Below are 110,649 nucleotides of genomic sequence, written 5' to 3' on the forward strand. Positions count from 1 at the left end.
TCCGCCTCTCAACGAAGCAGTCGCAGGCCGCGACGTCCGGTCGCGACATTGCCCCCTTTGCAGGACGGCCGATCGGCGCCCATATTCGTCTTGTGTTGTTCAACAACTGAAAGGAGGTGACCAGTGTCTCATTGTCTCCAACCGTGGTCGCAAGTCGTGACCTGGGGCCTGAAGATCGAGGTCTCCAACTGAAGGCGTTGAACGCCTAAGGTTCGAAGTCACGCTGCGGACGCGGCTACGACGATGGAGGGCCGCCCCGAGCAATCGGGGCGGCCCTTACATTTTGATCCTCCCCCTGTGGGGGAGGTGTCGGCGAAGCCGACGGAGGGGGGTGATCGGGCGATGGTCGATCCCCCGATCGACCCCAAAACTCCCCCCACCGATCGCTGCGCGATCGCCTCCCCCACAGGGGGAGGATCAGCTCCCCACCAGCTCCCGCCCGATCAGGAACCGCCGGATCTCGTTGGTCCCGGCCCCGATGTCGTAGAGCTTGGCGTCGCGCATCAGGCGCTCGACCGGCCATTCCTTGGTGTAGCCCGCCCCGCCCAGGGCCTGGATGGCCTCCAGCGACACCCGCACCGCGCTTTCCGAGGCCATCAGGATGGCGCCGGCCGCGTCGAACCGCGTGGTCTTGCCCGCGTCGCAGGCCCGCGCCACGGCGTAGACATAGGCCCGGGCCGAGTTCAGGGCCACGTACATGTCGGCGACCTTGCCCTGCATCAGCTGGAACGAGCCGATCGCCTGGCCGAACTGCTTGCGCTCGCGGACATAGGGCAGCACCACGTCCAGGCACGCCTGCATGATGCCCAGCGGCCCCGCCGAGAGCACGGCGCGCTCGTAGTCCAGGCCGCTCATCAGCACCCCGACGCCGCCGCCCACCGGGCCCAGGACGTTCTCCTCCGGCACTTCGCAGTCCTCGAACACCAGCTCGGCGGTGTCGGACCCGCGCATGCCCATCTTGTCCAGTTTCTTGCTGACGCTGAAACCCTTCATGCCCTTCTCGATCAGGAAGGCGGTGATCCGGCGATCGTCGGTCTTGGCGTAGACCACCAGGGTGTCGGCGTGCGGGGCGTTGGTGATCCAGAACTTCGTGCCGTTCAGCACGTAGCGGTCGCCGACCTGCTCGGCCTTCAGCTTCATCGACACCACGTCCGAGCCCGACCCGGCCTCGCTCATGGCCAGCGAGCCGACGTGCTCGCCGCTGATCAGCTTGGGCAGATAGCGCTGCTTCTGCTCGGGCGTGGCCCAGCGGCGGATCTGGTTGACGCAGAGATTGGAGTGGGCGCCGTAGCTGAGACCGACCGAGGCCGAGGCGCGGCTCACCTCCTCCATGGCGATCACGTGCTCAAGATAGCCCAGGCCCAGCCCGCCGAACTCTTCTTCCACGGTGATGCCGTGCAGGCCCAGCTCGCCCATCGGGACCCACAGCTCGCGGGGGAAGGTGTTGGTCTCGTCGATGCGGGCGGCGATCGGCGCGATGCGATCGGCCGCGAAGCGGGCGGTGGTGTCACGGATCGCGTCGGCCGTCTCGCCCAGCGCGAAGTCCATCGAGGGTGCGGTTTGGTTCGTCATGACCGCCTGCATAGCACAAACGCCCGCGGATCAAGCAGACCCGCGGGCGTTCATGCTCCGGATCATTCCATCCAGGGTCTAGTCTTCGCCGTGCGGATCGGGATCGCCGAGCCGGCGCATCAGCAGATAGGCCGCCGTGGCGAAGCAGATCATGCCGATCACGCTGGCGCCCCAGCCGAACATCTTGACCAGCGACACACCTTCGCTGGCCGCGACGCTGAGGTTCCACAGGATGCCGCCGCCGAACAGGGCCAGGCCCAGCAGGCCCAGGCAGACCAGCAGGCTGACGCCGCCGAAGGCGTGCGGCTGCACGTGAGCGAAGGCGACGTCCTGGGCTTCCAGTTCGACAGGTCCGCTGGTCGAGAAGCCGCCCAGATTGAACAGCGAACCGTTCGCCGCCGGGCGCGCCGTCTCGAACAGGCTCGGCTCGGCCGGCGCCGGGGGTGCGGCCGACTCAAGGGCGGGCTCCTCCGGCGTCAGCTGGAACGGCGTGGCGTCGGCCGCCGGCTCGGGCGACGCATGGATGGACGGCGACGGCGCGGCCAGGCCCTGGAACGGCGTCGAGGCGACGGTCGCCTCGTCCGGCAGGATCGCTTCCAGGCGCGCGCCGACGGCGGCGGCGGCCTGTTCGCTGGCGCTGGGGCCGGAGACGGTCAGGGCGGGCGCGGCCGACCCGTCCGCGCGCAGGGCCACGGCCTTGTCGCCGGTCAGGGCGGTGACGATCGCGGCGGGGGTCTGGCTGGGCACCAGCCGACCGGCGTCATGGTCGATCTTGGGCCGCAGCACCGAGCTGGGCGCGGCCACCCAGTGGCCGTCCGGCGGGGTCAGGAACAGCGCCTTCTCGGCCGAGCGGCGGCGAACCAGGGCATCGACGACGATGCGCTCGCCCTCGAAGTCGGCCTTGCGCCACACCTCCATCTCGCAGGCGGCCTGCAGCAGCGCGCCCTCGTTGAGCCGGCGCAGCACGTCCGAACGGACGAAATTTTCGGCGCCGATGTTGAAGGCGAAGCAGACCAGGGCGTCGAACTGGTTCTGGTTCAGCGGCGTGTAGACGTTCTCGTTGACCGTGTGGGCCACGGTGATCAGGTCGTAGAGCAGCAGGGCCTCGGCGTCCTGTTCCGAGACGGAAGCTCCGGCGCGCGCGGTCAGGGTGTGGCCATAGCCCAGCGTCCAGCGCCCGTCGGGCAGCTGCGCGGCTTTCATCCGGTAACCCTCGAATCTCTTGATGAGATCGACGGCGGCGCGGGAGACCTGATAACGCGGTTTCATCGCCAAGAATGACCCAGTTTGAGACAGACGCGGATGCGTTCGGGGTGTGCGGCGCAAGATGGGCGCCGCTGGCGGCGCCCCTGCCCCGACCTAACGATTGATCGCTGAGGACGTCGCGCGAGGCTCTTCGAGGTCGTCGTCGATCACGCGTCGGGGCGACGGGCGGTCGACCCAAGCGCGGTCAGTGCAACAACAACGCCGCGATCAGCAGCACCGCGAAGAAGCCCGTGAAATCGGTCAGGAAGGTCACGAAGATCGACGACGAGACCGCCGGGTCGCGTCCCATCTTGGCCAGGGCCAGGGGCGCCAGGATGCCGCCCACCGCCGCCGTGAAGATGTTGGCGATCAGGGCTAGGCCGACGATGATCGCCAGCTTGTCATGGTGATCGGCCGGACCGAAGAACAGGTAGGTCGCCGTCCCCATGACCAGGGCCAGGGTGCAGCCGTTGACGATGCCCACGGACAGTTCGCGCAGGACGATCCGGCGGGCGTTGGCCGTGGTCAGCTCCTTGCTGGCCAGGGCGCGCACGGCCACGGCCAGGGTCTGGGTGCCAGCGTTGCCGCCCAGGGACGAGACGATCGGCATCAGGATGGCCAGGGCCACCAGCTGGGCGATCTCGCCCTGGAACACGGCCACGCCGCTGACCGCGATGGTGGCGGTCACCAGGTTGAGCAGCAGCCACGGCAGGCGCGACTTGACGATGTCCACGACGTTGGCGTCGCGGCCGGCGTCGCTCACCCCGGCCAGGGCCAGGATGTCCTCCTCGGCCTCCTCGCGGATGACGCCGACGATGTCGTCGACGGTGATCTGGCCCACCAGACGGCCGCCGGGCTCGACGACCGGGGCGCTGATCAGGTGGTACTTGTCGAAGATGTAGGCGACCTCTTCCTGGTCCATGTCGACAGTGATCTCGGTCACCGGCTCCATGATCTCGGCCAGGGGCGTCTCGCGTTTGTTGGTCAGCAGCTGGCTGATCGGCAGGGCGCCGACCGGCGTGAAGGACGGGTCGACCACATAGACGTCGAAGAACAGCTCCGGCAGGTGGTCGCCGGACTCGCGCACGTGATCAATGGTCTGGCCCACGGTCCAGAACTGCGGCGCGGCCAGGAACTCGCGCTGCATCAGGCGGCCGGCGGTCTCGTCCTCGTAGGACAGCGAGGTCTCGATCGCCGCGCGGTCGCCCTCGTCCATGGCGGCCAGCACCTGGGCGCGCTTGCCCTCGTCCAGGTCGTCGATGACGTCGGCGGCGTCGTCGGAATCCAGCTCCTCCAGCGCCTTGGCCAGGGTGGCCGACGGCGTGGCCTCCAGCACCTCCTCGCGCAGGTTGTCGTCCAGTTCGGCGATGATCTCGCCCAGCCATTCCGGGTCCAGGACCGGAATCACCTCCTCGCGGTAGCCGGCCGACAGGAAGCCCATCAGGTCGGCGACGTCGGCCGGCTCCAGGGCGTGGACCAGCTCACGCAGGCGCGCGGTGTCGCCGCGGTCGGCCGCGTCGATGACCATCTCGACATAGTCGGGATTGAGCGCGTAGTCGTCGCCGAGCGCGAGGTCTTCCAGATCCTCGACGGCTTCGGGCTCGGGGATAACCAGGCTGTGGCGCGGATCGTCTGTCAGGTCGGTTGTTTCCCGGGACATGGGGACCTCCTGAACTCTAAAGACGTGCGTCCTGCGCGTGACCTGAAGCTGCGAAGGGCCAAGCCCTCCCCGGAAAATGGTTAGAGCGCCCCTGGCGAGTCGGAAACCGATTTCGCCGGAAGCGCTCTATCCGTTGTCTCACCTGGTGCGGTCGAGAAGACTCGAACTTCCACGGGTTGCCCCACAGCGACCTCAACGCTGCGCGTCTACCAATTCCGCCACGACCGCTCGTGGTGAGGCGCGGCAGGTAGCAAACCGCACGAGGTTTGGAAAGAGCCGAGTTCGATAATGTCGAACCGGCCTGTGAGCCGCTCTTAAGTCCCGCCGGCCATATAGTCGTAGACGTCGGCCGCGCGGGTCACCTGGATGGCGATGCGGTCGTCGCTGATCTGGATCTCGCCGCGGGCGATCGGGTGGTTGTTGGCCAGGATCCAGACCTCGTCATTGGTCTTGGCGTCCAGCGGGATCACCGCGCCGCGGCCCATGCGCAGCAGCTGCTGCATCGGCAGGATCGAGCGCCCCAGCAGAACGGAGATCTCGACATTGACGGCGTTGACCTGGCTCACGAAGTAAGTCCCTGAAGAACACGCGCGACCAAGGTCGGTCGCGCAGCGCCCCTTGCAAGACTAAGGCCGTATGCTTGATCGCCCGTTAAGCCCTAAAAACAAAGCCCTTCCGCGGATGGGAGCGCCCGACGGCGCGCCGGCCGGATGGGCGGTTTCGACCGGGTACGTGCCCTACCCGGCAGCCGTTGCCGCCATGGAGGCGCGCGCGGCCGCCATCGCCGACGGGACGGCGGGCGAACTGGTCTGGCTGCTGGAACACCCGCCGCTCTATACGGCCGGCGTGTCGTCCAAGCCCGCCGACCTGATCGCCCCCGACCGCTTCCCGGTGTTCGAAAGCGGCCGCGGCGGCCAGTTCACCTATCACGGCCCTGGCCAGCGGGTGGCCTATGTGATGCTGGACCTGACCAAGCGCGGCCGTGACGTGCGGGCGTTCGTCGCGGCGCTGGAGGCCTGGATCATCGACGCCCTGGCCGCCTTCAACGTGACCGGCGAAATGCGCGAGGGACGGGTCGGGGTGTGGGTCGAACGCAAGGGTCCCGGCTGGTCGCGCGAGGACAAGATCGCCGCCATCGGCGTCAAGCTGCGCCGCTGGGTCAGCTTCCACGGCATCAGCCTGAACGTCGAACCGGACCTCGAGCACTTCAGCGGCATCGTGCCCTGCGGCCAGGTCGAGCACGGCGTCACCAGCCTGGTGGATCTGGGCCTGCCGGTGACGATGGACGAGGCCGACGAAGCCCTGCGGGCGGCCTTTCAGCGAGTGTTCGGACCGGTCGAAGCCGAGGCGCCGCCCGTCTAGGACTCGCCTAGACCGCCGACGCCGGCTTCAGGGGATTGAGGCCATACCGGTTGGCGCCCTGCTCGCTCGGCATCACGCCCAGCTCGACGATCGCCCAGACGACGACGCCGCTGAACAGGAAATCCATGAAGTGCCTCGGGGTCGGCCAGACGGCCACCAGCGACAGCAGCACCAGCGCGGCCCACCAGCCCGACCGGCCACGGTCGTGCAATCGCTTGGACAGTACGCAGGTCGCGAAGAACAGCAGCGGTGGATAAACGAGCCAGCCGGTCAGCAGGTGCAGGGTGATGCCGAACGACTCGTAGAGCACGGCGAAGGCCAGCAGCGCCGCCGAGGCCATCAGGAACGGACCGCGCGCCGTCCGGCCCGAGGCCGACAGGAACAGGTCCCACCACTCCGCGCGATCGTTCATTCAGCCAGGCCCCACAGGTCTCTCCGCGAACCTAGGCCGCGTCGCGACCGGGCGAAAGAGCCTAGGCGAACACCTTCTCGAGTTCGGGATCGGCGGGCCCGCCAATGCCCTTGGGCGAAGGTCCGAAACGGTTGCGTCCCTGGGTGCCGTCCAGGATGCCCAGGTTGATCAGGGCCCAGAAGCCGCCGATGATCGGAATGAATTCGATCAGCAACCACCAGGCGCTTTGATCGCGGTCATGGCAGCGCTTCGCGCCGAGCGCCAGGCTGGGCCACAGAAGCGCCAGGGTCACGACCACTTGCAGGATCATGGACGCGTTCGAGTCGCTGGCGACGTCGACGCCCACCACCGCGGCCACGATGTAGGCCACGACCACCAGAACACCCAACAGGATGCTGAGGAGCCAGTAGTCCCGGCGCCGGATCCGGCCTTTGAACGAGAAAAGCTTCTGCGCCAGCGTCATCGAATCGCCCCCCGAACTCAACCCAGGGCAACATGACCACGTCTAGGCGAACTCCACCAGCACCTCGTCCGCGGCGACGGGGTCGCCGCCCTTGGCGTTGACGGCCTTGACCACGCCGTCGCGCTCGGCGCGGATGATGTTCTGCATCTTCATGGCCTCGAGCACGCAGACGACCTCGCCCTCGCGGACCTGCTGGCCGGGAACGACGTCCATGCTGACCACTAGGCCGGGCATGGGCGAGAGCACCAGGCGCGAGGTGTCGGCGGCCTGCTTTTCGGGAAGCTTGTCGTGTAGCTCGGCCGAGCGCGGGGTCAGGACCAGCACCTTGGCCTTGGCGGCCCGGTGACGGATGGTGAAACCCTCGGCGGCCGGGGCCACCTGGACGGTGAAGGCCCGGCCGTCCAGCTTGCCCAGGAACACCGGCTTGCCGGGGCGCCAGTCGACGGTCTCCAGGACCAGGGTCCGGCCCTCGTCCGGCAGCTCGACCGACAGGCGCGCGCCTTCGCCCGACAGGGCGACCCGGCGCTTGGCGGGACCGACGGCCACCACCCACTCGGTGCGTACCGGATGGCTGAGCCCCGCCCCCGTCGAGCGGGCCCGGGCGGCGTAGACCCGCTGCATGGCCGCGCCCACGGCCGTCAGGATGTCGACCTGGCCGGGGGTGGGATCCACGCCCGTGAAGCCGCCCTCGAACTCGTCCTTGATGTAGTTGGTCGAGATCGTCCCCGAGCGGAACCGCGCCTGGTCCATCACTGCGGCCAGGAACGGGATGTTGTGGGCGGGACCTTCGATGTGGAAGTCCTCGAGCGCCCGGCCCATGCCGTCGATCGCCGCCAGCCGGGTCGGGGCCCAGGCGCACAGCTTGGAGATCATCGGGTCGTAGTACATCGAGATCTCGTCGCCCTCGCGCACCCCGGCGTCGTTGCGCACGCTATAGCCGTCCCGCTGTCCCTCCGCTGGAGGGGCGTAGCGCACCAGCCGGCCGATGCTGGGCAGGAACTTGCGGTAGGGGTCCTCGGCGTAGATCCGGCTCTCGATCGCCCAGCCGTGGATCGACAGGTCCGACTGGGCGAAGGCCAGCGGCTCGCCCCAGGCGCCGCGGATCATCTGCTCGACCAGGTCCAGACCCGTGATCAGCTCGGTGACCGGGTGCTCGACCTGCAGGCGGGTGTTCATCTCCAGGAAGTAGAAGCTCTTGTCCTGGCCGGCCACGAACTCCACCGTGCCGGCGCTGTCGTAGTTCACCGCCTGGGCCAGGGCCACGGCCTGAGCCCCCATGGCCGCGCGGGTCGCCTCGTCCAGCAGCGGGCTGGGCGCCTCCTCGATGACCTTCTGGTTCCTGCGCTGGATCGAGCATTCGCGTTCGAACAGGTGGACGACGTTGCCGTGCTTGTCGCCCAGCACCTGGATCTCGATGTGGCGCGGGCTTTCGATGAACTTCTCGATGAAGATGCGGTCGTCGCCGAACGCCCCGGCCGCCTCGGCCCGCACGGCCGGGAAGCCCTCCTCGACGTCCTGGCGGCTCCAGGCCACGCGGATGCCCTTGCCGCCGCCGCCGGCCGAAGCCTTGATCATCACCGGATAGCCGATCTCCTCGGCGATCCGCACCGCGTGGGCGGTGTCGTCGATCTCGCCGATGTGACCGGGCACGCAGGAGACCCCGGCGGCTTGCGCGAACTTCTTGCTCTCGATCTTGTCGCCCATGGCCGAGATGGCGCCGGGATTGGGACCGATGAACACGATCCCCTCGTCGGCGCAGCGCTGGGCGAATTCGGCCTTCTCGGACAGGAAGCCGAAGCCCGGGTGCACCGCCTCGGCCCCCGTCGCCTTGCAGGCGGCGATGATCTTGTCGGCTAGCAGATAGCTCTGATTGGCCGGCGACGGGCCGATGTGCACCGCCTCGTCGGCCATCTCCACGGCCAGGCTGTCGGCGTCGGCGTCCGAATAGACGACCACGGTCTTGATGCCCAGGCGACGGCAGGTCTTGATCACGCGGACCGCGATTTCGCCCCGGTTGGCGATCAGCAGCTTCTTGAACATCCGACCGTTCCCTACGCTTTTCTCGTTGTCGCTTGGGACAGGCACTAGCAGGCCGCCGGAGGTTTGCAACGGCGCCGCAGCGTGACATTGTGCATGACACCGGTTTCCACGAGGAGCCGCAACGATAAGCGAGGATTGGCGCGCAAGGTTTCTGCCGCCGTTCGCGCCGCTTGAGAGGAAACTGTCGATGCTTCGTCCCGCCTTCGCGCTGCTGACCCTGGCCGGCGTCCTGGCCGCCGGCTCCGCCCTGGCCCAGACCGCCTCCCCGCCGGGCCCCGCCCCTTCGGCCGCGCCTCATGGCCCGCCCCCGGCCCCGCCCTACGGCCGCCCGGTCACCCTGGCCGAGGCCAAGGTCGCGGCGACCGCCGCCGAGGCCGAGGCCCGCAAGCAGGGTTGGTCGATGGTCATCGTCGTGGTCGAGCCCAGCGGCGCCCTGGTGCTGAGCCAGAAGATGGACGGCGCCCAGTATGGCTCCAACGACGTGGCCCGCCGCAAGGCCGAAACCGCCGCCAACTTCCGCCGGCCCACCTCCTACTTCCAGGAAGCGGTGAAGGGCGGAACGCTCAATTCCATCTTCACCGGCGCCCTGGCCATCGACGGCGGCGAACTGCTGATCGTCGACGGCAGGATCGTCGGCACCATCGGGGTGTCGGGCGGCTCCGGCGTCCAAGACGGCCAGGTGGCGCGGGTCGCGGCGGCGGCGCTGAAATAACCTCAGACGCCCCTCGTCCCGGCCTTCGCCGGGACGAGGCGTCAAGACTAGTTCTCGAATTCCCGGGCGAACAGGGCCACGTAGTCGTCGTGCCGTCCCTCCGGCGCGACCAGCCGGCAGATCGCGGCGCTGAAGGTCACCGGGGCCGAACCCGGCGCGGTGACCAGCTTGCCGTCGGCCACCGCCTTGGGCGTGTCGACATAGCGCTCGATCCCGGCATAGGCCGGCGCATGGCCGGCCAGCCAGTCCGCGCCGTTCGAGGTGTGGGCCTTGCCGGCCAGAAGCCCGGCCCGGGCCACGGCGACGGTCGCACCGCAGATCGCGCCCACGATCTTGCCGTCGGCGTGGACCTGCCGCAGCAGGCTGTCGAACGCCTCGTCGCGATAGCCCGGCCAGGCGTCGGAGCCGATCAGCAGGAAGACGTCGGCGTCGGCCAGCACCGGGTCGGAGAACCGGTAATCGGCCGCGGCCAGCACGCCGCCGATCGAGGTCTGCGGCTCGCCGTCCGGCGTGGCGATCTCGATCTGGACGCCGTAGTACTCGCGCAGGGCGGCCAGCACCTGCCCGGCCTCCCAGTCGGCCCAGCCGGGTTGCAGGAAGGCGACGGCGACGGTCATGGCGGGATCCTTTCGACGGTTCGGAACGAATGCGCTCGACCGTCTTATGCTCTGGCGCGACCGCCCTTGTCAGCAGGCCTTCGCCCTCTACCGCAACGCCCGCCGAGCGCCCATATTGCCGACCATGACCGACACAGCCCCCCTCTCCGCCCAGTCTTCCAGCGGCTTCGACCTGACCCCGCCGACCGAGCCGGAACGCCAGCGCCTGGAGGCCGACCTGACGGCCGAGGAGGCCCGCGTCCTGCTGCACCACGGCACCGAGGCCCCGTTCTGCGGCGGCCTGCTGGGCGAGAAGAGCCCCGGCGTCTATTGCTGCCGCGAGTGCGGCCTGCCGCTGTTCGAATACCGGACCAAGTTCGAGAGCGGCACCGGCTGGCCCAGCTTCTACGCCCCGTTCGACCCGGCCCACGTCAAGGAGGTGCGCGACACCGCGTACGGCATGGTCCGCATCGAGACCCGCTGCGCCCGCTGCGACAGCCACCAGGGCCACGTCTTCCCCGACGGCCCGCCCCCGACCCGGCTGCGCTACTGCATCAATTCGGTGTCGCTGCAGTTCGTGAAGGCCGGCGATCCCCTGCCCGACCCGCTGCATCGCGGTGACAAGGTTCCCTAGCGCGCGACGACGTTTCCACCCTCGGTGACCATCGGGTTGCTGTAGGCCAGGTAGCCGCGCTCGACCATGCGCCGCATGGCCTCGTAGACCTCGGCCAGTTCCTCGTAGGCGGCGCGCAGGGTCGCCAGGCGGGCGATCTGTTCGGGCGTGATCGCCGCCCCGCCCTCGGTCATGGCCACGGCCTCGGCCACCCAGCGCGACCGGGCCAGGGCCGCGGCCACCGCCAGGTGCTGGAACTTGCCGCCGTCGCTCTTGCCCAGCACCTGGGCGATCACCGCGGTGTTGGAGGCGAAGGCGGTGTAGTCGATCTGCTCCAGATGGCCGCGCAGGCGGCGCTGGGTCTGGGGATCGGTGTCCTGGGGCTCGAAATGGTCGTGGGTGCGGCGAAAGCTGGAGGTCACGGTCGAGGACATGACGGTCTTCCCTGGGCTCCGCCTTGCCGGCGGGTTGTCGAAAACTCTGCGCCAACAGCCTTAACGGCCGATTGAGAAGCGTCAGCACGTCAGCCGGGGGCTGCACGCGACCTCAGCCCGTTGGGCGCGGAACAGACCCTCGTGGTGGAACCGGCGCGTAGACGCGGAATAGCCGGCCAGACGCGAAATCCGACGTCCGGCCGGCGGTTCCGCCTCTAGTCGCCGAGCAACGCCGCGTTACCCCATGTAATGACCGTGGGCGCTTTGTTCTTGACGGCATTGCCGCGCGCCACCAGTTCGACGATCTTTACCGCCGTTATGTCGACGCTCAGGGCTTGGGCCGCCTGACCGAAGCGGACAGGCTTGGACGTCGCTAAAAGCTTGCCGTCGCCATAGACCGAGAACGTCACGGCGTCATCCGTATCGAACGTCGAGTCATCGACTCCGACATCGGCGGTGAAGCGACGAAATTGACCGTCGGCCTTGACCTCGAACCGTGAGTTGGCGAGCACGCCCAAGCCCGTCTGATAGGTCCTGCCGTCGACGCGGAGCGTCTGCCGATAAGGCGTGGCGTCGGTCTGCGCGCCGCCCCATCCGGCATAGGCCGGCGGTTCGCCGTCGTCGGTCGTGTCGCCCCAGGGGTTGCGCATCCGATGGATCGTCGGATCGGGCTGGGGACTGACCACGCCGTCCACGGCGGGATTCACACGTCCAGGCGCTTCCGACAAATAGAGGCCATTGGAGAGCGTGCGTGCGCCGGCGGCGTCGAAGACAAGCGTCTGGCGCGGATCGAGATGCAGCTTGGTTTCACCGGAGAAAGCGGGCAGCGACGCGCCAGTCCACAGATCCTTGAGCGTCACCGGCGCTGTTACGGCGAACTTCATGTGGCCGGCCGTCAACGTCACCTCGGCTGGCGCCAGACCCCGGTTGAAGATCGCCACCGCCTTATGGCCATTGCTCAGCGTCTTGACCAGGATCTGGACGTCATCGGTGTCGTAGGCGAGAACCGCCTGGTTGCCGGCCGGATCCTGATCGATGGCGATGATGTCGCTGTTGCCAAGAATATCCATCAGCGGCTGCGGCGCGTTCCTCAGGTCGTAGCCGATCAGAAGCGGGGCCGACAGCATCGCCCAAAGCGCAAAGTGCGACTTGGCCTCGGTCAAGTGGTGTTCATCGAAGTCGCCGTGACCGACAAACAGCATGTCGGGATCGTTCCAGGAACCGGGATGCGCATAGAGCGCGCGATTGGCCGCGCTGTCGAAATTGGCCAGCATCCGCGTCCAACTGGGTGTGATGTCGTCGCTGGTTCGCGACAGGTTGCCGACATCCTTGGCCCAGGCGCGAACATCGGCCGCGCCCCAGGCGCAGATCGAAAAGACGTAGTCGCCATCGGGGTTCGTACGGCGCAGGGCGTCGGCGACCTGTTGATAGAGGTTGCGGACAGCCGGGATATCGGTGCGACGAATTTCCTTCACGTCGACCAGAGGGCCGAGCGCGCGGTACTGGCCGGATCTGACGCCCCCGCTGTCCGGGCCGAAGGCGCGGATGCCGCAGGCATCGACCTTGATGTAGTCGAACGCCCAGTCCCCGAAGTAGAGCCCGATGTCTTGCTCTATATGCCCATACAGTCCGACCTCGCGCTCGGCCACCGTGCCCTCGGGCAGGTTTGGCGCATTCGGCGCGAAGGCCTGCGAACAGTTATTGGCGCCGATATCCGAATAGATTCCCGCCTTCAGACCCATGGCGTGGATGCGGTCGGTGAACGGCTTGAAGCTGGTCTGTTCGGCTCCGCCGACCGCGGCGGACGGAAAGATCGAGGTGCGCACGACCATGCGGCCGTCCGCGGCCCGTCGCTTCAGCCACCAACCGTCGTCGATGTTGATGTAGCGGTAGCCCTTGGCGGCCAGACCGCTGTCGACAATGGCCTTGGCGGAATCCAGCACCTTGGCTTCGGTGACGTCTGTGTGAAAGGCGTTCCACGAATTCCAGCCCATCGGCGGCGTTGCCGCTTGTCCGGTCGTCACCGCGGTCCAGCGACCGGTTGGGGCCAGCGGATCGGTTGCGGCGTAAGCTCCATCACCGTAACACAATGAAAATGCGAGGACGCCGAGAAATCCCTTAGTAAATCGAGTCATTATGGCTCCATGGCTCCCAAGACGTCTTGCTCTTCGCGAATTCGGTCGAAGACGCTCATTCTCCAAACTCTCGCGTCGGCCACGGGCGATAGCGGACCGGGCTGGATCCTCTAGCCGAACAGCTTTTGCTCGCGCGCGAAATTGAGGAACAACGGCAACCACGGACCATCGGGACTGCTCGGCTGGGCTCGCACGCCAAAGCCGTGGCCGCCGCGGGCGAACAGGTGGGTCTCGACCGTGATCTTGGCCGCGACCATGGCGTCACGCAGCCGTACGGTGTTCGCCACGGGCACGGTGCCGTCATCCTCGGCATGCACCAGGAAGGTCGGCGCGGCCGCCGGCGTGACATTGAGATCCGGCGACCATTCGCGGATCTGGGCGGCCGTCGGCGGCCCGCCGAACAGCGACGGCGCCACGCCTCCATAGGCATAGGCGGGATCGACGCTCTGCACCGGATAGATCGGCGCCGCGAGCAGTGGTCGGGCGCTCAGCTGATCCGTGGCGTCGACCGGAGCATAGAACGGCGCCGAGTGCCGCGTGGCGAGGCTCGCCGTCAGGAACCCGCCGGCGCTGAAGCCCATGACGCCGACCCGCGCCGCGTCAAACTGCAAGCGTGCGGCATTGGCGCGGATGACGCGCATGGCGCGCTGGGCGTCGGCGGGGCCGACGCTCGCCGGATCGCTCCACCCGTCCTGGGCCAGGCGGTAGAACAGCACGAAACACGTAATGCCGGCGCGGTTCAGGATGTCGGCAATGTAGTAGCCCTCGTGCTCGAAATAGTTCCAGGCGAAGCCGCCGCCCGGGATGATCAGCATGGCCGAGCCGTTGGGCTGGGCGGCCGGAAAGGCGATCATATGCGGCCTGGAAACGCCCTTCGTGCGCCGACTGCTGTAGGCCGGGTCCGACGAGGCTTGTTCGACGACCTCGGCCATGCCGGGATGCAAGGCGCCCGTTGGAGGATGCGGCCACAGCTCGATGACTTCGCGCGTTCCCGCCGAGGGCGACTGGGCCGACACTTTGGTGGCGGCCCCCATGCTTATCGCCGAAGCCCCCGCCAGGAGGATGTGGGATTTCACAAGATCGCGTCGTGAAAGGTTCATGGCGGCAGACTCCCTCATTGCGGCCGTACAACAGCAGGCCGCCGGGCAGCCATCATTTTTCGTAGCCAAGGTACTTTTATATATAAAAATGTGACGCCTGCGACACCATGCGGCCGAACAGTTCGTGCGCCAGCCCGACGTCGCATTGTCCAAGGGTGTCGCGACCATCCGGCTTGAGCCAGGGGCGGTCTACTCCTTCACCCGCGCGCGCCCTACCCCAACGCCTTCCAGCCGAACGCCAGCAGCGGCCGCGCGGCCGCGACGAAGTCGGCGATGATCTCCGCCAGCCCCTCGCCGCCGATCTCGGTCCCGGTCAGCGGGCGGCGGACCAGCCAGCGGGTGCGCTTGAGCGCGGCCTCCAGCGGGCCGCCGGCATGGTCCTCGAAGCCCTTGGGCATGCGCTTGGTCGGCTCGCCCGGGTCCAGCGCCAGGCCCTTGGCGGCCAGGGCCTTCTCGACCGCCGCCCAGCCCTTGGGATCGGCGGCGATGGCCCGGCGGAAGGCGTCGATGTCCGGGCGTTCGGTCAGGTAGAAGCCGGCCGCCGCGAACGGGCCGTTGCCGAAATAGCCCGCCTCGGCCGCCTGGGCCGACGGCAGGGTCGAGGGGTCCAGCGGATCGATGGTCTCGGGATCGAAGGCCGGCGCCGGCCCGCCCTCGGGCTCGATATGCACATAGACCAGGCCCGGCGACAGTTTCTGCCAAGTTCCATCAAGATTGGCGCGGGTGAGCGTGGCCGAGACGTGGGTCTTGTACGGCCGCTTGTCCTTGGAGAACCGCACGTCGCGATGGATGCGGAACACGCTCTTCTTGGGATCGCCCGCCAGCGGCAGGTCGCGCGCCGCGAAGGCCGCGTTCAGGGCGTCGATCAAGGCCGCCAGGGTCGGCTTCAGGCGCTGGTCGTAGACGGCGCGGTTGGCCGTGAACCAGTCGCGGTCGTTGTGGGCCGCCAGGCCCGTCAGGAAGGCCAGGTCGGCGGCGGCGAAGCCGGGGAAGGACGTGCGAGTCATGGCGCGAGGCTAGAGCAGAAGGCGGCCGCCTGTCCCTGCTGACACCTCCTGTCAGCAACCGCGCCGAAGCGGAACCTATGGGGAACAAACGGCCTTGCGCGAAGGCTCGGGAGGGTGGACGGTCCGCCCCGATCCTCACCCCCCACCAGGAGCCTTCCATGAGCATCCAAGACATCGCCGCCGACCTGACAGCCCTTTGCAAGGCCGGCAAGTTCGACGAGGCCGGCGAGAAATACTGGGCCGACGACGTGGTCAGCATCGAGGCCATGCCCGGCGACATGGCCCGCATCGCCGGCAAGGCCGCCGTGCGCGGCAAGGGCGAATGGTGGGCCGCCAACAACGAGGTCCACGGCTTTACGATCACCGGCCCGTTCGTCAACGGCGACCAGTTCGTGGTCGGCTTCAAGATGGACGTGACGCCCAAGGCCACCGGCCAGCGCACGACCCTGGACGAGGTCGGCCTCTACAAGATCCGCGACGGCAAGATCGCCGAGGAGCGGTTCTTCTACTGAGGACAGCGCTCTGACCCCCTTCTCCCCTTGCGGGAGAAGGGGGTCGGAGAAACAGCCCTACCGTTCCAGGAACGGGACAAAACCGCCGAAGATCATGCGCTTGCCGTCGAAAGGCATGTCCTTCATGTCCTGCTCCAGGCGGGGATCGGCCATGACCTTGGCGACGATCTCGTCGCGCGAGGCCTTGTCCTTGTAGGTGATCCACGAAAACACCACGATCTCGTCGTCGGTCGCCTGGACGGCGCGGGGGAACGAGGTCAGCTCGCCGTAGGGCACATCGTCGCCCAGGCACTCGACGTAGGACAACGCGCCGTATTCCATCCAGACCTTGCCGCCCAGTTGGGCCATCTTCTTGTAGTCCTCGATCCTGGCCTTGGGGACCGCGAGCACGAAACCGTCGACATAGGACATGGCGTCCTCCTCTGCTGGGTTGTGAAACAGAGGACGTTCGAACGCGCGGCGTTCCGACATGACGAGCGTAAAGAGAAGCGCCCGCGGCCGTCCCGCCCTGAACGGCTAGGGCTGGACCGTGTAGCCCGCCGAGGCCGGCACCCAGATCAGGGTGTCGTTCATGTCCTGTCGCGCGACGCCGTCCATCGTGACCTGGGCGATCCACCAGTCGCCGCTGCGCCGGTAGGTCGTGCAGACCTCCTTGCCCAGCACGTTCGCCATCGACGCCGCCACCTGGGCCCGGGCGGGCGCGGCGTCCTCTTCAGGCAGTCGATGGCCCCGAACCAAGATCTGGGCCTTGTCGACGCCCGACAGCGGCCCGCAGACCGCGCCGTCGCGAACCGTCACCGGCGAGACGGTCCTCATCGTCACCACCGGCGAGGCCTGCAGCACCACCTCGGCCTGGTTCAGGATCTGGCCGCCGGCCGCGAAGGTGTAACCGGCCATGGCGCGGCAGGTCCTGCGGACCGGATCGGCGCCGTAGCACTGCAGGTCGCCGATCCGGGCCGGCGCCAGCGGATCGGCGAGCGCCGACGGGGCGGCGGCCTGCACCGCCGCCGCCAGGATGACGCCCAGCATGCCTAGCCTTCCGTCTTCAGGTAGATTTCCGACCCCTGCTCGCGGAACTTGTCGCTCATCTCGGCCATGCCCTGTTCAATCGAGTTCGGCGCCATGCCGGCCGCGAATTCGCGAACCTCCTGGCTGATCTTCATCGAGCAGAACTTGGGACCGCACATCGAGCAGAAGTGGGCGGTCTTGTGCGCCTCCTTGGGCAGGGTCTCGTCGTGGAAGGCCCGGGCGGTCTCGGGGTCGAGGCCGAGGTTGAACTGGTCCTCCCAGCGGAACTCGAACCGCGCCCGGCTGATGGCGTCGTCCCACATGGCCGCGCCGGGGTGGCCCTTGGCGAGGTCGGCGGCGTGGGCGGCCAGCTTGTAGGTGATGACGCCGGTCTTGACGTCGTCGCGATCCGGCAGGCCCAGGTGCTCCTTGGGCGTGACGTAGCAGAGCATGGCCGTGCCGAACCAGCCGATCATCGCCGCCCCGATCGCCGAGGTGATGTGGTCGTAGCCAGGGGCGATGTCGGTGGTCAACGGGCCCAAGGTGTAGAACGGGGCCTCGTGGCAGTGCTTGAGCTGCTCGTCCATGTTGGCCTTGATCTTGTGCATGGCCACGTGGCCCGGCCCTTCGATCATCACCTGCACGCCGTGCTTCCACGCCACCTTGGTCAGCTCGCCCAGGGTGCGCAGCTCGGCGAACTGGGCCTCGTCATTGGCGTCGGCGGTCGAGCCCGGGCGCAGGCCGTCGCCCAGCGAGAACGACACGTCATAGGCGCGCATGATCTCGCAGATCTCTTCGAACCGCTCGTAGAGGAAGTTCTCCTTGTGGTGGGCCAGGCACCACTTGGCCATGATCGAGCCGCCGCGCGAGACGATGCCGGTCACCCGCTTCGCCGTCAGCGGAATGAAAGGAAGCCGCACGCCGGCGTGGATGGTGAAATAGTCCACCCCCTGCTCGGCCTGCTCGATCAGCGTGTCGCGGAAGACCTCCCAGTTCAGGTCCTCGGCCACGCCGTTGACCTTTTCCAGCGCCTGGTAGATCGGCACCGTGCCGATCGGCACCGGGCTGTTGCGGATGATCCAGTCGCGGATGTTGTGGATGTTGCGGCCGGTCGACAGGTCCATGACCGTGTCGGCGCCCCAGCGCGTGGCCCAGACCAGCTTGTCGACCTCGTCCGCCACCGTGCTGAGCACCGCGGAGTTGCCGATGTTGGCGTTGATCTTGACCAGGAAGTTGCGGCCGATCGCCATCGGCTCCAGCTCGCCGTGGTTGATGTTGGCCGGGATGATGGCCCGGCCGCGGGCCACTTCCTGGCGCACGAACTCGGGGGTCACGAAGTCGGGGATCGAGGCCCCGAAGTCCTCGCCGTCGCGGACGCACGGGCGGTCCTGCTCGCGGCGCAGGTTCTCGCGGATGGCGACATATTCCATCTCGGCGGTGATGATCCCGGCCCGGGCGTATTCCAGCTGGGTGACCAGCTTACCTTGCGCGCCCTTGAAGATCGGCCGCTTGGCGGTGAATTGCGGGGCCAGGTGCTTGCCCTGGGCGAAGCCGTTGTCCTCGGGCTTCACCTCGCGGGGGTTGGCCACCAGCTCGCAGTCGCCGCGGGCGATGATCCACGGCTCGCGCGAGCGCTCCAGGCCCTGCTCGATGTCGATCTTGGCGTGGGGGTCGGTATAGGGGCCCGACGGGTCGTAGATGGTCACCGGCGGCTCGTTGGCGCTGGGATGGACCTCGACCTCGCGGAACGGCACGCGGATGTCGGGAAACAGCGAACCGGCCTGGTAGACCTTGCGCGAACCGGGGCGCTCGCCCGTCGGGATCGCGCCAATGGCGTCTTTGATCAGCAGTTGAACGTTCATTTCGGGCGCTCCTCAAGCGTTAAGGAGACCCGGACGTGTCGTGCTAAGTCGGTCTACGGAAAGGGCTTCTGGGCCCGGTCCGCGTTCCCTCCCTTCGCCGGCATGACCCGGATCAGGTTCTACGGGTCAGGGCTCGCGCCCAATCTCAGCCGCGCGAAGCGGCCCCCCGGTGAACGGGGGGACACTAGGCCGATGGCCGCGTGGGTCAAGGGCGGGCGTCAACGCCGCACCGCTGTATCGCGCAAAGCTGGAGCGTGCGATGTTTCGCCGCGTCGGGGACTTCCACAACGGTAAGGTGTCGTTGATATCCTCAGGTCAAATGTCGGGCGTCGCCTAGAAAAGACGAAGAAAAGGACGCGGAAATGCGAAGACCGGGGCCCCATGACCTCGGATCGGGCTCAAGGCCGGGATCGACGGCCGGCGCCCATGATCGCCGATCTTCGGCCGAGCCCGCGACGAGCCCGTCCGACCGCGCCCAGGAGCGGATCAGCCGGGCCGCCGCCGAACTGGCCCTGGCCGAACAGAACCGCCGCTTCGACGCCGCCCTCAGCAACATGCCCCACGGCCTGTGCATGTTCGACGGCGACACCCGGCTGATCCTGTGCAACGCCGCGTACGGGCGGCTCTACGCCCTGCCCGAACACCTGACCCGCCCCGGCACGCCGCTCCAGGAGATTCTCGACCACCGGATCGCCAACGGCACGGCCCCCGTCGACTGGGAGGCCTATCGCGACATCGTCGCCGAGTCCGAGCAGAGGGGCGGCGACCTGATCAACCGGCACATCCAGCTCCAGGACGGCCGGACGATCCAGATCACCCACAATCCGATCCCCGAGGGCGGCTATGTCGCCAGCCACGAGGACGTCACCGAGATCCTGGCCGCCGCCGCCGACCGACACCTGGCCCGCCACGACGCCCTGACCGGCCTGCCCAACCGCACCCTGCTGCGCGAGCGGCTGGGCCGGGCGCTGGTCCGGTCGCGCAAGTCCAATCCCCTGGCCGTGCTGTGCGTCGACCTCGACCACTTCAAGGAGGTCAACGACACCCTGGGCCATCCGGTCGGCGACCAGCTGCTGCGGGCGGTGACCGGGCGGCTGTCGGCCTGCGTCCGCGAGCGCGACACCGTGGCCCGACTGGGCGGCGACGAGTTCGTGGTGCTGCTGCCAGGGGTGCAGGGCCGCAAGCAGGCCCAGGACCTGGCCCGGCGGCTGATCGAGACGGTCGGGGCGCCGTTCGAGATCCAGGGCCACCGCATCACCATCGGGGCCAGCATCGGCCTGGCCATGGCTCCGGACGACGGCGACGAGGTCGACGCCCTGCTGGTCAACGCCGACCTGGCCCTCTATCGCGCCAAAGCCCAGGGACGGGCAATCGCCTGCTTCTTCGAGCCGGGGATGGACGCCCGGGCCGAGGCCCGCCGCAAGCTGGAGCAGGACCTGCGCGAGGCGGTCACGAACGAGCGCTTCGAGCTGCACTACCAGCCGGAGGTCGACACCGCGACCGGCGCCATCGTCGGCTTCGAGGCCCTGCTGCGCTGGAACCGTCCGGACCAGGGCATGGTCTCGGCCGCCGACTTCATCGCCCTGGCCGAGGAGACCGGCCTGATCGCCCTGCTGGACGAGTGGGTGATCGGCCGGGCCTGCGCCGACGCCGCCCGCTGGCCGCAGGCGGTGCGGGTGGCGGTCAATCTGTCGCCGGCCCAGTTCCGCAATCGGACCCTGATCGACACCGTGGCCTGCGCCCTGGCCGCCTCGGGCCTGGCCCCGGAGCGGCTGGAGCTGGAGGTCAGCGAGTCGGTGCTGCGCAGCGACGGCGAGCGGGCCCTGGCCACCCTGCACCGCCTGCGCGACCTGGGCGTGCGCATCGCCATGGACGATTTCGGAGCCGGCTATTCGTCGCTCGGCTGCCTGCGGCAGTTCGCCTTCGACAAGATCAAGATCGACCCGTCCTTCGTCGCCGGCCTGTCCGAGCCCGGTCCCTGCGCCGCCATCATCAAGGCTGTGACCGCCCTGGGCGCCAGCCTGGGCGTGGTCACCACCGCCGAAGGGGTCGAGACCGCCGAGCAGCTGGCGCGGCTGCGCGAGCAGGGCTGCGACGCGGCCCAGGGCTACCTGCTTGGCCGGGCCGCCCCGGCCAGCGAGGTCTTGGCGCTGTTCGCCGAACGACGGGCGGACTCTTAGGCCCGATCCAGCGCCCGACGGGCGCGCTCCAGGATCGAGGCCTCGTCCAGAGCCGCCTCGAGCCGATCCAATGCGGCCAAGGGGTCCTGGGCGTCGGCGTTCAGTTCGATCGCCGCTGTCGATAGGGCGTCCCACACCGGCGCCAGTCGCCGGGCCAGGGCGCGACCGTCGCCGGTCAGCCGCAGGACGCGGCTGCGACCGTCGCGCGGGTCGCGGTCCTCGGCCACCAGCCCCTCGGCGACCAGGGCCTGACGCACCTGGCTGACCGAGACGTGGGAGACGCCCAGGGCCGCGGCCATCTCGCCGACCGACCGCGGCCCGTGCCGGTTCAGCTGGTCGACCACGCCGAACCAGCGCTGCTCGAACGGCACGTCGAGTTCCGCATACAGCCGACCAGCGTCGCGGTCGATCCGCTCGGACAATCGGCGCAGCCGCGCGCCGATGGCGGCCGCCCCGGACCGCCGGGTGTCGTCGCCGGAATCCGGCGGGGAGTCATCGACCATTGACATTATCCGTAAGCGCTTACATTTCTCTCGAGAAGCTCTACAGGAGATCTCGGCGGATGAACAGGCGCGGTTTCGTGGCGGGGTCGATCCTCCTGGGCGGCGGCCTGCGGACAGGCGACGGGCGATGCGCCGAGCCGGCGTCCCGCCCGACGAGCGACCTGGCCGGCGACGAGCCCGCCAAGGTCTGGTTCCGCCAGTGGCTGGCCGTGTTCAATGGCGACGATCCGGTCGCCTATCGGGCTTTCATCCAGGCGCGGCTGCCCGACGCCCTGCCCTATGTCGACGAGGACCTGGCCACGCGCGAGGCGTCCGGTGGTTTCACCGTGCTGCGCGCCGCCTTGACGGGACCCAGCGAGCTGACCGTCTGGGTTCAGGACCGCACCTGGGACCGATTCTCCAAGGTGGTCGTGACGGCCGGACCCGACGGCGGCCTGACCGACATCGCCTTCTCGGGCGCAGCGGCGCCGGAAGGTTTCCGGATCGCCCGCCTGGGCGAGGGCCGCGCCGTCTCGGCGCTGGCGGACAAGCTGCGCATCGAGACCGGGGCCGATCGCTTCTCGGGCGCGGTGCTGGCCGCTCGCGGCGACCGGGCGATCTTGCGCGAGGCCTACGGCCTGGCCGACCGCGGCGCTGGGCGAAAGGTCAAGGTCGGCACGCGGTTCTGCATCGGCTCGATGGGCAAGATGTTCACCGCCGTCGCGATCCTGCAGCAGGTCCAGGCCGGGCGCATTCAGCTAGACGCCCCGGTCGCCGCCCTGCTGCCCGACTACCCGAACGCGGCCCTGGCCAAGCGGCTGACCGTCGAGCACCTGCTGACCCACACCGGCGGCACGGGCGACATCTTCGGGCCGTTCCATGACACCCACCGCGACGAACTGCGCTCGGTGTCGGACTATGTGCGGCTCTACGGCCCGCGCGAGCCGTTGTTCGAGCCAGGCGCCCGCTTCGCCTACAGCAACTACGGCTTCGTGCTGCTGGGCGCGATCCTCGAGCGGGTCACGGGTCAGGCCTACGAGGCCTATTTCGCCGAGCACGTCTTCGGTCCGGCCGGCATGGCGGCCACCAGCCAGCTGCCGCGCGCCGGCGACGCCTTGCCCTACGCCGGTAGCGCCCTGGCCGGGCTCAAGCCGCTGGCGCCCTATGTCGGCCTGCCGGCCGGCGGCGGCTATTCCACCGTGGACGACCTGCACGCCTTCGCGACGGCGTTGACGAACCATCGCCTGCTGGATCCCGTCCATACCGGACTGCTGACCACCCCGAGGGTCGAGGCGGGCGGGTCGTCGCGCTGGGCGCTGGGCTTGCGCGTGCAGACCCGCAACGGCGCGACCTGCTACGGCCACGGCGGCGGCGCGCCGGGCGTCAATGGCGATCTGGCGATCTATCCCGCTTCCGGCTACGTCACCGCAGCGCTGTGCAACCGCGGCCATCCCCAGGCGGTGAACCCGGCCGAGTTTCTCGGAGCGCGCCTGCCGGCCTGACGTCCCCTACAGCGTCCGCGCGCCGAAGGTGTCGCAGGCGCCGGGGTCGCCGGCGTCGTAGCCCTTGCCGAACCAGCGCGTGCGCTGGGCCGAGGTGCCGTGGGTGAAGCTGTCGGGCATGACGCGGCCCTGGGCCTGCTCCTGGATGGCGTCGTCGCCGACCGCCGCGGCCGCGCCCAGACCGTCCTCGATGTCGGCCCTGGAGATCTGGATGCCGCCGTTCGAGGCCTCCGGCGCGTGGCGGGCCCAGACCCCGGCGTAGCAGTCGGCCTGCAGCTCCAGCCGCACCGAGCCGCTCTGCGCGCCCCGCGCGCCGAGCCGGCGAGCCTGGTCCGAGGCGCCGGTCAGGGTCTGGATGTGGTGGCCGATCTCATGGCTGATCACATAGGCCCGGGCGAACTCGCCCTTGGCTCCGAACCGGGTCTCCAACTCGTTCCAGAAGCTGGTGTCGAGATAGACCTTGTTGTCGGCCGGACAATAGAACGGCCCCATGGCCGACTGGCCCGTGCCGCAGCCCGTGCCGGTCGCCTGGGTGTACAGCACCACCGCGGCGGGCGGGCGATAGTCGACATTGTGCTTGGCCAGCAGCGGGCCCCAGACGTCGGTGTTGGAGGTCTCGATCACGTCGATGAACTGGCCCTCGCGGTCGCTGACCTGGCCGCGCACCCCTTCCTGAGCGGCCGGCTGCTGCGCGCCGTTGACCACGCTCATCGTCTGCTCGGGGCTGATGCCGAAGACGAAGTAACCGACCGCCGCCAGCACCAGCGCGCCGATGCCGCCGCCAGCCACGCCCACCGGGCCCAGGCCGCGCCGATCCTCGATATTGCCTTCGCGGCGTCCCCCACCCCATTCCATCCGATCGGTCTCCTTGCAGCGTTGTCGAGGGCGTCAGGACGCCGGCTTGATCGCCCGCAGGCGCGCGTTGCTGGCCGCCAGGGCCTGGTCGGTCAGGCGGTCCATCTGCTGGATGTCGGCGGCCATGGCCTCGGCGCCGGCCCCGCGCGGCGGGGTGGGCGAGAGGGCCGGCCGCAGCGAGGGCTGGGTCGGCGGCGTCGCGGCCTGGTCCAGCGTCCTCAGGGTCAGCTGGGCGGCGTAGCGGCTCTGGGCCGCCGCCTGCTCGCGCTGAGCGGCCAGGGTGTTCTGGCGGGCGATGTCCTGCTGCTGCAGGATCTCGTCGCGCTGACGCAGGGCCCGCAGGTCGGCCTGGGCAAAGGCGGACGCGCCGAGGGCCAAGGCCAGGCCCGCCGCCAGGATCGTCGTGCCAATCGCGTTCATGTCGTCAGGGACTCCGATTCAGGACCCTAGATATAGCGCCTTCAAGGCGTTCGGTTCAGGGCCGCTTGACGGTAAAACGCGTGAGTTCCTTTTTGGGCGCGTCCAAGTCGGGATCCAGTTCGGCCGCCTTGCTGTAGTCGCGATAGGCCGCCGTCACGTCGCCCAGGTTCTCGTGGGCGATGGCGCGGGGGTGCGCCGGGTCGTGCTTTTCCGATCGCCAGCATAGCACGGCCGCGCCCGAGCCTGTAGGGAATCGGCCGACGCTCGCCCCTCCGCTCCCGAAGGACGCCCATGCACCTGGCCCGCTTCCCCCGCGCCCGCTTCGCCCACCTGCCGACGCCGCTGGAGCCCCTGCCCCGCCTGGGCGCCGCGCTGGGGATCGACCTGTGGGTCAAGCGCGACGACTGCACCGGCCTGGCCGGCGGCGGCAACAAGACCCGCAAGCTGGAGTTCCTGCTGGGCGAGGCCCTGGCGCAGGGCGCCGACACCCTGGTCACCCAGGGCGCGGTGCAGTCCAACCACGTGCGCCAGACCATCGCGGCCGGCGCACGGTTCGGGCTGAACAGCGAGATCATCCTGGAGGAGCGCACCGGCTCCAAGGCCCGCGACTATGTCGGCAACGGCAACGTCCTGCTGGACCGTTTGATGGGCGCTTCGATCCGCTTCGTGCCGGCCGGGACCGACATGGCCGCCGAGCTGGAAGCCAGCGCCGAAGCGGTGCGCCAGCGGGGCGGCAAGCCCTATGTCATCCCCGGCGGCGGCTCCAACACGGTGGGGGCCCTGGGCTATGTCGACTGCGCCCGCGAACTGGTCGTGCAGGTCGACGCGATGGACCTGAAGATCGATCGCCTGGTCACCGCCACCGGCAGCGCCGGCACCCACGCCGGCCTGGTCGCCGGCTTCGCGGCGCTCAGCGTCGACATTCCGATCCTCGGCTTCGGCGTCCGCGCGCCCAAGGCCAGGCAGGAAGAGAACGTATTCAACCTGGCGGTCGCCACGGCCGAGACGATCGCCGCCGCCGGCCGAGTGAAACGCGAGAGCGTCGTGGCCGACTGCGACTATGTCGGCGCGGGCTATGGCCTGGTCGACCAGGGCGTGATCGACGCCCTGACCCTGGCGGCCCGCACCGAAGGCCTGCTGCTGGACCCGGTCTATTCGGGCAAGGCGATGAAGGGCCTGATCGACCAGGCCCGCAAGGGCGCGTTCGGCGGCGAGCGGGTGGTGTTCCTGCACACCGGCGGGGCGCAGGGACTGTTTGGCTATCAAAGCGAATTGGAAGGGGCGTTGGCTTAGCCCCAAGCTCAATTCACTGTCATCCCGGACGAGCGCGTAGCGCGAAGATCCGGGACCACCATGAAACGCGGCGCTCAGGCGTCGGTCCCGGGTCTTCGCTTCGCTACGCCCGGGATGACAAACTTGGGAAGAACTCATGTCCAAGACCACCCCGTCGAAAGTGTTGGGCGTCCTCGGCGGCATGGGCCCCGCCGCCACCCTGGACTTCCTGGCCAAGCTGCAGGCGGCCACGCCGGTCAGCCGCGAGCAGGACCACCTGCGGGTGCTGGTCGACATCAACCCCAAGGTCCCCGACCGCAACGACAGCTATGACGCGGCCGGACCGGTGCTGGCGCAGATGGCCGTGGGCCTGCGCGAGGCCGGCGCCCAGGTGCTGGTCATCGCCTGCAACACCGCCCACGCCTATGTCGACCAGGTCAAGGCCAGCGGCCTGCCCCTCATAGACCTGATCGAGACCGCCGGCCTGGCGGCCAAGGCGCAAGGCGCCGAGCGCGTCGGCGTGCTGGGCACGGGCGGGGCCCTGGCCCTCTATCGCCGGACCTTTTCGCACCTGGGGATCGAGGCGGTGACCCTGGACGACCACGAACAGGTCGAGTTCATGGCCCTGCTCTATCGCATCAAGCACGGCGATCTGGGCCCCGACAGCCGTCAGACCATGGCCGCCCTCGCCCATCGCCTAGTCGGCAAGGGGGCCCAGGTCGTGGTGGCCGGCTGCACGGAGGTTCCGCTGCTGATGGACGCGGCCGACCTGGCCGTGCCGTTCATCGACGCGACGCAGGCCCTGGCGCGGCGGTGCGTGGAGGTTTGCCTGGCTTCCGACTGATTCTGCGGGGTCACCCGCGTCCGTCGAACCGCCCCCGAGTGGCGGCTTTCGCGCGAACGCGGTCAGCGTCCGCAGCAGCCGCCATGTCCGCCGGTCGAGCCGCCGCCGTGGCCGCCGCCATAACCGCCGCCGTGGCCGCCCCCGCCGTAGTGACCGCCGCCCGACACCGTCACGCTGGTCGAGGAACTGGCGCTGGAACTGGCCCTGGCGCTCGACGCGGCGCCGGCGCCGGCCCAGCCGCTGGAATAGCCTCCCGAATAGCCCGAGCGGCCATAGGACTGACCGCCGAGCCAGCCGCCGCCGGCCCCGTAACGCGCGCTGGAGTAGCCGTAATAGCCCCCGCCGCCGACGCCGCCCAGCGACTGGGCGTAGCCGTCGCCGGCCATGTAGCTGCCCTGCGAGCTCCAGCCCTGGCCTTCCTCGCTGTAGCGGCTGGACTCCGACTCGTAGCTTTCCTCGGAGCGCTCGATACCGCCCTCGGCGTGGTCATAGACCCGGCCCTGTTCGTAATAGCCGTGGTCGTCGTCGCAATCGCAGCCGCGACGCTCGACGCGACGCTCCTGGTGTTCGACATAAACCGGCACCCTGACGACCCGTTCGACCGGCACTTCCACGCGCTTTTCGATGATGCGATCGACAGGACGGTCGACATAGACGGGGCGATCCACCGGGATCTCGACGCGCCTCTCGACGACGCGGTCCACCGGACGGTCGACATAGACGGGGCGGTCGACCGGGATCTCGACCCGCTTCTCGATGATGCGGTCCACCGGACGATCGACATAGACGGGACGGTCCACCGGGATCTCGACCCGCTTCTCGATGACGCGGTCAACGGGACGATCGATATAGACCGGGCGGTCGACGGGCTTCTCGACGATCCTGACGACCGGCACCTCGACACGCTTCTCGACGATGCGGTCGACGGGCACTTCCACCCGCTTCTCGACGATGCGGTCCACCGGACGGTCGATATAGACCGGACGGTCGACGGGCACCTCGGTGCGCTTCTCGATATAGACCGGCTGCTTGACGATCTTTTCGACATAGACGGGACGCTCGACGATCTTGACCCGGGTCCTGACCACGGGCCTCGGCTTGGCGACGGGGGCGGCGCTGGCCGGATAGCCGTCCGCCAGAGCGGTCGCCGCCGGTCCCAGCGCGGCGAGCATCATCGTCGTCGCTCCGATCAGGAGCACTGCCTTCGGGTTCATTCCAAGCGCCTTTCCGACTACGCCGCCCAGCACCTCCCGACCATTCTCCGCCGAATGATCGAAAAGCGTCCCATTCTGGGTCGCGGCGCAGGCTTGGCAGCAAGCGGCGGGCCATTCCCTCGTTCCCCGGCCGCCCTGGCGTTCGCCGGGCCCGCGGGCGGAAAGTCACAGCCCGAAGAGGCGCCGGAGCCATTTCGGCACACGCCTGGGTCGTGGCACGGGCTCCACGACCTTCGGTTCGGCGCGCTCGACCCGGTCGTGGCGCGGTTCCGGCGGGCCGTCCCGCGCCACCAGTCCGGCTTTCAGGCCGCCGGTCATCACGTCGCGCCAGATGCGGGCCGGCAGGTCGCCGCCGACCATGCGCTTCATCGGCGAATGGTCGTCGTTGCCGACCCAGACCCCGACCACCAGGTCGCCGGTGAAGCCGACGAACAGGGCGTCGCGATAGTCCTGGGTGGTGCCGGTCTTGCCATAGGCCCTCTGGCCCAGGCGGGCGGCCCGGCCGGTGCCCTCCTCGACCACCGCCCCCAGCAGGTCGTAGAGCGCCGCCCGCTCGGCGGTATCCATGTCGGCGGTGGCGATCGGCGTGGTCCGCGGGCGCCCGTACGGCCGGACCGGCATCTTGCCCGAGGCGACGGCGGCGTAGGCGCCGGTCAGCTCCAGCAGGCTGGTCTCGGCCGTGCCCAGCGCCAGGGTGGCGTCGTCCTCGCGCAGCGGCGAGACGATCCCCAGGTCCCGCGCCGCCCGGACCACTTCGGGGCCGCCGGCCTGCTGGTAGACCCGCGCGGCGATGATGTTGTTGGACTGGGCGAAGGCGTCGCGCAGCGTCAGGTCGCGCCCGCCCTCGCCCTCGTAGTTGCTGGGCGTCCATCCGCCGATGGTGACCGGGTCGCCGATCACCAGATTGTCGGGCGTGGCCCCATCACGCAGGGCGGCCAGATAGACGAACAGCTTGAAGGCGCTGCCGGGCTGCCGCCTTGCCTGGGCCGCGCGGTTGAACGGGGACTGGCGATAGTTCGCGCCGCCCAGCATGGCCACGACCTGGCCGTCGGGCCGCATGGCGACGACGGCCACCTGTCCGACCCTGGCCTTGGTCGCGCCCTTCATCTCCTTGGCCACCGCCCGCTCGACGATCCGCTGCAGGCGGCTGTCCAGGGTGGTGGGCACGCGCACCTCGCCATAGCCCGGCCTGTCGAAGGCCGACCTCACCTGCGGCGAGATCCAGTCGGCGAAATAGCCGCCCACCGGCAGATCGGCGCGGGCGGCATGGACGACGACGGGACTGGCCGCGTCGGCCTGCTGAGGGGTGATGGCCCGGGTCTCGACCATGGCGTCCAGCACCAGCCGGGTCCGGGCCTGCGCCGCCTGGGGGTGGTCGACGGGATCCAGGTCGACCGGGGCCTTGACGATCCCGGCCAGCATCGCCGCCTCGCCGATCGACAGCTGCTCGGGGGCTTTTCCGAAATAGTGCCGGGCCGCCGCGCCCAGGCCGTAGACCCCGTCACCGAAATAGATGCTGGACAGATAGCGCGACAGGATCTCGTCCTTGGACAGCCGCAGCTCCAGCCACAGGGCGATCATCGCCTCCTGCCCCTTGCGGCGCAGGCTGCGCTCGGGCGTCAGGAAGGCGTTCTTGGCCAGTTGCTGGGTGATGGTGCTGCCGCCCTGGACGGTGCGATGGGCCTTGGCGTTGGCCAGCAGCGCCCGGGTCGCACCTTGAAAGTCGATGCCGAAGTGGCGGTAGAAGCGGCGGTCCTCGATGGCCACGAAGGCGGCCGGCACGGTCTTGGGCAGCGCCGCGATGACGACCGGCGCCTCCTTGTAGGCCCCGCGCCTGGCGAAGGGACGGCCCTGGTTGTCCAGCAGGATCAGGGCGCGGCTGGGCAAGGGCTCCAGGGCGCGCGAGATCGGCAGGCTGGAGCCCAGCCAGACCAGCAGCACCGCCAGCGGCAGCAGCGCCCCGATCGAGGCCCCCAACCACAGCCGATGGCGCAAGACGAAGCCGCGCGCCGCCGTCCAGGCGACCGCCAGCCCTGTCTTCGCCATCTCGGGACTCATCAGCGACGCGCCTCCGCGACCTCAGCGCCGCTCAAGCTTGCACAACGGCCCGGCAGGGTGGCGGTTCACCGTGTCAGCAGAGGGGCGGTCCTTCGAACGGGCTCAGGCCAGCGACATGAAGGCGTCGATCTTGTCGAGGGCCGCCAACGGGGCATGGATACGGCAGCGCAGGCCCTCGCGGCGATAATCGACCTCCACCGCGCCGCCCAGTTCGTTGGGCAGGGCCAGTTCGACGATCCGTGAGCCGAACCCGCGCCGCTCGGGTGGATGGACGGGCGGGCCGCCCTTCTCGGTCCAGGTGATGTCCAGCTGGTCGCCGCACGCCGCCCAGCCGATGTCGACATGGCCGCCCGCCGCCGACAGGGCGCCGTACTTCAGGGCGTTGATCGCGAGTTCGTGGAAGGCCAGGGCCAGCACCACGGCCGGCTTGGGCGAGACCATCAGGTCCTCGCCGCTGATGGTCAGCTGGGACGGATTGCTGCGATAAGGCGTGACCGACCCGTCGATGATCTGGCGCAGGCTGGCGGCCGACCAGTTCTCGTCGGTCAGCACGTTGTGCGTGGCGGCGATCGCCATCAGCCGGCCTTCGAACGCGCCGCGCACCGCCAGGTCGACGCCGGCGTTGCGCAGCGACTGGCTGGCGATCGACTGGATGGTGGCCAGGGTGTTCTTAACCCGGTGGTTCAGTTCGTTGACCAGCAGTTGGCGCTGGGCCTCGGACCGCATCTCGCCGGTGACGTCGCGCGAGGTGGCCAGGACGCGGATCACCCGGCCCTCGTCGAGGATCGGCGACACCGTGGTGTCCCACCAGCGCGGGTCGCCCTTGGCGGTGGGGCAGAGGGCGCGGAAGGCGGCGGCCTCGCCGGTCAGCGCCCTGCGTAGGGCCTGCTCGACAGCGCCCCGGCTCTCGGGCGGCCACATGTCGGGCCAGTAGCGGCTGCGGTTGCGGCCCGCGAAATCCTCGATCTCGAACAGCGCCTGCCCGCGGGCGTTCATGTATTCGACGAAGCCTTCGGCGCTGATCACCCGGATGCAGTCGCGGCTGGCCTCCACGATGCTGAGGAAGTACGCGCCCGCGCCTTCCAGAACGGCCTTGTCCGATCCCTCGCCCGCCACCAGGGTCTCCTTGCTGGAGCCCATGTTCACCGAGCCGCGCAGCAATTCAAGCAACGCGTGTATCTTGGGAACGGGTTTGCGAGGAAACGAGCGATCCACGCGCCGGGCTAACCCGGCTGTTCTTCGCGGCTGGCTTCCAGCATGCCGACCAAAGCCGCCGACAGACGCGAGGTCTGGGCCATGCGGCGCAGCGCTTCGCGGGCGTGCTCGCTGTCGGCGAGCTCGGCTCGCCGCTCCAGATGCTCGGCTTCGTTCAGGTGATCGTGTTGGCTGGGCATAATGCGTATTTACGAAGGATGAACGCGGGCAACCATGTGACCGCTGGTCGCAGAACGGTGTAACATCACATAAAAAACAAAAGCTTACATGTTACCGGTCGCAAAACTGAAAACGGCCCCGGGTCATTTCTGACCCGGGGCCGTCGTCCTGTTCCCCAACAGGACGGCGTCGCGCGCTACCAAAACCCGGCGCGGCGGCGTCGCCTCAAAAACCGATGGCCTGTTCTCGCCGAACGACCGGCCGCGCACAAGGTGACGGCCTGTCGCAGGAGCCTGACGCGGAGTCATATAACAAAGCTCCGCCAAAAGGCTCTGGTCAAGTCATGACACCGGTATCATAACAGCGATCAACACCGCGCCGACCAACGGCGACGGGGGTTTCGGCAAGGACCGACCGGGAGGACGACCAGGATCGAGAGGCGCTGGAACAGCCCTCCTGCTCCCCTTCTGGCCGCCCTGCCGCGTCCTTGCGTCGCGGGCGGTTCGACGTGAAGGTCCCTGGGAGAGTTCCGCCACTATGCCGCTTAGCCCCCTCACCCGCCGCCGCCTGCTGGCGACGACCACCGCCACCTTCGCCGCCGCCGCGGCCATGGCCCCGCTGAAGGCCTTGGCCCAAGGCGTCGCCCCGTCCAAGGACCAGGTCCTGGCGACGATGAGGAAGGCCACCACCTTCATGGCCGAGAAGGCCGCCTACGAGGGCGGCTATGTCTGGAGCTACCTGCCCGACTTCTCGCGCCGGTTCGGCGAGATGGAAGCCTTTCCGACCATGATCTGGGTCCAGCCTCCAGGCACGGCGACCATGGGCCACCTGTTCCTCGACGCCTATCACGCCACCGGCGACGACTATTATTACGAGGCGGCCAAGAAGGCCGCCCAGGCGCTGATCAAGATCCAGCACCCGGCGGGCGGCTGGAACTACATGGGCGACCTGGCCGGGCCGGAGTCGCTGAAGAAGTGGTACGACACCATCGGCAGGAACGGCTGGCGGCTCGAGGAATTCCAGCACTACTACGGCAACGCCACCTTCGACGACGAGGGCACCGCCGAAAGCTGCCAGCTGATGCTGCGCATCTACCTGGAAAAGAAGGACAAGGCCTTCAAGCCGGCGCTGGACAAGGCCATCCAGTTCGTCCTCGACGCCCAGTACCCGAACGGCGGCTGGCCGCAGCGCTTCCCCCTGTCGGGCGGCTTCGAGAACAAGGGCCACCCCGACTACACCGGCTACATCACCTTCAACGACGGCGTCGTCGACGAGAACATCAAGTTCCTGCTGATGGTCTGGCAGACCCTGGGCGACAAGCGCGTGCTGGACCCGATCAAGCGCGCCATGGACATCTACATCGCCGCCCACCAGCCGATGCCGCAGCCCGGCTGGGGCCTGCAGCACACCGTCGCCGACCTCAAGCCGGCCGGGGCGCGCACCTACGAGCCCAAGGCCTTCGCCAGCCACACCACGGCCGGCAACCTCGAAAACCTGATGGACTACTACCAGCTGACGGGCGACCCGAAGTACCTGGACCGCATCCCCGAGACCATCGACTGGCTGGCGGCCCTCAAGCTTCCCGACAACATCGCCCCGGGCAAGCCGCGCTATCCAACCTTCATCGAGATCGGCGCCAACGAGCCGCTCTACGTGCACCGCCGCGGCTCGAACGTGTTCAACGGCGAGTACTTCGTCGACAAGCACTGGGAAAACACCATCGTCCACTACTCGTCGTTCCGCTCGGTCAATATCGACAAGCTGCGCAAGCGCTACGAGACGCTGAAGGCCACGCCGCCCGAGGTCGCCAGCAAGGACTCGCCGCTGAAGGTCAAGGGCGGCAGCCAGGCCCTGCCGCGCTACTTCACGACCAAGGACATCTCGGTCTCCGACCTCAATGTCGGGGCCCTGAAGGCCGCCGAGGGCAGGACCTCGGAGGCGCAGGTCGCCCAGCTGATGTCCGAGCTGAACGCCGAGGGCTGGTGGCCCACCCCGATGAAGGCGGTCAGCAACCCCTATATCGGCGACGGCTCGATGACCGTGACCCCGGGCGAGTTCTCGCAGACCCGCGTGGGCGACCCCACCGACACCTCGCCCTACATCGCCGACGTGCCCAAGCCGGGCATCTCGACCGGCGCCTATATCGAGAACATGGCGGCCCTGATCCGCTACGTGACGGCTTAGGCCGAGCGACCTCGGGGACCACGCGCATGCGCGTGTCCCCGACCACTACTCCAATAGCTTCCGCATGAACCAGCGCGGGTAGAACGGCGCGGGACCGTCCATCTGGGCGAAGACCGTAAAGCCCAGCCGCTCGTAGAACGGCCGGGCCTGGAAGGCGTAGGTGTCCAGCCACATCAGGTGGCAGCCGCGCGCCCGCGCCTCAGCCTCGGCGCGCCTCATCAAGTCGGTCCCGACGCCCGCGCCGCGCAGGGCCTCGGGCACGACGATCATGTCGACATAGAACGCGCCCCACCGCGACTGCCCCCACAGGCCGCCCAGCACGGCCTCCTCGCCCGGCGCGGTGATCAGCAGGGCGAAGTCGCGGTTATCGGGCGGCCCAACCGTCTTGCCGGTGAAGGCGCGCAGCACGGCCAGCCCCTGTCGGTAGGACTCGAGGGAGGGCGTGTCGGTTTCCCGGAGCGCGTAGTCGACCATGTTTCCTCGCTGGACAGACAAGGCTATCGCGTTTTCTCCCCATCGGCTCGCGGATGAGAAGGGCCTGTGTCGCCGAATTCGCGCGCCGGTCTTGATCGCTCACGACGCGCGGCTAGGGTGGATCAAACAACCGTTCGAGACCATGCCATGACCGACGCCTTCATCTGCGACGCCATCCGCACGCCGATCGGCCGCTACGGCGGGGCCCTGTCGGGCGTGCGGGCCGACGACCTGGCGGCGCTGCCGATCCGGGCGCTGGTCGAGCGGAACGGCGGCGTCGACTGGGACGCCGTGGACGACGTGGTGCTGGGCTGCGTCAACCAGGCCGGCGAGGACAACCGCAACGTCGCTCGCATGGCCGCCCTGCTGGCCGGCCTGCCGACCACAGTCTCCGCCTCGACCGTCAACCGGCTCTGCGGCTCGGGCCTTGACGCCCTGGGCGTCGCCGCCCGCGCCATCAAGGCCGGCGAGGCCCAGATGGTGATCGCCGGCGGCGTCGAGAGCATGAGCCGCGCCCCGTTCGTGATGGGCAAGGCCGAGAGCGCCTTCTCGCGCAGCGCCGAGATCTTCGACACCACCCTCGGCTGGCGGTTCGTCAATCCGGCCATGCGCAAGGCCTATGGCGTCGATTCCATGCCCGAGACGGCCGAGAACGTCGCCGACGGCTGGCGGATCGGCCGCGCCGACCAGGACGCCTTCGCCCTGCGCAGCCAAGCCCGCGCGGCCGTCGCCCAGGCCTCGGGCCGGTTCGACGCCGAGATCGTTGCGGTCACCCTGCCCCAACGCAAGGGCGACCCGGTCGTGGTCTCCCGCGACGAGCACCCGCGCGCCACCACGCTCGAGGCGCTGTCGGGGCTGAAACCCATCGTCCGGCCCGACGGCACGATCACCGCCGGCAACGCGTCGGGCGTGAATGACGGGGCCGCGGCGCTGATCGTCGCGTCGGAGGCGGCCGCCAGGACTCACGGCCTGACGCCCCGCGCCCGGATCCTGGGCGTCGCCGCCGCCGGGGTCGAGCCGCGCGTGATGGGCGTCGGTCCGGTCCCGGCCGTCCGCAAGCTGCTGGCGCGCCTGGGCCTGTCGATCGGCGACATCGACGTGGTCGAACTGAACGAGGCCTTCGCCGCCCAGGGGCTGGCGGTGCTGCGCGACCTGGGCCTGCCCGACGACGGCGAGCACGTGAACCCCAACGGCGGCGCCATCGCCCTGGGCCATCCGCTGGGCATGAGCGGCGCGCGGCTGGGCCTGACCCTGGTCGAGGAACTGCACCGCTGCGGCGCCCGGTACGGCCTGGCCACCATGTGCATCGGCGTCGGCCAGGGCATCGCCATGGTGGTGGAGCGAATCTAGCGCCGAGTCGCCCGGATCGCCTTCTCCAGCGCTGTCCGCCGCGCCTCGAAGCCCTCGATCGCCGCCGCCTCCTCGGCGTCCAGCGCCGAGCGGCGCTCGGCGAAGGCCAGTTCCGAGGCCTCGGCCTCGTCCTCGACGGCCTCAAGGTCCGCCTTCAGGGCCGCCAGCTTCTCGGCCCGTGCGGTTTCGGCCTTGGACGGCTTGCGCCGCGCCCTGGCGGGCAAGGCCTTCAGCGCCGCGCCAAGGCCGCCGGCCGGGGTGGTGATCACGGTCTCGGGCGCCTCGAGAGCGGCCTCACGGGCCCGTCCTTCGGCGATCTCGCGCGCCGTGCCGTCCTTGAACAGGTCACGGCCGACGTCCCACGCCGCCAGCGCCTTGGCGCGCGAGGTCGTCGCCACGGTGTAGTCGTGGAGACCGTCGGACCAGGAAAACACCTTCAGCTTGCGCGCCATGCGCTTCGAACGGTCGGATTGCTCAGCTTGTTCCGGAGTTTAGCCCTCGAATCTTCGCAAGGAACCTCATGTCCGCGCGACGGATTTTCCTTCCACAGCAGATGGAGGACGACGATGCCTCAAGGCGACAAGTCGAAGTACACCGACAAGCAGGAGCGCAAGGCCGATCACATCGCCGAAGGCTACGAAAAGCGCGGCATCTCCGAGAAGGAGGCCGAGCGGCGGGCCTGGGCGACGGTCAACAAGGACGACGGCGGCGGCAAGGAGCCCGGCGGCTCGGGTCGCGGCAAGGATACCGGCCACCTGGCGGCCCATAAGGGCGGCGAGAAAGGCGGGAAGGCGGCGGCGTCGCGCACGGCGGCCGAGCGCTCGGCCTCGGCCAAGAAGGCGGCCGCGACCCGCAAGCGCAACGCCGAACACCACACCCACCACTAGGAGCCGTCATGGGTGAGAAGAACAACACCAAGGGCCGCGAAGCCAACGACGCCCTGCCGCTAGGCGAGCGTTCGGGGCTGGTGTCAAACAAGGATACCGAGAAGACCGGCCGCAAGGAACGCCGCACCGCCGGGCCGGACGGCGGCGATTCCCGCGAGGTCGGCGACACGTTCAAGGACAGTCCCGGCGGCCGGGTCTAAGCCTCGGCGGAAGCTGGGGACAGGCGCATGCGCCTGTCCCCGTCGGCGTCACCACCCCTACGACTTGCCCAGGTCCATGCCCAAGGTCGGGCCGATCCCTTCCGGATGCTCGCCGAACGGGTTGCTCGACCGCCGCCGGGCCGCCGCCTCGAGCTTGCGGCGCAGGTCGTCGTCCAGGGCCAGCTCGGGCTTGGGAACGGGGTCGTCCTCGTCCACCGGATCGTCGACGATCGAAGCCGCCAGCACCTGACGCAGCCGGGCGCCGAAACGGACGTCCTCCGCCGTGCCCGGCGCGGGCGGATCGGCGAGAAATTCCATGACCTCCTCGAGGGCGGTGTCGTTGTCGACGTGATCGGTCACGGGAGTCTCCAGGCCAAGTTTCACCCGGAGTGGAACGGCCACGCCCCCATGGCGGTTGCGGAACCCCGCCGACCGGTCCTAGACAGGCCCGCTCACCTCTCTGGACGCCCCGACCATGGCCTGGACCCGCCTCTATGAAGAAGCCGAGCCGCAGCGCGTCAATCGCTGGCTGGCCCAGAACGGCGTCTGCTCGCGGCGCGAGGCCGAGGCGCTGATCACCCAGGGCCTGGTGTCGATCGACGGCCAGCGGGTCGACGACGTCGGCCGCAAGATCGAGCCGGGCCAGACCCTGGTGCTGTCGGACCGCGCCCAGGCCCAGCTGGACGGAGCCCTGACGGTGATGATCCACAAGCCGGTCGGGATCGTCTCGTCCCAGCCAGACCCTGGCCAGGTGCCGGCCGTGCGCCTGCTGACCCGCGAGGCCCTGGTCGGCGCCAGCCCGGTCATCCCGGGCTTCGAAAACAAGCTGGCCCCGGTCGGGCGGCTGGACATGGATTCGCGCGGCCTGCTGATCCTCTCGGAGGACGGGGTGGTGGCCAAGGCGGTAATCGGCCCGGCCTCGGAGCTGGAGAAGGAATATCTGGTCTGGGTCGACGGCTGGATCACCGACGACAAGCTGGCCCTGCTGCGCCATGGCCTGGAGCTGGACGAGCGCCAGCTGCGGCCCGCCCAGGTCGAGGTGGTCGGCCGCCAGCAGCTGCGGTTCGTGCTCAAGGAGGGTCGCAATCGCCAGATCCGGCGGATGTGCGAGCTGGTCGAGCTGACCGTCGTCGACCTGCTGCGGGTCAGGATCGGCGACCTGGTCCTGGGCGACCTGCCCGAGGGCCGCTGGCGGCCGCTGACCGCCGCCGAACGGTCCAGCCTGATCGGCGCCGCCCCCGATAACCCGCGTTGACCATGCCCCCGGGCGGGGGCAGGGTCGCAATACTTCTTGGGAGATCGGGCCGGGAGGCTTAAGTCGATCGCCTGTCGCTTTCGGCCCGTCGCCTTCAGTTCATGCAGCCATGATCGCCATCACGCCCGCAGTCGCCCCTCCGGTCCGCAAGAAGAACCGCAACCGCCACCGCAAGCCGGTGCGGACGCTGCGGATCATCCTGCCGACGATCGCCATCGGCACGGCCGTGGCGATCGTCGGCCAGGGCGCGATCCTGGCCATGGCGGTCAAGCCCGCCGGGCCAGCCGCCGTCGCGCCCCTGCGCATGGACAATCCGCGGTTCACCGGCACGCTGAAGGATGGACGCGCCTTCCTGATCACCGCCACCACGGCGACGCGCGACCTGAACAACGCCGACCAGGTGTTCCTGAAGAACCCGCAGCTGACCCGCGGCTACGGCTCGGACAAGCCCACCCACGTGGTCTCCAAGGACGGGGCCTACCAGGAGGAGAAGGGTTCGCTGCTGCTGACCGGCGACGTCAAGATCGACAACGGCGCGGGCTACCAGTTCGCCTCCCAGAAGGCGCTGATCGACACCCGCACCGGCGACCTGGTCGGCGGGGCGGCGGTCGAGGGCGCCGGCCCCAACAACCGCTCCACCCGGGCCGACAGCTATTCGGTCAGCGACAAGGGCGACCGGGTTCTGTTCAAGGGCCGGGTGCGCACGCGCCTCACGCCGCAACAGTGATCAAGTCCGCCCCGAAGGCGCGTGGCGACAGGCTCAGCGTCTGCTTCCTCTACATCGCCCAGACGCACCAGATCCTGCACAGCCTGCCGATCGCCATCGCCCTGGCCCAGGGCTGGCCTGACATCGACGTGCACATCGCCACCACCACCCAGGAGCACCTGGACTATGTGCGCGGGCTGCTCGAGACCCTGAAGGTCCCGCCGATCCCCTCCCGCCTGCTGCCGCCGGCCTGGCTGCGGGATCTGCGGCTGAAGGGCGCGGCCACCCCGCCCAAGGCCCTGATGCTGGCGGCCAACGCCCGTCGCCTGGGCCGCTACGACGCCGTGGTCACGCCCGAGCGCACCACCGCCCTGCTGCGCAAGCTGGGCGTGCGGGACACCAAGCTGGTCTACACCCAGCATGGCGCGGGCGACCGCGGCGGGCCGTTCGAGCCGCGGCTCAAGCAGTTCGACCTGGTGATGGCCGCCGGCCCCAAGCAGCGCGACCGGATGCTGGACGAGGGCTGGGTCACGCCCGGCGCCTGCGCCATGGTCGGCTATCCCAAGTTCGACATCATCGACGCCCTGCCGCCTTCGCCGCTGCCGGTCTTCGCCGAGGCCAAGCCGGTGGTGTTGTACAACCCGCACTTCCACCCGACTTTGGGCTCCTGGCCGCGTTGGGGACGCGAGGTTCTCGCGCAATTCGCGGCGGACGAGCGTTACAATCTGATCTTCGCGCCCCATATCCGGCTCTTCGAAGGCGCGGCTCCCGGGACGATCGAGGCTTTGACGCCGTTCGTCGACCACCCGCGCATCCACCTCGACCTGGGCGGGCCGGCGGCGATCGACATGACCTACACCCGCGCGGCCGACATCTATCTGGGCGACGTCTCCAGCCAGGTCTACGAATTCCTGCGTACGCCCAAGCCGTGCCTGTTCCTCAACGCCAGCAACGCGGACTGGCGCGGCGACGAGAGCTTCCATCACTGGCGCTACGGCCCCGTGCTCGACCGGGCGGAGGGCGTCGTCGACGCCATCGACGCCGCCCGGCGCGGCCACGGCGACTATGTCGAGGCCCAGAAGCGGGGCTTCGCGGAGAGCTTCGACCTGCGCGAAACCCCTTCCTCGGTCCGCGCCGCCCAGGCCATCGTCGAGCGCCTGTCTCCGAGACCCCGACGCCTCCGATGAGCAGCGAACCCAATGTTCTCAAGCGGGTCCTGGCCAACGCCGGCACCCTGCTCGGCGGCCGCACGGTCAACGCCGTGGTCGGGCTGGCCTATATCGCCCTGACCGCGCGCGGCCTGGGCAAGGAGCTGATGGGCGTGATCGTGCTGATCAACGCCTTCGCCCAGTTCCTCGGCGAGGTCGCCAAGTTCCAATCCTGGCAGACCCTGTTGCAGTACGGCGCCTCGGCCCTGCTGCAGGGCGACCGCCCGCGCTTCCAGCAGGTCCTGCGCTTCACCCTGCTGCTCGACGGCCTCGGCGCCGCCGTGGGGGTTACCTTGGGGGTGATCGGCGCCCTGCTGTTCGGCCATTTCCTGGGCTGGCCGGCGGCCCTGTCGCCGGCCGCCGCCTGCTACGCCCTGTCGATCGCGGTGATGGACTCGGCCACCTCGGTCGGCCTGCTGCGCCTGTTCGACCGCTTCCGCTTCCTGGCGGCCGAGCAGGCCGTCAGCTCGACCGTGCGCCTGATCGGCTGCGCCCTGTGCTTCACGCTGCACGCCCCGATCGAGGCCTATCTGGCCGCCTGGGCGGCGGGCACGGTCACGGCCTTCGTCTACGTCAACAGTGTCGCCCTGTGGGACCTCAACCGCCGCCAGCTGCTGAAGGACTTCACCCTGCGCGGACCGCTGTCCGAGGGCCTGCCCGGCGTCTGGCGTTTCGCCTGGGCGACCAATTTCAGCGGCACGATCGACACGGCCTTCAGCCAGGTGATCACCCTGGTGGTGGGCTCGGTCCTGGGTCCGGCCCAGGCGGCCATGTGGCGGGTGGGCCGCCAGGTGGCCGACGGCATGGCCAAGCCGGCCAAGCTGCTGGTGCCGGCGCTCTATCCGGAACTGGCCAAGATGCGCGCCACCGGCGGCGAGGCGGCCATGCGCGTGCTGTCGCGGCAGATCGGCCTGATCGGCGGCGCGGTGGCCGGCGTGCTGCTGCTGGTCTCGATCCTGTTCGGCGACGACGTGCTGACCCTGGTGATGGGCAAGCCGTTCGCGGCCGGGGCCGGCATCATGAACTGGCAGGTGGCCGCCGCCGCCATCGGCGTCCTGGCCATGCCGCTGGAGCCGATGCTGGTCTCTCTGGGCAAGGCCGGCCTGGCCCTGCGGGTGCGGGCCGTGGTCTGCGCGGTCTATCTGGCGGCCCTGGTCCCGCTGATCCGCGCCGCGGGCCTGAACGGGGCCGGCGCGGCCCTGGTCGCCGTGGCCGCCGCCCTGGCGGTCGGCATGTATCTGGCGCTTCGCCGAAGCCTGGCGGCCGAAACGGTTCGCTCCGGGCATGAACAAACTTGCGCCGAAGATCAAAACGGCGCCAAAGGCCTCTCGCAATGATTACTCCGACGTCCTCCTCGCGAACCGTTAGATTCGCCGATTTTCCCACCCTGACGGCCGCGCTCGACTTCGCCGCGACCGGTGAAACCGGGATCAACCTCTATTCGCTGCGCGGCGAGCTGGTCGAGGCCCTGCCCTACGCCAGGCTGCGCGACCAGGCCCTGGACCTGGCGCCGCGCCTGCTGGCGACCGGCGCCAAGCCCGGCGACAGCGTGGGCCTGATCGCCGACACCGAGGCCGACTTCGTGCGCGCCTTCTTCGCCTGCCAGTACGCCGGCCTGGTCCCCGCGCCCTTGCCGCTGCCAGCTCCGCTGGGCGGTCGCGAGGCCTATGTCGAGCAGATCGCCCGCATGTTGGCCTCGGCCCACGCCAGGCTGCTGATCGGTCCGGCCGGCATGAAGGACTGGGTGGCCGAGATCGCCGCCAAGACCCCGCTCGACTTCGCCGGCGCCCTGGCCGATCTGCCCGAAGCGGCGGGCGCGACGCTGCCCGAGGTCGCTCCGGACAACACCTGCTACCTGCAGTTCTCGTCGGGCAGCACGCGCTTCCCGACCGGGGTGCTGGTCACCCACCGGGCCCTGATGGCCAACGCCGTGGCCATTACCCGCGACGGCCTGCAGGTGCGGCCGACCGACCGCGCCGTCTCGTGGTTGCCGCTCTATCACGACATGGGCCTGATCGGCTTCCTGCTGTCGCCCATGACCAGCCAGATGTCGGTCGACCTGCTGCCCACCGGCGCCTTCGTGCGCCGGCCGCTGCTGTGGCTGGACCTGATCACCCGCAACGGCGGCACCATCAGCTACAGCCCGACCTTCGGCTACGAGCTCTGCGCCCGCCGGGCCGAGGTGGCCTCGATCGAGCACCTGGACCTGTCCAAGTGGCGCAGCGCCGGCCTGGGCGGCGACATGATCCGCACCGGTCCGCTGAAGGCCTTCGCCGAGCGGTTCGCCAGCGTCGGCTTCTCGGACAAGGCCTTCGTGGCCAGCTACGGCATGGCCGAGGCGACCCTGGCCCTGTCGATGGCCCCGCTGGGCGGCGGCCTGAAGACCGAGCGCCTGGACGTCGAGCGCCTGGAGCAGCACGAAGCCGTCCTGACCGACGACGCCGAGCGCTCGCGCGAGTTCGCCCGCAACGGCCCGGCCCTGCCCGGCCACGAACTGGAAGTGCGCGACGAGAACGGCGCCGTGCTGCCCGAGCGCGGCGTGGGCCGCATCTATGCTCGCGGTCCCAGCCTGATGCGGGAATATTTCGAGCAGCCGGAGGAGACCGCTCGCGTGCTGTCGGCCGACGGCTGGCTGGACACCGGCGACCTGGGCTACCTGATCGACGGCGAGATCGTCATCACCGGCCGCGGCAAGGACCTGATCATCCTCAATGGCCGCAACATCTGGCCGCAGGACCTGGAATGGACCGCCGAGGCCGAGGTCGAGGGCTTGCGCAGCGGCGACGTGGCCGCTTTCTCGGTCCCCGGCGACGGCGAGGAGACGGTCGTGGTGCTGGTCCAGGCGCGCGGCGGCGACGCCGCCGCCCGCGCGGCCCTGGTCGAGAAGATCGCCGGCGTCCTGCGCCTGCGCCACCAGGTCGAGGCCCAGGTCCAGCTGGTCGGGGCCCACGCCCTGCCCCAGACCTCGTCGGGCAAGCTCAGCCGCTCCAAGGCCAAGGTCGCCTATCTGGCCGGCGCCTATGGCGAACGCGTCTGACATGGGCCAGGCCCGGACGGGCCCGGTGGTCGCCGTCACCGGCGCCACGGGCTTCCTGGGCCGCCGCCTGGTCAGGGTGCTGGCCGAGCAGGGCGGGATCGTTCGGGTCCTGGCCCGGCGCGACATCACCGACCCGACCTGGGCGGGCCTCGAGCCCCAGTTGGTGATTGGCGACCTGGCCAACGCCGGCGCCCTAGCCGTGCTCAGCGACGGCGCCCAGGCCGTCGTCCACGTGGCCGGCCTGATCAAGGCGCGAGACCGCGCCGCCTTCCACCGGGCCAATGTCGAGGGCTCGCGACGAGTCGCCCAGGCGGCCAAGGCGGCCGGCGCGCGACTCATCCTGGTCTCCAGCCTGGCCGCCCGCGAGCCAAATTTGTCCGACTACGCCGCCAGCAAGCGTGGCGGAGAAGACGCAGCTCGCGAGATTCTTGGGGGTGATCTGACCATCGTGCGCCCTCCCGCGATCTACGGGCCGGGCGATGTCGAGACCCTCAGACTGTTCAAAATGGCCTCGGAATCGGCCTTTTTGCCGGTTTTGGACCCAAAAGCCCGCATGGCCTGGATCCATGTCGACGACGCCGCGGCCCGGATCGCGGACCTAGTCAAAACGCCGCGCCCGGGGCTGCTCAGCTTGTCCGACAACCGTCCGGAGGGTTATGGCTGGGCCGAACTCATGCAAACCGCGTCCAACGCGGTCGGCGCGTCGCCAAGGCTGGTCCGGATCCCCTCGGGAGCGATCAAGGTTTTGGCGATGTTGTCGAAATGGGCTTCATTCGTCACCGGGAAGGACACAATTCTCACCCCGGGCAAGGCTCGGGAGTTGCTTCACGCCGATTGGGGCCTATCTAGCAACGATCCGATTCCGGACTTTCCTCCGGTGAGCTACTCTCTCCAGGCGGGATTCGCGCAAAGCGTGCGCTGGTATCGTTCGGAAGGCTGGTTGAAGGATAAAAAGTCTCGGGAATAGCCTAATACGGCGTTTTTCCGTCGAGACGGCTGTTACAATTCGGTTATGTAGGACCTTGGTCGGGGATATCGTCGCGTCGATGGAAGCTGTTACGGATCTCACTTTGCGTGAAATCGGCTTGGCTACGGGCAAGGTGCTCGGGCGCTCTGTCGACGTGGCGAACGATACCCATATCGGCCGTGATCTGGCCGTCGATTCCTTGGCCTTGATGAACATCATCATGGAGCTCGAAGACACCTTCGACATCTCCATTCCTCTGGATCGCCTGGCTTCGGTGGAAACCGCCGGAGACCTCGCTTCCCTGATTAAAGACCTACGGAATAGGGCCTAAGCCATGGGGCTGTTCGACAAGCACCTCGCGTATCGCGACGCATACAACGCGATCCGGCAAGCCGGCGCCGATCCCTTCAGCGTGCGTTTCGACGCCGTCGTCTCGCCGACCGAGGGCGTGATCAACGGCAAGCGGACGATCCTGCTGGGCACCAACAACTATCTGGGCCTGACCTTCGACGAGCAGGCGATCGCCTCGTCGATCAAGGCGGTCCAGGAACGCGGCACCGGAACCACCGGTTCGCGCATCGCCAACGGCAGCTTCGAAGCCCACGTCGAGCTCGAAGACGCCCTGGCCAAGTTCTACAAGCGTAAGCACGCCATGGTGTTCACCACCGGCTACCAGGCCAATCTGGGCGTGCTGTCGACCCTGGTCGGCCGCGGCGACCACCTGATCCTCGACGCCGACAGCCACGCCTCGATCTATGACGGCGCGCGCCTGGGCCATGCCGAGGTCATCCGCTTCCGCCACAACGATCCAGAAGACCTGTACAAGCGCCTGCGCCGCATGAAGGACGTTCCGGGCGAGCGCTTGATCGTCGTCGAAGGCATCTATTCGATGATCGGCGACATCGCGCCGCTCAAGGAAATCGCCGCCGTGAAGCGCGAGCTGGGCGGCTACCTGCTGGTTGACGAAGCCCATTCGATGGGCGTGCTGGGCGAACACGGCCGCGGCCTGGCCGAGGCGGCCGGCGTCGAGGACGACGTCGACTTCGTGGTCGGCACCTTCTCCAAGAGCCTGGGGGCCATCGGCGGCTTCTGCGTTTCCGACATGGACGACTTCGACGTCATGCGCGTCACCTGCCGTCCGTACATGTTCACGGCCTCGCTGCCGCCGTCGGTGGTCTCCTCGACCGTGACCGCCCTGCGCCGCCTGGAAGAACAGCCCGAGCTGCGCCACAAGCTGATGGCCAACGCCCGTCGCCTGTATGACGGCCTGAGCTCGATGGGCTTCATGACCGGCCCGACCTCCAGCCCGATCGTGGCCATCACCATGCCCGACACCGAGCGCGCGATCGGCATGTGGAACGCCCTGCTGCAGAACGGCGTCTATCTGAACCTGGCCCTGCCGCCGGCCACGCCGGACAGCCGCCCGCTGCTGCGCACCAGCGTCAGCGCCGCCCACAGCGAACAGCAGATCGACCAGGTGCTGGCCGTGTTCGCCGAGATCGGCGCGGCCATGGGCCTGATCGAAGCGCCGCTGAAGCGCGTCTCGGCCTAGGTCGAACGTTCAGCGCCTGAAACGCGAAAGGCCCGAGGGAAACCTCGGGCCTTTTCTTTGGCTCTAAACGCCTTTCTTGGCCCCATCCCGCGCCTGGCGCTGTCGCCACAGTCGCCACAGCACCCCCGGAGCCGCCAGCACCGGGTGGCGCTCGCGCCAGGGCGTCAGCGCCACCGGCATGCCGGTATGTCGCTCGATCTTCCAGGCGGCGTAGCGCGCCGCGCCCTCGAAGGTGAAGGCGGCCTTGACCAGGCGGGCGTAGTTCAGCGGCCGTCCCATCCGCCGGCGCAGCCGCCAGGCGGCCTGGATCCGCTTCCGATCCGTCTGGCTCAGCGCCGGCTGCACCGCGCCGTCGGCTTCGATGTCGAGCAGCCCCTCCTCGCGCCAGCAGGCGACCAGCAGGCGGTGATAGCGCTCGACGTCGAAGGCCAGAATCGAACGCTCGCGCCCGCCCTTCTCGACCCGGAACTCGGCGGCGTAGGTTTCCTGGAACAGGGCCGACCAATAGGCCGCCGGCGGCCCTTCCGAGGGCCCAAGAGCGGCGGCGAAGCGGGCCGCGGTGCGAGCCGCGTCGGCCACGGCCTCGACCACCTGGCCGGCCACCGCCGAATTGGCGCTCCAGACCAGGCCGGCGGGCTGGACGAAGCGGGCCCAGATGGTGGTGTCGATCCCCTGCCCGCGCGTCGCCGCCTGGAACTGGGCCAGGGTCATGGTCGCCACCTTGGCCCGCAGCACCTGACCGTCCAGTTCCACCTCGTGATAGCTGACGTCAGGCCACAGCAGCCGCGTGGCCAAGCCCCGCAAGCCGGGGCGCACATGTTGGGTCAGGACATAGAAGTCCAGCACCCCGTCCAGGTCGCCGGTGCGCAGGATCGAGCCGTAAAACAGCACCGCCAACGGGGCCTCGAACCGGTCCAGCAGTCGGTGGGCCAGGGCCGCGGCTTGCGGCGGGACGGGCGCCAGCAGTTCCTCGCCCGCTAGGCTGGCGACGGCTCCGCTCATCCGGCCAGGAACCTCAGGGTCGGCCCCAGGACCACGGTCACCCCGCCCGCGCCGTCATAGACGTCGCCGTCGACCACCAGGGGCTGGTCGGTGGTGATGCGCAGCCGCGAGGCGTCGCCGCGCCGATAGCCGCGCCGGCTGGACCAGGCTGACTCCTTGCCGGCCACCAAGGCCGGAAAGGCCCCCGGCAGCCCCCGGGGCGGGGCGTCGACATCCAGGAACTTCAGCCCTTCGCGCGGCGGGCCGAACGGCTTGACCCTGAACGGCAGGCGCTTGAGCGTGGTGGCCAGCACCAGGAAGCGGTCGGCGGTGCGGGTCTCCTCGCCGTCGATGGCCAGGCACAGCGGCACGCCGGCCCGCCACTGGTCGCGCTTTCCGCCCATGACCGTGCCGACCAGCGCGCCCAGCACGCTCATGGCCACGGCGATGCTGTGGAAGGCGCCGGTCTTGTGAACCGTCTGGGCCAGGCTGGTGGCGCGCACGAAGGCGCCCAGGCCGAACACGAAGCCGCGCAGGCTGGGCCGTCCGTCGTCCCAGCGCACCTCCAGCGGCGCGCGATGCTTGATCACCGCCTGGTCGGACCGGGCGGCGGCCAGGGCCTTGGTCAGGGTCCAGTCGCGCGGCACGCCCAGGTCGATGGCCAGGACATTGGTCTTGCCCGAGGGGATCAGGGCGATCAGCGGCATGGCCTCGCCGAAGATCGTCGCGGCCCGGCTGAGCACGTCGCGAATGGTGCCATCGCCGCCGTCGATGACCAGCATCTTCACGCCGCACTGGGCGAAGGCCTGCAGGTCCTCCTCCAGCGCCTCCGGCGTGGCCGGCTCGACCAGCAGCACCGCGTCGGGCGTCTGGCCGGGCCCATCGGGCTCGGACCGCCCGATATTGGCGTGACTCATCGGATTGCGGACGACGCCCACACGCATCAGCGCGACAACCAGGAAACGACGGCCCCCTTCGGGGCCATCAGGCCTTGCAGGATCTGCACGGCGTGCACGACCAGACAGATCGCCGTCCAGATCGCCACCGCCAGGAACCCGATGTCGGGACGACCGGCCAGAACCGCAAGGGTCAGCAGGATCAGGTTCGGGTTGCGGCGGGCGGTGATCAGCCGGAAGAAGCTGTCGAACGGCCGCCAGGCGTGCATCTCGACCTTGAACAGGGCCAGGAAGATCCCCTCCTCCACCCGCTGCAGCACATAGCCGCCGACGATGACCGCCAGGGCCAGCGGGCCGTGCGGCAGGGTGAAGCCCAGCGTTCCGACGCCGACGTACCAGGCCCACCACCAGAACGGCGGGTGGACCAGGTCGATGCCGTGATCGAAGACGTTGCCCCACTTGGACGAGGTCAGGGTCACCCGCGCCAGCTTGCCGTCGACGGTGTCGAGGAAGGTCATGATCCAGGCACAGACCAGGCCCCAGCCCCACTGGCCGGTCCAGAACAGCCAGAAGGCCGCCAGCACCAGCAGGAAGCCGATCAGGGTCACCTGGTTGGGCGTCATCTTTGCCAGGGCGCACCAGCGGGTGACGATCCGGGCGGGCGTCGGCCAGACGTACTTGGTCACCAGGTCGGTGACGCCCTTGTACGAGCCCTGGAACAGGCGCTTCTCGACCGCCACGCGGGTTTCGGGGGTCAGGCGTTCCAGCACCGGCGGCTCGCGCTTGCGCAGGGCGCTGTTGTAGGCCGAGCCCAGCTCCAGCGCCGTCAGGCGGGTCGCGGCCAGTGCCGTGACGTCCTCGCCAGTATCGAGCCGCACGATGGCCTCGCGCGCTCGAGCGGCGGGAACATTGATGGCGACGATGCGCCCGGTCTCGTCGACCAGGGCCACGCCGGGACGGCCGGCCAGGGCCTTGATCAGCGACTCGTCGAACACCCAGCCGGCGTCGACCACGACCACGTCGCCGGCGATGAAGACGGTCTCGGGCCCCGCCTCGACCAGGCCCAAGCGCCGGTAGATCCGCGACAGCCGCTCGGCGGAGGTCATCCCCCAGAGGCGCGTCTTGGCCTGTCCGACCGTGACGGCGGACGGGCCGGCGGCCTCATTCGGTTGATTTTCCGCGCTCACGATAGACAACCCCTTGAAACCTGGCGCGATTGATAAGCAGCTTCGGCCCCTTCCGCCAGAATCCGTGAACCAAACTTGTCGATATTCCGCCTCGCCCACCTCTCGGACCTGCACCTGCCGCCGCCCACGGGCGCGTTCGGCTGGCGCGACCTGCTGTCCAAGCGGCTGCTGAGCCGGATCGCCTGGCGTCGCAAGCACCGCGAGCACCGGCCCGAGGTGCTGGCCGCCGTGGTCGCCGACCTCAAGGCCCACGCCCCCGACCATATCGCCATCACCGGCGACCTGACCAACTACGCCTCTCTGGCCGAGTACGAGGCGGCGCGCGTCTGGCTGGAGGCCCTGGGCCCCGCCCGCGAGATCACGGTCAGTCCCGGCAACCACGACGCCCTGGTCAATGCCAGGGACGGCGAGTCGTTCGCCGCCTGGACGCCCTGGCTGGGCGACGACGGCGCGGCGACCTTCCCCCAGGTGCGGGTGCGCGACGGCGTGGCGCTGTTCAACCTGTGCTCGGCCGTGCCGACCGCCCCGCACCTGGCCACCGGACGGCTGGGCCAGGCGCAGTTGGACCGCCTGGACGCCCTGCTGGCCGACCCGGCCTATCGCGACGCCTTCCGGGTGCTGCTGATCCACCACCCGCCCGTTCCCGGCGCGGTGGCCAAGCGCAAGTCGCTGGAGGACCAGGACGCCTTGCGCGCCCTGCTCGCCCGCCATGGCGCCGACCTGGTCCTGCACGGCCACGCCCACGAGGCGATGGTCTCGACCGCGCCGGGCCCGGACGGCGCGATGATCCCTGTGCTGGGCGTGCCGTCCGCCTCGGCCCTGGGCGAGCGCGGCCACCCGGCGGCGCGCTGGCACGGCATCGAGATCGACCGCCAGGCGCAAGGCGGGGTCGAGGTCAAGCTGGTGGCCCGCGGACTGGACCCCAGGACCGGCCAGACCGGCGAGTTGGGCCGCTGCGTCCTGATCCAGGCCGGTCGCCCGGCGACTCAGCGCGCGTAGCGCATCTTCACCCGCAGGACCGTGTCGCCATGCCGGGCCGTGAACCGCGCGGCCTGGAACGTCGGCGCGCCGATCTTGCTGGGCGCGTCGTTGGAGAAGGCGAAGCCCTCGACCGGCAGGCCGACAGCGTTGCGGTCGAAGTCCCGGTTGGCGTTGGCGTCGTGATAGACGGCCACGGCGTAGGCGTCCGGCTTGGGCAGGTAGAAGCAGGCCTCGGTCACCGGCGCATCGGCCTTGGCGCGCACCCGCATCAGCTTGCCGTGCGGCGCCAGGAACCGTCGCGGATCGGATGGGTAGACGGTGACCGCCACCTCGCCCTGGCTGGACTTCAGGCGCGCCACCTGGACGATGAGCCGGACCTCCGTCGGGCGGCCCTCGCAAGCCTGGCCTGGGCTGGCGACGGCCGCGCCCGCGCCGCCGCCGGAATCGCCCGCCGACACTGGTCCGCCCAGAAGGGCGAAAACCGCCAGAACCGAGGCGAACAACGCGGATCGTGCTTCCATGGAAATGACGGCGTCCCTATTGTAGGCGTGACGGCGGCGAACGCCCGGAGGCGAGGCCGACATGACCAATCCCACCGCTGAGAGTTTCGGTTTCCCGCGCACCCAGGTGGCCGAAACCGCCAGCTGGCTGATCCTGGTGCGTCCCAAGCAACCCACATTTGGGTCGCTGGTCCTGGTATGCAAGGAATCGGTCGAAGCCTTCTCCCAGCTGAGTCCCGCCGCCTTCGCCGACCTCAAGACGGCCACAGAGGGCGTCGAGCGGATGTTGGCCAAGGTGGTCGCGTACGAGAAGATCAATTACCTGATGCTGATGATGGTCGACAAGGACGTGCATTTCCACGTGATCCCGCGCTACGCCGGGACGCGCGAGCATGAAGGCCGGGCGTACAACGACGCCGGCTGGCCGGCCGTTCCCGCCCTGGGAGCGACGGTCGACCTGGACCTGGACGCCGCCGAGCGGCTGGCCCGGACCCTGGCCGAGGCGTGGTCGGCCGCGTGAGGAAGCCCATCCCCACGCCGCACGGCACCGCGCGCTTCCGGCTGATCGACGCCTATCTGCTGCGTATGCTGGTCTGGCCGATCGTCGGCTGCCTGGGCGTGACGGTGATCGCCCTGCTGCTGGAGCGCGTCCTGCGCCTGCTGGACGTGCTGTCGCAGAGCAGCGCCCGCTTCGGCTACGTCACCGAACTGGCCGCCAACCTGGTGCCGCACTATCTGGGCCTGGCCCTGCCCGTGGCGTTCTTCGTGGCGCTGTTCATCGTCATCACCAAGCTCAGCGACGGTTCGGAGATCGACGCCCTGCTGGCCACCGGCCAGTCCCTGACCCGAGTGGCCGCGCCGTTCGTCTATGTCGGCCTGTTCCTGATGGTCTTCAGCCTGGTCGTCTTCGGCTACATGCAGCCCTACAGCCGCTACGCCTATCGCGCGGTGATGCACGAGGCGATCAACGCCGGCTGGAACGGCAAGCTGAACGGCGGGTCGTTCATCGACCAGCCCAAGCTGCTGATGACCGCCGACGGCGCGGATCCGGCCGGCCAGCAGCTGACCCGGGTGTTCATCCGGCGGATGGACGCCGCCGGCCGCGAGGAGGTGATCACCGCCGCCACCGCCGACCTGCGCTCGGCCCCCGACGGCAAGAACGTCATCATGCTGCTGCGCAAGGGCCAGCGGATCGGCGTCGACGCCCGCGGCGAGTACCGCATCCTGGTCTTCGACCAGTTCACCACCAACGTCCCCCTGGCCGGCGCGGCCGCCCTGCTGCGCGACCGCGGCGGCGACGAGCGCGAGCTGACCCTGGGCGAGCTGGCCCGACAGGCCCGCAGTCCAAACCCGGTCGTCCCGCGCGCCACCCTGCTGGCCGAGCTGTACGGCCGCCTGGCCCGCGCCGCCTTCCTGCCCTTCCTGCCGCTGCTGGCCTTCCCGCTGGGCCTGGCCGCCAAGCGCGGCAACCGCACCCCCGGCCTGATCATCGCCGGCGTGCTGCTGCTGGCCTTCCAGCACAGCCTGCAGCTGGGCCAGAGCCTGGCGGAATCGGGCAAGGCCATGCCGCTGGCGGCCATCGGCATCCCGTGGCTGGTTTTCGTCAGCCTCAGCTTGTGGATGTTCATCGGCAGCCGCAAGCGGCCCGGCCAGACCCCGGTCACCGAGCTGATCCGCCGCTTCGGCGTCGGCATCAAGCGCGTCCGGCGGATGTTCCGGGACAAGTTCGAGCAGGCCGACGCATGAAGATCCAGCTCTACGTCCTGCGCACGGTCGGCACGCGCGTGCTCGGCGCGGCCCTGATCCTGTTCTCGATCCTGCAGATCCTCGACCTGCTGGAGGTGACCACCGACATCCTGGACCGCGGCCTGGGCACGGCCGGGGTGCTGTACTACGCCGCCCTGCGCTCGCCGCGGCTGATCGAGCAGGTCGCCCCGATCGCCACCCTGGCCGGCGGGCTGTTCGCCTTTTCGCAGCTGGCCCGCGAGAGCGCGATCATCGCCATGCGCGCCACGGGCATTTCGGCCTATCGCATCGTGGCCATGGCCCTGCCCGTGGCCATCCTGGTCATGGCCTTCGATTTCAGCTGCGCCCAGTTGATCGCGCCGCGCACCGATCCGGTGCTGGCCGACTGGTGGCAGGCCACCACCCCGGTCGCCGACCGCAAGGTTCCCGGTCCGCGCAGCTTCCGGGCCGGCGATGACCTGGTGATCGCCGCCGGCGCCTCGGCCGACGGCCGGACCCTGAACGCGGTGAAGCTCTATCGGCGCGACAAGGTCGGCCGGCTGATCGAGCGCATCGAGGCGCCGTCGGCGACCTATGCGCGCGACGGCGGCTGGACCCTGGTCAATCCGGTCATCGTCCGGTTCAAGGGCGAGCAGGTCACCGTCACGCCCGCCGCCCGCATGAGCTGGCCCTCGCCCCTGCACCGCCAGGACGTCCAGGCCCTGTTCGCCGACAGCCCCGTGCCGACCGCCGCCACCGCCCGCCGGGCCCTGCTGAGCGGCGGCGGCGACCGTCCGACCAGCTTCTACGAAACCCGCCTGCTGGCGGCCTTCGCCGGCCCCGTGGCGTCGCTGGTGATGCTGCTGCTCGCGGCGCCGGTCGCCCTGGCCAATTTCCGCAGCGGCCAGGGGGCGGTGCTGCTGACCGGCGGCCTGGCGGCCGGCCTGGTCTTCCTGGTCGTCAACGGCCTGCTCTCCGCGCTGGGCGAAGGCGGCTCGCTGTCTCCGATCCTGGCCGTCTGGGGCGGTCCGGTCATCTTCGCCGCCCTGGCGCTCTACGCGCTCGTCGTCTTGGAGGGCTGAATGCCGTTCGACACCGTTGATTCTGATCTCACCATCGTCCCCGTCGCTTCCAAGGCCGAGCTGAAGCGGTTCGTCGACCTGCCCAACCGCCTCAACGCCAAGGACCCCAACTGGGTCGTGCCATTGATGTACGAGCGGATGGCGGCGCTGACGCCGAAGACCAACCCGTTCTTCCAGCACGCCGACGTGCAGATGTGGCTGGCCGTGCGCGCCGGTCGCGACGTGGGCCGGATCAGCGCCCAGATCGACCACCTGGCCACCGAGGAAGGCGCGGGCAAGACCGGCAACTTCGGCATGATCGCCGCCGAGGACGACCCGTCCATCTTCTCGCTGCTGTTCCGCACCGCCGAGGACTGGCTGAAAGCCCACGGCTGCGACCGGGCGCTGGGTCCGTTCAACCTGTCGATCAACGAGGAGGTCGGCCTGCTGGTCGACGGCTTCGACACCAAGCCGATGGTGATGATGGGCCACGATCCCCGCTACGCGGCCGCCCGGGTCGAGGAGCAGGGCTACGCCAAGGCCAAGGACGTCTACGCCTATGTCTGCGACCCCCGCGCGGCCCTGCCGCCGGTGGTGGTGCGCCGGGTCAAGCGCGGCCTGCCCGAGGGCGTGACCCTGCGCGAGCTGGACATGAGCCGCTACGACGAGGAGGTCAAAGCCCTGACCGACATCCTCAACGACGCCTGGTCGGGCAACTGGGGCTTCGTGCCCACCACCGAGGCCGAGACCGCCCAGCTGGGCAAGTCGCTGAAGGACGTGCTCGACAAGCGCCTGATCCTGTTCTCCGAGATCGACGGCGAGCCGGCCGGCTTCATCGTGCTGCTGCCCAACGTCAACGAGGCAATCGAGGGCCTGAACGGCAAGCTGCTGCCGTTCGGCTGGGCCAAGCTGCTGTGGCGACTGAAGGTCAAGCGGGTGAAGTCGATCCGCATCCCGCTGATGGGCCTCAAGCGCAAGTTCGCCGACACTCTACGCGGCCAGGTCGTGCCCTTCCACCTGATGAACGCCGGCCGCGACGCCGGCCTGGCCCTGGGCTACGACAAGTTCGAGTTCTCGTGGATCCTGGAGGACAACGCGCCGATGCGCCGGATCTCCGAGGCCATGGGCGCGCAGATCTACAAGACCTACCGGATCTACGAGAAGGCGATCTAGGGCCGTGGCCCCGTTTCAGGCGCTGGTGCTGGCTGGATCGCGCGGCGGGGTCGATCCCGTCGCCGACTACGCCGGCGTCAGTCAGAAGGGCCTGATCGTCCTGGGCGGCCGGACGCTGCTGACGCGGGTGCTGCAGGCGCTGGACCAGGCCGGGGCCGAGCGCATCGCGGTCTCGACCAACGACGCGGCCCTGGAGGCGGCCCTGGCGGGCGAGACGACGCGGGCGGCCCTGTCACGCCTGCCCTCGGCCGCCGGCCCCAGCCAGAGCGTCCACGATGCCGCCCAGGCCATGGGCACGCCCCTGCTGGTCACCACGGTGGATCACGCCCTGCTCCAGCCGGACTGGGTGACCGACTTCATGGCTGACACCCCGGCCGACGCCGACATCGCCATCCTGCTGGGCGAGGAGGCGCTGGTGCAGGCCGCCGCCCCGACCACCAAGCGCACCTATCTGGCGTTTCGTGACGGCCGCTATTCGGGCTGCAACCTGTTCTACCTGAAGACCCCGGCCAGCCTGCGGGCCATCGACCTGTGGCGTACGGTCGAGAAGCACCGCAAGCAGCCATGGAAGATCGCGGCCCTGTTCGGCCCGGTCATGCTGGTCCGCTACCTGCTGGGCCTGATGACCCTGGACGAGATGGTGACCCGCATCGGCCGCCTGGCGGGGGTCAGGGCGGCGGCGGTCCGGGCCCGGCACGGCCTGGCGGCGGTGGACGTCGACAAGCCGGCCGACCTGGACCTGGTGCGGTCGATCATCGAGGGTTGAGGCCGCGCCGATACGAAAAACCCCGCCGTCCGGCGCCGCTGAAACGGCTGGGACGGCGGGGTTCTCGAAACCGCGAGGTGTGTGGGGCGACTACTTCAGCTTGGCGCTGACCGAGACGCCCACGATGCGCGGCTCGTTGTAGACCGCCGCCATGTAGTTCTCGATGACGCCCTTGAGGTTCTTCTCGTTGGTGATGTTGCGGCCGAACAGGGCCACTTCATACGCGCCGTCGCCGCCTTCGTAGCCGAGCTTCAGCCCGCCTTCGAAATTGCCCTTCGAGTAGAACTCGTCGGTCTTGTAGAGCACGAAGTTCGTATAGCCCTGGACGTTCCAGTCGGTGGCGACGAACAGCTTGCCGTCGGCGCCCACCGGCACGTCGTAGCGGCCCGTGAAGCTGAAGTTGTACTTCGGCGCGTTGGGCAGCGGGTTGCCGTCGATCTGGGTGAAGTAGTTGGTGCCGAAGGGACCGACGATCGCCTTGGTCGGGCTCTTCACGGTGCAGACCATCACACTGTTGAGGGCGCAGACCTGGGCGTAGACGCGCTTGTCCTGGATCTCGCTGTGCAGCAGGCTGGCGCCCGCCGTCAGGGTCAGGTTGGCGATCGGGCGCCACTCGGCGTCGGCTTCCAGGCCGTAGGCCTTGGCCTTGTCGGCGTTGAACAGCACGCCGTTGCCGTTGGAGTCGTTGCCGTTCAGCTGGATGTCCTTGACCTCGTAGGTGAAGGCCGAGGCGTTCAGGCGCAGGGTGTTGTCCAGCAGGGTGCTCTTGAAGCCGGCTTCCCACGACAGGATCGTCTCGGAATTGGCGGTGGTGAAGTCGCTGTTGAACACCGCCGAGCGGCCCTGGATGGTCGGGCCGCGGAAGCCCTTGGCCACGCGGGCATAGACGTTCAGGTCGGGATTGACCTCATAGTTGGCCGACAGGTCCCAGCTGACCTGCTCGTCCGACAGGCGCACATAGCGACGGCCGGCGTAGGTGGAGACGTTGGCGGCGGTGTTGGCGGTCTTGGCCAGCACCGTCTTCTTGGCGTCGTAGGTGTCACGCAGGCCGCCGGTGACGGTCAGGGCGTCGGTCAGCTTGTAGCTGGCCTGGCCGAACACCGCCCAGGAGGTGTTGAGGTTGTTCAGCTCGACCCAGTTGTTGGGGTTGCGGGCGGCGGTGGTGAGGAAATAGGCGCGCTGGAAGAAGTCGGTGGTGTCGCGCGAGTCGAAGTACAGCGCCCCGACCTGCCACTTCAGGCGGTCGTCGCCGTTGCTGGCCAGGCGGATTTCCTGGGTCAGTTGGTCGAGGTCGCGGACCTGGCCCATCGACTGGCCAAAGCCGTTGGGAACGCCGGCCACCGGGAAGTTGGCCGCCGCGCCGCCGTCGGTGTCGCCGCGGCTGTAGCCGCTGGTGGTCTCATAGGCGCTGATCGAGGTCAGGGTCACCGGCCCGAAGTCGTAGGCGATGTTCAGCGACGCGCCTTGCGTGTCGTAGGCCTGTGGGTTGTTGTTGGCCTCGTCGAAGGCGACGCTGTCGCGCGGCGCGGTCGAGCTGTTGGAGCCCTTCTTCAGGGCGCCGCGCAGGAACAGAGTCGAGGTGCCCTCGTAGTTGCGGGCGTGGGCCGAGGCCAGGACCGTCAGTTGCTCGGTCGGGGTGGCCAGCAGCTGGATCCGCACGTCCTTCTCGTCGAAGCCGCCCATGGCGTTCTTCTTCGGGGTGACCGTGCCGTCGGCGCTGGTCCCGACGAAGGTGTTGTCGACATAGTCGTCGCGGTGCTGGTAGAGCGCCGAGACGCGGAAGGCCAGCTTGTCGGCCACGATCGGGCCGCCGATGCCGCCGTCGAAGGTGGTCGTGCCGTAGGTGCCGTACGAGGCGCTGGCGCGGCCTTCCAAGGTCTGGGTCGGCTTGTTGGTGTCGAACTTGACGATGCCGGCGGTGGTGTTGCGGCCGAACAGCGAGCCTTGCGGGCCGCGCAGCACTTCCACCTGCTTGACGTCGAACACCGGGTTCGACTTCAGCACCACGTGTTCGAGCACCACGTCGTCCTGGATGATCGACACCGGCTGCGAGGCGCCGAGGTAGAAGTCGATGTTGCCCAGACCGCGGATGTAGAAGCGCGGGAAGATCCGGCCCGTGGTGGTCTCGGCGTAGAAGCTGGGCACCTTGCCCGACAGCGAGATGATGTCGTCGCCGCCGCCCTGGATGGCGCGCAGCTGGTCGCCGCCGACCACGGCCACCGAGACCGGCACCTTCTGCAGGTTTTCCGACCGGCGCTCGGCGGTCACGACGATCTCGTCCAGGGCGGTCGAGGACGCCTCCTGGGCCAGGGCCGCGTTGGCGAACGACAGGGCTGAGAGGCCCGCCCCCAACAGGAGCGCGCATTTACGTGCGTTGAAACGAGACATTGAACCCCACCACTTCCTGGAAAATCGAACCGACATGAGAGAATCGAAAAAGCGCCGGTCGTTGAGTCCGCCGTCGCTTGTAAGGACCCGCTTACTTCTTCGCGGGCCTGCGGCCTATAGGCATGTTGCATGACAGCGCCGTGACAGGCGTCACGGCGGGCTGTTGGCTAGATTGTCGGCAATGCGAAGGAGCCCGCTAGTCCGGCGCCCGATCCTAGGGCAGGTCGTCGGCGCGCTCACGACGCAGGCGAAGAGCCCTGAACGCGAAATAGCTCGCCCAGAACACGACCAGGCCCAAACACACCCAGACCCATCCAGCGTTCTCGCCCAATCCGCTGGTCAGCCGGTCAAGTATTGCTCCCGCCGGCGAGAACAGCAGAAGCATCATGAAGGCGAACGCAACGATGGCGGCCTTCAGCCTGTCGCCCCGATGCATCGAGAGGGGCAGCCACAAGGCCCCTACTCCCCGGCCGCGACCCAAGCCGCCGCCAGTTCGCGGTTCTTCGGCAGGTCTTCGGGGAAGTCCATCTCGGCCCAGTCCAGGCCCTCGATCGACTGCACGCGGACCACGTCGTGATCCTGGGCGATCTGGTTGATGACGCTGAGATACCAGCGCTTGAGGCCTTCGGGCGTGCGCAGGGCCTGCTCGACGATGCGGGTGAACAGGGCCGCGCCCTCGGGATCGAAACGCAGGAAGCCGATCGACTCGGCGTCGTATTGGTCGATGGTCTTGCCGATGGCGCGCAGGGACAGGCCCTCGGTCAGCACCTTCATGTCGTCGGCGTCGTAGCCGGCGGCCTTGCGGTCGATGGTGACTGTGATCGGGGCCGGCGGGGCGGCGATCAGGCGCTCGGCGACGCCCGTCTCGAACAGGGTGTCGCCGTTCAGCAGCAGGAAGTCGCCGCGCATCTCTCCGCGCGCCAGCCAGCAGGTCGCCAGGTTGTCGGTCAGGGCGTAGAACGGGTTGAACAGGGTCCGGACCGTCAGGCCCGGGATGTCGAGCCCCGCGACCTCCTTCTCGACCGTGTCGGCGGCGAAACCGGTCACCACCACCGCCTCGGTGATCCCGGCCTGCGCCAGGTGCTTGAGCTGCCAGTGCAGCACGGTGCGGCCCGAAAGCTCGACCAGGCACTTGGGGCGGGTGTCGGTCAGCGGCGACAGGCGCTTGCCCTGGCCGGCGCTGAGGATGATGGCTTTGGCCGGCTTTGCCACGCAGCGACTCGCTTCGGAAATTGCAGGAAACTGGAGCGGGCGATGGGAATCGAACCCACGACATTCTGCTTGGGAAGCAGACGCTCTACCTCTGAGCTACGCCCGCGTTGAACGGATGGCGACGCGCCGTTCAAGCGCATGGCTCGTCTAGCCGGTCTGATCCCGCTTCTCAAGGCCATCCGTTGACGCCGGCTGTGGAGCGGCGCACGATCGGGTCAAACAAGTGTTCGGAAGGACGACGCCATGGCCGACGGCCACCAGCACCCAGACGAGCACCCCCGGGCGCAATTCCACGCCATGACCGACGGCACGCCGCAGGACTGGGCGATCATCGCCGAGGCGTCGATGGAATTCGGCCGCGACCTGCCCAAGCGCCTGGTCTCGCACCTGAAGCTGCTGCAGGGCGACTGCGGCGGCTTCGCCATCGACCGGCTGGACCACAGCCTGCAGACCGCCACCCGCGCCTTCCAGGACGGCCGCGACGAGGAATATGTCGTCTGCGCCCTGCTGCACGACATCGGCGACATCCTGGGCCCACGCAATCACGCCGACATCGCCGCGGCGATCCTCCAGCCCTTCGTCTCGGAGGAGAACCACTGGATGGTGGCCCACCACGCCGTCTTCCAGGGCTACTACTTCTTCCACCACCTGGGCCTGGACCGCGACATGCGCGATCAATTCCGCGGCCATCCCAGCTTCGAACACACCGCCCGGTTCTGCCACGTCTACGACCAGGAGGCCTTCGATCCGGCCTATCAGTCGATGCCGCTGGAGGCGTTCGAGCCGATGCTGCACCGGGTGATGTCGACGCCGAAACGGTCGATCTACCTGCGGGCCAAGGACGGCGCCGCGGCGTAGGCAGATCCGCACTCACGTGCCGTGCGTGGCCCTCGTCCTTCGACGAGCTCAGGATGAGGGCCATGGCCGACGCCGCAGTAGAAACCTCATCCTGAGCTTGTCGAAGGACGAGGTCTCGGCCCCTCGATAGCTGAACGTCGACCCTTCTTAGGCGTCCGACGTCTTTTCCTCGATCCAGGACCGCGTCTGGTCGAGGATTTCCTCCGACAGCACCGGATCGTCGATCGCCCGGGCGAGGACGACGGCCCCCACCATGGCGGCCCAGGTGCCGACCGCCTGGCGACGCGCCTGCGCCGGGTCGCCGGCGGGGAGCGCCGCGGCGACCCTGTCGATCTGCGACCGGAAGCCGTCGGTCATGGCCGTCCGCGCGGCGGCGGCCTGGCGGCGGATGTCCGCGACGAGGGCGGCGGTCGGGCACCCCTCACCGATGCGGTCGCGATGCCAAGGCGACAGGTAGGCGTTCAGATAGCCCGCCAATTCGCCTCCCCCTTGGCCGCCCCCGCCCTGCCCGGCTTCCTGGACGGTGAAGATGTGGGCGATGGCCCGGGCGACGAGGTCGTCCTTCGAGTCGAAATGCCCATAGAAGCCGCCATGCGTCAGGCCGGCCGCCTTCATCACCTCGGCCACGCTGACGGCGTCGAAGCCCTTCTCGCGGAACAGGCGGCTGGCCGCGTCCAGGATCCGCAGCCGGTTGGCCTGCATCTGCTCTCGGCTAACCCTCATTCCACAATCCTCCAATGGCCCGTTGACATATACATGATGACCGTCATATTTAGCAACAATCATGATGAGCATCATGAATAAGACGCCATGCCTCGCCCGCCGAGGCGACGATTGGAGAGATCCCCATGAAGGCCTTCATCCTCGACCGGTATGAGAAGAAGGGCGTCTTGCGGCTGGGCGACATGCCGACGCCGACGCCGGGCGACGACGATGTGCTGGTCGAGGTGCACGCGGCCGGCCTGAACCCGCTGGATTCCAAGGTCCGCGACGGCGAGTTCAAGTCGCTGCTGTCCTATCGGCCGCCGTTCATCCTTGGCCATGACGTGGCCGGCACGGTCGTTCGCGTCGGCGCGAACGTGCGGGCCTTCAAGGTCGGCGACGAGGTCTACGCCCGGCCGCGCGACGGCCGGATCGGGACGTTCGCGGAATTCATCGCCATCGACCAGGCCGACGTGGCGCTGAAACCGAAGTCGGTCAGCATGGAGGAGGCCGCGTCCCTTCCGCTGGTCGCGCTGACGGCCTGGCAGGCCCTGGTCGAACGCGCCAAGCTCCAGAAGGGCCAGAAGGTGCTTATCCACGCCGGCTCGGGCGGGGTCGGCGCCATCGCCATCCAACTGGCCAAGCACCTGGGGGCAACGGTCGCGACCACGACCAGCGCGGCCAATATCGACCTGGTCCGAAGCTTCGGCGCCGACGTCGTGGTCGATTACAAGTCCCAGGCCTTCGAGCAGGTTCTGTCCGGCTACGACCTGGCCCTGAACAGTCTGGACGGCGAGACGCTGCTGAAATCGCTCGAGGTGCTCAAGCCCGGCGGCAAGCTGATCTCGATCTCGGGGCCGCCCGATCCCGCCTTCTTCCGCGAGCGGGGACTGAACTGGGCCCTGCGCCAGGCCCTGCGCCCGCTGAGCGCCGGCGTGCGGCGCAAGGCCAAGGCCCGCGACGCCAGCTATTCGTTCCTGTTCATGCATGCGAGCGGCGAGCAACTCGCCCGGATCACTGCGCTGGTCGAGGCCGGAGCCGTCCGCCCCGTGGTCGACCGGGTCTTCCCGTTCGAGGCGCTCAACGACGCCCTGGCCTATCTCGACACCGGGCGGGCCAAGGGCAAGGTCGTCGTCAAGCTGAAGTGAGCGCGCCACAGCCGCCCCGTCGCCAACATCCGAGGAAACGATCGTGAACACGCTTCAGCCATCGCCCGCCGACCCGACCAACACCTGGAACGGCGCGCCGACCCGCGGCGTCGACGTCGCGGGAACCAGGCTGGCCTACCGGCGGCTCGGCGCGGCGACCGGGGTGCCGCTGGTGATGCTCAACCACTGGGGCGCGGTCCTGGACAACTTCGATCCGCGCATCGTCGATGGCCTGGCCGCGACCCGGCCGGTGATCGCCGTCGACTATCGCGGCGTGGGCGGCTCTGGCGGAGCCGCGCCCTTGACCGTGGCGGAGATGGCCCAGGACGTGATCGGCCTGATCCGCGCCCTGGGCCTGCCACAGGTCGACCTGCTGGGCTTCTCGCTCGGCGGCTTCGTGGCCCAGGACGTCGTGCTGCAGGCGCCGGATCTGATCCGCAAGCTGATCCTGACGGGAACCGGCCCGGCCGGCGGCGAAGGCATCGGCGACGTCGGGCGGGTGTCCGGCCCGCTGATCGCCAAGGCCATGCTGACCTTCAAGGATCCCAAGTTCTATCTCTTCTTCACAGCGTCCAAGACCAGCCGGCGGGCCGCCAGCGCCTTCCTAGCGCGGCTGAAGGAGCGCCGGGCCGATCGCGACAAGCCGATCACCATCGCCGCGTTTCGCCGGCAGCTGACGGCGATCCACGCCTGGGGCAAGCAGGCGCCGCAGGACCTGGGCGCCATCGGCAAGCCCGTCCTGGTCGCCAACGGCGATCACGACATCATGGTCCCCAGCCGCAATTCGATCGACCTGGCCAAGCGCCTGCCGAACGCCGAGCTGGTCCTCTACGAAGACGCCGGGCACGGCGGCATCTTCCAGTATCACGAGGCCTTCGTGAAAAAGGCGCTGGCCTTCCTGGACGCTTGAGGCCCCGGCCTGCCGCCGGCGGAGACGCCCTACTCCACCCGCTCGGCCTTGATCCCCAGCTTCGCCAGTTGCGCCTGCAGGCTGTCCGGCCCGGCAAGGTGGCCGGCCCCGACCGCCACGAAACTGACGCCGGAGCCCGCCAGCCGGGTCTTCAGCTGGTTGGCCCAATCCTGGTTCCGGTCGACCAGCAGCAGCTTGTAGACGTCGGGATAGTCGGCCTGCATCTCGTCGACCATCTGGCGTTTCAGCTCGTCCTGGTCGCCCGCCGCCCAGGCCGCGACCAGGGCGTCGATCTTGGCCGGGCCCTCGTCGATCTCGTCCAGAGTCGACTCCAGCAGCTGGGTTTCCTGGACCGGGGTCATGTCGGCGAAGAAGCGGACCTGCTGCTCCATGGTCTCGAAGGCCGCGATCGGCTTGCCCGCCGCCTTGGCCTGGGCGGTCAGCAGCTTCTCGACGCCGCTGTCGGGATCGTAGCCGGCCTTCAGCAGCGGGGTCAGCGATACGGTCAGCGCCGCCAGCCAGGGCCGCATCGGCTCCAGGGCCTGGGGCGGAAAGCCCATGCCTTGGGCGGCGGCCTGCAGCTTGGCGTAGCTTTCGGGCTTCAGCTTCGTCGACAGGGGCGCCGCCGGGTCGACGCCGTATTTCAGCATCAGGGCGCGCGTCGTCGCCGGATCCTCGGGCTGCTCGATCTCCATGACCACGTCGTCGGCGTCCCGAAACGCCTTGTCGATCTTGGGCGAGCGCCACGGGGTGGTGGGCTTCAGCACATGGACCGTGCCGAACAGGTAGATCGTGGAGTCCTTGTCCTTGATCGCCCACAGGGCCGGCTCGGCCAGGACGGGGCTCGCCCCCATCGCCAGGACGGCGACGAGGGCGAGGGCGAAGCGGCGGACGGGTCCGGGCAGAATCATCATGCCGCCACTGTTCAGGTCCGACCGGGACCCTGGCAAGCCAGGTCAGCGCAGGAAGCTCTCCATCTCGAAGGCGAAGGCGGCCGGCTGGTCCAGCATGATGAAGTGGTACGAGCCGTCGATCCGCTTGACCTTGGCCTGGGTCATCGGGGCGTAGGCGCCGGTGTAGAGCTGGTCGAACGCCGCTTGGGGCGCGATGGCCGGATCCCACGGATAGAGCATGGTCGTAGGAGTCTTGATCGCGGCGAGCTCGCCGCGCAGGTCGGTGGTCAGGTCGTCGTAGAGCGCGCGGCCCACCACCGAGCGGTCGGAGGCGATGGTGGCGGCGGTGGCCGACTTCAGACCTTCGGGCGACTTGACCAGGCGGGCCATCACCGCCGTCTCCATGGCCGACCAGGCCTCGGGCGTGGCGTTGGCGGTCCGGTCGCGCATGGCGGCGGCCTGGGGCTTGATCGTCTCGACCGTGGCGGCGGGCGAGAAGACCATGGCGTAGAACGGCAGGCTGTCGACGACCATCAGGCGGCTGACGTCCTCGGGGTGCTGGCGGGCTAGCATCAGGCCCATCAGCCCGCCCATCGAGTGGCCGATCACGGCGGGCGACTTCAGCCTGGCCGACTTGATGTAGCCGTCCAGGGCGTCGACGGTCGGCTGGATCACCGGCCCCTCGGCGTTGGCCCCGGCCGGCGCGCCGGCGAACCCGGCCACCTGGACCACGTGCAGGCGGTAACGACCCTGAAGCTGCTTGACTGTGTCGTCCCAGACGGCGGCGGACGAGGCCAGGCCGGGGATCAGGATCACGTCGGGCCCCTGCCCCACCACCTCGACCGTGAAGCGCGGCGCGGCGACCGAGGGGACGGCGACGGGGGCGGCCTGGGCCGGATGGAAGACGGCGGCGGCGGTGACGAGGGTGGCGGCGCAGGCGAAGGCGGCGCGGGCCAGAATGCGGCGGACGTTCATGATGGTCTCCGAATTAAGCGTTTGAATCTTGGGGAAAGAATGGGCGGCCTGACGCGATCAGGCTTCGTCCTGGAAGATGGTCTCGATCGGCAGGGCGAACAGGCGGGCGATCTTGAAGGCCAGGGGCAGGCTGGGGTCGTACTTGCCCGTCTCCAGGGCGTTGATGGTCTGGCGCGAGACCTCCAGGCGCTCGGCCAGGTCGGCCTGACTCCAGTCGCGTTCGGCCCGCAGGACCTTGAGGCGGTTCTTCATTTCCCCGCCCCCCAGCCCCCGCGACGCAACCACCAGATCAGGTTAAAGATCACATAGCCGACCCACTGGCAGACGAGGGCGATGATCACCCCGAGCATCCACTCGGGCATCCGAGGCCGCTGAAAGGGCGTGGACGTCATCTCGATCATACCCAGGAAGAAGGCGAACAAAATTCCGAATTGCCCGCCCCAGAAGAAGGCCGACTTGTTGGCCTCGTGCACGGCTTCGTCCAGGCTCCGCCACCAGGGCGCCAGCGCCCAGAGCAGCAGACCGGCGGATCCCGCCGCCACGGCCAGCTGGGCCGCCAGTTCGACCATCGGAGGAATCTGCGGATGATACCGCAGCACCATTGCCAGGATAGCCGCGGCGACCGTCGCGGCCAGGGTGCGCCCGATCGTGCGGCCAAAGGCTTTCAGGCCGCGCATCAGCGGTACCTCCGGGCGATGAGCGGCTGCGACAGGCCCATGGCGACGGCGAAGATCGGAACCACCGCCCAGGCCGGCGCATGCGGCGCCTTGCCGAAGGTCTCCAGGAAGCCCCAGACGCTGGCCGCGCCCAGGGTCACGGCGATGCCCCACAGCAGGCTCTGGATCAGCACCTCGCGGTGGAACTCGTCGGTCTCCTCGGCCAGGTAGAACCCCATGCTGGCGATCGACGCCAGGATGGCCAAGGCCGGGGCCAGGGCGATCACATAGCCCACCGGCCCGGCCGTCAGACCATGGCGATGCAGCATCGTCGCCCCGATCAGCAGCACCACATAGGCCGACATCGAGACGCCGAACCGCAGCAGGTAGCGGCGGATCGGCGGGCGCAGGGGCTCGCGCCGGAACACGCGGTTGGCGCCGTAGGCGAAGGCCAGCGACGCCGCCACCGTGCCCAGGCCGCCGACGAACGACCACACCCCGCCCAGGGCGCCGACGCGCACCGAGGCCAGGATCGCGCCGATGAAGCCGGCGAACAGCAGGACCTTCTTGAAGGCGCGAAACTCGCCGCGTTCGGACGTCATGTCTTGGCTCCCTGTCTTTTTGACAAGGACGCTTGTCTTGTATCGCCACAGGAATGTCAAGCGAGCTTGTCAGAATATCAAGGAGAGGCGACAGCAGCCGGGTCAGGCGGCCTTGCGGGCGGGGGCGGCGTCGAAGCGGTCGGCGTGGCTGACGTGGATCGGCCTGGCGGCGGACAGGCCCAGGGTCTGGGCGATACGGGTCTCGCCGCGACCGCGCAGGATCAGCCAGCCATAGCGCGAGAAGCGGTCTTCGTAGTCGGCCCAGCGAATGATCCGCCCCTGGTCGTCGCAGCGCCAGATCGCCTTGTCGCAGCCCGGGATCGGCGCCGCCCGGTTCCAGGCCACTACCCGCCGGGCGTGGGTCGAATAGGTCCCGCCGAAGAGTGCGTTCATGGCCCAGGAAGCTCCACCGCCGGCGACTCGGTGAGTCGTTTCGCCGACAAAGCCAAACTAGCATTGGTGGAAGGCCAAATGGGACCACACCATATCTGGTGCGACGCCGTGCCGCGCGACCGAATGGCCGATCAGCGGATCGACGAACGGCGGTCTTGGTCCAACGCCACGACGATGTCGGCGCGGGCAGGCATTTCGCGGGCGATGTGGCGGGTCAGGCGCTCGTAGTGCTGGACGAAGACGGCGACCTCGTCGTCGCTCATCGCCCCGCCCTGCCCCGTCGCCGCCAGCCGCTCGCGCAGCTTGGCCTCCTGCTCCCTGCGCCAGGCCAGCACCGTCTCGAAGTCTGGCGCGGTGAACAGCACCAGCAGGTCCGGGCGGGCGAACAGGGCGCGATAGGGTCCGGCCAAGGCGGCGTTGACGTAGGCGCGCCAGGCGCCGTCCGGGTCCCGCTCGCGCTCCAGGGCGTTGATCGGCACGGCCAGGGCCTTGGCCGGTTCCGGGCGCGCGCCGACGCACCAGCCCTCGAACAGCACGATGTCGACCGGTCCCGCGACCACCGGCCAGGCCTCGGCCGGTGCGCGGTCGTCGGCAGCCTTGTCGAAACGCGGCAGCGCGGTTTCACCCTCGCCGGCCAGGCCGTCCAGCACGGCCAGCCCCAGGGCGACGTCGTGGGTTCCCGGAACCCCGCGCGTGCGCAGCAGCGGATGGACTTCTCGGGCCAGGGCCTCGCGATCGGCGCGCGGCAGGTAGAGGTCGTCCAGCGACAGGGTCGCCACCGTCAGCCCCCGCGCCGCCAGCAGCGCGGCCACGACCCGGACCGTCGTGGTCTTGCCCGAGCCCTGCGGCCCGCAGATCCCGACCACGAAGGCCGGCCCCATGGCCACCGCCGCGATCCGCTCGGCCAGCGGCGCGTGCAGCCGCTCGACCTCGGACGCAAAGCCGTCGGGAAGGGCCTCGTCGCGCAGGAAGGCGGCCAGCCAGTCTGGATCAATGGTCATCAGCGCCCCCTTTCCTTCTCCCCTTGCGGGAGAAGGTGTCAGCGAAGCTGACGGATGAGGGGTCGCACGGCGCAAGTCGGCGCCGCAAGAGGACGAATGGACAGGTTTGAGAAACCCCTTGCGTGTCTGGAATCTGTCAGAGTTGTGGTCGCCACGGGCCGGGTCATGGCCCGGCCCGTGGCGGTGACCGCGAGCCCGTTACCCCTGAGGCCTGCACGCCGTGGATGAGCTGGGGCCGCGGTCATCTTCTTCCTGAACCCGAACAGTTGCCCGGGACAAGACCCCGCACGCAAGGATGGGACGCCGAAGATGAACCAGGACGAATGTGTGATCGGCATCGACGTCTGCCAGGAACGGTTGGACGTGGCGATGCTGCCGACCGGAGAGATCCTCCAGTTCGACAATGACCCGGCCGGCTGGGCGGCGCTGATCAAGCGCTGCGGCGCCTGGACGGTGCGGGCCATCGGCCTGGAGCCGAGCGGCGGCTACGAACGCCCGCTGGTCAGGGCGCTGCGCGTGGCGGGCCTGCCGGTGCGGCTGGTCAATCCCTACCGGCTGCGCCAGTACGCCCGGGCCCTGGGCAAATTGGCCAAGAACGACGTGGCCGACGCCCTGATGCTGGCGCGCTTCACCGACCAGCTGCCGACCCGCGCGCCGCACCATGATCCGTTGGCCGAACAGATGGCCGAACTGATCACCGCCCGCCGCCAGCTGACCGAAGACCGCATCCGCCTGGAAGCCCAGGTCCGGCTGGTCGTCGATCCGCTCCTGCGCCGGATGGCCGGCCGGCGGCTCAAGCGCATCGCCGCCGAGATCCTGCTGATCGAGCGGCGGCTGGCCCAACTGGTCGCCAACGACGAGGCCATGGCCCGCAAGGACCGCCTGATCCAGTCGCTCAAGGGCGCCGGCCCCATCCTCAGCCAGACCCTGCTGGGCCTGGTCCCCGAGATCGACCAGCTCGACCGGCGACAGCTGGCCGCCCTGGTCGGCCTGGCGCCGTTCGACGACGACAGCGGCAAGCGAAAGGGCAAGCGCGCCATCTGGGGCGGACGGGCCGAGGTCCGCCGCGTCGTCTACATGGCCGCCCTGGCCGCCGCTCGCAGCAACCCCGCCCTCAAGGCCTTCCGCCAGCGCCTCATCGCCAACGGAAAGAGCCCCAAGATGGCCATCATCGCCGTCGCCCGCCGCATGCTCGGCATCATCGTCGCCCTGCTGCGCTCAGGTCAGGCCTGGGACCCCCAATACGCCCGATAAACACAGTTGCTCATCCGGCGCTGCGCGCCACCTTCTCCCGCAAGGGGAGAAGGAAATTCTACTGCACCCGCCGCACCTGGAAGCCGCGCGCCGCCATCAGGGCCGGCAGGCCATCCTCGCCGGCCATGTGCAGGGCGCCGACCGCCACCGGCTGGACGCCGGGCCTGTCCATCTCGGCGGCCACGGCCTGGGCCCAGGCCTGGTTGCGGCGCTCGAGCAGGGCGTCGACAGCGCCGGCCGGTCGCGGCGCATCACATCGACGACTAGCGGCCCCAGCCTGTCCATGTCGCCGTGCAGCCAGGCCGATTGCAGGACCACGCCGTTACGGGGCGGCGACAGGGTCCCGGCGCGGCCTGGACTCGACAGGCGCCCAGGGTACGAAGCCGCCGGCTAATCGGGGAAGCGTCGGCCGTTGCGGCCTAACGCCACGCCTTGAAGTGCTTGGACAACTTCAGGCCCTGGCGCTGGTAGTGCGACCCGCCCTCGCCGTAGAGGCGGCGCGGCCGGGCGGTCAGCGGCTCGTAGACCAGGCGGGCGACGATCTGGCCGTCCTCCAGCAGGAACGGCGTCTCGTGGCTGCGCACCTCCAGCACGCCCTTGGAGCCGACGGCCCCGGCCTCCTCGGTGCCGAATCCGGGATCGAAGAAACCGGCGTAGTGCACCCGGAACTCGCCGACCGACGGATCGATCGGGGTCATCTCGGCCGCTTCCAGCACCGGGATCTCGATATTGTCCTTGGAGGCCAGGATGTAGAACTCGCCCGGATCCAGCAGCAGCTCGCCGTGGCGGGTCTCCAGCGGCTCCCAGAAGTCGCGCGGATCGTGGCCGTCCTCGTGGTCCAGGTCGATGACGCCGGCGTGGCGGCGGCCGCGGAAGCCGACGACGCCCGAGGTCAGGTCGACGCCGACGCTCCGGGTGGCCAGCTTGGCCGGCTCGCCGCGCTTGAGGCGTAGCTGGTTCAATCGCGTTCCCGACCGCACCAGCACCGAGAAGGTCTGCGGCGCGATCTCGATATAGAGCGGCCCCTCATAGCCGGCCTCGATGTCGTCGAAGGCCTTGCTGTGGTCGCTGAGCAGGCGAACGAAGACATCGACCCGACCGGTCGAGCTCTTGGGGTTGCCACGGGCGGCGATGTTGGCCGGCAGGGCCAGGCTTTCCTGGATCTCGGCGATGTAGACGCAGCCCTTTTCCAGCACCGCGCCCTTGGTCAGGTCCAGCTCGTGCATCGCCACGTCCTTCAGGCGCTCGGGCACGCGACGGGCGACGCCGGGCAGGAACGAGGCGCGCACCCGCCAGCACCGCGCGCCCAGGCGCAGGTCCAGGCTGGCCGGCTGCACCTGGTCGGTGTCGAACGGGGTCTGAGAGGTGATCGCCTCTTGCGCGATCAGGTCCTCGATGGATTGGCAGGGCAGAATCCCCGCGGCGTGGGCGTCGGTCATCGGGGCGACACTCGCTAAACCACGCCATGAAGGCAAGGCTCGCGGTCCATCCGCCGGCCTCTTACTCGCCTGTGACAATTCTAATGTTGAAATCAGACTTGTCCGCCTTGACCCTGGGCCCGCCGAAACCCCTTATGCCGGCCGTTTCCAGCGTAGGAGGAAAGGAACCGCCATGGCCGAGGACCCGAAGGACTGGGATATCGCCACCAAGCTGATCCGTGGCGGTCTGGCGCGTTCGCAATATATGGAGACGGCCGAGGCCCTCTATCTGACGCAAGGTTTCACCTATGACAGCGCCGAGGGCGCCGACCGCCGGTTCTCCGGCGAGGATCCCGGCTTCGTCTATTCGCGGTTCAACAATCCGACCGTCAAGATGTTCGAGGACCGCCTGGCCCTGCTGGAAGGCGCCGAGGTCTGCCGCGCCCAGGCCACCGGCATGGCTTCGATCCACGCCGCCCTGATGGGCCTGGTCCGGGCAGGCGACCACGTGGTGGCCGGCCGCGCCCTGTTCGGCTCGTGCCGCTGGCTGATCGCCGAGTGGCTGCCGCGCTTCGGCGTCGAGACGACCTTCGTCGACGCCACCGATCCCAAGGCCTGGGAGGCGGCGATCCGCCCGGGCACCAAGGCGGTGCTGATCGAGACCCCGTCCAACCCGGTGCTGGAGATCACCGACATCCGCGCGGTGTCGGAACTGGCCCATGCGGTCGGGGCCAAGGTCATCGTCGACAACGTCTTCGCCACCCCGATCTTCCAGCAGCCGCTGAAGCTGGGCGCCGACATCGTGGTCTATTCGGCCACCAAGCACATCGACGGCCAGGGCCGGGTGCTGGGCGGGGCGATCCTGACCAGCGAGGCGATCAACGAGGAGTTCTACCGCGACCCGCTGCGCCACACCGGCCCGTCGCTGTCGCCGTTCAACGCCTGGGTGCTGGTCAAGGGCCTGGAGACCCTGGACCTGCGCGTCCGCCGCCAGAACGACACCGCCGCGGCCCTGGCCGACGTGGTGGCCGAGCACAAGGCGGTCAAGCAGGTGCTCTATCCCTTCCGCCACGACCATCCGGGCCACAACGTCGCCAAGTCGCAGATGAGCGGCGGCGGCACGGTGCTGGCCCTGGACCTGGGCTCGCGCGAAGCGGCCTTCAAGTTCCTCAACGCCCTGGAGATCGTCGACATCTCCAACAACCTGGGCGACGCCAAGTCGATGGCCACCCACCCGCCGACCACCACCCACCGCTCGGTGCCCGAGGAGATGCGTCCGTCGCTGGGCGTGGTCGAGGGCGGCGTGCGCCTGTCGGTCGGGCTGGAGAGCCTTGCCGACCTGAGCCGAGACGTGACCCGTGCGCTCGACCAGGCGTGAATCCTCCCCGCCCCTGAAGCGGATCCGCCGCCGGCGTGGCGCCGACGCGGGCATCTACGAGGCGCGCACCCGTGACATCGTCGTGCGCGTCTCGCCGGTCTTCCAACCCGAGGACTCCGCGCCCGAAGACGGGCTGTGGATGTGGGGCTACACGGTCGAGATCGAAAACCACGGCGCGGAGGCGGTGCAACTGGTCGCGCGTTCGTGGACGATCACCGACGGGCTCAATCGTTCGACGGAGGTCGAGGGCTCAGGCGTGGTCGGCGAACAGCCGGAACTGCGGCCGCGCGAGGCGTTCCGCTATGTCAGCAGCTGCCCCCTGCCGACCCCGTCGGGGGCCATGGTCGGCCATTTCCAGATGATGACCGAGGCCGGCGAGGTGTTCGAGGCGGCGATCCCGGAGTTCTCGCTGCACCTGCCCGGCGCGGCGCGACGGGTGAACTGAGCTTTCCCGAGGGCGGATGCGCGAATGGCCGCGCTCCGGGGAGCGCGGCCATCGCTGCTAGAAGCTCTTGCGGACGCTGGCGTAGAGGTAGCGTCCATAGGGCTGATACATCGAGCCAAGATAGCCGTTTGACGACAGCGGCGGCGCCTCATCGGTGATGTTGCGCACGCCCAGCTTGACCTTGGTGTTGGCGGCCCAACCGTCGGTGAATTCATACTGCGCGTAGACGTTGCCCGTGAGCTGGGAGTCGATCACCCAGGGCGCGCCCGCCGAGTCCAGCAGGTTGGTGTCGTCGACGTCCGACATGTACTGGGTGAACACCCCGGCCGAAACGTTGTTCAGACGCCAGCTGAGCGCGGCGGTCCACTTCCATTCCGGCTTGCCGTTCTGGCGGATGTAATCGCCGCCGCCCGAAATGGTGGTGCCGGCGTTGATGTCGCCGTCCGCGCGCGCCGCCATCAGCTCGGCGATGGCCGGCGACGGCCGCTGGTAGAACTTCAGCAGGTGGGCGCCGTTGACGCTGACATCGAAGTCGCCCAGCCGCGTGCCATGCAGACGCCACATCGCGCCGATGTCGATGCCGCGCGCCTCTTGCGGCAGGGCGTTGACGTACTGGTCCTTGACGTAGAACACCGTGCCGACGGGCGTCAGGCCCGTGCCGGCGAACGCCGCGACGTCGTCAGCCGTCGGCGCGGCGCGGACGACGTTGGCGTTGCTGCCGCCCTGGGTGCGCAGCAGATAATCGAGGATCAGGGCGTTGCCCTCGCCGAACAGGCTGACGATGCCCTTCTGCTTCACGCGCCAGTAGTCGACCGTGAAGGTGAACTGGCCGTATTCGGACGGCACGAACTTGGGTTCGAACACGAAGCCGAAGCCCGAGGTTTCGGAGTCTTCCGGCTTCAGGTCGGGGTTGCCCGAACGCTGCGCCGCGACACTGAGCGAACGCGAACAGTTGCTGAAGCTGGTGATCCGATTGGCTCGCAGGTCGGCCTCGCATCGCACATAGTCCGTTCGGGTATTGGAACGGGTGATGACCTCGGCGTTGATCTGCTCCAGGTTCGGAGCCTTGAAGCCCTGAGCCCAGGAGCCGCGCAGGCGGAAACCGTCCAGGACGTCCCAGGCCACCGCCACCTTGGGCTTGGCGACCGAGCCGACGTCGCTGTAGTCCTCGGCGCGACCGGCCAGCTGGACCTCGACGCTGCGCGCCAGCGGGATGTTCATCTCCGGCGAGATGACGGGCACGGCCAGTTCGACATAGGCCGAGGCGACCTTGCGCGAGCCCTTGGTGTCCGGCGAGGGGCTGACGCCGATCAGGTCGCTGCCATAGACCACGCCCGTGACGCTGTTGGTGTAGGGGATCGCGCCGTCGACGCGGGCGTCGCGGTCGTCCTTCTGCGTCTCGCGGCGGAACTCGACGCCGGCCGCTAGGCCCAGGTCGCCGCCCGGCAGGGAAAACAGGTCGGCCTTCGAGATCCGGAAATCCCATGAGGCGAGGGTGCTCTTGCTGTCGCGCGTCGACTTGACCCGGATGGCGTTGAGCGTGGCGGCGCTGCTGGCCGCGGCGTCGCCCACGCTGGGGCTGGACAGGTTGGCGCCGTTGAAGGGGTTGTAGGCGTCGGGTGTCGACAGGGCCAGCTGCCGCTGCAGCGCCGTGGCGCTGACGCCGTCGGAGACGTCCTTCACCTCGGCCGCCGAATAGAGCAGCGCCGTTTCCCATTTGAACCCGAACTTCTCGCCCTTCAGGCCGCCGAGATATCGGGTCTGGGTGTTCTCGACGTCCACCCTGGACAAACCGGCGTCGGCGAACTGGTAGCCGTTGATGGTGACGTTCAGGCCGGCCGCGGGCGCGGTGGTCCCCGCCAGGCGGTTGGGGTTGACCGTGCCGTCGGCGAAGGTGGTCGGGCCGAAGGGGTTCCAGTAGTTCGAGCGCGGAACCGTGATCACCTGGGCCGATGTCGTCGCGGACGGGGCCTGCCAGGCATGGGTGTTGGCGCGGTAGACGCCCAGTTCACCAAAGGCCGTGATCTCTTCGGTGAGCCGATAGTTGCCGGTCAGGAAGACATTGATGCGCTTCAGTTCGGGCATCACCGACAGGCCGGTGGCGGCCGCGTCGTAGCGCAGGTTTCGATCGTCGCCCGAGGTGGCGATGGCCCCGTCGTCGATGCTGATGCCGTTGCCCAGCGAGACCAGGCTGCCGGCGTTGGTGGTCGGCTGAATGTGGAAAGCCCCGGCCGAACTGGTGATCAGGGCCCCGTTCCGGCGGACGGCGGCTGAGGCGGTGAAGCTGCCCCACGGCGTTGCGGTGGCGCGGCCGTCCAGCCCCGTGGCGCCTTCGAAGGCCGTGCCGACGAACAGCGGACGCTTGTCGGCCGAGGCGGTGTAGTCCTGGTCCCCCGTGCGCAGCGCCGTGCGCTGGTCGTAGGTCAGGAACGCGGTGACATTGCCCCGGTCGAAGGTTTTGCCGAACAGGCCCGTCAGGCCGTATTCCTTCAGGTGCGTGCCCGGCGCGTAGCCGTACTGGGCTTCGACATCGCCGCCGTCGTAGTTGTCCTGCAGCACGGTGTTGACCACGCCGGCGACCGCGTCGGTGCCGTAGATCGCGGCCGCGCCGTCGCGCAGGACTTCGAGACGCTTGAGGCCCGTCGTCGGAATGGCGTTGGTGTTGTAGGTGATCGTCGGCACCAGGCTCGTGCCGTCGGCCTGGCTGGTCGGGTGGGCCACCACGCGGCGACCGTTGAGCAGCACCAGGGTGTTGCCCGAACCCAGGTTGCGCAGGTTCACCGAGCCGATGTCGCCGCGCGCGGAATTGCTGCTGCCCGGCAGGTAGCTGCTGTTGTAGTTGACGTCGCCCATCTGGGGGATCGCGCGGAACAGGTCGTCGCCCGACGTGGCGGCGATGGCGTCCAACTGTTTGGAGTCGACCACGGTGACCGGCAGGGCGGCCGTGGCCTTGGCGCCTTCGATGCGCGAGCCGACGACGACGATTTCCTCGACGACGGCGTCCTGCGGCGGCGGCGCGTTCTGGGCGACGGCGGCGCTGGTCCAACCCGCGCAGAGCGCCGAGGTCGCCAGCATGACGGCGCGGAGCGCCTTGGCGTTGTTCATTTCAGTATCCCCGATCCTAGACCCGGGACCGCCGGATCCAGACGTGGATCGGGGCCCTCAGGGTCAGTCAGACGGAAGCGGGGAGCGGTCCCTCACCTGCTGAAGCGACTTTTTTCGGAGCCCGTGCGGAAAGGGCCTCAGTAGAAGGTGACGTTGTCGATCTCCATCCACATCTTCTCGCCGCCCAGTCGACCGCCCATGAACTCGACCTCGGTCAGGTCCAGGCCGCTCCAGGTCGCCTTGTCGTCCTTGTCGCCGCGATAGGTCGTGGCCTTGAGCGCCGAGAACGGCGCCTCCACCGTGCGCCATGCCGGCCCGGCGGAGAACGGCGCCGACCAGCGGGCGCTGGTGGTGGTGACGCCCAGGGCGTAGTCGCCGTCGCCGCGAACCTCGAAGCGCACGCCCTTGAAGGCGCGGGCGTCGACCGGCTGGATCGAGCCGCGGGTCAGGGGAATGATCACGCCGGCGTTGGGCTTGGCCTTCATGGCCATGCGCGCGGCGATCGACAGCGCCCTGCCCTCGGTCCCCCGCGAGATCACCTGGCTGATCTCGACGGTGCGATCCAGCCCGCCGTCGGGATCGTCGTTGCGCAAGGTGTCCAGGCTGGACCGGCCGTCGGCGCGCTCGAAATCGTCGATCAGCGCCTTGGCCGGGACCGGCGACATGGTGGTCGCGGCGTTGGCGGTCATGGCCGGCGCGCCGGGGCCGAACACCAGCTTGCCGTCGATGAACACCCTGTCGGTCTTGCGGACGTCCTCGATGGTCTTCCAGGGCGCGCCCCTGATCAGCACCAGGTCGGCGCGCTTGCCGGGCTGGATCGTGCCGCGATCGTCGAGCTGGCCGATGACCCTGGCGCTGTCGGCGGTGCCCGCGATCAAGGCCTGGGCCGGCGTCAGGCCCGCGCGGACCAGCAATTCCATCTCGTGCAGGGTCGAGACGCCGTGCGGCGTCGCGGGCATGCCCGCGTCGGTGCCCAGGGCGAGGGTCACGCCCGCGTCGTGCAGCGCCTTGGCGTTGCCCAGGGCGTAGTCGAACTTCTGGAAGCTCTGCTTGACCTTGGGATCGCTCATGTCGCGGGGCGGACCGGCCTTGGTCGGTTCATAGACGGCCAGGGTCGGGGTGTCGGACGTGCCGCCGGCCTTGATCGCCGCGACGGCCTCGGCGTCCAGCGGCCGGTCCTGCAGGCTGTGGGTGATCACATCGACCTTGGCGCGCCCCGCGGCCTCGCCGCGATCGACCGTCACAGTGTGGGTGAACACCTTCAGCTGGTTCTTGTGGGCCTCGTCCACCAGCGCCGCCAGGGTCCACTCGTCCATGCTGGTGTTGTCGGGCGCGACGCCGTAGCGCCAGCCGTCGGTAAAGGCCTTGATCAGGTCGGGCTTGTAGACGGCGATCGCGCGGACCGCGGCGCGAGCGGCCTCGGGCGTATTGACCCATTTGGTGGTGTTGCTGTCGGCCCAGTCCGCGCCATGGCCGCCTGGCGTGCTCATGCGGGCGGCGAAATTGACGTGAGGCGCGACCAGGGTCGACAGCCACTGGCGGCGCGGCGCGAACGATTCCGGCGCGGCGTTGAAGTCGCTGACCGTGGTGACCCCGGCCGAGACATAGGCGGCGACGATCTGGGGCGTGGTTCCCGGCATGCCGCTGGGCGTCCAGTGGGTGTGCAGGTCGTAGAAGCCCGGCAGCAAGGCCTCGCCCTTGGCGTCGATCACCCGCGCGCCCCGGGGCGGCTTCACGCCGGGTCCCACCTCGACGATGCGCCCGTCGCGGATCACCACGTTGGCCAGGCGCGGCTCAGCGCCCGTGCCGTCGAACACCGTCGCGCCCATGATCGCCGTCACCTCGGCCTTGGGAGACGCGGCGACGCCGGCGCCGGCCGACACGGGGAGCAGGGCCGAGCCCAGCGCGACGGCGCTGATGGCGGCTTTCAGGGCGAGCTTCATGGAACGCGATCCTACTGAGGTCGACGGTGCTGATATGAGCAAGACGGAAGCTGCGCCGAGCCCCTCACCCCTGGCGCCGATTTTTCTTGCGCCCGCGCCTCGGACTCCTTCGGCGACGGAGGTCGTCAAGCCGCCTGGGCCAGGACCGAGCACGCGCGCTCGTAGCGCGCCTGTATCCGCTCCCAGGTGCTCAGCTTGATCGGCTGGCCCTTGCGCAGCTTGCCCCAGGTGGTCTCGCTGATGCCGTAGACGCTGAACAGATGGTCGCGGGTGATGGCGGGCAAGGCGTCCTTCAGCACTTCGAAGCGGTCTCGGGGAACGATGATGGCCTGGGCCATGAGGGATCTCCGTGGTGGGAAAACGATGAAGGGGGCGGCCGGCGCCGTACCGGGGGCGGGAGCGCCGGCCGCTGACGATCGAAAGGCGGACCTTCGATCGCTATTCGTGGCCGCCGGCGCTGGGCTTGCGGTAGTCGAGGGCCGGCGGCCGATCGCCCAGCATGGCCTTGTAGGCGAAGTTCGGCCCACGACGCTGATCGAGCTCGGCCTTGGCCTTCCTGATCGTCTCGGGATTGGAGAACAGGTCCGCCCCGGTCAGGGCCAGGGTCTTGGCCGCGTTGACCGCGCCCTTGACGCCGATCGTCGAACCGGCGGCGGCGACGTTCTGCCAGCTGTGGCCGGCCGAGCCCGGGACGAAGGTCGCCGTGCCCAGTCCCACGGTTGGCGTCACCCAGCTGATGTCGGACACGTCGGTCGACCCGCCGCCGCCTTCCATCTCGACCTTGTAGGGCGCGACCGTCTTGACGGTGTCGATCGACGGCGCGCCGGGCAGGGATTCCTGGATCTTCTTGGCGAAGGCGATCTCTTCCGGCGTCCAGGCGACCCCGCCCACCTTGCGCAGGTTGGCGTCCATCACCTTGCCCAGGGTGTCGTTGGGCAGCAGGGCGTAGACCCCGCCGGTGATCTCGGTGTCAACCGTCGTGCCCGTGGCCATGGCCGCGCCCTGGGCGGCCTTCTCGACCCGCGCCCAGACGTCCTTGACCACCGCCGGGTCGGGGTGACGGACGTAGTAATAGACCTCGGCGAAGTCGGGCACGACGTTGGGCGCCGTGCCGCCGGCCGTGATCACGTAGTGGATCCGCGTCTTGTCGGGCGTGTGCTCGCGCAGGAAGTTGGTGGCCACGTCCATGATCTCCACGCCGTCCAGGGCCGAGCGGCCCTTTTCGGGCGCGCCGGCGGCATGGGCCGAGATCCCGTGAAAGCGGAACTTGCCGCTGATATTGGCCATCGATACGCCCTGGACGGCGGTGTTTTCGTTATTGGGGTGCCAGTGCAGGGTGGCGTCGACGTCCTTGAACAGGCCCGCGCGCACCAGATAGACCTTGCCCGAGCCGCCCTCCTCGGCCGGCGAGCCGTAGACGCGCAGTTCGCCCTTTATGTCGTTCCTGACCATCCAGTCCTTCAGCGCGACGGCCGCGCCGACGGAAGCCGCGCCGAACAGGTTGTGGCCGCAGCCGTGGCCGGCGACCTGGCCGGGGATCCCCGTCTTCACCGGATCGTGGGTCTGGGCCAGGCCCGGCAGGGCGTCGAACTCGGCGAGGATGGCGATGACCGGCCCCGAGCCGTTCTTGAAACTGGCGATGAAGGCGGTCGGCATGCCGGCCACGCCAGCCTGGACCTCGAAGCCACCGGCCTTGAGCTGCTCCTGCAGCAGGGCCGAGCTCTTGGTCTCCTGGTAGCCGACCTCGGCGAAACCCCAGATCTTCAGCGCGGCGTCCGAGATCTGGGGCGCGTCGGCGTCGACAGTCTTGAGGATCTGGGTCCGGTCGGCGTCGGTGAGCGGCTTGGCGCCGGCCGGGACCGCGAACACGGTCGTCATGGCGGCCGACAGCAGGACGAGCTTCAAGGTCGAAAGCTTCATTGTGGACGTTTCCCCAGGTAAGCGAAGGACGGCGCCGACGGGCGGCTGTCCAATGAGACGCAACCTCGCGCCCTTCCCTCACCGCCGGGGCGTCAAAAAACCTCTGTAATAAAGTAACGTTCTGCCTTTTTGACGATGAGGAAGGTTTCCCGGCTTCCGTCTTGAAGGACGAGGACCGCCGTGGGGGGGGATCCAGGGGTTTCACCGACCATGCGCAGACCGCTACTGGCGACCGTCGCCATCACGCTCGCCCTGCAGGCCGCCGGACCGGCGCTCGCCCAGACCGCCGCCGCGCCGCCGCCCGCCACGAACAACGCCGCCATCTGTTCAACGGCCTCTATTATGGTCCAGCGGTGTCGGGCCGCTAGGCGCTCCAGCCGCGCCATGATGGCAGAAGGGCGGACGTCGCGCGACGTCCGCCCTTTTCTCATGCCTGCGCGATGGGGCTAGGCCCGGGGCCGGACCAGGACGATCTCGTCGCTGTCGGCGCGACCGATATCCGCCAGGCCATAGCTGCGGATGGCCGCCACGAAGGCGTCGACCTGTCCCGTCTTGAACACGCCACTGACCGGCGTGGCGGCGACCACGGGATCGGCGACCCGCAGCTTGCGCGCCGAGAACCGGTTCATCTCGTCGACCACGGCCGACAGCGGTTCGCCGTCGAACACCAGCCGCCCCTGCAGCCAGCTGGATTCCTTGACCGTGTCGACGGCCGCGATGGTCCAGTCGGCGGCGTCGGCCGCGACGAACCTGGATCCCGCCGACATCTCGACCATCCGATCCCCGCGCGGCGAAGGACCGGCGATACGCACGCGGCCCTCGAGGAGAGTCACCGACAGCTTGCCCGGATCCAGGCGGACGTCGAAGGCCGTGCCCACCGCCGTGACCAGCTTGTCGCCCACCGCGACCACGAAGGGCCGCGCGGCGTCCTTGGCCACCTTGAAGAAGGCCTGGCCGCGCACCAGGGTCAGCCGTCGTTCGCGATCCCAGGGATTGACCCTGACCGCGGAGTCGGTGCCGAGGGTGACCATCGAGCCGTCGGCCAGATGGAAGGTGGACAGCTCGCCCAGGGCGGTCGTGAAGATCGGGTCGGCCGAGGAGTCGGCGGCCGGCGCGGCCTTCTTGCCGAGCACGCGCCAACCGACGGCGGCGCCGCCGACCATGGCGACCACCCCCGCCGCGGCCAGCAGTCCGCGACGGCTGAGACGCCGAGAGGAGGGTTCCCCCGCCGCCAGGGCGTCGGCCCGCAGGGCGGCCAGGGCGGGGTCGGCCTCCAGCAGGCCCAGGCCGTTCCAGACGTCCTGGCAACGGGCCCAGGCGACCGTGTTGCGCGGATCGGCGGCCAGCCAGCGTTCGAAGGCGCGGCGATCCTCCGCCAGAACGGCGTCGCCCTGCAGTCGCGCGAACCAGGTCGCCGCGGTGACGTCAGGGTCGTCGTGTCTGTCGTTGACCGGCGTGGTCGAGGTCATCCTGGTCCCGCAGACGCTCGCCCAAAAGACGCAGCGCCTTCATCACATGTTTCTCGACAGCGCTGACGGAAACGCCCAGGCGCTGGGCGACGAGCTTGTAGCTCATCTCCTCGAAGCGCACGAGGACGAAAACCCGCCGGGTCCGCTCCGGTAGCTCGTTCAGAGCCGCCAGCGCTCGCGCCATCTGTTCCCGAGCCTGTAAGACGCGCTCGGGAGACATTTCATCAACGGGATGATGAATTTCCTGAAATTCGCAGTGGGCCGAGCGACAGCGCGTACGGTCCGCGCGCCCCTTGTCGATCAGGACATTGGCCGCCACCTCGAAGAGATAGCCCTCGACATTGTTCACCACCGCTTCGGGCTGACGCTTGTGGATGCGGAGCAAGACTTCCTGGACGAGGTCTTCGACATCGTTCATCGGGGCCCTGCGCGAGAAGAACGCCCGCAAGGCCGGCGTGAACCGGGCGCCCATGTCGACGAGCGCCTGCCCTCCCCCCGAGGGCGTCGCCACCCTGCCGATACGCATCATCCACACAGCCCCGACCTTCGTGACAACGAGGTGAAAGCGCCCCGCCCCCCGTGTCAAGGCGCACGACCGCGTGGGAACCCGCCGTGCGCTACCCTGAGTGCGTTGCCTAAAGGGTGTGCAAGAGGCGATGCTGGGCAGCGGAAATCAGTGGTCGCAACGCAGTTCGGGGTGGACTGGGCACGCTCCGAGCCCTCTGGGGACGTGGCTGGCGTGCTGTCGGGCAAGGGGTGCGAGAGTCGTCGTGTGGGGGTCGGGCAGGTCGGGAGCGTCCATGCGGCTTCGCACCGTCGCGGCCGTGGCCTGGGCGGCGAGCGGATCGGCTCTTCTGGCGCCGCCTTGCGCCCAGGCCGCACGAGCCGAGGCGGCGTCGCGTTTCGACATCCCCGCCCAGCCGCTTGGCCAAGCGCTCAACCAGCTGGCCCTGCAGAGCAATCGCGAGATCCTGTTTTCGCCGCGCCTGACCGCCGGCCGCCGCGGTCCGCCGGTGAGGGGCGTCTTCTCCGCCGAGGACGCCCTGACGAAACTGCTGGCGGGGTCGGGCCTGACGGTGCGGCTCGAGGGGCGCAGCTTCCTGATCCAGCCGGCCCCGGTCGCCCCCTCCGCGCCGCATCCGGCGAAAACGGCGCCGGACGCCGCGTCCGACAGCGACGATCCGCTGGAGGCGGTAGTGGTCACCGCGCTCAGGCGCGACAGCGAGATGCAGAAGACGCCGGTCAGCATGACCGTGCTGACCGGCGGGACCCTGTCCCGCCTGGGCATGGTCGATCTGGAGCGGGCCGCGCCCCTGCTGCCCGGGCTGAAACTGGTCTCGACCTCGTTCGGTCGCCGGTTGGTGCTGCGCGGCGTCTATGGGGCCGGGGAAGCCACGACGGGCCTCTACTATGACGAAACGCCGATGACCGGCCCGGTCGGCACCACCGCCGATCCCGGCGTCATGACGCCGGAGCTGGCGCTGGTCGACGTCGACCGCATCGAGTTGCTGCGCGGCCCGCAAGGCACGCTGTATGGCTCCGGCTCCATGGGCGGCGCGCTGCGCGTGCTGTTCCGGCGCCCCGATCTGGACGACGCCAACGGCTTCGTCAGCGCCAGCGCCACCAGCCTGCGCCACGGCGGCCAGGCGGGCGGGATTACGGCGGCGGTCAACCCGGTGATCGTGTCGGGCGTGCTCGCCGCTCGCCTGACGGTCTACGACCTCGACACGCCCGGCGTGGTCGACAACGTCCGCCTGGGCCTGTCCGACGTCGATTCCACGGCGGTGAAGGGCGCGCGCCTGGGCTTGCAATGGCGGCCGGACCAACGGCTTTCGGTGCTGTTGTCGGCCACCACCCAGACCACGCATCGCGACGACATCTCGGCCTGGCACGACATCGCCGGCCCCTGGCGGACCCGCCATGCGGCGCGAGCCCCTTTCGACGGCCGGATCGACCTGGCCAGCGCCAGTCTCCACTGGCGGGGCGAGGCCGTCGATGTCACCGCCACGGCGTCCTGGTACCGGTGGCGGCTGACGCGGCGTTCCGACTACAGCGGCGTGCTGCTGGGCGAACGCGACAGCGCCTCGGGCTGCGCGCGCTACTACGCCTTGGGCGGGGCTTGCGATCCTGGCCAGATGCAGGGTTACGCCAGCTATGTGGACAGCCTGTATCCGGCGATCCTCAACCAGCCGGCCAGGCTGACCTCGTCGATCCAGGAGGTCCGAGCCTCGTCAGTTCGCGACAGTCCGCTCGGTTGGACCGTTGGCGTCTACAACGAGGTTCGCGACGACCACATCGACAGCCAGGTCCCGCATGTCGACCCGCTGACCGGCGCGCCGCAGCAGCCGGCGGTGCTGATCGGCCGGCGCAGCATCGACAACCATCTCGGCCAGAGCGCGGTCTTCGGCGAGCTTTCCTACGATCCGGCGCCGGAAACCCGTGTCACCCTGGGCGCTCGGCGCTTCAGCTACGTCAAGCGCGACCGGGGCGAGGTGCAGGTCCCCAACGTCGTGTCCGGCACCTGGGCCGACTATGTGATCGACGCGCGGACCCCTGAGCAGGGCTGGAGCCTCAAGGCCCTGGCCAGTCGCCAGATCACGGCGGACGTGCTGGGCTATGTCCAGGTCTCGCAGGGCTTTCGTCCGGGCGGGGTCAATGTCGTGCCGGGCCTGGCCGACACCCTGGCGCCCTACCGTTCCGACCGGCTCACCAACTACGAGGCCGGCCTGAAGAGCCAGTCGGCCGACCATCGCTTCACCGCCAACCTGGCCGTCTACCAGATCGACTGGCGCGACATGCAGTACAGCGCCCAGACCCAGAACCGCGCCTTCTCGTTCCTGACCAATATCGGCGCCAGCCGCATCCGGGGGATGGAGGCCGAGTTCGCCGCCCGGTCGCTGTGGGGCTGGGACGCCGTCGCCAGCGCCACCTTCACCGATGCGCGCCTGACCGCCGACCAGATCACCAACACCGCCATCGGCCTGGGCCTGGAGGGCGACCGGCTGCCGGTCGTGCCGCGGTTCGCGACCGCCGGATCGCTGGAGCGGCGGTGGTCCCTGGGGAATGGGCTGGAAGGCCGCCTTCGGTTGGACGCGGCCTATACCGGAACCTCCCGGTCGGCGTTCAATCCCGGAAACGCCGACTATCTGAAGATGGGCGGCTATGCGACGTTCGGCGCAAGCTTCGGTGTCGAGCACGCTTCCTGGCGCGGCGAGCTGGCGATCGACAACCTGCTGGACCGCGCTGGGCGCGCCTCGGCCCAGCGCAACACCTCCGGGCCTGTCGACTACTACGGCATCGCGCCCCGCTCGGTGCGCCTGACGCTGGAGCGCGGCTTCTAAGGGCGTTCACCCATTTTTTCCCAGGCCGATGAGGACGTCCCTCTTCCTCACGTCTGACCCTTCGGACCGTCGTCGCCAGGCGGTCGGAAAACGAGGGGATAATCATGAGACAGCCGTTTCAAGGCCTGAAGGCCCTGGCCCTGGGGGCGACCGCGCTCACCGCCTTGGGCGCGCACGCGGCCCTCGCGCAGGAGGCGGCGCCGCAGCCGGCCGACAACAGCACGATCGAGGAAGTGGTCGTCACCGCGTTGAAACGCTCGACCACCATCCAGACCACGCCCATCAGCATCAGCGCCGTCACCGAGAAGTCGCTGCAGGCCCTGGGCGCCTCGGGGATCCAGGATTATTTCCGCACCGTTCCCAACCTGCAGGTCGAAGGCAACTCGCCGACCAACCGGCGCCTGACCTTGCGCGGCGTACGCAGTGCCGGCGAGGCGACCGTCGGTCTCTATTACGACGAAACCCCGCTGACCGGCCCGGCCGGCACCACCGCCGACGCCAGCTCGACCAGCGCTGACGTCAACCTATTCGACGTCGAACGCGTGGAAGTCCTGCGCGGGCCGCAGGGCACGCTCTACGGCTCGGGCTCGATGGGCGGCACGCTGCGCGTCATCCTCAACAAGCCCGACAGCACCCAGTATTCGGGCGCGGTCGAGACCCAGGGGACAGCTCAGAAGGACGGCGGCACGGGCTACTCGGTCAAGGGCATGGTCAACGTGCCGCTGATCGAAGACAAGCTGGCCGCCCGCCTGGTGCTGTATGAGGCCGAGCAAGGCGGCTATGTCGACGACGTCCTGCTGAACAAGAAGGACATCAACGACCAGCACTCGACCGGCGGCCGCCTGATGCTGGGCTTCACGCCCACCGACAAGCTGACGATCAACGCCTCGGGCCTGTTCCAGAAGACCACCCTGGACGGCCAGAACATCTGGTACCCGGCCTTGGGCGCCAAGGACTACTCGACCAACGCCCGCACGATCGCGCCGACCGACGACAATCTGCGCGTCTACAACATCACGGCCAAGTGGGACCTGGGCTTCGCCACCCTGACCGGGACCTCGTCCTATTACAAATGGACGCTGCTGCGGAACTCCGACTATAGCCCGACCCTGTCGGCCAACCGCGCCAACGCCACGTCGTGCCGCAACTACATCGCCGGCGGCCCGGCCGCCGCGGGAACCACCAACCCGGCCTGCACCCCCGCCCAGATGACGCAATACACGACCTATGCGGACAGCCGCACGCCGGGCGCCCTGTACCAGCCGATGGGTCTGACCTCGTGGAACCACGAACTGCGGGCCAACGGTTCGCTGTTCGAAGACAAGATCGACTGGACCGCCGGCGTCTACTACGAGGACCGCTCCGACTATATCGAGAGCCAGGTGGCCAAGGCCGACGCCACGACCGGGGTCATCAATCCCGGCGACCTGACCGCCTGGCGCCACGTGGGCACCGACACCAAGCAGACCGCCTTCTTCGGCGAGGTGACCTACAAGCCGATCGAGAAGTTGAGCCTGACCGTCGGCGCGCGGCGCTTCGACTACGACAAGACCGTCTCGGGCCAGGTGCGGATCAGCAACTTCATCACCCAGTCCTATGTCGGTCCGGCCGCCCAGGTCGACGCCAGCGCCAGCGGCTGGGTCAGCAAGTTCAATGTCAGCTATCAGGTCACGTCCGACATCATGGTCTACGGCCTGGCGGCCAAGGGCTTCCGCCCGGGCGGCGCCAACAACGTGCCAGGTCTGCAGTCGGCCCTGCTGGCCTACGCGCCCGACAGCCTCTGGAACTACGAGGCCGGCGTGAAGAGCCAATGGTTCGATCACCGCCTGACCTTGAACGCCGCTGCGTACCAGATCGACTGGAACAACATGCAGATCTCGGCGACCAGCGCCAACGGCGCCTTCAGCTATCTCACCAACGCCGGCAAGGCGCGCATCAAGGGCCTCGAACTCGAAGCCGTCGCCCGTCCGATTCCCGGCCTGACCCTCAACGCGACGGCGGCCTTCGTCGACGCCAAACTGACGCAGGACCAGGCGAACTCCACGATCCTGATCACCGGATCGACCGGCCTGCGCGGCGACGAGTTCCCGAACGTGGCCGACTTCAGCGGTTCGGCGGCGATCGAGTATAGCTGGCCGCTGACGGACAGCCTGAACGGCCTGCTGCGGGCCGACTACGCCTATGTGGGCGAGTCCGCTTCGCAGTTCCGCCCCACCTATGTCTACTATGAGAAGCAGGGCGACTACGGCTACGCCAACCTGCGTGGCGGGGTCGAGGGAGCCGACTGGGGCGCCTACCTGTTCCTCAACAACGTCGCCAACGAAGTCGGCCTGATGAGCGTCACCTCCGCGCTCAACAACAGGCGGCAGGCGGTAAGCATCAATCCGCGCACCGTGGGCTTTTCGGTCCGCAAGCGGTTCTAGCCGAGGTTGGGCGGCTCCCGCGCATCGGGAGCCGCCCACAATTCGGAACGCGGCCATCGTCCGCTCCGCGCCCCTTCCCACGCAAGTGTTTTTGCGAATGAGATTGACTCTCATTATTATCACGAAGTACCTCCCGTCGTTCCTTACCGGGGGTACGCATGAGACAACGACTGTTGGTGACCAGCGCGCTGAGCGCGTGGGCGCTCGCCCAAGCCGCCGCCGCCGAGACCGCCGCCACGCCCAACGCCGCGTCGCCGGTCGCTGAGCCGTCGACCGCCGTCGAGGCCGTGATCGTCACCGGCGAGAAGTCGTCGCGCACCCTGCAGCAGACGATCACCAGCGTCGCGGTGACCACCGCCGCCCGGATCGAGCGCGAGAACATCCAGACGCTCTATGACGTGGTCAACCGCACCGCCAACATGAGCGAGACCTACGGCAAGACTGGCTTCACCATCCGCGGGATCAGCAACAGCAACGTGTCAGGCGGCGGCGCCGGCGGCCTGTCCACCGTCTATGTCGATGGCGCGGCCCTGCCCGAGCAGGCGGTGTTCAGCGGTCCGCTGGAGATGTGGGACATCGGCCAGGTCGAGATCCTGCGCGGTCCGCAATCGACGCTGCAGGGTCGCAACTCGCTGGCCGGCGCGGTGATCATCCGCTCGACGGACCCCAGCTTCGACTACGGCTTCCGGGCCCGGGCCACGGCCGCCAGCGGCGACGAGCGTTCGATCGCGGTCGCCGGCGGCGGTCCGCTGGCCGCCGACCAGCTGGCGTTCCGCCTGGCCGCCGAGAAGAAGGAGTCCGACGGCTTCCTCTACAACCCCGTCCGCCACGAGGACGTCGACGCCGTCGACAATCTCAGCGTCCGCGGCAAGCTGCTGCTGACCCCGACCGCCCTGCCCGGCCTGAAGGTGCTGGCGACCTACGCCCACAACAGGCGCAAGTCCGGCTACCTGTTCACCTACGCCCGCACCGATACGCCGGACTATTACGACCATCGGCTGGACTATTCGAACGACCCGAGCCGCACCGCTTCCAAGGTCGACATCTTCACGCTTGAGACGAGCTACAAGCTAAGCAACGCGCTGACGCTGACCGGCGTCGCCTCGTGGAACAAGATCGACTCCCTGGGCAGCTACGACACCGACTACACCGCCGAACGGCTGGCCTACGGCACGCGGGACCAGAACATCAAGACCGCCTCCCAGGAGCTGCGGCTGAACTACGAGGGCGAGCGGCTCCGGGGCCTGGTGGGCCTCTACCACGCCAAGCGCGACACCCGAGACCTGACGGTCAGCATCACCAACGTGCCGTTCCCCAAGCCGACCCTGGTCAGCGTTCTGACCTCGACCCTGCTGGCCGGGGTGAGCAGTCCGACCCCCGCCCAGCAGGCCGCCGCGTCGGCCCAGGCCAACGCCTTCGCCAATCTCTATGTCGCCGCCCTGCCGGTTATCCCGGTGGATTATTCGGGCAGCCTGCCGGAGGTGGTCGAGACAACCGCCGTCTTCGCCGACGGGTCGTTCGCCGTGACGCCGAAGCTCAGCCTGCTGGGCGGGTTCCGCTATGACCACGAGGACAACACCAGCAGCAGCGTGCAGTCGGCGACCTTCGCGGGAACCTATCCCGACCCGGCGGCCTTCGGCCCGTTCGCCGCCTATGTGACGCTGGTGAACCAGTTCGTCGGGAACATGGTCGCCCAGGCCGGTTCCACCGCGCCCAAGGCGACGCGCAAGTTCAACGCCTTCCTGCCCAAGGTCGGGGTCAAGTACGACTGGACCGGCGACATCTCCACCAGCCTGACGGCGCAGCGCGGCTACCGGTCTGGCGGCTCGACCGTCAACATCGCCCGCTCGCGGGTGTCGCCCTACGACCAGGAATACACCTGGAACTACGAGGCCGCCCTGCGCACGGCCTGGCTGGACGGCGCCCTGACGGTCAACGCCAACGCCTTCTATGTCGACTGGAAGGACCAGCAGGTCCTCGTCAATCTGGGGCTCAACACCTACGACACCCAGGTCGAGAACGCCGGCCAGTCGCACCTCTACGGCTTCGAGGTCGAGATCGCCCAGCGCGTCGACGAAGCCCTGAGCTGGTACGCGTCGCTGGGCCACACCCGCACCCAGTTCGACGACTTCAGCGTCGATGTCGGCACGACCAGCACCGACCTTTCGGGGGCCGAGTTCCCCTACGCGCCGCGCTGGACCCTGAGCGCCGGTGTCGACTATCGCTGGACCCACGGCCTGGTCGGCCACCTGGACGGCAATTATCGCGGCAAGTCCTATTCCCAGGCCGACGTCGACCAGGCGCGCCAGGCCCTGGTCAAGAGCCGCGTGCTGTTCAACGGCCGCTTCGGCTACGAGCGCGAGCACTGGGGCGCCTATGTGTTCGGCAAGAACCTGCTGGACGCCACCTACAGCCAGTACAATCGCAACGACGTCCCGATCGCCCTGCTGAGCGTGCCTCGGGTGGTCGGCGTCACGCTGGAGACCCGCTGGTGATGGGGCCGCTGGCTCCCGACGCCCTGGTCGGGCTGGCGCTCGCGCCCGTGCCCCTGGCTGGCGCCCTGCTGCTGCGGCAGGCCTGGCGGATGGCCTCGCCCCAGCGCCCGTGGCTGATCGTCGGCGGCTGGGGGCTGCTGGTCCTGGCCCTGACCCTGGGCGTCGTCCTGCTGGGCGCCGCGCGCGGCCCGGCCATCGTGCTGGCCCTGGCCTCCACCGCCGCCCTGGCCCTGGTCGCCGTCGGCGTCGAATGGCGCGACGCCAGGCGCAAGGCGCCGCGCGAACTGGCCCTGGAGCCCTCCGACCGCCGCAGCGTCGCCTGGCGCGGCTGGCTGCGCGGCTTCCTGGCCGGGCCGCTGGCCGGCGTCGCCGCCCTCGGCTGCGGCCTGGCGGTGGCCATCTGCGCGCCCGGCGCGGTGCAAAGCCGGATGGTCATTGGCGGGTTGATGGTCCCGTTCCTGTGGGCCGCGGGCATGGCCTGGACGCTGTCGGACGACAGGATCCTGCGCGCCACCGCCGTGCTGACCGGCGTCGCCGTCGTCACCCTGGGCGCGGCCTTCCTGAAGGGAGCGCTCTGATGGCGCGCGACAAGTCCAAGTCCGGCCAGGCGACGGGCAAGCCGATCTGGCCCAGGATCCCGGCCGAGTTCGTGCGCGCCATGCTGGCCGGCCATTCGGCCCTGGGCTTGGCCTTCGCGGCGCTGATCTATCTGGTCTGCTTCTCCGGCTCGATCGCCGTCTTCACCCAGGAGTACGGCCGCTGGGAGCAACCGGCGGGGCCGATCCTGAACCAAGCCTCGCCCCAGGCGGCCGACGCGGCGTTCCGCGCCGTCCTGGCCAAGAATCCCAAGGCCCACGACCTGTTCATCCGCCTGCCCGAGCCGACCTATCCGCGCCTCAGCGTGCACGGCGACGACGCCCAGGGCCGCGAACGCACCTGGGTCGCCGACGCCGCCGGGCGGCTCGTCCGCGAGCAGAAGACGCCTTGGACCCGGTTCCAGGTCGACCTGCACACGGTCCTGCACCTGCCGCGCGCCTGGGGCGGCTTCATCGTCGGCCTGACCGGCGTGGCCCTGCTGTCGTCGCTGGTGTCGGGCGTGCTCTCGCATCCGCGCGTCTTCAAGGACGCCTTCGCCCTGCGCTGGGGCGGGTCCAAGCGCCTGCAGGAGGCCGACCTCCACAACCGCATCAGCGTCTGGGGCCTGCCGTTCCACCTGGTGGTGTCGCTGACCGGCGCCTTCCTGGGCCTGACGACGATCATCGTCGGCGTGCTGGCCCTGGCCACCTTCAAGGGCGACACCGCCAAGGCCTACGCCCTGTTCGCCGGCCCCAAGGTGGCCGACGACCCGCGCCCGGCCGCCCGAGTGATCGACATCGCCCAGGCGCTGGTCAATCTTGAGGCCGCTTACCCGAATGCCCGGCCCAGCTACCTGTTCGTCGAGCATCCCGGCGAGACGGGCCAGCACGCCAGCGTCGCCCTGATCACGCCCGGCCGCCTGTCGCGCGGCGAACTGGTGGTGGTCGGCGGCGACGCCAGGCCGCTGGGCGAGGTCGGCTACGAGAGCGGCAGCGTCGGTCTGCGGGTGCTGTCGACCCTGACGCCCCTGCACTTCGGCTGGTTCGGCGGCTGGCCGGTCAAGGTCGCCTATTTCCTGCTGGGCCTGGGCCTGACCGCCGTCACCTCCAGCGGCGTGGCCATCTGGCTGGCCCGCCGGCGCGACAAGGGCCGCCCGGCCCCGCGCTGGGAGCGGATCTGGGTCGCCTTCGTCTGGAGCCAGCCCGTCGCCTACGCCGTCTCGGCCCTGGCGGCGCTGCTGCTGCCGGTTCCGCCGGTGACGATCTGGGGCGTCGCGACCCTGGCGGCCAGCGCCACCGCGATCCTCTGGACTCCCGCGGCGATCTCGCTCCGCCTGCGCGCCACGACGGCGGGCCTCCTGGCGCTCACCGCCTGCGCCCATGTGGCCGTAAACGGCGCGCGACTGGACGATGGAGCGGCCTGGGTCGTCGACGCCGGCCTGCTCCTCGCCGCGCTTGTCCTGGCGGGCAGCATCTACAAACCCGGACGCCGCCCGATCGTCCAGGCCGATAGGGCTCGATAGCCGCGGTTGCGGTCCAACCTCCGAGACTAGCCTCGCGAGCGCGAGCTGCGCCGTTTCATCGGGCGTCAGCGGACGCGGCGTGATTTCGTGACGTAGCGGCGGCGAACGAGCCGACGACGGCGCCCTGCGGCGTTCTCTCGAACCTGGCGACCAGCCGATCGTAGGTCGACTGGCGGATCGGCCTTCCGTCCCGCAACGACCGCCAGGTCGTTTCGCTGACGCCCAGCACCTCCTGGAGCCAGACCTTGGTCACCGCCGGCAGCGCGTTGCGCAGGGCCAGGACCTGCTCCTGATTGACAAGCACCATGTTCATGCGGGCATCCCGCGTCGGTCGGACAGCGGGCGCTCGCGGCGAAACCGGCGTCTTGAGGCTTCCATCTGCTTCCTCCGGCCTTCCGATCGAGGCCATGGTCGCTCCACCCTCTGAATGGTGATTACGACAACGTTGTCCTAACCCTCCGCGACAACGTTGTCCATAAGCTACCGCATTGACATCGCTGTCGAACCTCGGGCGAGGCCAAGGTCGCTCGACAAGAAAAAGGCGGCGCGCCGACCAGGCGCACCGCCGCTCGCCGAGGCGAGAAGACCCAGGAACAGGGGAAGAGGTCCCTGGGGAGGCTTGACCCGGCCCGCCGCGCGAATCCTGTCGCGGCTAGAAGCCCATCCGCGCGCGGATGCCGACGTAGCGCCTGGAATTGCGCGGCAGCAGCTGGGCGACGGCGCCGGCGTTGGACGAGCCGGTATAGCCGAGCGAGGTCGCATAGGACTGGTCGAACAGGTTGTTGACGAACAGCGCCACGCGGTAGTTCTGCTCGTCGCGTCCCGCCACGCCGATGCTGGCGTTGACCACGCCGAACGCTTTCTGGCGCGAGATCGGCGTGCCCAACAGGTCGAGCATGACCGCGCTCTGGTGGGTGTATTCGGCGGTCACGAAGCCGTCGAAGGGCAGGCTCGGCAGCGCGACGTCATAGGCGCCGGCCAGCGAGTACTTGAACTTCGGCGAGTTGGCCAAGGGGCTGCCGGAGAGATCCTGGAAGTTGGAGCCCCCGACCGGACGGCAACCCTGCGCGACCGTCTGGTTGGTGTAGCACGGCGCGTTGGCGAACTCGCGGATGGTCGCGTCGGTATAGGCGGCCGAGGCGTCCAGGCGCAGGGCGCGCACCGGCCTGGCCGAGGCCTCGATCTCGACGCCCTTGCTGCGCAGAGACCCGACATTGCTCAGCTGCGGCACGATGGTGCCGTCGGGCTGGGTGACGCCGCCCTGGGCCTGGAAATCGGTGAAGTCGGTCAGGAAGCCGGTGACGTTCAGCTGAACCCGGTTCTCCAGGAGGCGGCTCTTGAGGCCCAATTCGTAGGCCTTGCTGGTCTCGGGGCGAACGGGCTTGGCCGCCCGGGCCGGCGTGAATCCGGTGCTGATGTCGAAGCCCTGGCCCTTGTAGCCCGTCGAGAACGAGGCGTAGGCCATGACGTTGTCGGCGAGGTCCTGGCGCAGCGCCACCTTGTAGGTGACGTGGTCGTCCTTGGCCTTGCCCGAACAGACCGACAGGCACGAGGCGTTGTTGGCGGGCGGCGTCGCCGTCGGCGTGCGGTTGATGAAGGTGGCTTCGATGGCTTCGTGATTGAAGCGCAGGCCGCCGTCGACGTGGGTGCTCGAACCGACGTGGTAGGTCATCTGGGTGAAGGCGGCCATGGTCTTGGTGCCGGCGGTCGCCGCCCAGCTGGTCGCGGCGTTGGGCCCGCGCGAATACGAGCGGTTGGAATCGCCGTCGGCGTAGAACAGGGCGAAGAGGTAGTCGAGCTTGCGCGCGCCGCTCGACACCAGGCGCACTTCCTGGGTGAAGTTGGTCGAGTGGAAAGGCCCGCCCGCGACGGAGCCGTTCGGCAGGATACTAGTCGGGTCGGCGGCGTTGAGCAGGGTCGGCGTGCCCAGCGTGTCGAGGTCTTCCCGGAAGCGGAAGCGCCAGTCCTGATAGCCGGTGATCGAGATCAGGTTGGCCTGGCCAAGGTCCAGGTTAGCCCGCCCCGTCAGCATGGTCTGCTTGCTGGTGTTCTTCGGTTCGGTGTCGAGGCGGATCCTGTAGTTGTCCGGGCCGGGCGTCAGGCCGACGGCGGACAGGGCCAGCGGCGCGCCGAAGGCGGTGGCGCCGGGCTTGATGCTCCGGAAGGTGCGGACCTGGCCGTCGGTCTTGGTGTTGGTGTGCGACGCCGTCAGGGCGATGTTGAGGTTGTCGGTCGGATCCAGCTCCAGCCGGCCTCGGACGCCATAGGAGCGGTCGCCGTTGAGCTTGTGGCCGGTGTTGAGGTTGCGGACATAGCCGTCGCGGTCGCCGTAGAAGGCGTTGAGGCGGAAGCCGGCCTTGTCCGAGATCGGGCCGGAGATCATGCCGTCGACGCGCTTTTCGCCGTCGCTGGTCAGGGCGCCGCCGACCGAGCCGGTCAGGGTCTTGGTCGGCGCCTGGGTGACGATGTTGATGACGCCGGCGGCGGCGTTCTTGCCGAACAGCGTGCCCTGCGGTCCGCGCAGCACTTCAAGGCGGGCGATGTCGTTGAGGCCCGAGAAGGCCTGGGCCTGCTGCAGCAGCGCGACGTCGTCGACCACCACGGCGACGCTGGGCTCGATGCCGATGCTGAACGAGAAGGTGCCGATGCCGCGCAGGTTGATGCTGTTGCCCGTGGCGTTGGTGTTCTCGGTCACCGTCAGGCTGGGCGAGATGCGCACCACGTCCGTGACCTGGACCACGTTGCGCGTTTCAAGCTGCTCGCCGCTCACCGCGCTGACCGCGGCGGGCACGTCCTGGAGGTTCTGTTCGCGTTTCTGCGCGGTCACGACGATGGTGTCGAGCGCGGTGGCCTCGTCGGCCGGCTGGGCCGCGGTCTGCGCCCAGGCGTGACCCGACATCGCGACCAAGGCGGCGCTGGCCATCCAAAGAAGACGCCTGTTCATGTTTCCCCTCCTATTTTCTTGATGAGCGGCCTGTCCGCTCTCGCTTAATCTGCCTGACCAATTTTGGGGATCGAGGATTTGCGTCAACCTCTTTTTGCCTGACAACTTGACCGATCCGGCCCACAATCACCGCGCCGACCCGACGGTTGGCGACGGATCCTGGAGGTAGGGAATGGCGGCTCGCGCAAAGGGGAGCGCGGAAAAGGTCGGCGCGGCCGAGGACGGAACCTCGAACGGCGACCGAATCTACCAGAGGCTGGCCCGGCATATTTTCGACGACCTGGTCGCTGGACGGTACGAGATCGGCAGCCGCCTCCCCGCCGAACGCGAGCTCTGCGTCGAATACGGCGCCAGTCGCCCGGCGGTGCGCGAGGCGCTGATCGCCCTGGAGGTGCAGGGCTATATCGACATCCGCGTCGGCTCGGGCGCCTATGTTCGCCGCCTGCCGGGCCGCGAGGACCATCCAGGCTTCGCCATTACGGCCTTCGAGCTCACCGAGACCCGCCTGGCGTTCGAGGGCGAGGCCGCCGCGCTGGCCGCCAAGCAGATCACCGACGACGAGATCGCCAAGCTGGAGGCCCTGCTGGACGACATGACCGCCGAGAACCTGCGCGCGAAGGTCACCGAGGACGCCGACCGCGAGTTCCACATGACGATCGCCAGGGCCACGCGCAATGCCGGCATCGTGCTGATGATCGACGAGCTCTGGCGCCTGCGCTCGACCTCCCCGGCCTGCGCCCTGCTGCACGACAAGGCCCGCAGCGCCAAGATCCGCCCCGTCGTCGCCGAGCACCGCCGGATCGTCGAAGCCCTGAAAGCCCGCGATTCGCAGGCGGCCCGCGCGGCCATGCGCGCCCATCTGGCCGCGGTCATGGACCACCTGCTGTTCACCACCGAGGAAATCGCCCTGGAAGAAGCGCGCCGCGCCGCCGCCGGGGCCCGCGCCCGCTTCTCCAAGGTCGCCGAGATCTGACTGACCAATTTTTGTAAATTGATCTGGCAGATTCGTTTCGAGGCGCTAAGCTCGCCCTAACGTCGCAATTCAGGCGGCGAGCGGGAGGCATGCCGATGAAGCGATTGTTGCTGGCCACGACGATGGCGATCCTGGTCGCCCCCCTGGTCGCCCCAGCGATCGCGCGCGCCGAGGCGGCCTCCGACCCGGTTCGGGTCCAGACCCCGCTGGCGCAGGACTGGCGCTTTCGTCAGGACGATGGTCTGAGCGGCGTCGAGAGCCCCGCCTTCAACGACCAGGATTGGGCGCGCGTGACCGTGCCCCATACCTGGAACCGCGTCGGTCTCTACCTGCCCGGCCCCGTCGAGCGGCTCAACGGGCCCGAGACGATCAACAAGACCCAGGGCGTGGGCTGGTACCGCCTGTCGTTCACCGCGCCCAAGCTGGACGGCCGCCGCTCCTATCTCCAGTTCGACGCCGCCAGCCGCAACGCCAAGGTCTGGCTGAACGGCGTCTATTTGGGCGAGCACCAGGGCGGCTTTTCGCGGTTCCGTCTCGACGCCACAGACGCCCTGCGCGCCGATGGCCAGAACCTGCTGGTCGTGCGCGCCGACAACACCAAGCCCGCGCCCGGCTCGGCGACCGCCGACAACCTGCCCTTGACCGGCGACTTCTTCGTGCACGGCGGCCTCTACCGTCCCGTCAGCCTGGTTCTGACCAGCCCCGTCCATTTCGACATGCTCGATTTCGGCGGCCCCGGGGTCTATGCGACCACCACCGACCTTGCCGCTGCCAAGGCCGGGATCCAGGTCCGAGCCCGCCTCCGCAATGACCTGGCCAAGGCCCGGCCGGTCCGGCTGGAGACCAGGCTCTATGACGCGGCCGGTCACGTGGCCGCCCAAGCCAGCGCTTCGGTGGCCCTGCCCGCCAAGGGCGGCTCTGAGGCGGCCCTGTCGCTGTCGCTGGCCGATCCCCATCCGTGGAACGGCACGGCCGATCCCTATCTCTACAGGCTGGAGACCGACCTGGTCGGCGCCGACGGCAAGGTGCTGGATCGCGTCTCGACGCCGTTCGGCGTGCGCCAGATGGGCTTCGATCCCGGGCGCGGCTTCCTGCTGAACGGCAAGCCCTACCGCCTGCACGGCGTGGGCTATCACCAGGATCGCGAAGGCAAGGGCTGGGCGATCGACGCGGCCGACGTCGAGGAAGACATGGCGATCCTGTGGGAGATGGGCGCCAACACCATTCGCCTGACGCACTACCAGCACGGCCAGGTGATCCACGACCTGGCCGACAAATACGGCTTCGTTCTGTGGGACGAGATCCCGCTGGTCTCGGCCTGGACGACGGGCGGCGCGCTGGAGCCCACCCCGGGCCTGGTTGAAAACGCGCGCCAGCAGCTCAAGGAGCTGATCCGCCAGAACGCCAACCACGCCTCGGTGGCGACCTGGGGCATCGCCAATGAGGTCGACTTCGGCAACTCGTTCCCCGCCTTCCTGACCGGCTACAAGAACGGCGCGCCCGATCCCATGCCGCTGCTGAAGGCGCTGAACACCCTGGCGCACGAGGAAGATCCCAGTCGCCCGACGGCGCTGGCGACCTGCTGCGAAGGCCGGGTGTTCGCCGCCGGCGTCGACGTTCCGACCACCGCCGAGGCGGCCGACCTAGGCGGCGCCAACCGATACTTCGGCTGGTACTTCGGCGCGCCCGACGATCTTGGTCCGCACCTGGACGCCCTGCACGCCAAGCGTCCGCGCCAGCCGCTGTCCGTCACGGAGTATGGCGCGGGCGGCGGGGTCACCATTCACACCGACGACGTGCTGGGCGGGCCGATCGACTCCCGAGGCCGCGTGCAGCCTGAGGAATATGAGAGCCACATCCACGAGACCGCCTGGGCGACGCTGTCGCAAAAGCCCTATCTCTGGGGAACCTGGCTGTGGAACGCCTTCGACTTCGCCACCACCATTCGCCACGAGGGCGACGCCGACGACATCAACACCAAGGGCCTGGTCACCTACGACCGCAAGATCCGCAAGGACGCCTGGTACTTCTACAAGGCCAACTGGGCGACGACGCCGACCGTCCACATCAACGGCCGGCGTTACGTGGACCGCTCCTATCCGGTCACGGACGTGCGCGTCTATTCGAACGGCGCGGCCACGGAGCTCACGCTGAACGGCCGATCGCTGGGCGAACGCGCCGATTGTCCGCAGCGGGTCTGCGTCTGGCCGGCCGTCCGCCTGGAGCCGGGCGAGAACGTCCTGGTCGCCCGCGCCCGGTTCGAAGGCCAGACGGTCGAGGATCGCATCATCTGGCGCCGTCCGACCGACGCGAACGCGCCGATCCGTATCGACGCGGGGTCTCTTGTCGGGGCCGGCAAGACGGTCAAGTTCGGCTCGGACGCCTTCTTCAAGGGCGGTCAGGCCTTGTCGGCCAACACCCCCGCCGATTACGGGCGCCCCGAGGTCCGGGCGGCGATCACCGGGACCGAGGAGATCGACGCGGCCAGCAGCTACCGGCAGGGCCGCTTCACCTACGCCATACCCCTGACGCCCGGCCGCTACAGCGTGCGCCTGACCTTCGTCGAGCCCAAGCTTGCGGCCGGCGAGCGCCGCTTCGACGTCGTGACCAATGGCGCCCGGATCCTGCCGGACCTGGACGTGGCCGCTGAAGCCGGCGGTCCGCTCAAGGCCCTGACCAGGACCTTCGAGACCAGCGCCGCCGATCAAGGCCTGACGCTGGCGTTCAACCCAAGCCAGGGCGAGGCGATCGTCTCGACGATCGAGATCACGCCCCTGCAAGCCGTCAAGCGTCAGGGTTCAGCGGCGCCCTGAGAGGTTCCCGTCGCCATGAGCCGGGCGATGTCGCGACCGCCGTCACGGTCCTCGGCCAGCAGCCCCGCGATCACCCGCAGACGATCCTGCGCCGGATGTCCCTGGCTGAGCTTGGTCGCCCCTTCCAGCCGCGTCACCTGGATGCGGAACGAGCGGATCATCGGCAGCAGGAGGTCGACCCGGCCGTCCGGCGCCTGATCCAGGGTCCAGGGCGGCTCGCCCCGGCGCTCCAGGACCTCGGCGGTGCGCGTCAGGATCGCCCGTTGCCGGGCGGGATCGTCGATCGGCTCCAGCACGCCGCGCGCCTGGGCTTGGACGTAGTTCCAGGTCGGCGCCTCCGGTTTGGCCGCATACCAGCGCGAGGAAATGTAGGCGTGCGGCCCCCAGAATACCGCCAGGGCCGACTGGCCCGCCGCCAGGGACTGGGCGTGCGCGTTGCGGCGGGCCATGTGGCCGACCAGGAACGCATGCTCGCCCTCCCGCTCGAAGAAGATCGGCGTGGCCGTGGCATGGAGATCGCCTCCCTCCCCCGTCACCAGCAGGGCGAACGGATGAGCCTCGACGATCCCGGCCGGATCTTCGGCCCGATAGAGCGGCGGCACGAACATGGACGCCTCGGTCATTCCGCCTCCTACAGCGCCGGCACGTCGATGCAGATCGTCTTGACGTCCAGATAGTCGTCCAGCCCGTAGCGCGAGCCCTCGCGCCCCTGACCGGACTCCTTGATCCCGCCGAACGGCGCGGCCTCGGTGGTCATCGCCCCGGTGTTGAAACCGATCATGCCGTATTCCAGAGCCTCGGCGAGCCGGTGCGAGCGCGCCAGGTCACGGGTGTAGACATAGGCCGCCAGCCCCGCGGCGGAGTCGTTGGCCATCTCCATCGCCTCGCGCTCGCCGGAGAAGCGGATCAGGCCGGCCACCGGACCGAAGGTTTCCTCGCGGCATAGTAAGGCGTCGGGCGGCGCCTCGGTCAGGACGGTGGGCTGGAAATGGGTCCCGCCGATCGCCTCGCCGCCGGTCAACAGTCGCGCGCCGCGCTCGAGGGCGTCGCGGACGTGGCGGCGGGCCTTGTCGATGGCCGCGGCGTTGATCAACGGCCCCTGTGTCGTGTCCGGCTCCAGCCCCCCGCCTAGGACCAGCCCCTGGGCCCGCTCGGCCAGGCGCCGGGCGAAGGCGTCGTAGACGGCCTCGTGCACCAGGAAACGGTTCGCGCAGATGCAGGTCTGGCCGGCGTTGCGGAACTTGGCGATCATCGCGCCCTCGACCGCCGCCTCGACGTCGGCGTCCTCGAAGACAATGAAGGGCGCGTTGCCGCCCAGTTCCAGCGACACGCGCTTGAGATTGGCCAGGGACCGGCCGGCCAGCTGGCGGCCGACGGCGGTCGAGCCGGTGAAGGTCAGCTTGCGCACGCGCGGATCCTCGACCAGCACGTCTCCGATCGGCGCGGCGTCGCCGGTGACGACGTTGATCACCCCGGTCGGCGCCCCCGCTTCCTCGGCCAGGGCCGCCAGGGCCAGGGCCGAGAACGGCGTCAGCTCCGAAGGCTTCAGCACCACCGTGCAACCGGCGGCCAGGGCGGGCGCCAGCTTGCGGGTCACCATGGAGGACGGGAAGTTCCAGGGCGTGATCGCCCCGACCACGCCGACCGGCGTCTTGATCACCTGCAGCCGCTTGTCGGCCAGATGGCCGGGGATCACGTCGCCGTAGGCGCGGCGCGCCTCCTCGGCGAACCATTCGGCATAGGCGGCGGCCGAACGCACTTCGGAGACGGCCTCGGCCAACGGCTTGCCCTGCTCGCTGGAGACGATGCGGGCCAGATCCTCCTGATTTGCCAGGATCAGCTCGGACCAGCGCCGCAGCAGCGCCCCGCGCGCCTTGGCGGTCTGGGCCCGCCATGCTGGCAAGGCGCGATGGGCCGCTTCGACGGCGTGGAGCACGACCCGCGCCGGCAGGTTGGGGACGTGACCCAGCACCTGGCCCGAGGCCGGGTCGGTGACGGCCAGGCTGGTGTCGCCCCGCGTCCAGACGCCGCCGACCAGGGCGGCCTCGCGCCACAGGGTCGGACGCGCCAGGGCCGGCGGGCGGCCGTTCTCGCGCCTGGCCATCAGGCTTCCCCCGCCAGGGCGAGCTCCAGAAGGTCCAGGCCTTCGTCGATCAGCGCCGGCGCGGCGGTCAGCGGCGCCAGGATCCGCACGGTCTGGCCGTGCGAGCCGCAAGTCAGGATGACCAGACCCAGCGCCAGGGCGCGCGCGGCGATCCTCTTGGCGCGCGCGCCGTCGGGGCCGCCGCCCAGCCCGTCCAGCACGTCGAAGGCGATCATCGCGCCCAGTCCCCGCGCCGGCGAGATCGGCGCCAGGTCGTTGCGCGCGGCGAAGGCGTCGATGCGCCGCGACAGCTGCCGGCCCTGGGCCACGGCCTTGTCGTTCAGCCTCTCCTCCTCGGCGATGTCCAGCACGGCCAGGGCCGCGGCGCAGGCCAGGGGCGAGCCGCCGTAGGTCGTGCCCAGGCCGCCCGGATCGACGGCGTCCATCACCGCCTTGCGGCCGATCACCCCGGCCAGCGGGAAACCGCCGCCCAGGGCCTTGGCGACGGTCAGCAGGTCGGGCTTCACACCCGAATGCTCGACCGCGAAGGTGCGGCCGGTGCGCGAGAACCCGGTCTGGATCTCGTCGGCGACCAGCAGGATCCCGTGGGCGTCGCAGACTTGGCGCAGGCCGCGCAGAAACGCCGGCGGCGCGACGTGGAAACCGCCCTCGCCCTGCACCGGCTCGACGATGATCGCCGCCACGCGGGCCGGCTCGACGTCGGCATAGAACAGCCGGTCCAGCGCCTTCAGGCTATCCTCGACCGACAGGCCGGAGACCGGGCCCGGGAACGGCGCGTGATAGACCTCGGGCGGCATGGGGCCGAAACCGGTCTTGTAGGGCGCGGTCTTGCCGGTCAGGGCCATGGCCAGCAGCGAGCGGCCATGGAAGGCGCCCGAAAAGGCGATGACCGCCGAGCGGCTGGTGGCGCGGCGAGCGATCTTCACCGCGTTCTCGACGGCCTCGCCGCCGGTGGTGAAGAAGATGGTCTGGGCCTCGCCCTCGACCGGGGCCAGGGCGTTCAGCCGCTCGGCCAGGGCCACATAGGGCTCGTAAGGCAGCACCTGGAAGGCGGTGTGGGTGAAGGCCTCCAGCTGCGCCTGGACGGCGGCCATGACCTTCGGGTGGCGGTGGCCGACATTGAGCACGGCGATCCCCGCCGCGAAATCAATGAAGCGGCGGCCTTCCACGTCCCAGATCTCGGCGTTGGCCGCGCGCGCGGCGAAGACGGCCGTGGCGTTGGCCACCCCCCGCGGCACGGCGGCGATGCGGCGCGACTGAAGATCGGCGTTCAGGCTCATGAGGTCCCCGGCGGTCCATTCTGGACCCCGAACCTCGCAGCCGCGCCCCAGAGCTGGGAGCCGCCAACCGGGTCCTCCCCGGTGCGCGCATGTCACCAGAGCGCGGTCAGCCCGCCGACAGTTCGCCGGCCACCAGCCCCAGCATCCAATGGCGGAAGCGGGCGACCGGAGGGGCGTTCCAACGGTCGGCGCGCGCCGCCAGCAGGTACGAACCCAAGGTCAGGCGCTCGAACGGACCGTCCTGGCCGGTGACTTCGACGAGCCGGCCGCTGGCCAGGTCGTCGCGCGCCAGGAAGTGGTTGGCCAGCACGATTCCGGTCCCGCGCCGGGCAGCGTCGACGGTCAGGTGCGCCTGCCAGAAGCGCTGCCCCGCCACCTCGGCGACGTCGGTCAAGCCGTGACCGATCAGCCAGGCGCGCCAGTTTTCGAAGCTCTCCTCGTGGATCAGGGGGTGGTCGAGGAAATCCTCCACGCGCCGTATCTTGGGCGCGCGCGCGAGGTATTCCGGACTGGCCAGCGGGATCACGGCGGGGGTGTCGATCTGCACGGTCCGCACATTGGGGGCCAGCGCCAGCCGCGGGCCGTAGGTCGGTGCGTACCGGATGTCGATGTCGGCCTCGTGGCGACCGAAGTCCGGCCCGGAGTCGGTCGGCCTCAGTTCGACCTCCAGCCCCGGATTGGCGCCCTGAAACGCCCCGAGGCGGCCCATCAGCCACAGAAAGGCGAAACCCGGAATGCACCAGATCTGCAGCCGGCTGTTGTCGCCCTGCTTCATCAGGTCGAGGGTCGCCGCGGCGATGGCGTCGATCGCGGCGGCGATCTTGCGATGATAGCGCAGCCCCTCTTGCGAGAGCGTCACGCCCGTCCGCGTCCGCTCGATCAGGGTCGCGCCGGTCCAGGTCTCGATGGCCCGCAGGTGACGGCTGATCACGGCGTGGTCCAGGTCCAGCGCCTCGGCCGCCTTGCGCACCCCGCCCAGCCGCGCCACCGCGTCGAACGCCCGCAGGGCCGCGAACGGCGGCAGAGCCCGACGCGCGGGAAACGACGACAAGGGCTCCTCGAAGGATCCGTCCTTGTCGTGGGTCATGTCTCTAGGCTCCGCTCGCACCAACGCCCCCGCCGGTTTCCCTTTGTCGCCGGATTCAGCGTCGGCGCAAGCCGCGCGGACGGCGAGGCGCCACAGCCCCTCGCCGTTCGCTGTGCGTCAGTAGCGATAGTTCAGCGTCACGCCGATCGTGCGTGAACGGAAGGTCGAATTGGTGATCAGCGGCGAACCCGAGAAAAGCTGCAGCCGGCTCAGACCCGCGTGCTCGTTCGTCAGGTTCTTGGCGAACAGCGAGACCTCGACGTCGGCGATCTTCAGCCCGGCGCGGACGTCGACCAGATCGGTGGCCGGCGCCGGCGTGTCCTGTGGATTGACCCCGAACACGGCCAGGTTCGGGTCCTTCTCCGCCCCGGCGTGCGAATGGTCGGCGCGGACATAGGCGCGGCGTCCGCCCAGGACGGTGAAGTCGTACTGGCCAGAGATCGTGTAGGTGAAGCCCGGTCCGTCGAGGGCGGAGTCGCCCTTCTCGACCATCAGGGCGGTCGTTCCCACGCCGATCGTCTCGTTGAACTCGGCGTGGGTGTAGCCCAGCGTCACGCCCAGGGTCAGGTTCGAGGTGATCTTGCCCTGGACGGCGAAGTCGAAGCCCTTGCTGGTCACCGAACCCGCGTTACGGATGAAACCCGAGCCGCAGCTGGGCAGGTCCACCCAGCGCTGGATGTTGTTCCAGTCGATTAGATAGACATTGGCCTCGGTCTGGATGCGGCCGCCACCGAAACCCTTCTTCACGCCAGCCTCGTAGGACCAGACGCTGTCGGACTCGTAGGTGGCCGGCGAGTCGGACAGGCCCAGCGAGGTCAGATCCGCGCCGCACAGGCCCCGCGGCACGGCGGTCTGCGCGCCGCCCGGCCGGAAACCCTTGGCCGCCGAAGCGTAGAGCAAGGTGGCCGGGTCGGCCTGGAACGACAGGCCGACCTTGGGCGTCACCGAGGTCTCGGTCTTGGTCCCGGTGCTGTCGATGCCGCCGGCGTCGGCCCAGAAGCCCGACGCGGTCTGTTGGTGGTCGACCTTGGTCTCGGCCACCCGCAGGCCGGCCGTGGCGGTCAGGCGGTCGGTGACCTTGAAGTCGGCCTGGCCGAAGCCGGCGACCTGGCGGGTCTTGCTCTTGGTCAGGCTGTCATAAACCAGGTCGCCCGGCAGATAGGCCGCGCCCAGGTCGGCGAAGCTGAGACCATACAGGCTGATCAACATCGGCTCGTAGAAGGCGTCCTGGTTCTTCTGGGTCGCCGTCTGGCGATCGTCGCTGAAGAAGCCGCCGATCACCCAGTTCAGCCGGGCGTCGGGCTGGTGCGATTCCAGACGGACCTCCTGGGTGAATATCTTCTGGCGGTCGCCCATGTAGCCGGTCGCCACCTGTCCCGGCAGGAACGGATAGGGCGACGTCGGCAGCAGCAGGCCGATGTCGAAGTTGGTGTAGTCGCGGTGCTCGGTCGCCTTGCGATCGAAATAGGCCGTGGTGGCGATCATCTGCGCCGGGCCGAAGTCGTAGCGCAGGTTCAGCGAGGGCAGCACGAACCGGTCCTTGGTCGGCTGGGCCTGGGCGCCGCCGCTCTTGAAGTCGCCGTCCGCCGGCCTGGACAGGCTCTCCCAATAGGCGCCCGTGTCTCCGGTCTCGACCTTCTGGTAGTAGATCTGCGGCGTCGCCTGGAACCGGGCGTTCGGGGCCCAGGTGAAGGCCGCCTTGAAGGCCGTGGTTTCCTGGTCGTTGGCGTTCTCCTCCGTGACCTTGCCGGTCAGCGGGTCGGCCCGGTCGATCCAGCCGCCGTCGCGGCGGTAGAAGGCGCTGCCCCGGAAGCCCAGCCTGTCCTCGACCACCGCGCCGCCCAGGGCGAAGCCGGCCTCGGCGTTGGCCTCGCCGCCGTCGGTGAACGACAGCTCCGAACGACCATAGGCGCTGTAGCCCGACAGGCTGGGCTGGGGCGTGATGAAGCGCACCGCGCCGCCCTCCGAACCCGCGCCGAACAGCGTGCCCTGGGGCCCGCGCAGCACCTCGACGCGCTGCAGGTCGAAGACCTTGGGATAGGTGTTCGAGGTCGAGAATCCGACCGAGCGGGCCTGGATCGGCACGTCGTCGATATAGATGCCGGTGGTGGCCGCGCCGACGGTCGAGGCGATGCCGCGGATCGAGATCTGGGTGTTGGAGCCGGTGAACTGGCTGCCGCGGGTAAAGTTCAGGCCCGGGGTCAGCACGGCGATGTCGTCGATCGACTTCACGCCCTGGGCGTCCAGCTTCTCCCGGGTGAACACCGCCACCGAGGCCGGCACCTTGGTCAGGGCCTGGTCGCGGCGATTGGCGCTGACGATCACTTCTTCCAGGACGGCGGGATCGTTCTGGGCCAGGGCCGGCGCCACCAACAGAGCCATCAGCGCGACGGCCACGGCGAGCATCAGGGTGGTCTTCAAACGACGAGTCTTGGTCAACATGCGCACTCCCCCTTCTTAGCGGTTGGCCCCGCTTTCCGCCGCCGTTTCCGACCGGATGGCGGATTTGCGAAAAATCGATGACCGATCATCGGTCGGCGACCCGTGGCGGCCAGATGCCAAAAGGGCGGCGAGTGGTGCTTGCCGAGCACCAGTTATCCACAAGCCCGGCGGCGCTTGGCTTCAGGGCTTCGAGCAGCGCTCGCGCCAAGCCCCGGCGCCCGCCGCCTGACCGCCGGCGCCCAAAAGAAAGGCCCGGACGACGAGCGTCCGGGCCGAGGCTCCGAGAGTTTTGGGATTACGGGAAGGGTCAGCCGGCGCGCAGCTTCGGCTCAGCGGCGTCGAGGGCCTCCCTCAGGATGGCGACGATGCGGTCGATCTGCTCGGGCGAGATGACCAGCGGCGGGCTCATGACGATCGTGTCGCGCACGGCGCGCACCATCAGGCCGCGCTCGATGCAGAGATCCCGGACCATCGGCCCGGCGGTCCCCTCCTTGCCGCCGAAGCGGGCGTTGGTCCCCTTCTCGGCGACGATCTCGACCGCGCCGAGCAGGCCGATCGACCGCGCCTCTCCCACCAGCGGATGGTCGGCCAGGGTGGCCAGGGCGGCGGCGAGCCTCGGCCCGGTTTCGCCGGCGGTACGCTCGACCAGCTTCTCGCGCTCCATGATCTCCAGGTTCTTCAGCGCCACGGCCGCCGCCGTCGGATGGCCCGAATAGGTGTAGCCATGGACGAACGGCCCGCCCGCCTCGCGGAACGTCTCGACGACATGGCTGGCCACCGCCACGGCGCTGATCGGCAGGTAGCCCGAGGACAGACCCTTGGCCATCGAGATCAGGTCGGGCTTCACCCCATAGTGCTGGTGGCCGAACCAGGTCCCCAGCCGCCCGAAGCCGCAGATCACCTCGTCGCAGACCAGCAGGACGCCGTACTTGCGGCACAGGGCCTCGATGCGCGGCCAGTAGTCGGCCGGCGGGATGATCACCCCGCCCGCGCCCTGAACCGGCTCGCCGATGAAGGCGGCCACCCTTTCCGGGCCGACCGCCAGGATCCGTTCCTCGACGGCGGCTACGGCCCGATCGGCGAAGGTCCGCGGATCCTCGCCGAAGCCCTCGTTGAAGCTGTAGGGTTGCAGGACGTGTTCGATGTCCGGTAGCCAGGGCCCGCCCTGCTTGTGCATCGCCGCCATGCCGCCCAGGCTGACGCCGGCGATGGTCGAGCCATGATAGGCGTTGGTCCGCGCGATCAGCACGGTGCGCTCGGGCTGCCCCTTCACTTGCCAGTAGTAGCGGACCATGCGGACGACGGTGTCGATCGCCTCGGAGCCCGAATTGTTGAAGAACACGTGCTGCAGGTCGCCGCCGATCAGCTCGGCCAGCTTGGCGGCCAGCAGCACGGTCGGCGGCGCGGCGGTCTTGAAGAAGGTGTTGTAGAACGGCAACGCGCGCATCTGCTCGGCGGCTGCGTCGACCAGTTCCTGGCGGCCGTAGCCCACCTGCACGCACCACAGGCCCGCCATGGCGTCCAGCAGACCCGCGCCCTCGGCGTCGAAGATCTCGCAGCCCTCGGCCCGGACGATGATGCGGCTGCCCCCGGCCTCCAGTTGCGCCTTGTAGTCCTGCTGGGCCGGCAGGTGGTGGGCGACGTCCAGGCGGCGCAGCGCGGCCAGGTCGTGGTTGCGAAGGGGCATCGGATTACTCCCGGACTGGGTTGGGCTCAGCGCGGCGCCAGGCGCAGGGCTCGGGTCAGCGGACGCTTGAGCAGCAAGAGGATCACCGCCCCGGCCCCGACGACGGCGGCGTGCATCAGCCAGAACTGCGAGCGGGTCAGGGTCTCGTAGAAGCGGCCCAGCCAGCCGCTGGCCACCGATCCGGCGAACAGCGACAGGTAGTAGACGCCGATCATCATGCCGTTCACGGCCGGCGGGCCAGCGCGCGAGAACAGGGCCAGGCCGATGGGGGCGACATGGAGGTAGCCGACCGCGCAGGTGAAGTGGAACGCCACGGCCCAGAGCGCCGCCACGGGACGTCCGCCCGAGGTCGCCTCGGCCAGGCCCAGCCAGACGCAGGCCAGGGCGAACACCGCGCAGCCGGTGGCCATCTTCTGAAGATCGCCGGGCTCGGTCCCGCGCGCGGCCTGTCGGCGCCACAGCCACAGCGACAGAGGCGCGATCGCCAGCACCGCGAAGGTGTCGATCGACTGGAACCAGGTGACCGGGATGACCAGGCCGAACAGGACGTGGCGGTCCAGATGATCGCGCACCCACAAGGGATAGGTGTTCCAGACCTGAGACTGGGCCGTCCAGAACAGGGTCGCCGTCAGCAACACCACCGCCAGGCCCGCCAGGACCGGGATGTCGTCCCGGGTCAGGCGGGCGTCCGGATCGTCGCCGCGGGCGATGACGTCCGCCGGCAGATGACGGCGGCCGGCCAGGTAGACGAAGAGTCCCACCACCATGCCGACGCCGGCGGCGCTGAAGCCGTAGTGCCAGCCATAGAGCTCGCCCAGGGTGCCGCAGACGAGCGGCGCGACGAAGGCGCCGACATTGATGCCCAGATAGTAGATCGAGAACGCCCGGTCGCGACGGGAGTCATCCTTGGCGTAGAGGTCGCCGACCTGGGCGGCCAGGTTGCCCTTCAACAGGCCGCAGCCGACGATCAGGGCGGTCAGGGCCAGCAGGAACGCCGTCTCGAAGGCCATCAGGAAATGGCCGACCGCCATGACGATCGCGCCCAGGATCACCGCCCTGCCCCGGCCCAGCAGCCGGTCGCCGACCAGGCCGCCCAGCACCGGCGACAGGTAGATCAGCCCGCCATAGAGCCCGAAGATCTGGGTCGCCAGGGCCTGCGTGCTGAGATGTCCGAACACGCCCTCCAGCACGGCGCGGAAGCCCGCGAAGCCGACCACGCCCTCGATCGTGCCCGGATGCAGCAGCTTGCCGGTCATGTAGAGCACCAGCAGCGCCTGCATGCCGTAGAACGAGAACCGCTCCCACGCCTCGGTGAAGACGATGAAGGCCAGGCCCTTGGGGTGGCCCAGGACGGTGTCGGAGGACGGGCGGCTCATTTCAGCGCCTCGACGACGGCGTTGAAGAAGTCGATGTCCGGAATGGCGTCGGCGCCCAGCGGCTTGGACCGCGCGCTCCACACGGCGATCACCACGCGGTGGGCCGGATTGACGTAGAGGTACTGGCCGAAGATGCCGCCGGCCCGGAACGCCCCGTCCTCGAACGTGCCGGCCCGCGAGGGCTGCGGCCACCACATGAAGCCGTAGTTGACCGGCTGGCCACCCAGCACGCGCGGCGAGGTCGCTTCCTTCACCCAGCCCTCGGGCAGGATCCGCTCGCCGTCAATCACCCCGCCAGCCAGCACGAAGAGGCCGAAGCGGGCGTAGTCGCGCAGGGTGGCGGTCAAGCCGCTGCCGGCCACTTCCAGCCCGTCCGGCGATTCCAGCCACCATTCGGCGTCCTGCTCCATGCCCAGGCGCGACCAGAATTTCTCGGACAGGTATTGGGCCAACGACTTGCCGACGGCGGCGCGGAGCAGCGCCCCGACCACGTGGGTCTCGCCGGTGCTGTAGGTGAAGACCTGGCCTGGCGGATGCACGCGCGGCAGGCGGCCCATATAGTCCAGGATCGTTCCCGGCTGTTGGCCGATCTGCAGCTCCAGCATCGCCCGGCGGGTCGAGTTGGGATCGGTCTGGTCCTCGGTCCAGAAGACGCCCGAGCTCATCTGCAGCAGGGCCCGGACGCTGACGCCCTCGTAGCTGGTTCCCCTCAACTCCGGGAGATAGTCGGTCAGCAGGTCCTCGAGCCCGCCGATCAGCCCGTCCTGGATCGCCGCGCCCACCAGGGTGGCGCTGAACGACTTGGCCATCGACATCGACATCCAGCGCGTCCGAGGCGTGTTGCCGAACTGGTGGCGCTCGAAGGCGATCTGACCATCCTTGAGGATCAGCAGCGATGCGGTGCGATTGCGCGAGACGTAGTCGTAGAGGTCGCAGCTCTTGCCGACCGACTCGAAGCTCAGGTCGGGGAAGGGCTCTTGGCGGACCGGCAGGCGCGAGACCGGGCGATCGCCCCGGCGCACGGTTCGGGTCGGGAACAGCCGCTCGCTGTTGCGGCACGTCTCGATCTGCTCGTCCGGGAACAACGTCCCGGCATAGAGATCACGGACCGAGGCCAGGGCCGCCGGATCCCCGCGGTCGGAGGTCCCCCAGACAAACTCGTCCTTGGCTGCCCTCACGACGCTCCCCTTCGCTCGACCCTTGGTGATCGTATGTCACCGTCCAGCCCCCCGCAGGTGCCAACAGCGACGATGGTGGTGGTTTTCGCGCACCGTGCCGCCGAAGACCTCAGCGCGCGCCGGCGACGACTCCGTCGACGAACAACGCCTCGATTTCCCCCGGGTCCAGCCCCAGGACTTCGCCTAGCACCGCGCCCGTGTCCTGGCCCAGCACCGGCGGTCCGCGCTCGCAGACCGGCGGCGTCGCCGACAGCCGCAGCGGCGAGGCGACACCCGGCGTGGTCCCGAGCGAGGCGTGCGGGACATCGATCCGCAGGCCCATCTCGCCGAAGCCCCGCATGATCGCGCGGTCGAACCGCCCCTCGCGCGCGGCCAGCACGACGCCCGGCGCCAGTTCGGCCTCGGCGAAGCACTTGGCCTGGTCGCGGATCATCCGCTCGTCGTCGTTCAGTTGGGCGTCGAGGGCGAGCGGATCGCTCCAGTCGAAGGGGGCCGTCGCGGACATGGGATCTCCTGCGCGCTGGCGAGTTCCCGCCGGCGCGTTCGTATGGTCGTTGTCGTGGAGCGGCGTCAGGTCAGCGGCGGACGCCGACCTGCCGCCAGTGGCCGGGGTTGAAGACCAGCCTGCCCGGCGTCGAGAAGTCGAGGGTCAGCGGATAGCGGCCCGGTACGGTGAAGACGTTGGCCGAGACCGGTTGCAGCTCCACCGCCGCCTTGCGGCCGATGGCGTAGGCGTCCTGCGCGCCGGTGGCCTGGGCCGTCAGCTTGCCCCCCTCGGCCAAGACCTTCACCGTCACGCGCGAACTGAAGACGTAATCGCCCGCCAGACCCGCCAGCACCCCGGCCTTGGGCATGGCCTTGGCGTCGATCTTCGGAGCCACTGGCTGGACGGGCTGGGAGTTGAGGATCGCATCCCACATCACCTCGGACGCCGCGACGCCCAGCGACGGGCTGTTCATCTTGGCCGAGCCGTCATATTCCGCCGTCGAGACGGCGTAGAGCACGTCGCCGTCGGCCATGGTGGCGAAGGGCTGCAGGGCGCGGGCCATCGAGGTGTGGACCTGGGCCGCCAGACGCTGCAGCTCGGCCGGATCCATCTTCTGGTTCACGACGATCAGGCTGATGGTGGTGTTCTTGCGCGAGGCCTGGCCTTCGGGACCCGCCCAGGCCTCTTTGTAGCTGTCGGGGAAGGCCTGCATCAGGTCGGCCGACCTCAGGGTCCCGAGCTTCGGCCACGACGCGCCCGAATAGCACGAGACCACCCGGCCCTGGCGGTCGGTCACCACGCCCAGGGCGTTGACCACCGTGAAGGCGGCGACCTTGATGTCGCCGATCTGCCTGTAGGCCCCGCCCTGCCCCGAATAGGCGTTGCAGCCGAACATGCCGCCCGTCTTGGCGAAGCGTCCGGCGCCCTCCGCGCCTTGCGGAAAGACCCCCGGCCGCGCGGCGCGATAGGCCGCCTGGGCCAGGCGCTTGTCGGGATAGATCTCGTTGAGACGCCGCGGGCCGAAGTCGTAGATGATCGAGCCCACCGTCAGGGCGATGTTCGGCTCCTCGGTGAAGGCGTCGCCGTCGCGGACCCCGTCGTCCTTCAACGCCGTCTCGACCGCCGTGGCGGCCTCCAGGCCGTACCAGGAGCCGCCCGCGAACACGACCGCGTCCAGTTCCGGATAGTTGTAGCCCAGGCGCAGATAGTCGGCGTTGACCGTACCCGGTCCGCCGCCGCGCACGTCGACCGCTCCCAACACCTTGCGACCGAAGGTGAACACCGTGACCCCAGTGGGGCCCTCGGTGTATTCGCCCGTGCCGACGCGGATCATCGGCCAGTCGAAGTTCAGCGTCTTGTCGCCGGCGTTGAGAACCGGCTTGAGGGCGTCCTGGTCGGCCCGGGCCTGCGCCCCGCCAGCGATGGCCAGGGCCAGAAGACCAGCCGTCGCCGCTCGGGACGCAAATCCCATCCCCGCACGCGCCATCGTCAACGCTCCCTCTGCGTCCCAGACGCGGGACAAGCTCGACCGAGCCTTAGATGAGCAAAGTCGCTTCGACAGGGACAGATGCTATCGAGGCGTTCGGCGGTGCCCTGAAGGCACCATGGCGCGGAAGCGGCCGATGACGTGCCCCGCCTAAGCCTTGTTTTCGCGCCTTCAGCTCGCCGCCCCCGTCGGCTCCAGCGCGTAGACCCGCGAGCAGTATTCGCAGGTCACATGGATCTTGCCGTCGGGCTCGATCATCTCGGCCACTTCCTCGGCCGTGAACGAGCCCAGCACCGCGCCGATGCGGTCTTCCGAGCAGCGGCAGAAGGCGCGCAGCGGCTTTTCCTCCAGCAGGCGCACGCCGTCCTCGTTGAACAGGCGCCACAGCAGGGTGGTGGTCGGCACGGTGGGGTCGATCAGCTCCTCCTCGCCGGTGGTCTCGAACAGGGCCTGGACGTGGGTCCAGGCCTCCTTCGTCTCGCCGCGGCTCTCGTCGCCGGCGATGGCCTGGATCAGGATGCCGCCGGCCCGCCACTTCAGCCCCTCGCCGCTGTCGGCCTGGCCGACGGCCAGACGGACCCGGGTCGGGGTCTGCTCGGACTGGGCGAAGTACTGCTCGGCGCACAGGGCCAGGGTCTCGCCCTCGATCGGGGTGATGCCCTGGTAGCGGTCCATGTCGGGGCCCTGGTCGACGGTCATCACGAAGGTGCCGCCGCCCAGCAGGGTGCGGGCCCCTGGGCGCGCGAAGCCTTCCGAGGCGGCCGCCACCTCTTGCGGATCGAACCGGCAATAGCCGCGCAGGGCGCCGGTGGTGTCGTAGTCGACCACGACGTAGCGCACCGGGCCGTCGCCCTGGGCCTGGACGATCAGCCGGCCCTCGAACTTCAGGCTCGAGCCGACCAGAGCGGCCAGGGCGCAGGCCTCGCCCAGCAGGTTGGCGACCGGCTCGGGATAGTCGTGGCGGGTCAGCACCTCGTCGACCGCCGCGCCCAGGCGCACGGCCCGGCCGCGCACGGGCAGGCCTTCGATCTGGAAGGCGGAAACGAGGTCGTCGGGAGCGTCCCCGAAGGCGGTTTGGGCGGCGATGTCGGTCATGGGGAGGCTAGATAGGCGGTTCGGCGGAAATTGCGAGCCCCCTGCGAAAAGGTCCTCCCCCTGTGGGGGCGGTGTCGGCGAAGCCGACGGTGGGGGGAGTGATCGGCCGATGGCCAGATTCTGAAGCTTCGTCCCTAAAGGCTCCCCCCACCGATCGCTGCGCGATCGCCTCCCCCACAGGGGGAGGGTTTAGTCCACGAACGGCTTTTCGATCTCGTACACCGCGTCCTCCAGCTTGTCGCGGAACAGCTGCTGGGCGTCCTGGACGCCCTGATTGTAGTAGTACGGCCCCATCTGCTCGGAGATGAAATCCAGCAGGAACCCGGCCTGCAGCGGGCTGGCCTCGCAGTCGAGTTCGCGGTCCAGATAGCGCGTCAGCTTGTCAAGCAAGGCGTCGCGCTTCTGCTTGTTGAACTCGATCTTCGACATGCGCCGCTCCAACTGACGGGGACAGGCGCATGCGCCTGTCCCCAACCGGTTCTACCCGATCGCCCCGAAGCACCAGGCCAGCACCGACTTCTGGGCGTGGATGCGGTTCTCCGCCTCGTCCCAGGCCAGCGAGCGCGGGCCGTCCAGCACGCTGTCGGTGACCTCCTCGCCGCGGTGGGCCGGCAGGCAGTGCAGGAAGACGCCGTCGGGCGCCGAC

At 69.1% G+C, this 110,649-nt stretch carries 104 protein-coding genes, 2 tRNA genes and 1 riboswitch (1 of these 107 only partly in view); of the genes, 39 read left to right on the top strand and 67 right to left on the bottom strand.

All coding sequences use genetic code 11. The annotated features are described in order from the left end of the window. Positions 1-417 precede the first annotated feature (417 nt). From ACSQ2G_RS17115 to ACSQ2G_RS17135, 5 genes are all read right to left on the bottom strand, one after another. Positions 418-1,572 carry an isovaleryl-CoA dehydrogenase gene (locus ACSQ2G_RS17115; RefSeq protein WP_436032911.1) on the bottom strand — a complete coding sequence of 385 codons (1,155 nt, stop codon included), beginning with the start codon at positions 1,570-1,572 and terminating at the stop codon, positions 418-420. A 78-nt stretch (positions 1,573-1,650) separates the two neighbouring features. Beyond that, the gene (locus ACSQ2G_RS17120) at positions 1,651-2,841 is read right to left on the bottom strand and encodes a glycoside hydrolase family protein (RefSeq protein WP_436032913.1); all 1,191 of its coding nucleotides are present in this window, start codon (positions 2,839-2,841) and stop codon (positions 1,651-1,653) included. 181 nt (positions 2,842-3,022) lie between these two features. Continuing rightward, positions 3,023-4,477 carry a magnesium transporter gene (mgtE, locus tag ACSQ2G_RS17125; protein ID WP_436032915.1) on the bottom strand — a complete coding sequence of 485 codons (1,455 nt, stop codon included), beginning with the start codon at positions 4,475-4,477 and terminating at the stop codon, positions 3,023-3,025. Positions 4,478-4,620: 143 nt separating this feature from the next. Next, positions 4,621-4,705: transfer RNA gene (locus ACSQ2G_RS17130), tRNA-Leu, on the bottom strand. Positions 4,706-4,791: 86 nt separating this feature from the next. Then, a complete protein-coding gene (locus ACSQ2G_RS17135; RefSeq protein WP_028040691.1) occupies positions 4,792-5,043 on the bottom strand; it encodes a FliM/FliN family flagellar motor switch protein in 252 nt (83 codons plus the stop codon). Between the two features lie 70 nt (positions 5,044-5,113). Between ACSQ2G_RS17135 and lipB the strand changes: the two genes are divergently transcribed. After that, complete coding sequence (lipB, locus tag ACSQ2G_RS17140) at positions 5,114-5,839, top strand: lipoyl(octanoyl) transferase LipB (protein WP_436032917.1); 726 nt, start codon at positions 5,114-5,116, stop codon at positions 5,837-5,839. Between the two features lie 7 nt (positions 5,840-5,846). On the opposite strand, the gene ACSQ2G_RS17145 is transcribed toward lipB, so the two are convergent. The 3 genes from ACSQ2G_RS17145 to ACSQ2G_RS17155 all read right to left on the bottom strand — a co-directional run bounded on the left by ACSQ2G_RS17145 (position 5,847) and on the right by ACSQ2G_RS17155 (position 8,754). Beyond that, positions 5,847-6,251 (bottom strand): DUF805 domain-containing protein, encoded by a 405-nt coding sequence (locus tag ACSQ2G_RS17145; protein WP_436032919.1) that lies wholly within the window; start codon positions 6,249-6,251, stop codon positions 5,847-5,849. Between the two features lie 61 nt (positions 6,252-6,312). Beyond that, positions 6,313-6,714, bottom strand: a complete 402-nt coding sequence (locus ACSQ2G_RS17150) for a DUF805 domain-containing protein (RefSeq protein WP_436032921.1) — start codon at positions 6,712-6,714, stop codon at positions 6,313-6,315. A 42-nt stretch (positions 6,715-6,756) separates the two neighbouring features. After that, entirely contained in the window at positions 6,757-8,754 is a 1,998-nt protein-coding gene (locus tag ACSQ2G_RS17155) for an acetyl-CoA carboxylase biotin carboxylase subunit (RefSeq protein WP_436032923.1), read from the bottom strand. A 187-nt stretch (positions 8,755-8,941) separates the two neighbouring features. Here ACSQ2G_RS17155 and ACSQ2G_RS17160 point away from each other — a divergent pair, with 187 nt between their 5' ends. Next, positions 8,942-9,466, top strand: coding sequence for a GlcG/HbpS family heme-binding protein (locus ACSQ2G_RS17160; protein ID WP_436032925.1), 525 nt, complete (start codon positions 8,942-8,944; stop codon positions 9,464-9,466). Positions 9,467-9,513: 47 nt separating this feature from the next. Here ACSQ2G_RS17160 and ACSQ2G_RS17165 read toward each other — a convergent pair whose 3' ends face one another. After that, positions 9,514-10,083 carry a DJ-1/PfpI family protein gene (locus tag ACSQ2G_RS17165; protein ID WP_436032926.1) on the bottom strand — a complete coding sequence of 190 codons (570 nt, stop codon included), beginning with the start codon at positions 10,081-10,083 and terminating at the stop codon, positions 9,514-9,516. 124 nt (positions 10,084-10,207) lie between these two features. Between ACSQ2G_RS17165 and msrB the strand changes: the two genes are divergently transcribed. After that, positions 10,208-10,696: a peptide-methionine (R)-S-oxide reductase MsrB gene (gene msrB / locus ACSQ2G_RS17170; protein ID WP_310079755.1), complete on the top strand. Its 489-nt coding sequence runs from the start codon at positions 10,208-10,210 to the stop codon at positions 10,694-10,696. Here msrB and ACSQ2G_RS17175 read toward each other — a convergent pair. From ACSQ2G_RS17175 to ACSQ2G_RS17190, 4 genes are all read right to left on the bottom strand, one after another. Further along, entirely contained in the window at positions 10,693-11,109 is a 417-nt protein-coding gene (locus tag ACSQ2G_RS17175; RefSeq protein ID WP_436032929.1) for a hypothetical protein, read from the bottom strand. The two genes, msrB and ACSQ2G_RS17175, sit on opposite strands and share 4 nt — an antisense overlap. 215 nt (positions 11,110-11,324) lie before the next feature. Next, complete coding sequence (locus ACSQ2G_RS17180; RefSeq protein ID WP_436032931.1) at positions 11,325-13,244, bottom strand: NPCBM/NEW2 domain-containing protein; 1,920 nt, start codon at positions 13,242-13,244, stop codon at positions 11,325-11,327. A gap of 110 nt (positions 13,245-13,354) precedes the next feature. Further along, a complete protein-coding gene (locus ACSQ2G_RS17185) occupies positions 13,355-14,278 on the bottom strand; it encodes an alpha/beta hydrolase (RefSeq protein WP_436032933.1) in 924 nt (307 codons plus the stop codon). Between the two features lie 278 nt (positions 14,279-14,556). After that, positions 14,557-15,351, bottom strand: a complete 795-nt coding sequence (locus tag ACSQ2G_RS17190; RefSeq protein ID WP_436032935.1) for a DUF2461 domain-containing protein — start codon at positions 15,349-15,351, stop codon at positions 14,557-14,559. Between the two features lie 158 nt (positions 15,352-15,509). Here ACSQ2G_RS17190 and ACSQ2G_RS17195 point away from each other — a divergent pair, with 158 nt between their 5' ends. Beyond that, positions 15,510-15,863 (top strand): SnoaL-like domain-containing protein, encoded by a 354-nt coding sequence (locus tag ACSQ2G_RS17195; RefSeq protein WP_436032936.1) that lies wholly within the window; start codon positions 15,510-15,512, stop codon positions 15,861-15,863. Between the two features lie 57 nt (positions 15,864-15,920). Here ACSQ2G_RS17195 and ACSQ2G_RS17200 read toward each other — a convergent pair whose 3' ends face one another. The 3 genes from ACSQ2G_RS17200 to thiC form a co-directional block, all read right to left on the bottom strand. After that, the gene (locus ACSQ2G_RS17200; RefSeq protein WP_436032938.1) at positions 15,921-16,274 is read right to left on the bottom strand and encodes a DUF1428 domain-containing protein; all 354 of its coding nucleotides are present in this window, start codon (positions 16,272-16,274) and stop codon (positions 15,921-15,923) included. Positions 16,275-16,379: 105 nt separating this feature from the next. Beyond that, positions 16,380-16,892 (bottom strand): hypothetical protein, encoded by a 513-nt coding sequence (locus ACSQ2G_RS17205; protein ID WP_436032939.1) that lies wholly within the window; start codon positions 16,890-16,892, stop codon positions 16,380-16,382. A gap of 2 nt (positions 16,893-16,894) precedes the next feature. Next, complete coding sequence (gene thiC, locus ACSQ2G_RS17210) at positions 16,895-18,733, bottom strand: phosphomethylpyrimidine synthase ThiC (RefSeq protein ID WP_436032941.1); 1,839 nt, start codon at positions 18,731-18,733, stop codon at positions 16,895-16,897. 72 nt (positions 18,734-18,805) lie between these two features. After that, positions 18,806-18,912, bottom strand: a riboswitch (TPP riboswitch). A 183-nt stretch (positions 18,913-19,095) separates the two neighbouring features. Here thiC and ACSQ2G_RS17215 point away from each other — a divergent pair. Continuing rightward, entirely contained in the window at positions 19,096-20,913 is a 1,818-nt protein-coding gene (locus tag ACSQ2G_RS17215; RefSeq protein ID WP_436032943.1) for a putative bifunctional diguanylate cyclase/phosphodiesterase, read from the top strand. Here ACSQ2G_RS17215 and ACSQ2G_RS17220 read toward each other — a convergent pair. Next, entirely contained in the window at positions 20,910-21,416 is a 507-nt protein-coding gene (locus ACSQ2G_RS17220) for a MarR family winged helix-turn-helix transcriptional regulator (protein WP_436032945.1), read from the bottom strand. The genes ACSQ2G_RS17215 and ACSQ2G_RS17220 overlap by 4 nt on opposite strands. A gap of 59 nt (positions 21,417-21,475) precedes the next feature. Between ACSQ2G_RS17220 and ACSQ2G_RS17225 the strand changes: the two genes are divergently transcribed. Continuing rightward, positions 21,476-22,897 carry a serine hydrolase domain-containing protein gene (locus tag ACSQ2G_RS17225; protein ID WP_436032947.1) on the top strand — a complete coding sequence of 474 codons (1,422 nt, stop codon included), beginning with the start codon at positions 21,476-21,478 and terminating at the stop codon, positions 22,895-22,897. 6 nt (positions 22,898-22,903) lie between these two features. Here ACSQ2G_RS17225 and ypfJ read toward each other — a convergent pair whose 3' ends face one another. The 3 genes from ypfJ to ACSQ2G_RS17240 are packed head-to-tail and all read right to left on the bottom strand — an operon-like array spanning position 22,904 to position 24,401. Next, on the bottom strand, positions 22,904-23,752 hold the full coding sequence (gene ypfJ / locus ACSQ2G_RS17230; RefSeq protein ID WP_436032949.1) for a KPN_02809 family neutral zinc metallopeptidase: 849 nt from the start codon (positions 23,750-23,752) through the stop codon (positions 22,904-22,906). A gap of 33 nt (positions 23,753-23,785) precedes the next feature. Next, positions 23,786-24,172, bottom strand: a complete 387-nt coding sequence (locus tag ACSQ2G_RS17235) for a hypothetical protein (RefSeq protein ID WP_436032951.1) — start codon at positions 24,170-24,172, stop codon at positions 23,786-23,788. 55 nt (positions 24,173-24,227) lie between these two features. Next, positions 24,228-24,401 carry a hypothetical protein gene (locus ACSQ2G_RS17240; protein ID WP_436032952.1) on the bottom strand — a complete coding sequence of 58 codons (174 nt, stop codon included), beginning with the start codon at positions 24,399-24,401 and terminating at the stop codon, positions 24,228-24,230. A gap of 62 nt (positions 24,402-24,463) precedes the next feature. On the opposite strand from ACSQ2G_RS17240, the gene ACSQ2G_RS17245 reads away from it, so the two are divergent. Together ACSQ2G_RS17245 and ACSQ2G_RS17250 are read left to right on the top strand one after the other, a co-directional pair. Next, the gene (locus ACSQ2G_RS17245; RefSeq protein ID WP_436032954.1) at positions 24,464-25,465 is read left to right on the top strand and encodes a D-cysteine desulfhydrase; all 1,002 of its coding nucleotides are present in this window, start codon (positions 24,464-24,466) and stop codon (positions 25,463-25,465) included. Between the two features lie 136 nt (positions 25,466-25,601). Beyond that, complete coding sequence (locus tag ACSQ2G_RS17250) at positions 25,602-26,288, top strand: aspartate/glutamate racemase family protein (protein ID WP_436032956.1); 687 nt, start codon at positions 25,602-25,604, stop codon at positions 26,286-26,288. 62 nt (positions 26,289-26,350) lie between these two features. Here the strand turns inward: ACSQ2G_RS17250 and ACSQ2G_RS17255 are convergent, their stop codons facing one another. From ACSQ2G_RS17255 to ACSQ2G_RS17270, 4 genes are all read right to left on the bottom strand, one after another. Next, positions 26,351-27,502, bottom strand: coding sequence for an IMCp domain-containing protein (locus tag ACSQ2G_RS17255; RefSeq protein WP_436032958.1), 1,152 nt, complete (start codon positions 27,500-27,502; stop codon positions 26,351-26,353). Positions 27,503-27,667: 165 nt separating this feature from the next. Beyond that, positions 27,668-29,548 (bottom strand): transglycosylase domain-containing protein, encoded by a 1,881-nt coding sequence (locus ACSQ2G_RS17260; RefSeq protein ID WP_436032960.1) that lies wholly within the window; start codon positions 29,546-29,548, stop codon positions 27,668-27,670. A gap of 114 nt (positions 29,549-29,662) precedes the next feature. Next, positions 29,663-30,676: a sensor histidine kinase gene (locus tag ACSQ2G_RS17265; protein ID WP_436033740.1), complete on the bottom strand. Its 1,014-nt coding sequence runs from the start codon at positions 30,674-30,676 to the stop codon at positions 29,663-29,665. A 107-nt stretch (positions 30,677-30,783) separates the two neighbouring features. Beyond that, positions 30,784-30,954, bottom strand: a complete 171-nt coding sequence (locus ACSQ2G_RS17270) for a hypothetical protein (protein ID WP_436032962.1) — start codon at positions 30,952-30,954, stop codon at positions 30,784-30,786. A gap of 517 nt (positions 30,955-31,471) precedes the next feature. Between ACSQ2G_RS17270 and ACSQ2G_RS17275 the strand changes: the two genes are divergently transcribed. Next, positions 31,472-33,118 (top strand): pectate lyase, encoded by a 1,647-nt coding sequence (locus ACSQ2G_RS17275; RefSeq protein WP_436032964.1) that lies wholly within the window; start codon positions 31,472-31,474, stop codon positions 33,116-33,118. Between the two features lie 45 nt (positions 33,119-33,163). Here the strand turns inward: ACSQ2G_RS17275 and ACSQ2G_RS17280 are convergent, their stop codons facing one another. Beyond that, positions 33,164-33,592 (bottom strand): GNAT family N-acetyltransferase, encoded by a 429-nt coding sequence (locus ACSQ2G_RS17280; protein WP_436032966.1) that lies wholly within the window; start codon positions 33,590-33,592, stop codon positions 33,164-33,166. Positions 33,593-33,739: 147 nt separating this feature from the next. Here ACSQ2G_RS17280 and pcaF point away from each other — a divergent pair, with 147 nt between their 5' ends. Further along, positions 33,740-34,942: a 3-oxoadipyl-CoA thiolase gene (pcaF, locus tag ACSQ2G_RS17285; protein WP_436032968.1), complete on the top strand. Its 1,203-nt coding sequence runs from the start codon at positions 33,740-33,742 to the stop codon at positions 34,940-34,942. Here pcaF and ACSQ2G_RS17290 read toward each other — a convergent pair. Beyond that, entirely contained in the window at positions 34,939-35,394 is a 456-nt protein-coding gene (locus ACSQ2G_RS17290) for a hypothetical protein (RefSeq protein WP_436032970.1), read from the bottom strand. The genes pcaF and ACSQ2G_RS17290 overlap by 4 nt on opposite strands. 114 nt (positions 35,395-35,508) lie before the next feature. On the opposite strand from ACSQ2G_RS17290, the gene ACSQ2G_RS17295 reads away from it, so the two are divergent. Together ACSQ2G_RS17295 and ACSQ2G_RS17300 are read left to right on the top strand one after the other, a co-directional pair. Further along, positions 35,509-35,829: a plasmid stabilization protein gene (locus ACSQ2G_RS17295; RefSeq protein WP_436032972.1), complete on the top strand. Its 321-nt coding sequence runs from the start codon at positions 35,509-35,511 to the stop codon at positions 35,827-35,829. A gap of 8 nt (positions 35,830-35,837) precedes the next feature. Then, entirely contained in the window at positions 35,838-36,029 is a 192-nt protein-coding gene (locus ACSQ2G_RS17300) for a hypothetical protein (RefSeq protein ID WP_436032974.1), read from the top strand. 57 nt (positions 36,030-36,086) lie between these two features. On the opposite strand, the gene ACSQ2G_RS17305 is transcribed toward ACSQ2G_RS17300, so the two are convergent. Further along, entirely contained in the window at positions 36,087-36,389 is a 303-nt protein-coding gene (locus tag ACSQ2G_RS17305) for a hypothetical protein (protein ID WP_436032976.1), read from the bottom strand. Between the two features lie 115 nt (positions 36,390-36,504). Here ACSQ2G_RS17305 and ACSQ2G_RS17310 point away from each other — a divergent pair, with 115 nt between their 5' ends. The 8 genes from ACSQ2G_RS17310 to spt all read left to right on the top strand — a co-directional run bounded on the left by ACSQ2G_RS17310 (position 36,505) and on the right by spt (position 44,754). After that, the gene (locus tag ACSQ2G_RS17310) at positions 36,505-37,284 is read left to right on the top strand and encodes a pseudouridine synthase (protein WP_436032978.1); all 780 of its coding nucleotides are present in this window, start codon (positions 36,505-36,507) and stop codon (positions 37,282-37,284) included. A 109-nt stretch (positions 37,285-37,393) separates the two neighbouring features. Next, positions 37,394-38,011, top strand: coding sequence for an LPS export ABC transporter periplasmic protein LptC (gene lptC, locus ACSQ2G_RS17315; protein ID WP_436032980.1), 618 nt, complete (start codon positions 37,394-37,396; stop codon positions 38,009-38,011). Further along, positions 38,008-39,177 (top strand): glycerophosphotransferase, encoded by a 1,170-nt coding sequence (locus ACSQ2G_RS17320; protein WP_436032981.1) that lies wholly within the window; start codon positions 38,008-38,010, stop codon positions 39,175-39,177. Before lptC ends, ACSQ2G_RS17320 begins: the two co-directional genes overlap by 4 nt. Beyond that, a complete protein-coding gene (locus tag ACSQ2G_RS17325) occupies positions 39,174-40,535 on the top strand; it encodes a lipopolysaccharide biosynthesis protein (protein WP_436032983.1) in 1,362 nt (453 codons plus the stop codon). The genes ACSQ2G_RS17320 and ACSQ2G_RS17325 overlap by 4 nt, the downstream gene beginning before the upstream one ends. Then, positions 40,532-42,235 (top strand): fatty acyl-AMP ligase, encoded by a 1,704-nt coding sequence (locus tag ACSQ2G_RS17330; RefSeq protein WP_436032985.1) that lies wholly within the window; start codon positions 40,532-40,534, stop codon positions 42,233-42,235. The genes ACSQ2G_RS17325 and ACSQ2G_RS17330 overlap by 4 nt, the downstream gene beginning before the upstream one ends. Beyond that, on the top strand, positions 42,219-43,202 hold the full coding sequence (locus ACSQ2G_RS17335) for an NAD-dependent epimerase/dehydratase family protein (protein WP_436032987.1): 984 nt from the start codon (positions 42,219-42,221) through the stop codon (positions 43,200-43,202). The genes ACSQ2G_RS17330 and ACSQ2G_RS17335 overlap by 17 nt, the downstream gene beginning before the upstream one ends. A 79-nt stretch (positions 43,203-43,281) precedes the next feature. Beyond that, entirely contained in the window at positions 43,282-43,533 is a 252-nt protein-coding gene (locus ACSQ2G_RS17340) for an acyl carrier protein (RefSeq protein WP_028039590.1), read from the top strand. 3 nt (positions 43,534-43,536) lie between these two features. Beyond that, on the top strand, positions 43,537-44,754 hold the full coding sequence (gene spt / locus ACSQ2G_RS17345) for a serine palmitoyltransferase (protein WP_436032990.1): 1,218 nt from the start codon (positions 43,537-43,539) through the stop codon (positions 44,752-44,754). A 63-nt stretch (positions 44,755-44,817) separates the two neighbouring features. On the opposite strand, the gene ACSQ2G_RS17350 is transcribed toward spt, so the two are convergent. From ACSQ2G_RS17350 to ACSQ2G_RS17360, 3 genes are read right to left on the bottom strand one after another with little or no spacing between them, the layout of a single operon-like run. After that, the gene (locus tag ACSQ2G_RS17350; RefSeq protein WP_436032991.1) at positions 44,818-45,756 is read right to left on the bottom strand and encodes a hypothetical protein; all 939 of its coding nucleotides are present in this window, start codon (positions 45,754-45,756) and stop codon (positions 44,818-44,820) included. After that, entirely contained in the window at positions 45,753-46,679 is a 927-nt protein-coding gene (locus ACSQ2G_RS17355) for a diacylglycerol/lipid kinase family protein (RefSeq protein WP_436032993.1), read from the bottom strand. Before ACSQ2G_RS17355 ends, ACSQ2G_RS17350 begins: the two co-directional genes overlap by 4 nt. After that, positions 46,679-47,737 carry a CDP-alcohol phosphatidyltransferase family protein gene (locus ACSQ2G_RS17360; protein ID WP_436032995.1) on the bottom strand — a complete coding sequence of 353 codons (1,059 nt, stop codon included), beginning with the start codon at positions 47,735-47,737 and terminating at the stop codon, positions 46,679-46,681. Before ACSQ2G_RS17360 ends, ACSQ2G_RS17355 begins: the two co-directional genes overlap by 1 nt. Positions 47,738-47,893: 156 nt before the next feature. Between ACSQ2G_RS17360 and ACSQ2G_RS17365 the strand changes: the two genes are divergently transcribed. After that, positions 47,894-48,817 (top strand): metallophosphoesterase family protein, encoded by a 924-nt coding sequence (locus ACSQ2G_RS17365; protein WP_436032997.1) that lies wholly within the window; start codon positions 47,894-47,896, stop codon positions 48,815-48,817. On the opposite strand, the gene ACSQ2G_RS17370 is transcribed toward ACSQ2G_RS17365, so the two are convergent. Next, positions 48,805-49,320 carry a DUF2141 domain-containing protein gene (locus ACSQ2G_RS17370; protein WP_436032999.1) on the bottom strand — a complete coding sequence of 172 codons (516 nt, stop codon included), beginning with the start codon at positions 49,318-49,320 and terminating at the stop codon, positions 48,805-48,807. The two genes, ACSQ2G_RS17365 and ACSQ2G_RS17370, sit on opposite strands and share 13 nt — an antisense overlap. Before the next feature lie 61 nt (positions 49,321-49,381). Here ACSQ2G_RS17370 and ACSQ2G_RS17375 point away from each other — a divergent pair, with 61 nt between their 5' ends. Genes ACSQ2G_RS17375 through ACSQ2G_RS17395 form a run of 5 tightly spaced genes read left to right on the top strand, consistent with a single transcriptional unit; the run spans position 49,382 to position 54,024 of the window. Next, entirely contained in the window at positions 49,382-49,819 is a 438-nt protein-coding gene (locus ACSQ2G_RS17375; protein ID WP_436033000.1) for an HIT family protein, read from the top strand. After that, positions 49,816-51,045, top strand: coding sequence for an LptF/LptG family permease (locus ACSQ2G_RS17380; RefSeq protein WP_436033001.1), 1,230 nt, complete (start codon positions 49,816-49,818; stop codon positions 51,043-51,045). Before ACSQ2G_RS17375 ends, ACSQ2G_RS17380 begins: the two co-directional genes overlap by 4 nt. Beyond that, complete coding sequence (locus ACSQ2G_RS17385; protein WP_436033002.1) at positions 51,042-52,106, top strand: LptF/LptG family permease; 1,065 nt, start codon at positions 51,042-51,044, stop codon at positions 52,104-52,106. Before ACSQ2G_RS17380 ends, ACSQ2G_RS17385 begins: the two co-directional genes overlap by 4 nt. Continuing rightward, positions 52,107-53,258 carry a dATP pyrophosphohydrolase gene (locus ACSQ2G_RS17390; RefSeq protein ID WP_436033004.1) on the top strand — a complete coding sequence of 384 codons (1,152 nt, stop codon included), beginning with the start codon at positions 52,107-52,109 and terminating at the stop codon, positions 53,256-53,258. A gap of 4 nt (positions 53,259-53,262) precedes the next feature. Further along, complete coding sequence (locus ACSQ2G_RS17395; protein ID WP_436033006.1) at positions 53,263-54,024, top strand: nucleotidyltransferase family protein; 762 nt, start codon at positions 53,263-53,265, stop codon at positions 54,022-54,024. Positions 54,025-54,114: 90 nt separating this feature from the next. Here the strand turns inward: ACSQ2G_RS17395 and ACSQ2G_RS17400 are convergent, their stop codons facing one another. From ACSQ2G_RS17400 to ACSQ2G_RS17415, 4 genes are all read right to left on the bottom strand, one after another. Then, positions 54,115-56,412 carry a TonB-dependent receptor gene (locus ACSQ2G_RS17400; protein ID WP_436033008.1) on the bottom strand — a complete coding sequence of 766 codons (2,298 nt, stop codon included), beginning with the start codon at positions 56,410-56,412 and terminating at the stop codon, positions 54,115-54,117. Positions 56,413-56,626: 214 nt separating this feature from the next. Further along, the gene (locus ACSQ2G_RS17405; protein ID WP_436033009.1) at positions 56,627-56,866 is read right to left on the bottom strand and encodes a hypothetical protein; all 240 of its coding nucleotides are present in this window, start codon (positions 56,864-56,866) and stop codon (positions 56,627-56,629) included. A gap of 5 nt (positions 56,867-56,871) precedes the next feature. Next, the gene (locus ACSQ2G_RS17410) at positions 56,872-57,624 is read right to left on the bottom strand and encodes a sugar phosphate nucleotidyltransferase (protein WP_436033011.1); all 753 of its coding nucleotides are present in this window, start codon (positions 57,622-57,624) and stop codon (positions 56,872-56,874) included. Positions 57,625-57,655: 31 nt separating this feature from the next. Next, positions 57,656-57,730, bottom strand: a tRNA-Gly gene (locus ACSQ2G_RS17415). Positions 57,731-57,867: 137 nt separating this feature from the next. On the opposite strand from ACSQ2G_RS17415, the gene ACSQ2G_RS17420 reads away from it, so the two are divergent. Further along, entirely contained in the window at positions 57,868-58,482 is a 615-nt protein-coding gene (locus tag ACSQ2G_RS17420) for an HD domain-containing protein (protein ID WP_436033013.1), read from the top strand. 147 nt (positions 58,483-58,629) lie between these two features. Here ACSQ2G_RS17420 and ACSQ2G_RS17425 read toward each other — a convergent pair whose 3' ends face one another. Continuing rightward, positions 58,630-59,205, bottom strand: coding sequence for a TetR/AcrR family transcriptional regulator (locus ACSQ2G_RS17425; protein WP_436033015.1), 576 nt, complete (start codon positions 59,203-59,205; stop codon positions 58,630-58,632). Positions 59,206-59,330: 125 nt separating this feature from the next. Here ACSQ2G_RS17425 and ACSQ2G_RS17430 point away from each other — a divergent pair, with 125 nt between their 5' ends. Together ACSQ2G_RS17430 and ACSQ2G_RS17435 are read left to right on the top strand one after the other, a co-directional pair. Continuing rightward, complete coding sequence (locus tag ACSQ2G_RS17430) at positions 59,331-60,332, top strand: NADP-dependent oxidoreductase (protein ID WP_436033016.1); 1,002 nt, start codon at positions 59,331-59,333, stop codon at positions 60,330-60,332. 43 nt (positions 60,333-60,375) lie between these two features. Further along, complete coding sequence (locus ACSQ2G_RS17435) at positions 60,376-61,242, top strand: alpha/beta fold hydrolase (RefSeq protein WP_436033018.1); 867 nt, start codon at positions 60,376-60,378, stop codon at positions 61,240-61,242. Positions 61,243-61,271: 29 nt separating this feature from the next. On the opposite strand, the gene ACSQ2G_RS17440 is transcribed toward ACSQ2G_RS17435, so the two are convergent. From ACSQ2G_RS17440 to ACSQ2G_RS17470, 7 genes are all read right to left on the bottom strand, one after another. Further along, positions 61,272-62,156 carry a TraB/GumN family protein gene (locus tag ACSQ2G_RS17440; RefSeq protein WP_436033020.1) on the bottom strand — a complete coding sequence of 295 codons (885 nt, stop codon included), beginning with the start codon at positions 62,154-62,156 and terminating at the stop codon, positions 61,272-61,274. 42 nt (positions 62,157-62,198) lie between these two features. Then, entirely contained in the window at positions 62,199-63,110 is a 912-nt protein-coding gene (locus ACSQ2G_RS17445; RefSeq protein WP_436033022.1) for an alpha/beta fold hydrolase, read from the bottom strand. Between the two features lie 57 nt (positions 63,111-63,167). Then, positions 63,168-63,362, bottom strand: coding sequence for a helix-turn-helix transcriptional regulator (locus ACSQ2G_RS17450; RefSeq protein ID WP_436033024.1), 195 nt, complete (start codon positions 63,360-63,362; stop codon positions 63,168-63,170). After that, entirely contained in the window at positions 63,359-63,787 is a 429-nt protein-coding gene (locus ACSQ2G_RS17455) for a hypothetical protein (RefSeq protein ID WP_436033026.1), read from the bottom strand. Before ACSQ2G_RS17455 ends, ACSQ2G_RS17450 begins: the two co-directional genes overlap by 4 nt. After that, positions 63,787-64,368, bottom strand: a complete 582-nt coding sequence (locus ACSQ2G_RS17460) for a hypothetical protein (protein ID WP_436033028.1) — start codon at positions 64,366-64,368, stop codon at positions 63,787-63,789. Before ACSQ2G_RS17460 ends, ACSQ2G_RS17455 begins: the two co-directional genes overlap by 1 nt. A 102-nt stretch (positions 64,369-64,470) precedes the next feature. Continuing rightward, positions 64,471-64,761 carry a hypothetical protein gene (locus ACSQ2G_RS17465; RefSeq protein ID WP_436033030.1) on the bottom strand — a complete coding sequence of 97 codons (291 nt, stop codon included), beginning with the start codon at positions 64,759-64,761 and terminating at the stop codon, positions 64,471-64,473. A gap of 131 nt (positions 64,762-64,892) precedes the next feature. Beyond that, positions 64,893-65,762 (bottom strand): kinase, encoded by an 870-nt coding sequence (locus ACSQ2G_RS17470; RefSeq protein ID WP_436033032.1) that lies wholly within the window; start codon positions 65,760-65,762, stop codon positions 64,893-64,895. A gap of 309 nt (positions 65,763-66,071) precedes the next feature. On the opposite strand from ACSQ2G_RS17470, the gene ACSQ2G_RS17475 reads away from it, so the two are divergent. Continuing rightward, positions 66,072-67,016: an IS110 family transposase gene (locus tag ACSQ2G_RS17475; protein WP_436030095.1), complete on the top strand. Its 945-nt coding sequence runs from the start codon at positions 66,072-66,074 to the stop codon at positions 67,014-67,016. Positions 67,017-67,074: 58 nt separating this feature from the next. On the opposite strand, the gene ACSQ2G_RS17480 is transcribed toward ACSQ2G_RS17475, so the two are convergent. Together ACSQ2G_RS17480 and ACSQ2G_RS17485 are read right to left on the bottom strand one after the other, a co-directional pair. Beyond that, positions 67,075-67,200 carry a TraB/GumN family protein gene (locus ACSQ2G_RS17480; protein ID WP_436033033.1) on the bottom strand — a complete coding sequence of 42 codons (126 nt, stop codon included), beginning with the start codon at positions 67,198-67,200 and terminating at the stop codon, positions 67,075-67,077. A 235-nt stretch (positions 67,201-67,435) separates the two neighbouring features. Then, positions 67,436-68,455, bottom strand: coding sequence for a 2'-deoxycytidine 5'-triphosphate deaminase (locus ACSQ2G_RS17485; protein ID WP_436033035.1), 1,020 nt, complete (start codon positions 68,453-68,455; stop codon positions 67,436-67,438). A 172-nt stretch (positions 68,456-68,627) separates the two neighbouring features. Here ACSQ2G_RS17485 and metZ point away from each other — a divergent pair, with 172 nt between their 5' ends. Both metZ and apaG read left to right on the top strand, forming a co-directional pair. After that, positions 68,628-69,812 carry an O-succinylhomoserine sulfhydrylase gene (gene metZ, locus ACSQ2G_RS17490; protein ID WP_436033037.1) on the top strand — a complete coding sequence of 395 codons (1,185 nt, stop codon included), beginning with the start codon at positions 68,628-68,630 and terminating at the stop codon, positions 69,810-69,812. After that, entirely contained in the window at positions 69,793-70,257 is a 465-nt protein-coding gene (gene apaG / locus ACSQ2G_RS17495) for a Co2+/Mg2+ efflux protein ApaG (RefSeq protein WP_436033039.1), read from the top strand. Before metZ ends, apaG begins: the two co-directional genes overlap by 20 nt. A gap of 57 nt (positions 70,258-70,314) precedes the next feature. Here apaG and ACSQ2G_RS17500 read toward each other — a convergent pair whose 3' ends face one another. From ACSQ2G_RS17500 to ACSQ2G_RS17530, 7 genes are all read right to left on the bottom strand, one after another. Next, positions 70,315-73,362: a TonB-dependent receptor plug domain-containing protein gene (locus ACSQ2G_RS17500; RefSeq protein WP_436033041.1), complete on the bottom strand. Its 3,048-nt coding sequence runs from the start codon at positions 73,360-73,362 to the stop codon at positions 70,315-70,317. A 137-nt stretch (positions 73,363-73,499) separates the two neighbouring features. Further along, positions 73,500-75,305, bottom strand: a complete 1,806-nt coding sequence (locus ACSQ2G_RS17505) for an amidohydrolase family protein (RefSeq protein ID WP_436033043.1) — start codon at positions 75,303-75,305, stop codon at positions 73,500-73,502. 125 nt (positions 75,306-75,430) lie between these two features. Then, positions 75,431-75,643: a hypothetical protein gene (locus tag ACSQ2G_RS17510; protein WP_436033045.1), complete on the bottom strand. Its 213-nt coding sequence runs from the start codon at positions 75,641-75,643 to the stop codon at positions 75,431-75,433. A gap of 100 nt (positions 75,644-75,743) precedes the next feature. Then, entirely contained in the window at positions 75,744-77,225 is a 1,482-nt protein-coding gene (locus ACSQ2G_RS17515) for an amidohydrolase (protein ID WP_436033047.1), read from the bottom strand. Between the two features lie 92 nt (positions 77,226-77,317). Further along, complete coding sequence (locus ACSQ2G_RS17520) at positions 77,318-77,548, bottom strand: hypothetical protein (protein ID WP_436033049.1); 231 nt, start codon at positions 77,546-77,548, stop codon at positions 77,318-77,320. A gap of 123 nt (positions 77,549-77,671) precedes the next feature. Continuing rightward, positions 77,672-78,694 carry a FecR family protein gene (locus ACSQ2G_RS17525; RefSeq protein WP_436033051.1) on the bottom strand — a complete coding sequence of 341 codons (1,023 nt, stop codon included), beginning with the start codon at positions 78,692-78,694 and terminating at the stop codon, positions 77,672-77,674. Then, positions 78,651-79,223 carry an RNA polymerase sigma factor gene (locus ACSQ2G_RS17530; RefSeq protein WP_310082538.1) on the bottom strand — a complete coding sequence of 191 codons (573 nt, stop codon included), beginning with the start codon at positions 79,221-79,223 and terminating at the stop codon, positions 78,651-78,653. The genes ACSQ2G_RS17525 and ACSQ2G_RS17530 overlap by 44 nt, the downstream gene beginning before the upstream one ends. Before the next feature lie 271 nt (positions 79,224-79,494). Here ACSQ2G_RS17530 and ACSQ2G_RS17535 point away from each other — a divergent pair, with 271 nt between their 5' ends. The 5 genes from ACSQ2G_RS17535 (at position 79,495) to ACSQ2G_RS17555 (ending at position 89,051) form a co-directional block, all read left to right on the top strand. Then, positions 79,495-82,035 carry a TonB-dependent receptor plug domain-containing protein gene (locus ACSQ2G_RS17535; RefSeq protein WP_436033053.1) on the top strand — a complete coding sequence of 847 codons (2,541 nt, stop codon included), beginning with the start codon at positions 79,495-79,497 and terminating at the stop codon, positions 82,033-82,035. A 104-nt stretch (positions 82,036-82,139) separates the two neighbouring features. Next, on the top strand, positions 82,140-84,458 hold the full coding sequence (locus tag ACSQ2G_RS17540; RefSeq protein ID WP_436033055.1) for a TonB-dependent receptor: 2,319 nt from the start codon (positions 82,140-82,142) through the stop codon (positions 84,456-84,458). Positions 84,459-84,616: 158 nt separating this feature from the next. Further along, positions 84,617-86,953, top strand: coding sequence for a TonB-dependent receptor (locus tag ACSQ2G_RS17545; protein WP_436033057.1), 2,337 nt, complete (start codon positions 84,617-84,619; stop codon positions 86,951-86,953). Beyond that, positions 86,953-87,531 (top strand): hypothetical protein, encoded by a 579-nt coding sequence (locus ACSQ2G_RS17550; RefSeq protein WP_436033059.1) that lies wholly within the window; start codon positions 86,953-86,955, stop codon positions 87,529-87,531. The genes ACSQ2G_RS17545 and ACSQ2G_RS17550 overlap by 1 nt, the downstream gene beginning before the upstream one ends. After that, positions 87,531-89,051, top strand: a complete 1,521-nt coding sequence (locus ACSQ2G_RS17555) for a PepSY-associated TM helix domain-containing protein (RefSeq protein WP_436033061.1) — start codon at positions 87,531-87,533, stop codon at positions 89,049-89,051. The genes ACSQ2G_RS17550 and ACSQ2G_RS17555 overlap by 1 nt, the downstream gene beginning before the upstream one ends. 55 nt (positions 89,052-89,106) lie before the next feature. Here the strand turns inward: ACSQ2G_RS17555 and ACSQ2G_RS17560 are convergent, their stop codons facing one another. After that, positions 89,107-89,364, bottom strand: coding sequence for a hypothetical protein (locus ACSQ2G_RS17560; RefSeq protein ID WP_436033063.1), 258 nt, complete (start codon positions 89,362-89,364; stop codon positions 89,107-89,109). A gap of 339 nt (positions 89,365-89,703) precedes the next feature. Next, positions 89,704-91,995, bottom strand: coding sequence for a TonB-dependent receptor (locus ACSQ2G_RS17565; protein ID WP_436033065.1), 2,292 nt, complete (start codon positions 91,993-91,995; stop codon positions 89,704-89,706). Positions 91,996-92,167: 172 nt separating this feature from the next. Here ACSQ2G_RS17565 and ACSQ2G_RS17570 point away from each other — a divergent pair, with 172 nt between their 5' ends. Next, the gene (locus ACSQ2G_RS17570) at positions 92,168-92,968 is read left to right on the top strand and encodes a FadR/GntR family transcriptional regulator (protein WP_310082545.1); all 801 of its coding nucleotides are present in this window, start codon (positions 92,168-92,170) and stop codon (positions 92,966-92,968) included. Between the two features lie 95 nt (positions 92,969-93,063). Continuing rightward, positions 93,064-95,781, top strand: coding sequence for a glycoside hydrolase family 2 TIM barrel-domain containing protein (locus ACSQ2G_RS17575; protein ID WP_436033067.1), 2,718 nt, complete (start codon positions 93,064-93,066; stop codon positions 95,779-95,781). On the opposite strand, the gene ACSQ2G_RS17580 is transcribed toward ACSQ2G_RS17575, so the two are convergent. The 13 genes from ACSQ2G_RS17580 to argF all read right to left on the bottom strand — a co-directional run. Continuing rightward, positions 95,760-96,404, bottom strand: coding sequence for an FMN-binding negative transcriptional regulator (locus ACSQ2G_RS17580; protein ID WP_436033069.1), 645 nt, complete (start codon positions 96,402-96,404; stop codon positions 95,760-95,762). The genes ACSQ2G_RS17575 and ACSQ2G_RS17580 overlap by 22 nt on opposite strands. An 8-nt stretch (positions 96,405-96,412) precedes the next feature. Beyond that, complete coding sequence (locus tag ACSQ2G_RS17585; protein ID WP_436033071.1) at positions 96,413-97,885, bottom strand: NAD-dependent succinate-semialdehyde dehydrogenase; 1,473 nt, start codon at positions 97,883-97,885, stop codon at positions 96,413-96,415. Beyond that, a complete protein-coding gene (gabT, locus tag ACSQ2G_RS17590; RefSeq protein ID WP_436033073.1) occupies positions 97,885-99,165 on the bottom strand; it encodes a 4-aminobutyrate--2-oxoglutarate transaminase in 1,281 nt (426 codons plus the stop codon). Before gabT ends, ACSQ2G_RS17585 begins: the two co-directional genes overlap by 1 nt. A 106-nt stretch (positions 99,166-99,271) precedes the next feature. Then, a complete protein-coding gene (locus ACSQ2G_RS17595) occupies positions 99,272-100,252 on the bottom strand; it encodes a LysR substrate-binding domain-containing protein (protein WP_436033075.1) in 981 nt (326 codons plus the stop codon). Positions 100,253-100,369: 117 nt separating this feature from the next. Then, the gene (locus tag ACSQ2G_RS17600; RefSeq protein WP_436033077.1) at positions 100,370-102,694 is read right to left on the bottom strand and encodes a TonB-dependent receptor; all 2,325 of its coding nucleotides are present in this window, start codon (positions 102,692-102,694) and stop codon (positions 100,370-100,372) included. A gap of 307 nt (positions 102,695-103,001) precedes the next feature. Next, on the bottom strand, positions 103,002-104,381 hold the full coding sequence (locus ACSQ2G_RS17605; protein WP_436033079.1) for an aminotransferase: 1,380 nt from the start codon (positions 104,379-104,381) through the stop codon (positions 103,002-103,004). 26 nt (positions 104,382-104,407) lie between these two features. After that, on the bottom strand, positions 104,408-105,757 hold the full coding sequence (locus tag ACSQ2G_RS17610) for a peptide MFS transporter (RefSeq protein ID WP_436033081.1): 1,350 nt from the start codon (positions 105,755-105,757) through the stop codon (positions 104,408-104,410). Next, positions 105,754-106,935: a serine hydrolase domain-containing protein gene (locus ACSQ2G_RS17615; protein ID WP_436033083.1), complete on the bottom strand. Its 1,182-nt coding sequence runs from the start codon at positions 106,933-106,935 to the stop codon at positions 105,754-105,756. The genes ACSQ2G_RS17610 and ACSQ2G_RS17615 overlap by 4 nt, the downstream gene beginning before the upstream one ends. 109 nt (positions 106,936-107,044) lie before the next feature. Continuing rightward, positions 107,045-107,440, bottom strand: coding sequence for an acyl-CoA dehydrogenase family protein (locus ACSQ2G_RS17620; protein WP_436033085.1), 396 nt, complete (start codon positions 107,438-107,440; stop codon positions 107,045-107,047). A 70-nt stretch (positions 107,441-107,510) separates the two neighbouring features. Beyond that, the gene (locus ACSQ2G_RS17625; protein WP_436033087.1) at positions 107,511-108,893 is read right to left on the bottom strand and encodes a P1 family peptidase; all 1,383 of its coding nucleotides are present in this window, start codon (positions 108,891-108,893) and stop codon (positions 107,511-107,513) included. Positions 108,894-109,079: 186 nt separating this feature from the next. Then, positions 109,080-110,003, bottom strand: a complete 924-nt coding sequence (locus ACSQ2G_RS17630) for an Hsp33 family molecular chaperone (RefSeq protein ID WP_436033089.1) — start codon at positions 110,001-110,003, stop codon at positions 109,080-109,082. A gap of 189 nt (positions 110,004-110,192) precedes the next feature. Then, positions 110,193-110,432: a DUF2164 domain-containing protein gene (locus tag ACSQ2G_RS17635; RefSeq protein WP_018062315.1), complete on the bottom strand. Its 240-nt coding sequence runs from the start codon at positions 110,430-110,432 to the stop codon at positions 110,193-110,195. A gap of 51 nt (positions 110,433-110,483) precedes the next feature. Continuing rightward, positions 110,484-110,649, bottom strand: partial view of an ornithine carbamoyltransferase gene (gene argF / locus ACSQ2G_RS17640; protein WP_436033092.1) — the 3' end only. Its footprint extends 770 nt past the window's final position; only the last 166 of its 936 coding nucleotides appear in the window; its start codon lies off the right edge, out of view; its stop codon occupies positions 110,484-110,486.

It is taken from the genome of Caulobacter sp. LjRoot300 (assembly GCF_964253875.1).
In the GTDB taxonomy this organism is placed as follows: Bacteria; Pseudomonadota; Alphaproteobacteria; order Caulobacterales; family Caulobacteraceae; genus Caulobacter.

Excerpts from the sequence above, each read along its gene's own strand:
- ACSQ2G_RS17530 (WP_310082538.1), bottom strand. The coding sequence starts at position 79,223 with ATGATGCGTATCGGCAGGGTGGCGACGCCCTCGGGGGGAGGGCAGGCG.
- mgtE (WP_436032915.1), bottom strand. The coding sequence starts at position 4,477 with ATGTCCCGGGAAACAACCGACCTGACAGACGATCCGCGCCACAGCCTG.
- ACSQ2G_RS17560 (WP_436033063.1), bottom strand. The coding sequence starts at position 89,364 with ATGAACATGGTGCTTGTCAATCAGGAGCAGGTCCTGGCCCTGCGCAAC.
- ACSQ2G_RS17185 (WP_436032933.1), bottom strand. The coding sequence starts at position 14,278 with ATGGGGGCCGCCACCAAAGTGTCGGCCCAGTCGCCCTCGGCGGGAACG.
- ACSQ2G_RS17335 (WP_436032987.1), top strand. The coding sequence starts at position 42,219 with ATGGCGAACGCGTCTGACATGGGCCAGGCCCGGACGGGCCCGGTGGTC.
- ACSQ2G_RS17485 (WP_436033035.1), bottom strand. The coding sequence starts at position 68,455 with ATGACCGACGCCCACGCCGCGGGGATTCTGCCCTGCCAATCCATCGAG.
- ACSQ2G_RS17260 (WP_436032960.1), bottom strand. The coding sequence starts at position 29,548 with ATGGCGAAGACAGGGCTGGCGGTCGCCTGGACGGCGGCGCGCGGCTTC.
- ACSQ2G_RS17510 (WP_436033045.1), bottom strand. The coding sequence starts at position 75,643 with ATGGCCCAGGCCATCATCGTTCCCCGAGACCGCTTCGAAGTGCTGAAG.
- ACSQ2G_RS17295 (WP_436032972.1), top strand. The coding sequence starts at position 35,509 with ATGCCTCAAGGCGACAAGTCGAAGTACACCGACAAGCAGGAGCGCAAG.
- ACSQ2G_RS17400 (WP_436033008.1), bottom strand. The coding sequence starts at position 56,412 with ATGTCTCGTTTCAACGCACGTAAATGCGCGCTCCTGTTGGGGGCGGGC.
- ACSQ2G_RS17460 (WP_436033028.1), bottom strand. The coding sequence starts at position 64,368 with ATGACGTCCGAACGCGGCGAGTTTCGCGCCTTCAAGAAGGTCCTGCTG.
- ACSQ2G_RS17430 (WP_436033016.1), top strand. The coding sequence starts at position 59,331 with ATGAAGGCCTTCATCCTCGACCGGTATGAGAAGAAGGGCGTCTTGCGG.
- ACSQ2G_RS17515 (WP_436033047.1), bottom strand. The coding sequence starts at position 77,225 with ATGAAGCTTTCGACCTTGAAGCTCGTCCTGCTGTCGGCCGCCATGACG.
- ACSQ2G_RS17290 (WP_436032970.1), bottom strand. The coding sequence starts at position 35,394 with ATGGCGCGCAAGCTGAAGGTGTTTTCCTGGTCCGACGGTCTCCACGAC.
- ACSQ2G_RS17520 (WP_436033049.1), bottom strand. The coding sequence starts at position 77,548 with ATGGCGGCGTTGTTCGTGGCGGGCGGCGGCGCGGCGGCGGTCTGGGCG.
- ACSQ2G_RS17595 (WP_436033075.1), bottom strand. The coding sequence starts at position 100,252 with ATGACCCACGACAAGGACGGATCCTTCGAGGAGCCCTTGTCGTCGTTT.
- ACSQ2G_RS17545 (WP_436033057.1), top strand. The coding sequence starts at position 84,617 with ATGAGACAACGACTGTTGGTGACCAGCGCGCTGAGCGCGTGGGCGCTC.
- lipB (WP_436032917.1), top strand. The coding sequence starts at position 5,114 with ATGCTTGATCGCCCGTTAAGCCCTAAAAACAAAGCCCTTCCGCGGATG.
- ACSQ2G_RS17195 (WP_436032936.1), top strand. The coding sequence starts at position 15,510 with ATGAGCATCCAAGACATCGCCGCCGACCTGACAGCCCTTTGCAAGGCC.
- ACSQ2G_RS17610 (WP_436033081.1), bottom strand. The coding sequence starts at position 105,757 with ATGAGCCGCCCGTCCTCCGACACCGTCCTGGGCCACCCCAAGGGCCTG.
- ACSQ2G_RS17585 (WP_436033071.1), bottom strand. The coding sequence starts at position 97,885 with ATGGCCAGGCGCGAGAACGGCCGCCCGCCGGCCCTGGCGCGTCCGACC.
- metZ (WP_436033037.1), top strand. The coding sequence starts at position 68,628 with ATGGCCGAGGACCCGAAGGACTGGGATATCGCCACCAAGCTGATCCGT.
- ACSQ2G_RS17175 (WP_436032929.1), bottom strand. The coding sequence starts at position 11,109 with ATGTCCTCGACCGTGACCTCCAGCTTTCGCCGCACCCACGACCATTTC.
- ACSQ2G_RS17355 (WP_436032993.1), bottom strand. The coding sequence starts at position 46,679 with ATGCGTGTGGGCGTCGTCCGCAATCCGATGAGTCACGCCAATATCGGG.
- ACSQ2G_RS17525 (WP_436033051.1), bottom strand. The coding sequence starts at position 78,694 with ATGACCTCGACCACGCCGGTCAACGACAGACACGACGACCCTGACGTC.
- ACSQ2G_RS17600 (WP_436033077.1), bottom strand. The coding sequence starts at position 102,694 with ATGTTGACCAAGACTCGTCGTTTGAAGACCACCCTGATGCTCGCCGTG.
- ACSQ2G_RS17255 (WP_436032958.1), bottom strand. The coding sequence starts at position 27,502 with ATGAACCCGAAGGCAGTGCTCCTGATCGGAGCGACGACGATGATGCTC.
- ACSQ2G_RS17180 (WP_436032931.1), bottom strand. The coding sequence starts at position 13,244 with ATGACTCGATTTACTAAGGGATTTCTCGGCGTCCTCGCATTTTCATTG.
- ACSQ2G_RS17205 (WP_436032939.1), bottom strand. The coding sequence starts at position 16,892 with ATGCTGGGCGTCATCCTGGCGGCGGCGGTGCAGGCCGCCGCCCCGTCG.
- ACSQ2G_RS17115 (WP_436032911.1), bottom strand. The coding sequence starts at position 1,572 with ATGACGAACCAAACCGCACCCTCGATGGACTTCGCGCTGGGCGAGACG.
- ACSQ2G_RS17150 (WP_436032921.1), bottom strand. The coding sequence starts at position 6,714 with ATGACGCTGGCGCAGAAGCTTTTCTCGTTCAAAGGCCGGATCCGGCGC.
- ACSQ2G_RS17580 (WP_436033069.1), bottom strand. The coding sequence starts at position 96,404 with ATGACCGAGGCGTCCATGTTCGTGCCGCCGCTCTATCGGGCCGAAGAT.
- ACSQ2G_RS17145 (WP_436032919.1), bottom strand. The coding sequence starts at position 6,251 with ATGAACGATCGCGCGGAGTGGTGGGACCTGTTCCTGTCGGCCTCGGGC.
- ACSQ2G_RS17565 (WP_436033065.1), bottom strand. The coding sequence starts at position 91,995 with ATGAACAGGCGTCTTCTTTGGATGGCCAGCGCCGCCTTGGTCGCGATG.
- ACSQ2G_RS17360 (WP_436032995.1), bottom strand. The coding sequence starts at position 47,737 with ATGACCTCCGCCGAGCGGCTGTCGCGGATCTACCGGCGCTTGGGCCTG.
- ACSQ2G_RS17275 (WP_436032964.1), top strand. The coding sequence starts at position 31,472 with ATGCCGCTTAGCCCCCTCACCCGCCGCCGCCTGCTGGCGACGACCACC.
- ACSQ2G_RS17630 (WP_436033089.1), bottom strand. The coding sequence starts at position 110,003 with ATGACCGACATCGCCGCCCAAACCGCCTTCGGGGACGCTCCCGACGAC.
- ACSQ2G_RS17245 (WP_436032954.1), top strand. The coding sequence starts at position 24,464 with ATGCACCTGGCCCGCTTCCCCCGCGCCCGCTTCGCCCACCTGCCGACG.
- thiC (WP_436032941.1), bottom strand. The coding sequence starts at position 18,733 with ATGAACGTTCAACTGCTGATCAAAGACGCCATTGGCGCGATCCCGACG.
- ACSQ2G_RS17550 (WP_436033059.1), top strand. The coding sequence starts at position 86,953 with ATGGGGCCGCTGGCTCCCGACGCCCTGGTCGGGCTGGCGCTCGCGCCC.
- ACSQ2G_RS17440 (WP_436033020.1), bottom strand. The coding sequence starts at position 62,156 with ATGATGATTCTGCCCGGACCCGTCCGCCGCTTCGCCCTCGCCCTCGTC.
- ACSQ2G_RS17190 (WP_436032935.1), bottom strand. The coding sequence starts at position 15,351 with ATGACTCGCACGTCCTTCCCCGGCTTCGCCGCCGCCGACCTGGCCTTC.
- ACSQ2G_RS17635 (WP_018062315.1), bottom strand. The coding sequence starts at position 110,432 with ATGTCGAAGATCGAGTTCAACAAGCAGAAGCGCGACGCCTTGCTTGAC.
- msrB (WP_310079755.1), top strand. The coding sequence starts at position 10,208 with ATGACCGACACAGCCCCCCTCTCCGCCCAGTCTTCCAGCGGCTTCGAC.
- ACSQ2G_RS17215 (WP_436032943.1), top strand. The coding sequence starts at position 19,096 with ATGCGAAGACCGGGGCCCCATGACCTCGGATCGGGCTCAAGGCCGGGA.
- ACSQ2G_RS17470 (WP_436033032.1), bottom strand. The coding sequence starts at position 65,762 with ATGACCATTGATCCAGACTGGCTGGCCGCCTTCCTGCGCGACGAGGCC.
- lptC (WP_436032980.1), top strand. The coding sequence starts at position 37,394 with ATGATCGCCATCACGCCCGCAGTCGCCCCTCCGGTCCGCAAGAAGAAC.
- spt (WP_436032990.1), top strand. The coding sequence starts at position 43,537 with ATGGGGCTGTTCGACAAGCACCTCGCGTATCGCGACGCATACAACGCG.
- ACSQ2G_RS17310 (WP_436032978.1), top strand. The coding sequence starts at position 36,505 with ATGGCCTGGACCCGCCTCTATGAAGAAGCCGAGCCGCAGCGCGTCAAT.
- ACSQ2G_RS17425 (WP_436033015.1), bottom strand. The coding sequence starts at position 59,205 with ATGAGGGTTAGCCGAGAGCAGATGCAGGCCAACCGGCTGCGGATCCTG.
- ACSQ2G_RS17465 (WP_436033030.1), bottom strand. The coding sequence starts at position 64,761 with ATGAACGCACTCTTCGGCGGGACCTATTCGACCCACGCCCGGCGGGTA.
- ACSQ2G_RS17375 (WP_436033000.1), top strand. The coding sequence starts at position 49,382 with ATGACCAATCCCACCGCTGAGAGTTTCGGTTTCCCGCGCACCCAGGTG.
- ACSQ2G_RS17500 (WP_436033041.1), bottom strand. The coding sequence starts at position 73,362 with ATGAACAACGCCAAGGCGCTCCGCGCCGTCATGCTGGCGACCTCGGCG.
- ACSQ2G_RS17350 (WP_436032991.1), bottom strand. The coding sequence starts at position 45,756 with ATGAGCGGAGCCGTCGCCAGCCTAGCGGGCGAGGAACTGCTGGCGCCC.
- ACSQ2G_RS17605 (WP_436033079.1), bottom strand. The coding sequence starts at position 104,381 with ATGCCCCTTCGCAACCACGACCTGGCCGCGCTGCGCCGCCTGGACGTC.
- ACSQ2G_RS17155 (WP_436032923.1), bottom strand. The coding sequence starts at position 8,754 with ATGTTCAAGAAGCTGCTGATCGCCAACCGGGGCGAAATCGCGGTCCGC.
- ACSQ2G_RS17505 (WP_436033043.1), bottom strand. The coding sequence starts at position 75,305 with ATGAAGCTCGCCCTGAAAGCCGCCATCAGCGCCGTCGCGCTGGGCTCG.
- ACSQ2G_RS17540 (WP_436033055.1), top strand. The coding sequence starts at position 82,140 with ATGAGACAGCCGTTTCAAGGCCTGAAGGCCCTGGCCCTGGGGGCGACC.
- ACSQ2G_RS17300 (WP_436032974.1), top strand. The coding sequence starts at position 35,838 with ATGGGTGAGAAGAACAACACCAAGGGCCGCGAAGCCAACGACGCCCTG.
- ACSQ2G_RS17330 (WP_436032985.1), top strand. The coding sequence starts at position 40,532 with ATGATTACTCCGACGTCCTCCTCGCGAACCGTTAGATTCGCCGATTTT.
- ACSQ2G_RS17450 (WP_436033024.1), bottom strand. The coding sequence starts at position 63,362 with ATGAAGAACCGCCTCAAGGTCCTGCGGGCCGAACGCGACTGGAGTCAG.
- ACSQ2G_RS17225 (WP_436032947.1), top strand. The coding sequence starts at position 21,476 with ATGAACAGGCGCGGTTTCGTGGCGGGGTCGATCCTCCTGGGCGGCGGC.
- ACSQ2G_RS17270 (WP_436032962.1), bottom strand. The coding sequence starts at position 30,954 with ATGCCCAGCCAACACGATCACCTGAACGAAGCCGAGCATCTGGAGCGG.
- ACSQ2G_RS17160 (WP_436032925.1), top strand. The coding sequence starts at position 8,942 with ATGCTTCGTCCCGCCTTCGCGCTGCTGACCCTGGCCGGCGTCCTGGCC.
- ACSQ2G_RS17340 (WP_028039590.1), top strand. The coding sequence starts at position 43,282 with ATGGAAGCTGTTACGGATCTCACTTTGCGTGAAATCGGCTTGGCTACG.
- ACSQ2G_RS17165 (WP_436032926.1), bottom strand. The coding sequence starts at position 10,083 with ATGACCGTCGCCGTCGCCTTCCTGCAACCCGGCTGGGCCGACTGGGAG.
- ACSQ2G_RS17455 (WP_436033026.1), bottom strand. The coding sequence starts at position 63,787 with ATGCGCGGCCTGAAAGCCTTTGGCCGCACGATCGGGCGCACCCTGGCC.
- ACSQ2G_RS17280 (WP_436032966.1), bottom strand. The coding sequence starts at position 33,592 with ATGGTCGACTACGCGCTCCGGGAAACCGACACGCCCTCCCTCGAGTCC.
- ACSQ2G_RS17370 (WP_436032999.1), bottom strand. The coding sequence starts at position 49,320 with ATGGAAGCACGATCCGCGTTGTTCGCCTCGGTTCTGGCGGTTTTCGCC.
- ACSQ2G_RS17200 (WP_436032938.1), bottom strand. The coding sequence starts at position 16,274 with ATGTCCTATGTCGACGGTTTCGTGCTCGCGGTCCCCAAGGCCAGGATC.
- ACSQ2G_RS17250 (WP_436032956.1), top strand. The coding sequence starts at position 25,602 with ATGTCCAAGACCACCCCGTCGAAAGTGTTGGGCGTCCTCGGCGGCATG.
- ACSQ2G_RS17385 (WP_436033002.1), top strand. The coding sequence starts at position 51,042 with ATGAAGATCCAGCTCTACGTCCTGCGCACGGTCGGCACGCGCGTGCTC.
- ypfJ (WP_436032949.1), bottom strand. The coding sequence starts at position 23,752 with ATGGAATGGGGTGGGGGACGCCGCGAAGGCAATATCGAGGATCGGCGC.
- pcaF (WP_436032968.1), top strand. The coding sequence starts at position 33,740 with ATGACCGACGCCTTCATCTGCGACGCCATCCGCACGCCGATCGGCCGC.
- ACSQ2G_RS17620 (WP_436033085.1), bottom strand. The coding sequence starts at position 107,440 with ATGTCCGCGACGGCCCCCTTCGACTGGAGCGATCCGCTCGCCCTCGAC.
- ACSQ2G_RS17625 (WP_436033087.1), bottom strand. The coding sequence starts at position 108,893 with ATGGGATTTGCGTCCCGAGCGGCGACGGCTGGTCTTCTGGCCCTGGCC.
- ACSQ2G_RS17420 (WP_436033013.1), top strand. The coding sequence starts at position 57,868 with ATGGCCGACGGCCACCAGCACCCAGACGAGCACCCCCGGGCGCAATTC.
- ACSQ2G_RS17575 (WP_436033067.1), top strand. The coding sequence starts at position 93,064 with ATGAAGCGATTGTTGCTGGCCACGACGATGGCGATCCTGGTCGCCCCC.
- ACSQ2G_RS17325 (WP_436032983.1), top strand. The coding sequence starts at position 39,174 with ATGAGCAGCGAACCCAATGTTCTCAAGCGGGTCCTGGCCAACGCCGGC.
- ACSQ2G_RS17475 (WP_436030095.1), top strand. The coding sequence starts at position 66,072 with ATGAACCAGGACGAATGTGTGATCGGCATCGACGTCTGCCAGGAACGG.
- ACSQ2G_RS17220 (WP_436032945.1), bottom strand. The coding sequence starts at position 21,416 with ATGGTCGATGACTCCCCGCCGGATTCCGGCGACGACACCCGGCGGTCC.
- ACSQ2G_RS17570 (WP_310082545.1), top strand. The coding sequence starts at position 92,168 with ATGGCGGCTCGCGCAAAGGGGAGCGCGGAAAAGGTCGGCGCGGCCGAG.
- gabT (WP_436033073.1), bottom strand. The coding sequence starts at position 99,165 with ATGAGCCTGAACGCCGATCTTCAGTCGCGCCGCATCGCCGCCGTGCCG.
- ACSQ2G_RS17235 (WP_436032951.1), bottom strand. The coding sequence starts at position 24,172 with ATGAACGCGATTGGCACGACGATCCTGGCGGCGGGCCTGGCCTTGGCC.
- ACSQ2G_RS17535 (WP_436033053.1), top strand. The coding sequence starts at position 79,495 with ATGCGGCTTCGCACCGTCGCGGCCGTGGCCTGGGCGGCGAGCGGATCG.
- ACSQ2G_RS17120 (WP_436032913.1), bottom strand. The coding sequence starts at position 2,841 with ATGAAACCGCGTTATCAGGTCTCCCGCGCCGCCGTCGATCTCATCAAG.
- ACSQ2G_RS17390 (WP_436033004.1), top strand. The coding sequence starts at position 52,107 with ATGCCGTTCGACACCGTTGATTCTGATCTCACCATCGTCCCCGTCGCT.
- ACSQ2G_RS17445 (WP_436033022.1), bottom strand. The coding sequence starts at position 63,110 with ATGAACGTCCGCCGCATTCTGGCCCGCGCCGCCTTCGCCTGCGCCGCC.
- ACSQ2G_RS17555 (WP_436033061.1), top strand. The coding sequence starts at position 87,531 with ATGGCGCGCGACAAGTCCAAGTCCGGCCAGGCGACGGGCAAGCCGATC.